Genomic DNA, 112,286 nt, shown 5'->3' on the forward strand with positions numbered 1-112,286 from the left:
TGGCAATCTGATCAGATGAAACGCTAGTATCAGCTTTTGTATCGGCATAGAATGGTGTGTTGCGTTCCTTTACCCAATCCGGCAAGGCAACGCCTTCTTCTTGCATCCGTTCCTTCACTCGGTCGAATCCCATTAAGTCCCATAGTTGGAAAGGTCCATATTGCCAATTGAAGCCCCAAACCATCGCCTGATCAATCGCTTTATAATCCTCGCTGGCTTTGGGCACATTCTGAGCAGCATAGGCAAAGGTTTCACGCAAGCTTTCCCAAAGGAATTTAGCAGCCGAATCTTGCTCGGTAAAAATAAGATCAAGATTATCTTTAACATTCTTAGTAAATTTAGCTAAGAGTGGTAATTGAACCTTTTCAAGTGGTTGGTATTCCATGGTTTCTAAATTTAATACGTATTTGTTTCGTCCCTCACGCTTATAGAAACCAGCTTTAGCTTTATTTCCTAACAGACCTTTTTCAACCATCGCTGACAATGATTTAACTGGATGGAAGAATTTCGCTTCACTTGGGTCTTGACGTAAACCTTGACTGACAAAGAGGGCAATATCATTACCCACAAGGTCTGACAAGGTGTAGGTTCCCATCGGCCGACCAATGGCCTTACCGGTGAGTGCATCCACTTCAGCCACTGATAAGCCAGCTTGTTCAGCCCGAGACATAATCTCGCCCATGGCATGAACCCCCGTCCGATTAGCGACAAAGGCTGGCACATCATTGGCAACAACCACGCCTTTACCAAGGACATCTTCAGCAAAAACCTTAACTTCAGCCACGAGTTCAGGAGAACTAGACTTATTCGGAATTAATTCAATTAATTTCATAAAGCGCGGTGGGTTAAAGAAATGGAGTCCAATAAAACGCTGACGAGTCGCTTCGTCAAATACCTTGGCAATCATGTTAATGGGAATACCTGAAGTATTCGTTGCTAGAATCGCCGATGCTTTCGCCACGCCGGCCACCTTAGACCAAACTTCATGTTTAATCTTGATATCCTCTTTAACTGCTTCAATAAATATATCGGCGTCTGACGGTTGACTTAAATCATCATCAAAATTTCCATAGCTTAGATTTGCTGCAAAGCTAGGATCATATAACATGCCTTTCTTCGGGTCGACAATACGATCGTACCCCACTTTGGCTAATTTGTTCTTATCTTGGGGATCGATGGCAACATCTAGTAACTTAACGCGTAAACCTGCATTGACCAAGAGTGCGGCAATCTGGCTCCCCATTACTCCCGCCCCCAGGACGGTTGCATTTCTTATTGTCATGGTCTTCCCTCCATCTAAAATTTTAGCGATACTGCTTAGTTAAAGGCAGCTTGTCCGGTTAAAGCTCGGCCGATTACTAAGGCATTGACTTCATGGGTTCCTTCATAAGTAAAGATAGCTTCCGCATCATTAAAGAAGCGAGCAATATCATAATCTACCACGATACCATTTCCTCCACAGATGCCTCGACCCATCGCCACGGATTCTCTTAGACGTAAGGCATTATGCATCTTACCAATCGAAGTAACTACTTCGTTATAATCGCCTTCTTCTTGCAGATCAGCAATTTGGGCACATAAGGCCATGGCACTGGTAAGGTTCGCTTGCATCATGGCTAATTTTTCTTGAACTAATTGATAATTTGAAATTTCTTTACCGAACTGTTTCCGTTCCATCACATACTTGCGGGTTGCTCGAAGTGCACCAGCCATCGCTCCGGTAGCCATGAAAGCAACTGAAGCCCGGGTAGAATATAAAACCTTGGCAATATCTTTAAATGAATTAATATTCTGCAAGCGATCTGTTTCAGCAACCTCAACATCTTTCAGCTCAATGTTGCAATTTGGTACAATTCTTAGAGCAATCTTGTTCTCGATCACATCAATTTTCACACCAGCTTGATCTCTTTTAACGATAAAGCATTTTGGTTTATTGGTCTCAGTGTCACGAGCAAAGACTGGAATGACATCAGCGACGATGGCGCCACCGATCCAACGTTTTTGACCGTTAAGAATCCATTTGTCTCCTTCTCGCTTAGCTTGGGTTTCCAAGCCCCAGGCCACATCAGAACCATGATCAGGTTCAGTTAAGGCGAAACAGGTCCGTAACTTATGGCTGGCCAAAGCCGGAATATATTTCACTAACTGTTCCTGACTACCCCCGAAGAAGAAGGAGTTGAATCCTAATCCAGAGTGAACGCCCAGTAAGGTACTTAGAGAAACATCGAAACGAGCTAAGGTATAAGTAAAGAAGAATTGAAACAATTGGCTGGTCAATTTCTTACCAGGTCGATCCTGGAACAAGAGCGGATTCTGCATATAATTTAATTGACCTAAATCCTCAAAGAAGCCTTCTGGAACAGTGGCATCCACCCAGTGTTGATTCAAGTCTTTACGATATTTTTGTTCTAACAGGTCATTCAATTGTTTTAAGAATTCAACTTCTCCATCGGTTAAATGGCGACTAATTTTTAAGACGTCTTCTGGATAATATTGCGCCAAAATTTCTTCACGTTGTGTCATCGTTTATTCCTCCCTTAACATGGATTAAGCACTCACAGATTTTTCTTTTTCTTTCTCTTTAGCGTAGGCATTCATCATTTCTCGTAAGACCAAACGATCTGGCTTACCGGTTGAGTTAACTGGCAGTTGATCTAAGACAAGATATAATTTAGGCGTCTTATAGCCGGCCAAATTCTTCAAACAATATTCGTCAAGTACTTTTTCATAATCATCATGATGCAAGGCTTCCTTATTCAGAATAACCGCTGCTGAGACCGATTCACCAAAGACTGGATTATCATAACCAATCACAATCGCTGTCTTAATTAACGGATGCTTATTCAGCACGACTTCGACTTCAGAAGGCAAGACATTCTCGCCACCAGTAATAATTAATTCTTTCTTACGGTTGATGATGGTAATCACACCATCTTCAGTCATGGTCGCTAAGTCACCGGATTTATAAAATCCTTGATAAAATTCAGTTTCATTAAGCTCTGGTAAATTCCAATAACCTGGGGTTACATTCTCACCACGGATCAGCAATTCTCCTATTTGGCCATAGAGTACTTCTTCCATCGCTTCATTGACCACTTTAAATTCCACATTGGCAATAGCTCGACCAATGCCATTTGGATGTTTTTTAGCAAGTTCAGGTGGATTGTAAGTACATAAAGGTGCTTCAGTCATCCCATAAACGTTCAGAATTTGAACACCAAACTGATTAAAGGCCTGGGTAATCTCAGGTAATGGTGGTGAACCTCCAGAGATACAATATTCTACGGGTTCGAGAATACTTGGATGAAATTCTTTATTGGCTAACAAGGCATAATACATGGTTGGAATTAATACCAGAATACTTGGTTTATAGGTTGCTATTCGATCGACAATCGTCTTAGGTTCAAAGTAACGTTCCAAGATCAGCGTTCCACCGACCATCAGAATCGTAACGGCTAAGTCGTTGAAGGCCACCACATGGAATATTGGTGCAAAAATAATTGTTGAAGAGGATTGATGGAAGTCCCATGACATAATTTCGTTAAAAGTATTATTTCGATAACTATGGTGGGTATGAATCACCCCTTTAGGTGTCCCCGTTGAACCACTGGTATAGATTAACATGGCCACATCATCTGGTTGTAAATCGACACTCTTAAACGGCCGATGTGAGCTAGGGTCCACGATGGCATTATATTCAGCTTCATCGACGTTATATTTGATATATTCCTGTGGTACATCAGCTAAGCGATCATAATGGTTGGTCGCATATAAGATATATTCAATGCCTGCATCCTCAACAATCCGAGCAATCTCAACGGCTTTGAGTCGCCAGTTCAAGGGTACAAAGACAGCCCCTAATTTTATCGACGCTAAGAACAGATCAATCACCGCGATATCATTGGGAACGAATGCTCCCACGCGGTCCCCCTTCTTGATCCCTTGTTCTTGTAAATGATTCGCTAAATTTTCGGCACGAATATTTAGCTCACGATAGGTCCATTGAGTCTTCTTACCTGCATCAATGACGGCAACTTTATCTGGATTTGCAATTGATCTCCCCTTAATCCAATCAAAATCCATTGAATAACCCCTCCCTAATTTATATTCCATTTATTTGGTATCTTCATCATAGTCGTAATTGTTTGCGCTTACAAATTAGAGCTTCTTAGGAAACGGATAAGAAAATCTTATCTGACTGACAAAATCTCTCAACTTCAGCTTCGCTGGAAAGAAATCCTTTTAACCGCGTACAATCTGTATTAGAATGAAGGCCATGGAAATGATTACATGAAAGAATAGAGTGATAATATGCACGGAGCCAATAAAGCTGTCGAATGGCTCAATCAGTACCACAGCAAAGAGCCGAGACTCGGTTTAGAACGAGTTCAAGCCCTCTTAGACTTGGTCGGTCATCCTGAACGCAAGAGCAAAGTCATTCACATTGCCGGTACCAATGGCAAGGGATCTACCATCGCTCACCTGTATCAATTACTTAGAAGTCAGGGTCTCAGCATCGGTATTTTCTCTTCGCCTTATATGATGGCCTATGAAGAACAAATGACCATTAACCAAGAGCCGATTCTCACTGAAGAATTAAGTAAATATATTGAACGATACCAACAAATCTTTAGCGAGCATGGAAATACTAGTCAAATCAAAGGCATCACTGAGTTCGAGCTAGTGACCGTGATTGCCTATGATTATTTCGCTCAAGAAGCCGTGGATTGGGTCATTATGGAGACTGGACTCGGCGGTTTGCTGGATTCTACCAATGTCTGCCTGCCAGAATTAACTGGGATCACAACGATTGGTCTAGACCACCAGGCCATTTTAGGTGAGACACTCGCCGAAATCGCCCAACAAAAAGCGGGAATTATCAAAGCTGGTGCCCCGCTTGTTACTGGTAAGATTGATCGTCAAGCTCTACAAGTGATTCAAGCGCAAGCGGATAAAGTAGCTGTTCCTACTTATCAATTCGGTCAGGATTATCAAGTCAGTCCATTGACTGACGAAAACCCAGCCAGTGAGGGTGAAACTTTCCGCTATCATAGTCCATTTGCTGACTCACCCATTGACCAAGCTAACTTCCGCACCCCTTTATTAGGAGAGCAACAAATTGAAAATGCGGGCATGGCCTTGGCCTTGTTTGAAGTTCTGGCAGATAATTATCATTGGACTTATGAGGTCGGCCAGATACAAGCAGCCTTAGACCATACCTTTATTGCCGGGCGCATGGAAAAATTAACGGATAATCCAAGAATTATCCTTGATGGCGCTCATAATCCCCATGCTATCCAACGCTTGGTAGACAATTTACAAAGCCGTTTTGCTGATAAACAGATCGATATGCTATTTGCCTGCATTAATACCAAAGATATCCAAACGATGTTGGATCAATTACATCAACTACCCTTAGCTAGCTTTAATTTGACTCAATTTGAACATGATAATGCCTTTTCAAGTACAGAACTTCAAGGCTATCTACAAGAGGGAGATCAATTTATTAGCGACTGGAAAGCATTTGTTGATCAATATCTACAAGAAGCCCAAGCAAAAGACACACAACAATCTCTGCTAGTCATCACTGGATCGCTCTATTTCTTAAGTCAGATTCGTCCATATTTGATCGAGCGATTAGATTTAGACCTATAATAGGAGGAAACAAAATGAATAAAGAAAAAATTGAAAAAGCTGTCCAAATGATTATTGAAGCGATTGGCGAAGATCCAAAAAGAGAGGGTTTAGTTGAAACGCCTCAGCGGATTGCCAAGATGTACCAAGAAGTCTTCTCTGGCTTGAATCAAACTGCCGAAAGCCATTTGCAAAAATCATTTGAAATCGTTGATAATAATCTAGTTGTCGAGAAAGATATCAATTTCCACTCCATGTGTGAACACCATTTCTTGCCATTCTGGGGTAAGGCGCATATTGCCTATATCCCTTCAGGACGTGTGGCTGGACTTTCCAAATTAGCTCGGACTGTTGATATCTATGCCCGCAAACCACAAATCCAGGAACGATTGACCTTAGAAATTACTGAAGCATTGATGACTTATTTGAAAGCCCAAGGAGCAATGGTTGTTATTGAAGCTGAACATATGTGTATGAACATGCGTGGGGTTCAAAAACCAGGAACCAAGACCGTTACTTGCGTGGCTAAGGGGTGCCTTGAAACTGACAAAGAATTAAAAGCTGAAGCTTTTCGTATGATGGGCTTGTAATGAAAAATACCAATTATTTATTAACTCATGATTCTTTCCAAAAACTGGTAAAAGACTTAGCAGACCAAGAAAGTGAACGAATTTTCTGCAAGCATTCCCTACAACACTTCATCGATGTGGCGCGGATTTGCTATATTCATTGTCTTGAAGACCAGATTCCTGTTGACAAAGATCTAGTCTATGTAACAGCATTGCTCCATGATTTAGGTCGCAGTCTCTCTGGGACGGATGGGAAAGACCACCATCTCCACTCGCAGGAGATTGCTCAATCATTCCTGCAAGAAATGAATTTCAATCCTGAGCAACAAGCGCTTATCTTACAAGCAATTAGTCAGCACCGTCACACCCAGGAAATTGCTACAGACCCTTTTGCCCGTGCCTTTCAATTAGCAGACAAAGAAGCCCGCTTATGTTTCCAATGTCCGGCCTATGACCTATGTTATTGGCCCGAAGAACGTAAGAATCAAGTCCTCAAATATTAAGGAAGGTGAACGTGATGGATCAACTTATCATCAAAGACCTGGAAGTCTATGCTTATCATGGTCTCTTTCAAAGTGAAAAAGATCTGGGGCAAAAGTTCTACTTGACCTTAGCCCTTAGCTACGACATGAGCCAAGCAGCCATTCAAGAAGACTTAGACCAATCGATTGATTATGGAAAACTCTGTCAACAATTGACCCAATGGATGCAGGAAACTAGCTATGACTTTATTGAAACGGTGGCCTATCGACTTTGTCAGAAGATATTAGACTTGTATCCACTAGTCTCTGCAGTTGAGTTAGAACTCGCCAAACCCAGTGCACCTGTCCCCCTTCCGTTGAATACTTGTGCGGTTAGGGTTAAACGCCAGCGCCACCGAGCTTTTATCGCCCTTGGTAGTAATCAAGGTGATCGTCAAGCCTATTTAGACCAAGCTCTGAGAGCTATGGCTGATCATGGTCTAAAAATCATCCAGGCATCCAGTCAAATTAAAACCCCAGCCTGGGGTAAGACCGACCAGCCTGATTTTTTAAATCAGGTCGTCGAAGTTGAAACGACTGAAACAGCTGATTATCTTTTGACTATTTTGCAATCGATCGAGACCGAATCAGGTCGTATTCGTACTGAACATTGGGGACCTCGTACTTTAGATTTAGATCTCTTATTCTATGATCAAGAACAGATTTATACAAACCGGCTGATTGTTCCTCATCCATACATTCAAGAACGACTCTTTGTCTTGGAACCATTGAACGAAATCGCCCCTCATTGGCTCCACCCAGTTTTAAAACAAAGTGTAAAACAACTCTATCATCAACTTAAAGAGAACGAATAAGCTCATTCATAAAACCATGTTTCCATATTTAAAAGACCGTTCGAAAGCTTTATTTGCTTTTCGAGCGGTCTTTATATGATTGGAAACTTTGCATTTCTTTTCAACTTCAAAACAAACATGAGCCTAATTCAGACAATAGGCAATCTAGACACCTTACCAAATTTTAACGACTTCTCGCTTAAATCTTGTCGAGTTAAATTCCTGATTTGAGGAACAGCCACTTTCTAGATGTTAGATTCGTAAGATTAGTAGTGGCCTCCTATAACTATAAATGGCAAAATATGTAAAAAAATCCACCTGGATCATCTCCAAGTGGATTTTTTATTAATACTTATATGAAATTAATTATTCATCAATTTCAGTAACAGTTCCGGCACCTACAGTACGTCCACCTTCACGGATTGAGAAACGAGTACCGTTTTCAATAGCGATTGGGTGAATCAATTCTACAGTCATCGTTACGTTATCACCAGGCATTACCATTTCAGTTCCTTCTGGTAATTCAACAACACCGGTAACGTCAGTTGTACGGAAGTAGAATTGTGGACGGTAGTTAGAGAAGAATGGAGTATGACGTCCACCTTCTTCTTTAGATAGAACATACACTTCAGCTTTAAATTTAGTATGAGGAGTGATGGTTCCAGGTGCAGCTAGAACTTGTCCACGTTCGATATCTTCACGAGTAACCCCACGAAGTAAAGCACCGATGTTATCTCCAGCTTCAGCGAAGTCTAACATCTTACGGAACATTTCAACACCGGTTACAGTAGTAGATTTAGTATCTTTAATACCAACGATTTCTACAACGTCCCCAACTTTAATTTGGCCACGTTCAACACGACCAGTTGCAACGGTACCACGACCAGTGATAGAGAATACGTCTTCGACTGGCATCATGAATGGTTTGTCGGTGTCACGTTCTGGTTCTGGAATGTATTCGTCAACAGCAGCCATTAAGTCCATAATACGTTGTTCCCATTTTTCGTCACCTTCTAAGGCTTTCAATGAAGAACCAACGATAACAGGTACTTCATCTCCTGGGTAGTCGTATTCTGATAAGAGGTCACGAACTTCTAATTCTACTAATTCTAGTAGTTCTTCGTCGTCAACCATGTCAGCTTTGTTTAAGTAAACTACGAAGTAAGGAACCCCTACTTGACGTGATAACAAGATATGTTCACGAGTTTGAGGCATTGGACCATCCGCTGCAGAAACAACGATGATAGCACCGTCCATTTGCGCTGCACCAGTGATCATGTTTTTGATGTAGTCCGCGTGTCCTGGAGCATCCACGTGAGCGTAGTGACGGTTTTCAGTTTCGTACTCAACGTGAGAAGTGTTGATGGTAATACCACGTTCTTTTTCTTCTGGAGCGTTATCGATAGAAGCATAGTCTTTAGCTTCACCGAAACCATGTTTTGCTAATACAGTAGCGATTGCTGCAGTTGTAGTAGTTTTACCGTGGTCAACGTGTCCTAAAGTCCCAATATTAACATGGGGTTTTGTACGTTCGTATTTTTCTTTTGACATTAAGTATTCCTCCTTAAGATATATCGCTTTAATAATTATAGACTATTGTTTAATCTATCGAAATTAGTATACCGTTATTTAGCGGTAATTTCAACAAATCACCGCTAAGCCGGTAAAGAAATCATTGACTTTTCGGTATTATTTACCGTGTTTTGCAATAATTTCTTCTTGAATTGATTTTGGAACAGCTTCATAATGGTCAAATTGCATGGTGAAGGTTCCACGTCCTTGCGTTGATGAACGTAAGGTGGTTGCGTAACCGAACATTTCAGATAATGGAACGAATGATTTAACAATTTGAGCATTTCCACGAGCTTCAGTTCCTTCAATTCGACCACGACGTGAGTTGACATGGCCCATAACATCTCCTAGATATTCTTCTGGAACAGTGATATCAACTGACATCATCGGTTCTAGAATTGCTGGATCTGCATGTTTAGCAGCTTCACGTAGAGCGAGTGAAGCGGCCACTTTAAAGGCTGTTTCTGAAGAGTCGACATCGTGGTATGATCCATCATATAGTTTCGCTTTAACGTCAACTAATGGATAACCTGCAAGGACCCCATTTTCCATCGCATCTTGTAAACCTGCGTCAACAGATGGAATGTATTCACGAGGTACAACCCCACCAACGATAGCGTCTTCGAATTCATAGCCGCCACCTTCAGTATTTGGTGTAAATTCAATCCATACATCCCCGTATTGTCCTTTACCACCTGATTGGCGAACGAATTTACCTTGAGCTTGTACAGATTTACGGAAGGTTTCACGGTAAGAAACTTGAGGTGCACCTACCGTAGCGGATACTTTAAATTCACGTTTCAAACGGTCAACAATGATATCTAAGTGCAATTCACCCATACCAGCGATAATGGTTTGACCAGTTTCATGGTCAGTGGTTGCACGGAAGGTTGGATCTTCTTCAGCTAATTTAGCTAAAGCAGTTGACATCTTATCTTGGTCTGCTTTTGAATCTGGTTCAATGGCAACATTGATAACTGGCTCTGGGAATTCCATGGATTCTAGAATAACTGGTTGACCTTCGGCACATAGGGTATCACCGGTTCCGGTATCTTTCAAACCAACAGCTGCGGCGATATCTCCAGCAAATACTTCTGGAATTTCTTCACGGTGGTTAGCGTGCATTTGTAGAATCCGACCAACACGTTCACGTTTGTCCTTAGTAGCGTTTAAGACATATGATCCTGCTTCAAGCGTTCCTGAATAGACACGGAAGAACGTTAAACGTCCAACAAATGGGTCAGTCATTACTTTGAAAGCTAAAGCCGCAAAGTCTTCAGAATCATCAGCATGATGTTCTAGTTCTTCACCAGTTGATGGAACCGTTCCAATAATTGGCGGAACTTCTAATGGAGATGGTAGGTAATCAATAACCCCATCCAGCATTAATTGAACTCCTTTATTCTTGAAGGCAGATCCAACAAAGACAGGATAGAACTCAACTGCTAAGGTTGCTTTACGGATCGCTGCTTTTAATTGATCTACTGGAATTTCTTCTCCTTCAAGGTACATCATCATGATTTCTTCATCGAAGTCCGCAATGGCTTCAATCAAGCTTGCATGAAGCTCTTCAGCTTGGTCTTTCAACTCAGCTGGGATTTCAATTTCATCAATTTGAGTTCCCAAGTCATTACCATAGTTGTAAGCTTTCATTTCTACTAAGTCGATAATTCCGGTGAAATTATCTTCAGCACCAATTGGTAATTGTACCGCATGCGCGTTTGCCATCAAACGATCACGTAAGGTACCTACAGAATATAAGAAATCTGCACCCATCTTGTCCATCTTATTGATAAAGACAATCCGAGGAACACCATATGTCGTTGCTTGACGCCAAACTGTTTCAGTTTGAGGTTCTACCCCTGATTGGGCATCCAATACTGTTACTGCACCGTCTAGAACACGTAGAGAACGCTCAACCTCAACAGTAAAGTCAACGTGTCCTGGGGTATCGATAATATTTACTCGATAACCTTTCCATTGAGCAGTGGTCGCTGCTGAAGTGATTGTGATCCCACGTTCTTGTTCTTGGGCCATCCAGTCCATTTGTGCGCCCCCGTCATGGGTTTCGCCAATTTTATGGATTTTACCAGTATAGTACAAGATACGTTCAGTGGTTGTCGTTTTACCAGCATCTATATGGGCCATAATCCCAATATTACGAGTATTTTCTAAAGAAAATTCTCTTTTTGCCATCCTACGTTACCCCTCTTTCATGTATTGAGTAAAAGTCTATAGAAACAATCTTTTTTGATAAATAACGAAAAAATTTCGTTAAGTTTACCAACGATAATGAGCAAAAGCTTTGTTAGCTTCTGCAACTTTATGCATCTCTTCGCGTTTCTTCACAGATGCACCTGTGTTATTAGAAGCGTCGATGATTTCACGAGCAAGGCGTAATTCCATACTCTTTTCACCACGAAGTCTTGCATATTGAACTAACCAACGGATGGCTAGGGTTGTACGGCGGTCTGGACGCACCTCAACCGGTACTTGATAGTTTGAACCTCCGACACGGCGAGCTTTTACTTCTAATAATGGCATAATATTTTCCATAGCTTGTTCAAAGACTTCTAATGGATCTTGACCAGTTTGTTCACGGATAATATCAAAAGCTGAGTATAGAATGTTAGACGCTTTTCCACGTTTACCATCAACCATCATACGGTTAATAGTACGAGTAACTAATTTTGAATTATAAATTGGATCTGGCAAAACATCACGTTTTGCGATGGCTCCTTTACGAGGCATTCTTTTTCCTCCTTTCGGTGTATGTAATTAGAATAAATGATGGGTTGAATTATTTCTTAGGTTTCTTAGCACCGTATTTAGAACGGCCTTGTTGACGGTCAGAAACGCCAGCTGTATCTAAGGCACCACGTACGATATGGTAACGAACCCCTGGTAAGTCTTTCACACGACCCCCGCGAATAAGAACCACACTGTGTTCTTGTAGGTTGTGTCCTTCCCCTGGGATATATGCAGTAACTTCCATCAAGTTAGATAGACGTACACGGGCATATTTACGTAGGGCTGAGTTAGGTTTCTTAGGTGTCATGGTTCCAACACGGGTACAAACACCACGTTTTTGAGGTGACATTGTCGTTGTTGTTGAACGTTTGAAACTGTTGTAACCCACGTTAAGTGCAGGAGATTTAGATTTTTCAATTTGAGATTTACGAGGTTTTCTGATTAATTGATTGATTGTAGGCATTAATTGTCCTCCTCCCATTTTCTTAGTCCACACATCCAAGTGTGTCATCTTATGTTAAAAAATATTTAGCAATGGAAACATTGCTAGTTGTGCTTTAAAACAGTCAGCACGACTGAAATACAGGAATCTGTCCTTAAAACACCTGTGTAAGGATAACACGAATAAACAAACACGTCAATCATTATTGGAAAAGAAATGGTTTCTGCTTGTAAATTTTCTCTTTGGGTAAAATTAAATGCTTTATCGTTAGAACTAAATTATAGAAAAGCCTTTTGCATGGATTATGTCAAACCATTGGGCACCGTCTTCCGCTTATAATCATAAGCTCCAGACTTACTTTACGACTCATTCCCTAAAAGCCAGAGGCATCAAGGGAATGATGTGGGTAAAGTATGCGAATCCGATGGTTTGTCATGAATCCTGCACGGGCTTTTTCTTATAATGTTGCATCTTGTTTCAATTTTTACCTTCAATAAATTCTGGCAGCAGATAAAAATAGTAAAACTAAACATCGAATTTGTCTGGCTGACAAGCGACCGTCCTTCAAAGCAAGCTTTTCCGGGCTAGATCCACTAGATCATCTCTAATCGACAAGTCGATAAGAGCTGATAAGCTACGTGAATCTTCTTTGTGCTTGTGAGTCAACAGATTCGGATATTCTTTTTGTCAGTAATCCACTTTTTATTTACAAGCAACAGCTAAAAAGAGATCATTGAGTTTTTTTGGGACCTCATTCCCTAAAAGCCAGAGGCTTCAAGGGAATGAGGTGGGTAAAGTATGCGAATCCGATGGTTTTTCATAAATCCTGCGCGGGCTTTTTCTTATAATTTTGCATCTTGTTTCAATTTTACCTGCATAAAAACCATGCATCAACTAAATGACGCATGGTCCAAAATTTATTTACGGTTTATTTGAGAGCTAGCAGTTCAAAGTCCTTTTTATCGGATATTCTTACTTTAAATCTCTCCTGCTTGAAGCTTTTCATCTTCACGACGGCGTAATACTGGCAGGATAATTCCTAATAGTATTAATACAATTGGAGTGATGATATTTAGGGCCAATTGGAATGGATCGTCTGAATAGGCTCCTAATAAGCAGCATGCTAAGGTTACCAAGAAGCACCAGCCGCCGAAGAATAGGGCCACCGTATTATTCTTGACAAACATGTATTCGCGGTGAAATTTATCAGATTGCCGACGTAAGAATAAATAGGCTGCAAATACCCAGAGATAACGGAAAGGCATAATAATCGAATTCAATTTAGTTAATTGCTTCAAGACAGTAGCTGCTCCAGGTACAACCATTTGAGCAACGATAATCGCTCCACAAAGCACGACCACCATGTAAATTCCGTTGATATATGCCCCATGACGATTTTGTTTTAATAGCGAACGTGGAATAAATTGACTCGTTCTTGGGTCTCCTAAGAGCATACGAAGTGGCGCATCAATTGAAATGACGAGGGTCGCAAATTGACCGATCATATTACATAGGGCGTAGATAATCATAAAGAGTTTGCCTACTCCGTAATATTCACCCAATTTACCAAAAGCGATATAAGCCCCATTGGCTAAGTAAGAGTCAAAGGCTTGTGGTGATTCATTAATCACCGCTGGATCTAAAATCATACCCATGGCAATAGTCCCAAAGATCGCCGAGATAACCACCATCACGGCGGCGAAAATCATTGATTTTGGAAACTCATGAGCAGGGTCACCATCCATTTTGTTAACGTAAGGAGAAATCTTTTCAATCCCACCCACTGCAAAGACTAAAATTGATAAGTTAGTAAAATAATGCCAATCAAAGTTAGGGATAAAATTCTTTAAACTCCAATCAATATTCAGATAGCCCCCATTTGGATTAATGGCTGGGGCGGCAAACATCATTAAGATAAATAAAATACTCATTACAAACATACTAGATCCGGCCAGGGTCGCCAGATTCTTCAATGGATTAATTCCCATACTAGCAATCCAACAGAAGAAAAGGAAAATAATTAAAGTGACTAATTGGACCCAGACAGTCGGTAAACTATCATACAAAGTAGAATCTTGAAAGACAATCCAAGATAAGGCTTTTAGACCACCAGATCCCTTAGAAGCGATATAAGTAACGTGGCAGGCCCAGTAAGTCCAACCCGTATAATAGGCCAACTTGGTACTGGAAGTCTCTTGAATCCAAGAAGTTACCCCACCTTCTAAAGTTTTAAAGGCAGAGCCCATTTCCCCAACCATTAAGGCATACGGAATAAAATACAGCAAAAACATAAGAACCCATGAGAAAATGACTTGAGTTCCATTAAAGAAGATAAATCCATTTACAACATTTCCAAAGCCCCAAAGTGTTGAGAAACACATAAAGGCCAGTATATGCCATTTAATTTTTTTCTCTTCCATTTGATTCCTCCTATACTAAATTAATCCAACTTATGCTAATTATAGCTAACTTCTAGTCAGGAGGAGGGAAAATTTGAAAAGGATTACATGATAAATATCTCATCAAGAGGCGTTATTGTATAATTAATATCTCATAATCCTAAATAAGTTCTAATACTATGTTGTATTTTAACTTTTTTCATGCTTACGGCAGCAATTCTTTAATAATTTTTCTCATGCCGGCTTCAGGAACTAACCCACGAAATCCATAAAGGATTTGGCCATCTTGATCGACGATCAGGGTGGAAGGCAGCGTCCTTACACCGAGCCCAATTTGGTTGGATAAGGCATGGTCATAATAAACTGGGAAAGTGTAACCCGAGTCTTGAATAAATTGTTTCGCCTTGTCGATAGTTTCTGTCGGTTTAGATTGACTGGCATTCAACATGATAAAACCAATATCTTGACCATATTCATCGTACAAGTCTTGCAAGTAAGGCATTTCTTTGCGACATGGGGGACACCAGGAAGCCCAGAAATTGATTATAGTTGGTTTGTCAATTAAATCTTTCAACTGAATACGTTGGCCTTGCGAATCTTCAACATAAGTTTCAGGTAATAACGGAGCATTGCTCGGAGTCGGTAATTCAGGCTGACTGCTCTCCACTGAATGCGATGAGGTCTTCGTCTCTTCGGTTGACCCGTTCATTTTTTCCTCTGAAGTAGCCCGTTCTGATTGAGATTCTGTGCTTTCTAGCCTTTGCTTGACTTCTCCCGCCTGATTTGCCCTTTGCAAGATATCAGCATCCTCTTGACGATTCATCATGAAATTTGCAGCAATAAATAATATAACTAAACTTAGTAAAATTCCGATGACTTTTTTCATTTTAATTCCTTTCTAAAGACTGATCCAAGCCGAAAGATACCCACTCATCCAGAGAAGACCCATTACAATTAATACAAGCCCGGCTAATTGATAAATTCGATGACTAATTGCCTTAAAAGGAGCCAATAAATCCTTAATCGATTGCACTAAATAAGCTGAGAGTACAAAAGGTAAAGCTAAGCCCATACAGAATAGCCCCATCATCAACATCGATTGACCCAAATGATCAGCTGTTAAACTCAGACTTAAAGCAGCTGCTAAATAAGCGCCAACGCAAGGTGTCCAACTCAGAGCAAACACCAAACCGAATAAAAAGCTATTCGTTGAAGTATCAAGCCAAGAGGTTAGGGAAGCTAAGCCCTTCGATTTTAACAATCGAGTAGGAAATAATATCGACAAGCCGATCAATATCATCCATAGACCCGCAAAAAAGTTAAGCCAAGACTGATAAGGCAGCAACCAGGAAGCTAGTGAGTATAGCAAACCATTCATTAAGATGAACACTAAACTAAAGCCGATAATAAATAAAAATACTTGACCCATAAATTGTCGCTGAGATTTCGTTTCACCTTGAGCACCAAAATAAGCCAAATATAAAGGAATCATTGGCAGCATACAGGGAGAAATAAAGGTCAAAATCCCTTCTAAAAATATCAGCCAGTAGACCATAACTGTCACCTCCTATCACCCATAAAAAAACCTCGCCGAAGCGAGGCTTCACAGAAATGATTAAGCTTTTCGAGCATCGATATCTGCATATTTAACTGGTTCATCATCAAATTTCTTAACTACATAAGGACAAATTGGATAGATTTTCTTCCCTTGGGCTTTCATATCCTGAATCAATTCATCCAGAAGTTGACTGGCAACCCCTTGACCTCTTAAGGAGTCTGAAGTATAAGTATGGTCTGCAGCCACAACTTTAGGATCATCTGTGTCTCGGTATGTAATTTCAGCAATCATTTGTCCCTTGTCATTACGAACAACAATCGCATGATCTTCACGTAAAAATTCCATGAAATTTCCTCCTTATTCTATCTTAATGTCATTATACTCCGACTGATCGATGAATGATAATAATAAGCTTAATCTAACAAATTATCGGGATAAAGCTGCTATTGTATTTTGATACATTATCAAAAAACATACAAATAGACTATCCCTTTCTTACTTATCTTGTAGGTAGTATGCTTGATATAATTCTTCTAGTGAGGTCTGTTGATGAATGACATGATCCACCATGATCTGATTATTGATTAATAGATTAATATAAGGACTAGGATCCCCACTTAGCTTCACTCCTTGATCTAACACTTCATAATTTAAGCCCGCATTTTGACTAGCCGGGATGAAACGAGATTGATCGGCTTGTTGTGAGAAGACAAAGATGAGTTGTAATGCTTGTTCTTGATCCAAGAAAACTCGCTCCAATTTTTTATCTTTGATTAAGAAGACTTGGTCTACGAGTTCTTGAACCAAAGCTAAGTTATGAGATGAAATTAAGATGGTTTTACCTTGGTTTCGTAATTTCTCTAAAATACGCTTTAAATCAAGGATACTCGTCGGATCTAGTCCATTAAAAGGTTCATCCATCACGATACACTCAGCTTGATTAATTAAAGCCATAGCAATTAATAAATGCTGTTTCATTCCTAGAGAATAGGTTCTAGTTTTCTTATGCAAATAAGTGTTCATGCCGACTTCTTGACAGACCTCCTCAATGCGTGAGGATTTAATATGATGGACATCCGTTAAAAACTTCAAATGATCATATGCGGTCAGTTGCGGATATAAAATTTGGTAGTCTTGCATATAATAGGCTCGTTGATAGATGCGAATATCTTTATTTAAGTATTTGTCAAAATATATTTGACCTTGATATTGATCATCCAGATTGAACATCATCCGAATTAATGTTGTCTTCCCGATGCCATTGGGTCCTATCAAACCAATTGAATGTCCGCTCGGAATCGTCGCAGAAAGATTCTCAAAGATACTCTGCTCGCCAAATTTTTTGCTAATATTTTTTAATTGAATTTCCATGATTTCGCGTCCTTTCCCACCGTATTCTGAATGATCCCCAGCCAGCCAAACTCAACAAAATTGACCAAGAAATTAATACTCCCACACCAGTCAGTGCATTCAATTGGGGAACATTGGCTTGTTGGGCTAGCCAACCATCGGCGACACTAAAGGCATTTAGATATAAGAAAGGGAAATAGCTTATCAAATCGAAAGCAATGAATTGCCGACTTAAATAATATCCGACACAACATAAGACAATGATCAGAGAAACAACAATGAATCGATGCTTCAGCCAAATGGAAAGAAATAAGCCAAAACTTAGCATAAAAAGAACGATTGGAATAAGTAAAATTAAAACACGAAAGACAACTTGCGAAATTTCTACCATTTGGAAATACAGGTGGCTACCACTCGCATAAATAGCATGGGAATTGGGGCTTTGCCCCAGCACATCTGGAACAAATTCAGCTATGGGGTAATTAAACTGGCCTAGCCCTCCGAAAATCATAGCCAAACCCATGAAGGTTAACATTCCCGTAACTAGTAGCATGAACATAGCAATAATATTGTAGAATAATTTTGACAAATACAAATTTTGTCGCTTTCTGGGTTGAAGGAAAAGAAAATCAAGATGGGGTAAAGGGCTGACTTCTTCACTGATTGATGCAAATAAGACGATGAAGAGCAGAACAATTCCGATTAAATGCAGATGATTCTCAAAGAATATATAAAGACTATGAACCATCGAATGATCCCACTGACTCTGTTCAGCTCGATTTCCATAATAAGGATGGTACTGATCTAATAAAAGATTACCCAAAAGTAAAGGTTTCAAATTGTTCTCTTTAATCAATATATTCTGAGCTTGCCCCGCCAATAAGGGTTTCTCTGCTGACCCGTGACCTTGTTTTAGATTCTCTTGTTCGTCGAGATAATAACGTTCGCGAAATTGGATTAAAGTTGTTTGATCAAAATTCCCTTGGTTGAGTTTATCTAATGCTATTTGGTAATAACTTAAGGAATTTTCAAAAGTGCTCTTTATCGACTCAATACTTTCAAAATCGGCAGGATATTGCTCTTGATACCACTCTTTGAAACGCTGCTCCTTATTTTTCCGTTGTTTAAATTCATCATTATACATGGTATGACTCTGCAAATAAATAAGTTCTACTGTATTCGTCATTTCAACAACTTTATCCTGATAATAACTAACTTGATTCTCCAAATAATCACGAAATTCTTCTTCAGCATGAGTGGACTTAAAGTAGATAAAGAAGTAGGCCACTCCTAGGCCAACTAAAAGTATCCACAAGACCCTCTTTACATAAGAATGTCGTAAAAGCTTGGTCAATTCAAAGTTAATCCAACTGGGTAGAAAAGTGCAGTGAATCTTCTTTGCCAACTGTTCTTTGCGCTGACGGCTACGATACAAATATTGATAGGTCATCGTTAGAAGCGAAGAATGACTGTAAATCAACCAAACAACGAATACGGACAAACTCAGGCTAATAATTACCCAAGCTTGGACCGAAAGCAATTGATTGTTTAAATCAAAAAAATACGATAAAGGATTCCAAACGTCTCCTTTAGCAAAAATTTGTAAGATGAAAAGCAGAAGAAACAAGGCAATAAAGTTTAAATCCTTAGTTCTGATAAAGCCAGCGAACAATTGGGCGAGCCAAGCCATACCCGTCAGTAGCCCTAGCCAAACTGCCAATTTGACGAGAATTATCTGCCAAACAGGCATAAGTAATGAAGAAAAACGCCCAGACAAAATGATGGGATACCAAAGGAACTTCCACCCTGTCATGGTCAATACAAGACTAGATACGATTGCATAAATAAATACTACGACAGCCATTGCGAGCATAAGCAGGTGTTGATCAAAGCGAATAACTTGTTGGCGCTTAATAGGAGATATCAGTATAAAGTCGAACTGAGGATGCTGAACCCGGTACATCCGGAAAGCAAATAATAACAATATCGCCACTGCCGTGTAAATTCCAAACATCCAGTCAGCAAGTTGAACGAGGTAATTAACTGAAAGGGTCGGGTAGTCTTCCATTAAGTAGGGAAAATTATAAGCTTGCATTATCTCAGCTCGTTCTTGCTGAATCAATAATTCATCTTGACGATCCCCTAAAATAGGAAAAAATTTGGGTAGATTTTCAATGGATTGGTAAGACTGATAGAGATTAAGAGCCTCACGCGCAAAAAAATAATTATTCTGATGCAGTTTATTTTTCCATTGCATAAGCGTTTGGTTCGCATCTAAAAGTAGTTGATCATAGCGATCATTAGCATCAAAATCTGGATCGATTTCTTTTTGATAACGGATCATCTCTTGATGCATGTTCAAGGTATCTTGTTCAACTTGTAAATTCTGACTCATTCTTTCATAGGTAAGATCCTCTTGCTGCGAATTATAAACATGTAAGATTAGTGGCATTAATAAAATAGATATGATAAAGACCCAGGGTAATTTATTCTGTATGACCTCTTTCCACAAAAATTTTTTCATCGCCAACCTTCTCCGCTCCTAATGTTTCAATTTTTACTTATCATGGCTTTACTTTATATTAAATGGAACTTTTTTAATTTTATTGTAATCTTTATTTAATCTAATATTAACATTTATTCTAAACAAAACAAGCCTATATTCAATAAAAAACCTCCGTGACTTTATAAAGCCACAGAGGAGTTCTGCTAGATATTTAATTATTTCTTAGGGTTGGGAACAAGAGAACGTCACGAATGGATTGAGCATCAGTCAATAACATGACTAAGCGGTCAATACCAATTCCAATACCGCCGGTTGGTGGCATGCCATATTCTAAGGCTTCTAAGAAGTCTTCATCTAATGGATGAGCTTCATCATTCCCCGCATCTTTCTCAGCGAGTTGAGATTCGAAACGTTCCCGTTGATCGATGGGGTCGGTTAACTCAGTAAAGGCATTCGCGTATTCATTGCCGACAATAAACAATTCGAACCGATCGGTAAAGCGTGAATCTGCTTCATTCTTCCGTGCCAATGGTGAAACTTCTACCGGATGGCCATAGACAAAGGTCGGTTGAATAAGTTTGTCTTCACAGAATTCTTCGAAGAAGTTGTTAATAATATGACCGACACTATTGTCATGATCACTTATTTCAACATGATGTTCTTGGGCCAAGGCTTTAGCCTCTTCAAAGGTCATTTCTTGCCAGAAATCAACACCAGTATATTCTTTAATCAAATCAACCATGTGAAGGCGAGCCCAAGGTTCTTCTAAATTAACTTCTTGACCATCATAGGTTAATCTAGCTGTTCCAAGGACTTCTTGAGTAACAGTTCGAATTAAAGACTCAACCAAATCCATACAGTCGGTATAGATTGAATAGGCCGTATAGATTTCAATCGAAGTAAATTCTGGATTATGGGTCGTGTCAATCCCTTCATTCCGGAAGATACGTCCCATTTCATAGACTTTCTCCATACCTCCGACGACCAGACGTTTCAAATGCAATTCGGTCGCTATTCGCATATAAAGTTCCATATCCAAAGCATTGTGATGGGTCACAAATGGGCGCGCAGCTGCTCCCCCTGCTAGATTATGTAGGACAGGTGTTTCCACTTCAAGATAGCCTTGATCATCTAAATACCGACGAATTTCACGAACAATTTTAGACCGCATAATGAATCGTTGATATGACTCTTCATTGGCAATTAAATCTAGATAGCGTTGACGGTAACGTTGTTCTACATTGGTTAGACCATGGTATTTATCTGGCAAGGGACGTAAAGCCTTCGTTAAAGGAACAAAATGGCTTACTCGAACAGAAAGTTCACCGGTATTGGTTCTAAACAGATAACCTTCAGCCCCAATAATATCTCCCAAGTCGGCTAACTTATACCATTCGTAATTGTCTTCGCCTACCGTATCTTGACGTACATAAATTTGAATCTTGCCTTGCATATCTTGCAAATGCGCAAAACCAGCCTTACCTTTACCACGTTTAGATACTAAACGACCAGCCACTTTGACATTGATTTTCTCTTGATTTTCGAAGTCATCATGATCATAGGATTCATATTGATCAAAAATATCTTGAGAAAGGTGGGTCCGTTCAAAACCTGAATCAAAAGGTTGCACATCTTGATGGTCGAACATGGCCTGCATTTTCTCACGTCTTACGATAAGTTGGTCATTAAGTTGTTCTAATTGGTCAGCATGTTGTCTGTCTGTCATCTTGTCACTCCTATATCTTAATCCCTTTCATTCTAGCTTATTCTGTGACGTTTGTCATACCTATTTCAGATTTTTATTTATATTTTTATGAATATTGTCCTTCCGCCTACATTAAAGCTTAGAATTTGCGGTTAACTCGCTTGGTCCTGGCGTCGTTGTCGATGAAGACGGCGTTTCTTGTCCGCAGCCTCAGCCTGATCAGCAAATTCATTTAGCATATCAATCACCACTTGCGAAGATTCTGTTTCATTGATAGCTACTTTGACTTTGGAAGACCGAGGAATTCCTTTAAGATAATAATGGGCCTGAGTTCTGAATTCCCTGGTCGCTTCGCGGTCCCCCTTCAGAGCTACTAATCGATGCAAGTGTTCAATCGCTATATCAATCTTGTCCCGTGGACTCATCGCTGGTAGCTCTTCACCCGTCTCTAAATAATGAACCATCTGTTTAACCACCCAAGGATTACCGAGAGCAGCCCGACCGACCATTACTCCGTCAACACCGGTTTCCGCTAATAATTGCTTTGCTTGTTGGGGCGTTCGAACATCGCCATTCCCGACAAAAGGAATCCCCTTGACGTGTGAAGCAACTTCCGCCAGAATATCCCAATTCGCCTTACCTTCATACATTTGAACTCGCGTTCGACCATGCATAGCAATCATTGATACACCCGCTTCTTGTGCAGCCAGGGCATTCTCCACTGCATAGAGATGGTCATCATCCCAGCCAGTCCGCATCTTGACCGTGACGGGCTTATCAATCGCTGAAACTACCGCATGAACCATTTCATAGACCTTATTAGGGTCAAGTAACCAGCGAGCACCAGCTTCCGCCTTAATCACCTTGTTGACCGGGCAACCCATATTAATATCAATAATGGCAGCTTCAGTATTCTCAGCCACGTATTTAGCCGCTTCGACCAAGGTATCTTTATTGCCACCCATAATTTGAATACTTAGTGGATACTCGTTCTCGGCAATATGAAGCATGGACAAGGTTTTCTTATTCCGATATTGGATGCCCTTATCAGAAATCATCTCACAGACAACGAGACCCGCACCAAATTGTTTGACAATCGTCCGAAAAGCAGCGTTAGAGACACCGGCCATCGGCGCCACAACAATTGGATTATCAATTTGAATGTCTCCTATTTTAAACATCGGCTGATCCTGCTTTCTTGTGAGCTAGAATTGCTTCCAATTCTTCTTTAGAGAATTGATAAGCCGTTTTACAATAATGGCAGACTGTTTCAGCTCCTTGGTCTTCATCAATCATAGCTTGCAAGTCTTCAACACTTAACAAACTTAAGGCTTGGCCAAATTTCTCCTTACTACAAGGACACGAGAAAGCAACTTCTTGTTGGTCCAAGATCTGATAATCTCCTTGAGGCGAAAGAATCTGTAACAATTCAGTCAAAGGATCTTCACTTTCAAAGATAGGAGCTAATTGTCCTAAGGATTCAATGGCTGTTTCCAGACTTTGAATGGTTTCTTCTTGAGCGTCCGGCATGACTTGGACCATAAAACCACCGGCTACTTGGACCGATTCATCGGGATTGACCAAGACGCTGAGCCCAATCGAAGATGGGGTTTGTTCGGACACCGCCATATAGTAAGTGAAATCCTCGCCCTGTTCGCCACTGATTAAATTCACTTGGCCGACAAAGGCTTTCTCGCCAGCCATTTGTTTCTTAACACTAAGTACGCCAGGTAAACCAATGGCACCTGTCACATCTAATTTACCCGCCTTATTTAAAGGTAAAGCAACTTCTGGATTGTTCAAATAACCTCTGACATGACCTTGGCCATCGGTCTCAGCTACAATCCGACCAACTGGCCCCTCACCTTCAATCATGACAGAGACTTGTCCTCTATCTTTAAGGTTAGAACCTAGTAATAATGTGGCAACTAGGGTTCGGCCGAAGGCAGCTGTGGCCGTATGCCACGTCCCATGAATTTGAGCAGCTTGGCGAACGGTTTCACTCGCTTCCACCACAATAATTCTTACTTCTTTGTTATAAGCTAATATTTTACTTAGTCGATCAGTCATTGGATCCCTCCTCTAAGAATGTGCTTGCTCTTTCTTATTGACAAGACTTTGTCATTTGCATTTCATTCATAAATAGTAAAAATGACACTGAAGTCTTGGTCTTTACCCCAGTGTCATTCTATCGAATTCAAAAAAATTATTCTACTTCTTCATCTTCGGCTGCTGAGGAATCAGGATCCGACTGGATGACTTGATTAGCATCCGTATCGCTTTGCGGATCAGTTTGCTCATCTTCAGCTTTCTCTTTGGCTTGTTCGAACGTATCAGCTTGTTCAATTGCCTCTGCTTGATCGGTCGGTTCCTTAGGCATCTCTCCCGTCTCAAAGAGTGATTTAATTTCTGGCGCATCTAAGGTTTCAACTTCGAGAAGTTTCTCTGCAATGGTATTTAATTGTTCACGGTGCTCATTGATGATTCGATGAGCTTCCTGGTGAGCTTCATTCATAATTCGCCGAACTTCTTCATCAATTTCATAAGCAGAACGTTCTGAATAAGTTAATTGATTACCAAATTGACGTCCATTTAGATCTTGACTGTAGCCACCATATTGAATGGTACCCAATTTTTCCGACATTCCATATTCAGTAACCATGGAACGGACGATTTGAGTAGCTTGTTGGAAGTCATTGCTGGCTCCGGTCGACTGACTGTTAAAGACGATTTCTTCAGAGACACGGCCACCTAAGAGACCAACCACTTGTTCGAAGAGTTCTTTGTAAGTGACAATATATTGATCTTCTTTCGGTAACATAATGGCATAACCACCAGCCCGGCCCCGAGGAACAATGGTAACCTTGTGAACGACTCGGGCGTCACTTAACACCATGCCAACCACAGTATGACCTGCTTCATGATAAGCCACGGTCTTCCGTTGAACTTCAGACATCTTCTTATCCGCCTTGGCAGGACCGGCAATCACCCGGTCATGGGCTTCGTCAACATCGGCAGGTGTAATTTCATTTCGATTGAAACGAGCCGCTAATAAAGCCGCTTCATTTAACAGGTTCTCTAAGTCAGCCCCAGAGAAACCTGGAGTTTGTTGGGCAATTAACTTCAAGTTAACATTCTTCGCTAATTGTTTATTGCGGGCATGAACTCGTAAGATAGCTTCACGACCTTTAACGTCAGGATTACCCACTAGAATTTGTCGGTCAAAACGACCTGGACGTAAGAGGGCTGGGTCTAAGACATCAGCACGGTTCGTTGCCGCCATCACAATGACCCCTTCATTCCCTTCAAATCCATCCATCTCTACAAGCAATTGGTTTAAGGTTTGTTCGCGTTCATCGTGGCCTCCACCCATTCCAATTCCCCGTGAACGACCTACCGCATCAATCTCATCGATAAAGATAATTGCCGGGGCTTCTTTTTTAGCATTCTCAAAGAGATCACGAACACGAGATGCACCGACACCGACGAACATCTCAACGAATTCTGACCCAGAAATTGAGAAGAATGGGACACCGGCTTCTCCGGCAACAGCTTTCGCTAGCAATGTCTTACCAGTTCCTGGAGGGCCTTCAAGCAAGACACCGGCCGGAATCCGAGCTCCTAATTTTGTAAAGCGGGCAGGCGCTTTTAAGAATTCTACAATCTCAACCAACTCTTGTTTTTCTTCCTCGGCACCAGCAACGTCATCAAAACGTACTTTGACATTCTCTTCAGTTTGCACTTTAGTCTTGGCTTTACCAAAGTTCATGACACCTTTACCACCGCCGCCACCTTGGGACATCATGGTATACATTAAGAAGAAAGTAGGCACTAATAAAATTAGGAATGGCAACATATTCAACCACATACCAACACTAGACTCTGGTAGAGTCTTCATCACCGTATTGGATTGGCTCGCCAACTCAGTGACTTTGGCTAGCGTGGCATCGTTTCCTAAGATTTGGGCCTTAAATTTCTGTTTAGGACTATCTGAGGATTGGAAGACATCAAGGAAATCTGCATTCTTATTGTCTTTATTATTGGAAGATGAGTTGCGATCCTTATATTCCCCAGTCACCACATAAGCGCCAGAGCCAATTTGGATTTCGAAATTCTTAATGGAGCCTTCTTCAAGTTTTTTAAAGAATTGACTGGAATTAATTTCTTCAGTACGACCACTTTGACCAATATTTCCTGAGAATAATTGGACTAAACCAAGTAGGGCTAGAAATAATAAGATATATGATAAAGTGCCCTTAAAAACCGGTCGTTTTGGTTTTTTGTTCATCTTTGAACCTCCTTTTGACTATCTTTGATGATTACAACATAATAACATATTTTGCTTCATCTGGGTAAAAAAATTGCTTACTGTTTAAGAATTATATACTTCTTCTTTTAAAACGCCGATATAAGGTAAATTACGATATTTTTGTTTATAGTCAAGGCCATAACCTACCAAGAATTTATCAGGGACTTGAATACCCACATAATCTGGGACTAAATCTTTAAAAATTCGTCGCTCAGGCTTATCCAACAAAGTACAAATTTTGATTGAAGCTGCACCGCGATATTCAAATAACTCGGTCAGATATTGCAAAGTCCGACCTGTATCAATAATATCTTCAACAATCAAGAGATGTTTACCTTTAATTTGGGTATCCAAGTCTTTAACAATCCGCACTTCCCCAGATGATTCAAAGGCATCACCGTATGATGAGACATCCATAAAATCAATATCTACATATAAATCCATGGCGCGAATAATGTCTGCCATAAATATAGCAGCACCGCGTAATATCCCAATAACTACCACTTCTTTTCCGGCATAATCTTCAGTCAATTGTTTGCCTAAGGCTTGGATGGCTGTTTGAATTTCTTCGGGTGTTACCAGAATTTCTTTAATATCTTTCTCCAACATCACTTTATCTCCTTTAAATCTATCTTGTTCATTATCTTATCATAAGTCCGTGAATTTCGGCGTCTTTTTTTGATATAGAATGGAATGGGTAATTTCTTGATCAGAATGAATTGTCCGATAATATCCTTTCAGGATGCCAACAATCCATACAACCCTTTGCGAGGAGTCACAAACTAACCAAGCCTGGTCTCGGTCACTTTGCACCACCTTCTGGTCGATGAATACGCGACGTATTTTCTTGGTAAACACCCTACCGCTGCTATCTTGTTTTTGAATCTGATCACCAGCTTGTCGATGGCGTACATAGAAATCTGCAATTTCACCTGGTTCAAGTTTTAAATGATAAACTAAAGTTTCGCCTTTAGCAACTTCATCGGTCACTTGATCTTGCTCAAAGATACCGATGACTTCATTCTCACTGATCGCTTGCCATTGGTTCATTACATTCAAATGAAAAACTTGCGTCTCCGATAAAGACTGGTTGGCAACGGGTACGACCTTGAGCAAGTCATATTGACGAATTGCCTGCCAGCCTTGACCTAAATCAATTCGACCATTAGGTTTAGTCAGTGACCGCATCAAGAGCTCCACTTGATCAATATTTTGTTGGCTATACTCAGGTAACTTATGGACTATTCTTTCTTCAAAGGCAATCCTCAAATAAATCCCCAAGCTGGCCTGACTCAAGGCCATCCAAGCCGGTAGCATTAAGGTCCAGCCTCCTTCTTGATTAGGCAGGATTAATTGTGGTTCAAGGGCTAGGAAATTCTCATAATGAGCCTGATAGGCCTGTTGATAGACCTTCGCAAATTGGTCAAAATGCTGTAAGTATTGAGGATTCTCTGTTTGAAAGCGGGGAAGAATCTGCTGACGAAGTCGATTCCTAAAATAGGCCTCGCTCTGATTACTTTCATCTTCGACAAAGGGGATTCGATTAGCCAAAGCATACTGATATAGAGCTTTCTTGTCAATGCTTAAGAAAGGCCGGTAGATCTTTAACCAATAAGGGCTTTTCAAATCTAAATCAAGGCAACGCGACTGAATTTCACGGATTCCCTGCCAGCCCTTATAGCTACTGCCACGAATTAAACGCATTAAAAGAGTTTCCGTTTGATCGTTTAGGTGATGAGCGGTCAATAAAATGCGGGTTTGATTAGCGCGACAGACCCGGGCTAAGAAAGTATAACGAGCCTGCCGAGCCAAGGCTTCCACATTCTTGGCTTGTGGTTGTTGCCACTCTTCAACAAAATAGGGCAAACTCAAATGCTCGCAGTAATCCATGACCAGCCTCATATCTCGATCACTGGTCGGGCGTAAGCGATGATTGAAATGGGCCACCACACACTGACTTTGATTGAATTCATCTTCGGCCAGAATCTTGGCTGTGGCACTTAAGAGAACCATGGAATCCACGCCGCCAGAAACCGCCAACACCCAGGTTGCCTGCTTATAATCTAATTGATATTGGCGTAACTTTTGTCGCAAGGTCTCTTCTACTACTGACACTGGATTCCCCTCCTTATTAACTGGATTCACTCACTTTTCCTGAAAAAAAAGGAAACCCGATCAAGGTTTCCAGAATAATCTTGAACTTATGGGTTTAGCCACGACGCCCGCCACGGCCACCGCGTTTACCTTCGGTACTCTTCTTTAAGGAGGTCAAACGATCTTCACTTTCCTTTAAGAATTGACTCATCATCGCATCGAAGTCATCATTTTTATGGCTTGACTGATGATCATGTTTGAAATCTGCCTTATAAGAATTCTTAAAGGCTGGCTTCTTGTTTTGGAACTTTGCATTGTCATGGCGACCAGTGTTTCTCGGCTTTTGTTCGCTTTCATTGGCTTGTCGGATGGATAAATTAATCTTACCGTCAGGGGTCATTTTAAGGACTTTGACCGTTACATTATCCCCAACACTCAACAAATCATTGATATCTTTGACAAAACCATCTGCGACTTCACTGATATGTACCAAGCCTGATTTATTATCAGGTAAGGCCACGAAAGCCCCAAAATTGGTAATTCCTGTTACTGTGCCTTCAACCTTCTGTCCAACTTCAATTGACATATAAAAATGTCTCCTCCTTGATTCCTTATTTATTTAATTAATAATTTACGCTACTTTCTTCCTCCGGCAGTACAAAAATTATTTCCCCATCTTTGGAATAATAATAGTCACGTCGGGCAATTTCTTCCAGATATTCTGGATCATTAAATTTCTGATATTCTCTTTGGATCAAGCGATTATTCTCAACAGCTTGACGATTCTCAGCCTGCGCTTGTTGATAAACCTCTTGATTCGCTTGCATTTGATTGTAAGAATTATAAAGAGGGATGCCAACAATTAGAAGCATCACAAAACAAAGACCCGTAACCATCATGGTTTGCCCTGAAAAGGAACGTTTAGCGGGTTTTGAACCATTTGTTCTATCTTGGTCGTCTATTAGACGTCGGTTCTTATTTGGATATTGATAAGTGTTCATGGTTTGCTTCATCCTACCCCTCCTACTCTTTGAAAGTATATCAATAATTGCCTTTAATTTCTACTATATTCCTCATTAAACTGTTATTTTAGCCTCAGTTAATCTGCTTGATTCACAAATTTTTCGCGAATGACTTCATACATCTTAGCGGCATCCTCTTTCTTAGAGGATGCTAACAACTCCAATACTCTAACTTGTAAGTGTCGATTGCCGAATTTAATCAGTAAGTCATCACCCGGCTTAACTTGGCTAGAAGATTTAGCTGTCTGACCATTGATTTCAATCCGGCCTTGGTCGGCGACTTCTTTTGCCACTGTTCGGCGTTTAATCAGACGAGAAACTTTCAAAAACTTATCGAGACGCATGGTCTATTTCCTCCTTTTTATTGATTAATTGATCCATTGTTTGACTGAGTTTGATCAGATAGTTGAGCCATTGGTCAGCGGCCTGCTGATAAATATCTAAGGTTAACTTAATTTGGTCATGGACCACTTGAACTTGAGCCTTTAAAGGGATGTCCTGTAAGGCTTGGAAAATCATCGGCCCTTTAAAGAATGAACTCGCTTCTTTTGTTAAATAAATAGTAAGTTGGCGCCGATTAGTTTCAATCTTCTCCAAACCTATTCGCTGACCATAGCTACGGATTAAAGCAATATCTAATAAGTTAGCTACCTCATCAGGATATTCACCGAATCGGTCAATTAACTGATCCTGCATGTGACGATAGGCCTCTGGGCCATTAATTTTTTGGATAGATTGATAAATTGCAATCTTTTGCTGCTCATCTTCAATATAAGTCGCCGGTAAATATGCTTCGATATCAATATTCCATTCAATCGATGAGACGGGCTCCTTAAATCTTGGCTGTGAGTCAGCTTGTTTGCGTCGATTCACTGCTTCTTGGAGCATTTGGGCGTACATTTCATAACCGACAGAGTCGATAAAACCGGATTGCTGTTGGCCTAACAAGTTACCTGCCCCTCGAATTGATAAATCACGCATAGCTATCTTAAAGCCTGAGCCTAATTCAGTAAATTCTTTAATCGCATTTAATCGCTTCTCGCTGACTTCGGTCAATTGTTTCAGTGGCGAATACATCAGGTAGGCATAAGCGACTCGATGGGTCCGACCCACCCGTCCCCGTAGCTGATACAAGGTAGATAAGCCCATCTTGTCAGCATTCTCAACAAACAGAGTATTGGCATTAGGAATATCGACACCCGTTTCAATAATCGTGGTCGTTACTAGGACATCATACTGGCCTTCGATAAAATCTAATAAGACTAATTCCAACTCGGTCTCACTCATCTGACCGTGAGCCACAGCTATCCGTGCCCCAGGGACCAAATCAGCTAATTCTTGAGCTCGGTGATAGATCGAGGCTACCCGATTATAAAGATAGAAGACTTGACCACCCCGTTCAATTTCTCGCTCAATGGCTGACTTTATCGCACCTTCATTCTGTTCCATGACATAGGTTTGGACAGGGAAACGATTGTTAGGCGGTGTCTCAATCAAAGACAGGTCTCGGATGCCAATCATTGACATATGCAGGGTCCGGGGAATTGGCGTCGCCGTCAAGGTTAGCACATCGACCTGGGCTTTTAACTGCTTCAAGCGTTCCTTATGTTTGACGCCGAAACGTTGTTCCTCATCGACGATTAAAAGTCCTAAGTCATGGAACTGAACATCTTTCGACAGCAAGCGATGGGTTCCAATCACAATAGAAATGGCCCCGTCTTTAATTTTATTCAGGGTTTCCTTTTGTTGACTGGCAGGTACAAAACGACTTAAGAGACCGATTTCAAAAGGCCAGGGTTGGAAACGTTCTACCAAAGAGTGGTAATGTTGTTGGGCCAGAATGGTCGTGGGTACGAGGAAGGCGACTTGCTTACCATCCATCACAGCTTTAAAAATAGCCCGCATGGCTACCTCGGTCTTGCCATAACCTACGTCACCAACTAATAAGCGATCCATGGGTCTGACTTTTTCCATATCTGCTTTAATTTCTTGACTGGAGGTCAATTGATCTTCGGTTTCAACATAAGGAAAGGCGGCTTCAAATTCATCTTGTTCTGGGGTATCTGGGGAAAAGGCATAACCTTTCTCTGCTTGACGTTTGGCATATAATTCGATCAATTCATCCGCAATATCTTCAACAGAGGCTTGAACTTTCTGCTTGGTCCTTACCCATTCTGTCCCACCTAATTTATGCACTTTAGGTTGCTTATGTTCCGATCCCACATACTTTTGTAAGAGGTCAATTTGTTCGACCGGAATCATAACTCGGGCTTGATCTTGATACTCAATGACTAAGAGATCCTTATGAATTCCATTAATGACCATAGTCTCTAGCCCCTTATATTGGCCGATACCATGGGCAATATGTACGACATAGTCGCCCTCTTTTAACTCATTGTAAGACTTAATCCGCTCGGCATTGGATAGATTCTTATTACGAATCCTGGCTTGCCGACTTTTCTTATATAGGTCTTGACTACTAATTAGTACATACTTATCTAGCGGTAACTCAAATCCTTTACTTAAATCACCTAGAGTAATATTAACGACCTTAGGATTTAAACCGCCTTTGTCTTGAATTAAGACAGGTTCAATGTCATTCTCTTCTAATCGTTGTAAGGTATGACGAGCTTCACTTAAATCTTTGGCTAGAATTTGGATGGTCACACCTTGGTGTAGCCAATGATCAACTTCCGTCTTCAATAAGGCCATTTGATTATAGAAAGGATTCATCGGTCGGTAATGGACATGATGAAATCCTGAGAAGCGCATGTCGCCAAAACCTCTTTGCATCAAAGCTAAATGTAAAGAGAACCTCGGATAATTTCTGATTAATTCGACGGAAGAATGCTTTAACTCCAAATTGGGTAAAATTCGTCCCTTTACAATTTCCTGTTCCAACCAGAATGCATTCTCTTGATCCATCCGTGCTTCATAATCAGCTAATTTGGCAAATTCGTCGACAATCAATAGGCCCTCTGCCGGTAAATAATCTACGAGGCTAGCTGGCTTGGCATAAATCCAAGACAAATAGGCTTGCGGATAAGTCAAGCCATTCCCATGTTCTAATAGCTGGCTTTCATGTTGATAAGCCTTGCTAAGTTGATCCTTCAAATCTTTATCTTTAACCTTGCGTAGATATTTATCAACTTCTCGCTTGAAGCGATCCAGCAAGCTGGCTTCTTGGTCTTGACTCAATAAGACATCAGTCGCTGGCATCAAGATGGTTTCTTCTATATTATCTAGAGATTCCTGACTTTCCGCATCAAAATAGCGAATCCCATCCAATTCTGTATCAAAGAAATCCAAACGAATCGGATTATCCTCATTTAATGGGAAGTAGTCGATAATCCCGCCACGAACACTAAATTCACCCGGAGCTAGGACCATTTTTTGTCGTTGGTAACCAAATAAATTAAGTTGCTCAATTAAGGCCTCGATCTCATAATCCTGACCGACCTGTAAATTAAGTAATTCCCCTTGCCAGTCCTTGGCCGGTGACAACTGCTTGCGTAAACCAGAGGGAGTACTAATCACAATACCAGCCTGATGATTCACCAAGAGATTCAAGGCAGCCACCCGTTCAGCCACACTATCTAAAGAAGACTGAGAAAATTCAGCCGCCAAAGCTTCCTCTACGGGAAAGGTTAAAATTGGATAATCTACTAAGATATGTTGCAGGTCATCCTGAAGCATCTGTAATTTCTGCAAGTTACTCTCAATAATCAAAAAAGGACGCGGATTTTCTTTAAAGACTTGCGCAATGAGTAGAGCTCGTGCGCTGTCATCAATCCCCGTCACTAAATAAGGTAAGGACGCTTTATTGTTTTGTTCAATGGCTTGAACAATATTGCGAAATGGTTGCTGTAAATAAGTAAAGCCCATACATCCTCCTGCTAATTATAATCATTCATCAGTTGTTTAAAGTCGGTCCCATCTAACCAGTGTTCAATAATCTCAACACCTTGGTCAATCGCCTGATCAATTACTTGACGTTGATCCGTTTTAAAAGGGGCAAGCACGTGGTCCGCTACTTTCCAACCCGGCTCAGGTCGACCTATTCCAATTTTCAATCGTTTAAATTCCTGGCTCCCTAATAATTCAATAATATTCTTTAAGCCATTGTGGCCACCTGCCGACCCTTTTTGTTTGAGTCGAATCTTGCCAGGACTTAAATCAAGATCATCATAGACGACTAATAAATCATCGAGATGAACCCCGAAATAAGACATCAGCGGGAGGATGGCTTGGCCAGATAAATTCATATAAGTGAAAGGTTGCGCCAAGAGAACCCGCTCAGCTGAGCGGTGCCAAATAGTGAAATCTGCCGTAAATTTCTGATCGGTAAAGGTCAATTGATGTTTACTTAATAGCTGATCGACCACATCAAAACCAACATTATGTTTGGTGCCGGCATATCGCGACCCGGGGTTTCCTAAACCAACGACAAATTTCATAATCTTTCTCCTCCTATCATCAATGCACACCCCATTATAGCATAAAAAAACAAGCAAGCCTTAGGCTTAACTTGTTTCTTCTTTAAGCAAAATTTACTTCAATCGATTTTGTTAGAATATCACGATAGCTGTAAGAAACACAATCAAAATCGTTCTCATCTTGATCAAGGTTTACTACAAACACAGACCGATAAGTTTCTTTTAAGATGCCCCGACGTTCTTTCTTTTTCTTGCGTCCCATTTGCACTGTAACCGTTACGGTTTCACCCAAACGATCATCCAAAAATTCTTTAATCTCTGAAATTTCTTTTGGCAATGTCTTCACCTCACCGCCATATTTTATCATAATTTTCAGAAAAAATCAAGTCTATCATAAGATGGTCTAGGGTTCAAGGATTTTATCCAAATTTAACTTGAATTTACTTAAATTTGAATATCTTTGTTCTCATAATGCAGACTCGCAAGAGATAACACCATGACCGTTATCAGAATAAATACGGCAATCAGTGACCAATCCAAACCTTGCTTCAAGATATCTGCCGCATAGGCAAATTGAAAGGGAGTGAAAAAACGTAAAAATTTAAGGGCTGGCCAGAGATTAATGATAATATTAATAAAATAAAGTAAAAAGACCAAACCCATACTGAGAGCTAAATTCTCAGCTCTAAAAAAAGTTGACAAAGCATAGGTAAGCCCGGCAAAAAATGCCTGAACCAGAAAAAGTGCCAGATGTAGCTGAATAAAGTCAATCCAGGGAAGGCTTTGCTGACCCAGGTAAATGACTAATGCAGCCAAGACCATGATGATCAAATTAAAAAAGACGAGTAAAGTTAATAGAGCTGCCCACTTTTGCCAATATACGCTACGTCGGCGAATCGGTAAACATAACAGAAATTCTGCTGTATGTTGACCTTCTTCTTTGGCCAATAATTTGGCACCCAAATAAGCCGCAAAAAAAGATCCCGCAATCCCCAACATGTTCTCACATTCCATCGCATAAAAGCCAATTAATTGATTGACTGGCAGGCTATCTAACTTAAGGGCTTGAGCAAAGGGACCTAAATTCCTCATCATCCCTAATAGACTGGACATATCGGCTGCCATGGCTGGAAAAAGCAAAATAACCATGATTAGCATGGCTGCTAAAAGTAGGCTCCAAATTAAAGTTAAGCTGATATTCTCTCTAACTTCTTTCAACCAGACCATTCGCCTCACCTGCTTTCTCTGAATAATAATGAATAAACAACCTTTCTAAATCGGGTTGCTGAATAGTAAGATCTATAATCTGATCTTGATGTTGATGAAGATAGGCTAACAAGTCAGTCATTGATCCTTGGTATAAGAAAGAACACATGCCGGGCTCTATTTTAAGGTGACTGACCCCTAATAAATCTTGAGGATCAAAGCTTCCTTTAATCATCAGTTGTTTGCTCTGATTAATCAATAAATCTTGCATTGGACCTTGAGCGATGATTCGGCCTTGACGAATAATGGCTACTTGTTGACAATATTTCTGCACCTCGCTCAAAATATGTGAAGACACAAAAATCGTCGCACCTTGGCGGTGTTGTTCTTGAATCTTCTGCCAAAATATTTGTTGCATCAAAGGATCTAATCCCGAAGTCGGCTCATCTAGAATATACAAGTCAGCTTGCTGAGCTAAGGCTAATACAATAGCTATTTTCTTACGATTCCCTAATGAGAGATCTTTGACCCGTTTATTCAAATCAAGATCAAAGTCTTGAGCCAAATTATTGAGCAACTCCGGCGACAGCTGAGAACGAATGCTGGCTGCAAATTTAAAAATTTCATTCACTTTGAATTTGCTATAATAATTCACTTCTGCAGGTATATAAGCAATTCTTTGTAATAACTGACTCTTTTGAGGACCTACATCTTCACCGAATAGTTGGGCTAGACCGGACGTCTTATTGAGTAAACCCAATAGAATTCTAATGGTCGTACTCTTTCCGGCTCCGTTGGGTCCAATAAAAGCGAAAAAGTCGCCTGACTGGACTTGCAAGTTCAGCTCAGTCAGGGCTTGTTTTTGACCATATACTTTACTAAGTTCTTGAATATTAATGACTGGGATCATCGCTTCACCTTCTTTTATTGATAAGCAGCCAGTTGACTTTGAATCAATAGGTCACCATCTTCCATTTCGACCTGAATCAAACCAATCTTAGGCGCGTAATAATAACGCATTACTGGTTCACTTTCTTCTGCACTTTCAATCAGTAAAACATCATAGTACATCTGGTCGAGCACTTCTACTTGTTGCAGAATTCCTACCACCACCATCGGCCAATCTTGACCATAACTTTGGTAGAACTCAGTCCCTGGTTCTAGACTGGACGGAATAATCCTCTTGATTAAGTCATCTTGAGTATCCGCATGATCCCGATAATCCGTATTTGTAGCTGTTTCATCATTGAAATTTGCTAACTCTACCACGCCTTCAGAACCAATTTCCATTACAAAATCAATGAGACTGCCAGAAATTTGACGATATTGGTATCGATTTTCTTGATTGAGTTCAAAGATCCGTTGCACTTGATAGGTCGCAAATTCATTGCCGGTCCCCTGATAGTCATAATGGTCATACCAGAGAAAAGGCGCATAATCTGCTGGACTGTAAGGAGCATCAATCACTAAACCTGATTTGGGATCGACTTGAATATCGGGACGCTTGATAATTTCGGCAGAAACTTGTGGTACAGCCAACAAAGTCAACAATAACCCAAGAATCAAATATTTTCTCTTCGCCGATTGTTTATTCATTGTCTTCCTCCTTTTATCATTTCAACCATTTCCTACTACCTTCATTATAAGGGATGACAGCATAAAATTCGATAAAAAACAGCCCTCAACAATGAAAGGGCTGGATATCTGTTAAGTCAGCGCTTCAGCTTGGACCTGTTGATATTGTATAAAAAGTCGAATAAATTCTGCCAAATCAAGTGACTCGGCGCGACGATTACTAGCAATTTGACTTTGGTCGAAAATTTTCTGCCACTGATCTATGCTCAAATCTTGGTCAGCCGGATAGTTCTTCAAATTATTCCACAAAGTCTTACGACGTTGGCTAAAAGCCGCCTTCACGAAATGCTCAAAGGCCAAACGTTGTTCCCCAGGAACACTGGGCTCGCTTTTGCGTTTAAGAACCAAGACAGCCGAATCGACATTCGGGCGTGGAATAAAGACCGTTTTAGGAACGGTAAAGGCCAGCTCAGCCTGCATTTGATTTTGAATCGCTAAAGATAAGGATCCATAGGCCTTGGTCCCCACTGCCGCCGTCATCCGCTCAGCGACTTCCTTCTGCATCATCATTATCAGCCGGTCAAAAGGGAGATTCGCCTGAATTAAATGCATAATAATCGGGGTGGTAATATAATAAGGCAGATTGGCGCAGACCACTAAATCTTCCGCCTGAGCCAGTTCCGCATAAGCTTCCGCTTGAAAATCAACATTTAGAATATCTTGATGAATGACTTTCACATTATCATAGTCAGCCAAGGTCTCACTTAATATGTCAACAAATCGTTGGTCAATTTCAAAGGCATAGACTTGCTTAGCAGTCTGAGCTAAGAACTCAGTCAAGGCGCCGATGCCAGGACCAATTTCTATGACCGTAGTGTGTTGATTAATTCGGCCCACTGCTAGCATTTTGTCTAATATATTGCTGTCAATCAAGAAATTCTGTCCCAGACTTTTCTTCATCTGGATATCATATTCTTTCATCAAACTAGCAGTTCGGGCTGGATTAGCAATTGGTAGTTGCTTGGTCATCGGTAGCCTCCTTCATAAATCTTTCCAATTCTGATAGTTGAATATTATATTGGGCCAAGCGTTTTTGCAATTGTTTGCCATTTAAATGGCCCAAATTAAAATGTTGTGCTACCCGCTGGCGGTAGCGACGAGCCTGAGGATGGCCGACTAATTTCAACCGCATCAACTCGCTCATAGGTATGCGATCTAAATCGTTAGCCAGTTGGGGGGTCATCACCTTGGCTAAAGCTGAACGTATATCTGCTGCTTGTGCATGTTCGATCCCTAGACTGCAGCCTGGTCTTTGGGCGCGCGCTTGGTCTTGGCTTAGATAAGCATGCCTCGCTTCGGGCACCGCCTCTTGAATCAAACGTCGAATGCGCTCCCCTTGATAATCCGGATCAGTAAAGACGATAATGCCACTTGCTTCTGCTGCCCGCACAATTTGCTGTAGGGTCTGTCGACTGAGGGCAGAACCATTGGTTTCTATGGTCTTAATTTGCGGTCCATAGGTCTGGATTAGCCGCTGACTGTCATCGCGACCTTCAACCACAATAACTTCCTGGGGAATCTCATTCATCATGATCTTCCTCCAGGGAACCATTTAAATAAGTCAAAAGCATTCTGAGTCGTTAACTGAGCCAAAGTTTCCAATTCTATGCCCCGGACTTGGCTAAGAAGTTCTGCGGTGTAACGTACATAGGCCGGCTGATTCTCTTTGCCTCGTTTAGGCACTGGAGCCAAATATGGGGCATCGGTTTCGATTAATAAACGATTGTCGGGCACAATCTTGGCAGCTTCTCGAACTTCTATCGTTTTCTTGAAAGTTACGACCCCACTGAAGGAAATATGCATGCCTAAATCTAAGAAACGTTGAGCCCATTCGGCATCTTCGCCAAAACTGTGCATAATCCCTCCGGCTGCTGGCAAGCCTTCGTCCCGCAAAATCCGGTAACAATCTTCGGTCGCATCCCGATTATGGATGGTAATAGGCAGATGGAGGTTCTTGGCTAGAGCAATTTGACGACGAAAGGCCCGTTCTTGTTCAGATTTCGTCGCCGTATCCCAGTAATAATCCAAGCCGATTTCTCCCAGCATCTGTACTTTATCCCGACTTAAGACTTCTTCCAAATAAGTCTCGACTTGCCGATTATAGCTAGCGGCTTCAGTTGGATGCCAACCGCATACGCTGATAATATTGGCATATTCCTGACTCAATTCTAAGCTCTTCTCAATAGTCGGTTGATCGAATCCAACCACAGCCAGATATGCGACACCGGCCTCTTGAGCGGCCGCAACGATTTCAGCTTCTCGACCAGCAAACTGATCTGCATTCAAATGAGTATGTGTATCGAATAACTTCATCTTAACTCCTTTCTAAGGGCAAAAGACCCAACCTCTTGACATTGAAGAGATTAGGTCTTTAGCATTAACCAATCAAAGCGCCATTGGCGGCTTCCTGATTAGCAAAAAGCAAATGCAATACGCCATCTTTCTCAGAAGATAGTATCATTCCTTGACTCAAATAACCCATCATCTTCCGCGGTTTCAAATTAGCTACAATCACAACTTTCTTGCCAATCAGGGCTTGATAATCTGGATATTCCTTGGCAATACCTGATAAGATTTGTCGATGGATCGAATCACCGGCATCCAGACGGAAGCGTAAGAGTTTATTAGATCCTTCCACAGGAGCCACATCAATGACTTCAGCCACCCGCATTTCAACTTGAATAAACTGGTCAAAGTTAATTTCAGGCGTTTCTTCAACCAGAAATTCAATGTCTTCAGGATGCCAATCTGGATCAGTCACGCTAGTTGTTGACGAATCGGTCTTCTCTTGAGATGGACTCATCACTTCTTTAATAAAGGCTACTTCTTCATCCACTTCCAAGCGAGGGAAGATAGGCTCACCTTTAGCCACCACTTGGCTATTAGCTGGGAATTCACCCCAATGTAACTGGGTGAATAATAAATCTTCTTGCTGAGTTAGACCTAATTGATGGAAAATCTTGGCCGGTGTGTGAATCATGAATGGACGTAATAGATGACTCACGATCCGTAAAGCTTCAGCTAAGTGGAACATCACTGCATTTAATTTAGGCTGATTGGCTTCATCCTTAGCCAACACCCATGGTTCAGTTTCATCAATATATTTATTGGTTCGAGAAACCATGGTCATAACGTGATCTAAGGCCTGATTTAAAGCTAAATCTTCCATGGCTTGGTGGAATTTAGTCAAGTAAGTTTGGAAATGTTCTTCCAAAGCTTGATCAAAAGCTGTTGCTTCCATTGAAGAAAAATCCGTAGGTACTTGACCTTGGCAATAACGATTAATCATTGAAATCGTACGATTCAATAAATTACCCAAGTCATTGGCCAGCTCATAATTTAAGCGACTTACAAAATCTTCCGGTGTAAAGACCGTATCATTCCCTTGGCTTAGTTCTCGTAAAAGATAAAAACGTGTAGCATCTAAACCATAACGTTCAATCAAGGTTTCTGGATAGATGACATTGCCCTTAGATTTAGACATCTTACCATCTTTCATCACGATCCAGCCATGACCATAAATTTGTTTAGGGAGTGGCAAATCTAAAGCCATCAGCAGAATTGGCCAATAAATCATGTGGAATCGTGTAATATCCTTTCCAATCACATGAACATTCGCCGGCCAGAATTTATCAAACAGGGCCGTATCCGCTGAACCATAGCCTAAGGCGGTAATATAGTTGGCTAAGGCATCAATCCAAACATAGATGACATGTTTAGGGTTGGATTTGACCGGCACACCCCAAGAAAAAGTAGTCCGCGTCAAGGCCAGATCTTCTAAACCAGGCTTAATGAAATTATTTACTAACTCATTCTTACGAAAGGCCGGCTTAATAAAGTCGGGATGTGATTCATAATAGGCTAACAAGCGATCCGCATAATTCGAAAGTTTAAAGAAATAGCATTCTTCTTTCACTAATTCAACTTGATGGCCCGATGGCGCGATTCCGCCGGTAACTTTACCATTTTCATCCTTAAAAACTTCTACTAACTGGGTTTCGGTAAAATACTCTTCATCAGAAACTGAGTACCAGCCTTCATATTCGCCCAAATAGATATCACCTTGGGCTAACAGTCGTTCAAAAATGTCCTGTACAGCTTGTTCATGATAATCATCGGTCGTCCGAATGAAATAGTCATTGGTGATTTCTAAGGTCTGCCAGAGTTTCTGGATTTTTTCGGCCATTTGATCCACATAGGCTTGAGGATGAATCCCTAATTCTTCAGCCTTGTGTTGAATTTTTAAGCCGTGCTCATCAGTACCCGTTAGGAAAAAAACTTCCTTGCCTAATAAGCGATGATAACGGGCCAGGGCATCGCTGGCCAAGGTTGAATAAGAATTTCCAATATGTAAACGGCCACTGGGGTAATAAATAGGGGTCGTAATATAGAATGTTTCTTGAGTTGATTGATTCGTCACAAATGAGTGCCTCCCTTATCGCAATAATTCTTTTAATAGTATAACACAATTACTGATATTTCTAGTTAAATCAGGTAAAATTAATGATAAGAGAAGGAGGATTTTTAATGGCAATTCATAACTTTAATTTCTATAATCCAACACGGATTCTATTTGGTCAGGGTCAAATTGAGAAAATTGATAAATACATCCCCAAACAAGCAAAAATTCTGATTACTTATGGTGGTGGCAGTGTCAAACGCTTTGGCACTTTGGCCAAAGTCTTGACGGCGCTTGGCGATCGACAATATGCAGAATTTGGCGGTATTGAGCCTAATCCAGTCTATGAAACCTTAATGAAAGCGGTCGACAAAATTAAAAAAGAAGGCTTTGATTATATCTTAGCCGTCGGCGGAGGCTCAGTCATTGATGGTACTAAATTCATTGCCGCAGCAGCCAAATTCCCGGGAGATCCCATTAATATCTTTGCTAAAGGGGTGGGACAAGGTCAAGCCATTCAAGAAGCCTTGCCATTTGCCAGTGTCTTAACCCTACCTGCTACCGCATCTGAGATGAACTCTGGCGGTGTCATTACCTTTAAAGAGAAACAAGCGAAATTATCTTTCGGCAGTCCCTATACTTTCCCGCAGTTCTCGGTCTTAGATCCGGAATTAACTTATACGCTTCCACAACGTCAACTTAATAATGGAATTTGTGATGCCTTTGTCCATGTCCTGGAAGCCTATTTAACCCAACCCATTGAAGCTATGATTCAAGATGGTTGGAGCGAGACCGCCCTACGGACCTTAATTAAACTCAGCCCACAAATTAAAGAAGGCCATAACGATTATGCGGTCCGAGCCAACTTTATGTGGACCTGTACCCAAGCCTTGAATGGTTTTATGAGTCCTGGAGTCCCTGAAGACTGGTCAACCCATAATCTCGGTCATGAAATCACTGCCTTTAACGGTACCGACCATGCCAAGACCTTAACTCCGATTATTCTAGCTACAATGAAAGTCCGTAAAGACGAAAAGTTTGCCAAAATTGTTCAATACGCTGAGAATGTTTGGCAGATTCAGGCTGGTGATGATGAGGCTAAATATCAGGCAGCGATTCAAGCCACCGAAGATTTCTTCAAATCGGTCGATATGCCGGTTAGATTGGCTGAAATTGGTGTTAACGCTGAAGACATTGATTATTTAGTCCAACAATTAGAACGCCATCAAATGACTGCACTGGGTGAAAATCGAAGCCAAACGCTAGAAATTTCTCGTCAAATTTATCAAACCGCCCTATAAAATTTTGCAATAATAAATGCCGTGAATAAAGCTCGAAGAAATGGAAGTCCATCTCTTCGAGCTTTAAGTCTTTTCAGATTAATTATTGGCTAATTCTTTGCGAAAAAGTGCATAATGAGTCTGATGCTCTATCATCTTACCGAGATAGTTTTCTGAAACCTTCCCTTGATGGATCAGTGCACCGATGGACCGAATGTGTTTGTCTTGAAATTGCTTAACCAAAGGATAGACCAAAGCTGAACCCAATCCCAAATAAGCGGGATCTACTCCTAAATACATCATAATATATTCCTTGGCCCAATATTTCCGTTGTAGGATTTGTAACAGGCGAAATAGATTCAATTCTTGATCTAATAAATGACCATAATTGGGAATCGCAATCATAAAACCGACCAAACGATCTTGATCAAAAGCCAGCTGGACCCGACTAAAATTCAATACTTTCTTTAATGGATCAAATAGCTGGATGAAAGTTTCTTGGTCAATCTCTTCAAAATAAGGAAAGTCTCGATATAATTCAGTCAATAATCGATACATCTGCTGAAGATCCACCGACCAATGGTGTCGGTTGACCGAGCGAAAGTTAATCCCCAAAGCCTTAAAATGCTGATAACGCTGTTCTAATTTGCGGGCCTGAAAGTTCTTGGCCGGAGCCGGATAAGTATTTGATAGATAGGTCTCGATCTGTTCAAATCCGGCTGCCCGCCATAATTCGGGATAATAGGATAGATTATGGGGTTCACCGGTAAAAGCTGGTAGATCAAATCGATCGATTTTCATTCGATAGCCTAACCAGAAACTAGCATCAATCGGGCCAACCAAGGTTTGATAACCCAAGGCTTGAGCTTCAGCTGCTAAGTGATCCATTAAATATCGCAGCGCTTCTTTTTGATTCACCCCTTCAAAAAAGCCTAAATATGCTTCCTTTCTTTGGGGGTACAAGGTTAAGGCAGCGCGCATAATGGCTTGTTGGTCTTGATAAAGAAGGTATGCCTTGAAGTCAAATTGTGAACTTAAAGGATGACTTTGCTGGAGTAATTGTCGAATCAGTTCAGCTCGGGGACGCCGTTGACTGGGCGGATAGAGTGGGTTGACTAAATTAATAAAATCACTGGCGGTTTGATCCGCTAGCTTGACTCCTTTAATCTCCATCAAGATCCCCTTCTTTCATGATTTGAATCTGACCATGGTTTCCATCTAACTCGACCCACTGGTTATTCACTAACACATCCATCGCTTGGTTGACATTGACCACAGCTGGAATCTTCAATTCACGCGAGATAATCGCGGTATGAGAGAGTAGCGACCCCTGCTCAGCAATAATGCCTTTAGCTTGCATCAAGAGAAAGACCCAACCTGGGTCGGTCATTTTACAGACAATAATCTTATCTTTGACCGCTTCAATCGGAATTTGTTGGACATCCTCAATCCGAATAATCTGACCCCGTACCCGACCGGGTGAACTCGCAATGCCATAGAGCCAATCTGTTTGATGCTGGTCTCCTCTAACCGGCAGATACTCATGAGGATTCTTCTCAAAAATTTGCTCTGAGAAGATTAAGCGCGAATAAGCAGGTAGATTACGATCTAAATCAAATTTCTCGCGCCGAACGGCCACAATTTTTGTCAGATCTGTCAGATTATGTGGGAATTCATCCGCCATAATTTCTGTCATCGTTAAGTAAAAAATATCATCTACCTGAGTTAATAAATCTTGCTCGACCAATCGCTGACCTAGACTACGGAAAATAGACCGGGTCATGCCATACAGTCGGGTCCGATTTAAGCGCGAGCTTTCTCGATGCCGAATCCCTAACTTGGCCTGTCGAATTAGAAAACGATCATAAGGATTTCTAACTTCACTAAATAAATTGTTGTTGGGTCCAGTAACGGTCGATGTTAACTGTGAATCTTTGAGTAAAGCTTGTAACAGCGTCAATAATTTAATCGGATGACTTCGAAAGGTATGGGTTTCTAGTTTCAATTCCTCGGGGACCCGGTCGCCATACCTTTCTATATAGTCTTGAATTAACCGACCTGCAGGTTGATCTGTCTTTTCCAGAAGATCACTTGCTAGATTATCAGACCGAATCCAAGCCTCCACTTGATCTTCAGCACCATATTCCTTAAGTGATGTCACAAGTTGGTTCAAAGCTCGAGTGGGTTTCATACTGTCAATCTGATCGATCCCGGCAATTTGACCAAGTTGACCTATGCGTTTCTTCACTAAGCCGGTAAAAATAAAGGCATATAGGTCATTTATCAAGGTCAAATCCCACTGCTCCAGTACCCTAACTTGTAATTCTTGAAATAAGTCCTTTAATTCTTCCATCGATAAATCTGAACGGAAATTTTCTCGATAATATTGTTCCAGACTTTGAAAATCTTGATCAAGCTCGGTCATACGTTGATCATTATGTTTTAAGGCCTTGATCAATTGCCAACCTACCTTTATTCGCTGCCATAAAGATATTTTTATGGGTTGGTCAGGAAGCTGACGTTGACGAATTCCCAACATATCTTGCCAGATGGGAATTAGCCAACTGGCCCCAGGCAATAACCTTAATAGATGATAGAAGTTATCCAGCCGGTAATAAATGCGACTGTTGACCGATACGACCATGTTGCTAAAGCAAGCTTGGTAGACTGCTAACAAATCTTCCCGCCCTTGAACGAGTCGTCGTCCCAATCCTTCAAAGACTTTGTAATAGGCAATATCCCTTATAAAACTATAGGTCAAGGGGCTGGTAAGACCTGGATACGATTCTACGATATTCGCATTATCCAAAATATACCTAGGTTCTGGGCTAAGCTGAGTAATCGGTCGAGCTTGAAGAAGCCAAATCTGATCATTTGCCAGGGCAAACTCAATATCCATCGCCTGTTGGTAATGGCTTTGGATACGGGTGGCTAGCTCTTGTAATTTCTGTAAGACTTGCCGGCTTAAATGGGCAGCAGATCCTGATTGGCTGGTCAAGATGATTTCATCCTGGGGATGAATGGAATAGGTGGTCACTGCTACTTTATCTTCGACAACCTGGTTTCCTAGGCCCGCTCCCACTACCAGCAGATGTTCATTCAATAAGCCGCGGGGATTGGCGGTAAAATATATTCCTGAATACTCTGCTGCTACCATCTCTTGAATTATGATATAGGGTTCCAAATCGGCCAAACTCAATTCATTATATGATAAATAAGCGAGAACTTCTGGTTGATAGAAGGAAGCAACGACCTGATTAACCGCCTGGGCTAAATCCCGACCAGCAACATTCAACAGACTGGTAAATTGGCCGGCAAAGGAATGTTGAGGACCATCTTCGATACTCGCCGAAGAGCGAACACTATAAAGACCGTCTGGCTTAAACTGATCCAAAATTGAGGTCGCTTCTCTTTGAAGAAACTGGCAAATGAAATCAGGAATTGAGTCCGCTGGGTCTTTCGAATGAATTACCTTGGCTTGCCAAGCTTCGACAGCTGCTTGATAGGCAGGGTCTTTAGTAAATTCAAAAGCTAAAGTACTAAATGGTGGGACAGGTAAATCTAAGACTTGAAGTCGGGCCAAGTTACCCGCCTTACCCGACAAAGCCAATTGCTCTGCGGAAGTAAGTAAACGCATCAAATCGCTCCCTTCAACAGATAGAAGAAGACGGAAAGCACCATAATTGCTTCAGTAATCATGGTGTAGCGTTCGACTTTGTCAATCAATTTAAAAGTAGAGGGATTCTGCAAATATTTCTCAAAAAGCCAGACCATCCAAATTACATTGATAGCCAAAGCAAGCACGCCCCATTTTGAAATTTGCCAAAGCAAGATAAAATTCGTACAAATATCGATGAGCGTTAAGGTACGGACAAAACGCGTCACCCGTTGATAACCAAATAGTTTGGAATAAGTCACATAGGCTGTCTCATCTTCGGGCGCCCGAATCTTCCGGGCAATCTCCCAAATAAGACTAGGGAAATACATGGTAAAGGCCAATAGAATCGTGGTCCAATTGAAAGCAGATAAATGATATTTAATACAAACAAAACTTAGCACATAAATATTTAAAATCATCATCACTGGATTGTGGGTCACCAGTGCCATCGGTAGTGAATTCTGAATCTGAGCCTTATGAAAGAACCATAACGACATAGCTAAGCCATAGGCATACAAGACCAAGAAGAAAACTAAATTATTCATATACAACAGGTTCAAAAGAAAAGAAGTGCTCACCACCAGGCTTAATAAGACGGCCAAATCAACTTTCTTTACCCGACCTGACGGTAAGGGACGCTGAGGAAACAGGCGCAAATCGGTTTCGTAATCCTTGAAATCATCAGCGATCCGCAAAATTAATAAAAAAGAAAAAATTGTATAAGCCCCGACAAATTCTTGACCATTTATTTGAAATTGAGTGATTCCCCGATTTAAAAGCAAGACAAAATATATTTCAAAAAAATAAATAATCGCTACTAAACTACGAGATCCTAAAGGATACATTTCTTTCAAGTAAATTTGCCAGCGTTTAATCATCGATAATACCGATCCTTTCCCCCATTCTCACCTGGGTTTCAATGCCTTGTTGTGACCATTCAAGAATATCTGCATCAATCTTAAGCGAGCTCGCCGGATAGAGCACGATAATAGATGAACCACCTAATTTAAAATACCCTTTCTCTTGTCCTCGTTGGGCCAGGTCTCGTGGATGATTGATAATTCGTCCGACAGTCAAAGCACCAATCTCCATCTGCCAGATAGGTCCTAACTTGGACTGATGAATCTTACAAACAGACCGTTGGTTTTCGATAAATACAGGGCTGTGGCGATGACCGAGATCTCGAATGGTATGGAGAGAACCCGGAATATCTGATTGATCACTCATCGGACCCGATTCGGCAAAAAGATAATGATGATTATCTTCCATAGCCAAGCGATATAAGAACAAGTAACCCCCATGGTAAAGTGACCAATCTGTTTGCTGTGGAAATAATTCAGCTAAAGCATAAGTCCGTCCCTTGACTTCGATAGTCATTTGGGACTCAAGCGGATAGACCAACAACTTCCCATCTGTCACAGCCATGATTTCTGGTTCGAGACACCGCGGCCGGCTGGAAGGCAGGTAAGAACGCTCGAAAAAGGCAGCAAAATGAGCAAAGTCCTGCTCGGTAAATTCTTCTGGCTGCAATTGGTATTTCTGGATAAAGTGTTGAATTTTCTTCCGCGAGCTGGGTAAGTAATCTTTCCAAGTCCATAACTTACTAAATAGGCGAGATTTAATGATGGGCAACAAGAAAGACGCGATGCCAGGCGAATAGAGTCTGGCCAATAAGTCTGCTTGATAAGCGTGTTCCATTACCAACTCCCGCCGCCGACGATCAAAATAATAGGTCATGACACCCACCCCAGACCTAAATAGACCAAAACAGCCAAGATTAGATAAAAAACATAGGCCTTTTTACCAGGTTTGGCCACTTTAAACCTGCTGACGTGCAAGATAGCTAGTAACAAAGCCCCCATTGCTAGAACCATTGGCCAAACTGAAGGGGCCAACATTGCCGTCAATAAATAGGTACAAGGATAGATTAAGCCGGCATAGGCAGCCGGTAGACCGATAAAATAGGCTAGCGGCTGATCAGCTTGGTCTTCAATCTGCTGGAAATAGGCAAGGCGAGTCGTTACTGAGAGTAAAGTCAGCCCACTTAAAACTAAACGGAGAAGCAAAGATAGCTTACTCGCTAATAAAAGTACTACCGGCACAAAGGCAAAATTGACCATATCGGACAAGGTATCAATTTGCTGGCCATATTTTTCCTGCAGCGCAGTTCGCTCAAAACTCCGAGCCAGTCGGCCATCGAATAGATCGCAGAGGGTGGCCAGAATATACCATTGTAAGCCACTAGCCAGGTCTCCATTTAAAGTCTGGTACATACAAAGTAAGGAGAAAATTTGGCCTAAGTAAGTTAACCAAACAAAAGGCCCATATTCACCAATAAACATTAAACTCCCTCCCTTTTCTGCATCAATTGGATACTTCCACTTAAGCCGTCCATAGCAATCCAATCTCCGGTTTGTAATAAACTCGTAATCCCTTTGGCACTGACAATCACCGGCAATTGATATTCACGGGCCATAATCGCCCCATGAGACAAAATCCCCCCTGTCTCGGTAATAATTCCCCTTAATTGGGAAAAGATATGAACCCAGCCCGTATCCAAAAAAGGGGTAACTAGAATTTCATTGGCTTCAATCTGATCTAGATCAGTTAGCTGCTCAATCACTCTAACTCGGCCTTGAACATAACCTTGATTCGCACCCACACCGCTCAGTCCTTCGTTTTCAGTAAATGAGCCTGCTAACGGTGTTGTCCAAGGATAGAGTTCTAAGGGGGCTGAGTAGCTGGCAAAAGATCGCACATAGGCCTTGGCCGAATCCACCTCATCTCTTAGGTCAGGAGTCTCCCTATGGAGATAGCGCCGAATCGAGACATGATCTAAATAGAAAATATCCTCTACTTGATCCAAATCATCTTGACGAGTGGCATACTCACCCACCCTGAGAGCTAGTTGGCGAATCAGATGATAGTAACGAGTCGATAGATCTTTGTATTCTTCGCGCAACCATAACAAATCTCGCAAATGCTTGAGCAGTCTCCGTTCCAAAGGATTTAGTGAATGAATCATCGCCGAATTATGCTTGAGAGAATATGGTTCTGGCTCTGGCTTTGATGTTCTTTGTAAATTTTTCTGGATGGCTTGAATAATTGGCAAAGGATCTTCCATGAAACTAGGAATTTGTAAATTCAGTTCGCGTAAAGAATGATAACCGTAAGTCTTCAAGAACTGATCTAATAATTTTTGACTAGGGCCAAGCTGCTGCTGACGATAGTCTTGATTTAACGCTTGAGCCGATGAACTCAACCATTTGGCCTGCTCGCTTGGATCTTGAGCGATGGTTTGAGTTAAGTGGTCAAGGGCTCGATCGAGACGTCGGTGAGATAAATTTGCTAGATCTGAAATTAGGGCAAAAAACTCAGACTCCGTTAATTTTCGATAGAGAATTTTTTTAAGATAGGGGAATTGAACTGTGTTCAAAAAGACCCGCTGGAAGTAGGCTTCCTCTGACTGCCGATAAGCTTGGTCAACCAATTGTTGCCAGAGTAGTTTGAGCTCATCTCGTTCTAGTCGGGCATTGGTTGGCTTGAACTTGTTTTCAAATGCTTGGGCACTTGTACTTAGCTGTGCTAAGAAAGTGGGAGCCTCTTTTCGCTTCTTGCGATCAGTTAATATAAAGCGAAACAATCTCTGGCTTAATTCAGTTGACCTAGTCCAACCGAAGGGTTGTAGAAAGCCCAGTCCTTTATAATGTTTCGGTACTCCTAATTCATCATCGAATTCGGCTTCTACATAGCCGGGCACTTGGGCCATGCATGACTTGACTAAGCCTAAATTCCAGTAAATTCGACCAAAATGATAACAAATTAGAGCTGGCAAGGGTTGATTCTGCCACAATCCTTGATCTAAGACAAAATTGCCCAAGGATTGTGACCAAGTATCCCGATATAAGGACCAGATTAAGGGCGTCGCCACTTGAGCTGAGACTCCACCGTCGCGAAAGTTAGTTGTCGTCCAACGTTGATCGTCAATCTGCAAAGGTGGCTGACTAATCGATCTGACTTGTAACAGAAAAATCTGCTCTCCTTTCCCACAAAGCTCAATGTCAATCGGATAAGCATAAAATTGGCGCAATTGATCCACTATCTGCCAGATATTGTTCAAAACTCGTTGAGATAAGAGAGAGCTGCTAGGCGAATGCGTCAAATCTTGCTGAACCTGATAGGTGAATCGCTGGGGTTCTGCCTGTCCAGCGACTAGGGCCGCACCCTCCCCTTCTACCACTTCTAAGACAAATTCTTGATCCGCTCCCGTTGAAGGATTCAAAGAGAATGCGACACCACTCCAATCCGCCTCAATTTGCTCTTGAATTAGTAAGGCAAATTGAAAACGCGTTTGTTGAAGGCGGTGGCGTTGGTAATAGCTCTGAACGGCCGGCGTAAAAATTGACACGATAGCATCTTTCATAGCCATTAACAAATCGGTCAAATTTCGACAATGAGCGACCGATTCGAATAATCCAGCATGGGCATATTCTTTTGAGTCCTCCAAACTTCCACTAGAACGAACAATATATACTTTTCCTGGCTGCCACATGTCGTCTCCTAATTTGGTCTCTAGCTGTATATGAAGCGCTGACAGGAGAGCTTGGTGATTGATCCCCTTTTGGCCATAGGCCATGATTTGTTCAAAGGTCAGCAAATCTTGTTCTTCAACTTGGAAGGTCTTTGCCAAGACTGTCTTGACTTGGTCGGCATCAAAGATATAAGCAGGAGGAACTTGATAGCCTAATTGAATCAATTGGATTAATTGACTAATTTTGTTGCCATATCTAGCCTGGGCTGTTGCTTGATGTAAAGTTGCTAGCATTTGTTCTCCTCCTAACTAATAAGGATTCGCTCTTAAATGAAATCGATATAGGCATTGGTTGACAAAGATATGGGTAAAGAAACCGAGACCAATGATGCCCAATGCCTCTGGCCAAGAAATCCGAGTTACAAGACAAGAAAAGAAGACGATGCCAATTAGCGAATCAATTTGATCCAAGACAAAGAAAGGCCAGAACCAATCAGAACGGGCATGCTTTCCTGGGGGAATCTGCAGACGGCGCTTTAGAAAACTATTCGGAAGTTCAAAGAGGACATAGGCAAAGCCGAGCAAGCCACCTAGCAGTAAATTATAGGATAATCGATTAAACTGATAGCGATAATAGAGATTTAAAGACTCTGCCAAAGGTAGATAGGCTAGTAAAGCGCCCCACAACCCTTGACAAAGCGCAGTTATAACCATCATGCCAATAAAGCCCTTGTAAGTCTTATTGCGACCAAAAATCGGTTCTTGATCCCAAAAATTCCGACTCCCATCTAGCGGTCGATTTAATTGCTTAAACAGCGGAGACTTACAAAAAGCCATGTTTAGACTCGCACCTATAATGACAGGTAACATTGAAATATATAAACTGATGATCCATCTAAACATGAGCCGACCCCTATCTTTATGATTTCTATCATTATATTAAAGTCAACGATGATTAGCCAAGAATTAACCTCAGTAGGTTCCAAACACTCTTAACCTAACGAGTAAAACAGTCGCAAATAAATAATCATTATAAAGACCCAATTCGCACCTCTTCCTAAGTTGAGCAGAGAAGTCAATAATCATGGTCTTTATAATGATTGGCAGTAAATCTATTTAACAGGTAAGTATCTATTTGTCGTCCTGTTTAATACGATTAGTGAATTTCTTGATAACGTGAAAGAATTTGATTTATTAAATCAACATCCTTTAAACCTGTAATATTTTCAATAGCTGATTGAATACCCTGTTCCTGGATTTGGGTCAACATCTCAACACTTTGAGTATCTTGCGGATCATCATAGCTAAGAATGCTGGCGATTACAGTTAAAAGTTGGTCATATGGGAGTCCGCGTTCTTTCAGTTCACGGAGCGGACGAATGAAGCGTTCATCATAGCCCAACTTCCGCATCGGTGTCCGACCTACCCGACTAATTTCATCAGAAATATGTGGATTTTGGAAGCGCTGGATTATCTTTTGAATATACGCTTGATGCTGGTCTGAATCAAAGCCCCATTTAGCCACCAGGAGTGCTCCAGTTTCTTGAAGAACTTCCTGCAAATATTGACGAATCGCTGGATTCTGCATGGCTTGACTAATTGTTTCATAACCTGCCTTTTTACCTAAATAGGCGACGGTAGCGTGTCCTGTATTCACTGAGAATAATTTCCGTTCAATATATGGTAATAAATCTTCTACGTAAAGGACTCCTTCCAGACGGATGTTGGAATGCATTTGGGTTTGGTCAATAATCCATTCTTTAAAAGGCTCTACGCTTACCTTTAATGGATCTTCATGGTGTTGTATAGGTACGATACGATCTACGGCCGCATTTGGGAAACCAATATATTGACTTACATATTGTTTGGCCTCTGAACTAAGATAAGGTAAAACTTGGTCTTTTAAGAATCCTGATCCGTTAATCATATTCTCACAGGCGATAATGTCCAGAGCCTGCGTCTTTCCTGCTTTCATCCGTGCTTCTATCCCTTTCGCGATTAATTCGGCAATATGAGGTAAAATGTTCGGACCGATAGCCGTAGTCACAATATCAGCTTCTTTCAGAGCTTCAACCACTTCTTTGGGATGCTCACCATTATTAATTCCAGAAACCTGATTAACTTGAAGGGGGATTGCATGGTCTTGGGCGTAGTCTACCTCATATTCCTGTCTGCTTTGTAGCGCTTCAATGATTCTTGAATCAATATCGACAAAATCAATCGAAAAATCATTCTTAAATAGAACTTCTCCAATAAAACCTCGACCAATATTACCTGCCCCAAAGTGTACTGCTTGCATTATAAGTCCACTCCTTCAATTAATTGAATAATTTCTGCCTTATCTTTAGCATTAACCAACTTGACGACATTATCTAATTCAGAACAGAGAACAGCAATCTTTGAAAGTAATTCTAAATGCTCGTCACCAACTCCGGCGATGCCAAAGATCATCATCGCCATTTTCTCCTCATTGGGATTCTCTGAGAAATCCACCCCAAAAGGGACTTGGATCACGGAGATGCCAGTAGATCGAACATGCTTCTTAGCTTCATCGGTTCCGTGAGGAATGGCAACAAAGTTTCCCATGTGGGTGCTGACAATCTGCTCACGCTCCAGCATGGCCTCAATATATTCAGGGCTCACAGATCCAGATTCTACTAAGAGTTCACCCGCTCGCCGAATAGCTTTATTCTTATCGTTGAACGTCTGATTCAATTCAATATTATGTTCATTTAAGTTCATGCTATCTTCCCTCCTTAATTGATTTATTCAAATTCTTTGATTCGTTCTAAGAATACTTGCTTCATCATTGCTTTGATTTCTGCTTCACTTCCCTGATTGTAAGTGCGTAAATACTGATCCGTTTCAATAATTGATTGACTAATATGTCCTAAAAGTTTCTGCCCCAACTCTGAGATTGAATCTGGCCCGATTAAAATCAACATCCGTTTTAACGTAAGAGCTTGGCCATCCATTCCTGTGATGGTAAAAGGTTGATCTAATTCATAAATTCCAAAATATGCTTGATTGACCTGATGACTCAAACAATGAAACAAAGCCAGTTCACTGCCCGGAATGCCAATCGGTGCTAACTGATAGCGTTCCAGTAAAGATTGGGCGACCATTTGCGGATCTTGAATAATATTATTATCCAATGATTGCAAGATGAACAAAAGGCTGGCTTGAAGATTTGCTTTCTGCTCTATCTTTCTTAATTCAAAAGAGGTGGTTAAATCATGGGCCATGGTTAAATAAGTATAGACTTGATCAAATAACAAGCTATTTTGTTTAAATATCTTTGCTTTATGCGGTTTAGCAGACGAACTTTCGATTTCAGCTAAAGTACTTTTAATGTTTTTAATCTCTCCATCCAATAGTAATGGCGAAACAAGCATATATTTCCTTGGAAAATCTGGCAACTGAATGGTCGAGACAATTAAATCATAGGCCTCAAGATTAAACTGGCTTAACTGAGATATCTTAGCAATTTGGATCTGACCAACTTGGGGAATCATGCGCTCGATTCGTCGCTCCAATATTTGTGAAGAACCGATGCCACTTGAACAAACCACCAGAATGGTATGCTCTAGTCTGTGCTCTGCCATTCGATCGATAGAAGCAGCAAAATGAAGCAAGATATAAGCCAGCTCCTCCTTAGATAAAGAATGACGATCCTTCCCTGGCTCACGAAAGAAAATTTGAGCAAAATGGTTTTCAATGACTGAAAAAATTTCCGGATACTGTCCAACAACCTTCAAGAGCACCGAATTATCAATCTTCTGCAGAAGCCCACTGGGACGGTTTAAGGAAGCCTGAATATGGGCCAATAAATCTTGAAATAAACGCGAATCAGCAGGGAAATCAATCTCGCTTTGTTTAGCAACCTGTTGGATAAATTCTTTGACCTGAAAAGTCAATTGAGAATCAAAATTCTGATTAAAAAGATTGATATCTTTTCTATAATTAACCCCGGCTAATAGACGGGCAAAGAAATGTCGTTCGTTCAAGGCAATGGATTGACCTATTTGTAAAGAAATTGATCCATAAATTTGATGAGACAATTTAATTAAATCTTTATCAATCCCCCTGATAGAAACCTGATCATTGATTTGATGATCTTTCTTAATTCGGTCAATCGATAAAGCTAACATCACCAATATATATTGCAACTGATTATCGTTGACTAAGTCAAAACGCTGGATAGCCTCTTGAGCCAAAGTTTCTTTAGCAATCAACCATGATGCTGGCTCAATCATTTGCAGAACATAATGATTTATAGATCTTCCTTTGTTTTCTGATAAATTCTCCAGGTGATTAAAAAACTCTGACTCAGAAACCCCATTATAAATTAGGGAGCCAGCAACTTGTCGAAGCACTTTCTCCTTGTCCGGAGCCAGCAAACCAACAGCTGGTTGACGAAATATTTCCAAGTTGTAAGAGGCTAAAGCATTACTAATCGTTTCCAAATCTTTGCTAGCAGTCCCATAACTCACTTGGAATTCATCGGCCAAGGCTTCAATCGTCTGCACACCTTGACTCAAGAGGACGGTCAAAGCCATCGCTTGCTGACGTTCTTGAATATCAATCCAAAGTCCTTGTGATTGGTCAATCCACCGATCCACCATAGTCATTTGAGCTGGATTTTTAAAAATTAGCTGATAACCTTGATCTTTAGGTTTGATGAGTTGAATCTCTTCTCTAGCCAAGCTTGCTTGCAAAGAGGCCAATTCACGGTAAACAGTTCGACGACTTACCTTGAGAATCTTTTGTAAATCCGCAACTGTTAAGCCATGATCAAGATGACGCAGATTTTTTAAAATAAGTTGTTCTCTAACTGTCAGCTCCATGATCATCCACCCCTGATTTGCTATTTATTTATAGTATAGCATCATAATTTTCTTCATCTAATAAATCATCCCAAATAAGTAGGGTCGCTTGTGGGAATCGCTCTTGTAAGCTGTCTTTTAATTCAGGGTTGGTTATCAAAACATCCTCATTACTAGTCGTTAATTGATCTAATGCAATAGCCTGAGCCGAAGCTAAGTGTCCGTTCGCTCGCTGTTTATTTCTAAACTGAGAAGCGGCCATCGTCGTTTGTCCCACAATATCTTGATAAACAAAGTATACTTTTTTGTTGGTAATATTCATTTTTGAAACAGTTTCTTCTTCTGAGGCCGGTGCTTGACTTTTATCTTTACCGATCATTTCGCTTAGTAATTGATCGTACCGTTCTCCATCTAAGAAATTACCAACCGATACGTGTTCAGCTTTAGGTGCTTGCCGACGAGCCCGATCGGTTAATTCTTCCTGGGTAATCACTAAAGTTCCTGGCTGATCTTGTAACTGACTAATCGCCACATTAGTAATAGGTAAGTCAATCTGCATGCTCTTGGCTTTCTTTCGTAATAAGGAAGCACCCATTGCACTCGATCCCATTCCAGCATCACAGGCAAAGATAATGCGATCAATCTTGGCCAAAGCTGGAGCAGCATCTCCACTTACTAGGCTGACTTGTCCCTTAGATTGGCGTTTGGCAGCGGCAACTTGATCCTGCACGGCTTCTAAATTATCTTCCGTATTTCTATCGAGTTTAAGCACCATGGCAGCTACCATAAAGGATACCAAGGCGGCAGCTAGAACCCCCATAAGAACAGATAAGTGGGCGCCTTTAGCAGACATCCCCATAATTGCAATAATTGAACCAGGTGAGGCTGGAGAAGTTAAGGCGGCGCCTAATAATTGGAAAACAAAAGTTCCTGTTACCCCGCCGGCAATTACCGCTAAGAACAACATAGGTTTCATCATGACATAAGGGAAGTAAATTTCATGGATCCCACCTAAGAAATGAATAATCATTGCTCCGATCGATGATGATTTTGCTGATCCTTTACTAAAAATAAAGTAAGCCAACAAGACTCCTAGACCAGGGCCAGGGTTTGCTTCTAAGAGATAGATTACTGACTTGCCCAAGCTTTCCGCTTGTTGAGTACCGATTGGTGTTAAAATACCATGGTTTATCGCATTATTTAGAAAAAGTATCTTAGCAGGTTCAATAAAAATATTAGCTAAAGGCAAGATGCCCGCATTGATAATCGTTTGAACCCCTGCTGCTAGAAAGTTTGTTACCCCAGAAACTACGGGTCCGATGGCATAAAAACCTAAAACGGCTAAGAAGAAACCTAAAAGGCCAGAACTAAAATTATTAATCAACATTTCAAATCCAGAAGGGATTTTGCCATCCATGGCTTGGTCAAATTTCTTAATGAACCAACCCCCTAAAGGTCCCATCATCATAGCACCGATAAACATTGGTGTATCCCCCGCACCGGCAATCACACCCATGGTAGCAATTGCTCCGACTACCCCCCCGCGCTGTTGATAAACGATGCTACCACCAGTGAAGCCGATTAATAAGGGAAGTAAATATTGTTGCATCGGACCCACCATGGAGCTTAATGCTTCATTAGGTAAATAGCCGTCAGGGATAACCAAGGCGGTTAAGACACCCCAGGCAATAAATCCACCAATATTAGGCATAACCATACTACTTAAATAAGAACCTAATTTCTGAATGCCTGACTTCCAGGCGACATTATTTTGTCTTTCCATGCTACTGCCTCCATTCTTTTTCTTACTTTAATAGTAGTCAAATGTCAAAGCGCTTTCAACAGATTGAAATAACAACTTTGGCACATTACCTGTGCCAAAATTAGAAATGGTATGACTATCGAGTTGCACCTAGCATAAATACTCAAAAGTTGGCTTCAATTTTTTTAAGAGTCATCAGAACTATCCAATATACAGGCCATTTAATCATCGATGAGAAAATTTTATATTGAAACATTATTTTACATCTATAGTTACAACATAGCGTCCTTTCTGTGATTATTTCTTATTTTTAATATTTCAGACTTCTATACTTTTGGGTTAAAAAATAAGGTTGAAGGAAAAGTTCTCTTCTATCAACCCTCAATATTGTAGAAATATTAAAAAACCTTCAAGCATCGATTGATGCATTGAAGGTTTAATTTAAAAATTTATCTATTATTTAACTCGAATAGCAAATTGTGGAGTGAACCATTGTGTTGAGTTGTATTCTAATGGTGTTCCAGGTTGGGAAGCGTGGATATAGTTTCCATTTCCGGTTGCGATGGCAACGTGGTAAGTTGATCCAGGATTACCCCAGAAATATAAGTCTCCTGGTTGAGCTTCAGCAACAGAAATTCGTGTTCCTGAATATTCTTGAGCTCCGGTCCAACCACCAATATCTTTACCATAGGTTTCTTTGTAAACATATTGTACAAATCCTGAACAGTCAAATCCTGAAGGTGATTTTCCACCCCAAACATATGGTGTTCCTAAATATTTAGCTGCATTGGATAATAAATCTCCTGAAGCTGTTTGAGCGGCTTGCGCAGCTTGTTCTGCTGCTACCCGATCAGCTTCCGCTTGAGCGGCAGCCTGTTCAGCGGCGACACGTTCTGCTTCCGCTTGGGCAGCTTGTTCAGCAGCCGCACGTTCTGCTTCGGCTTGAGCAGCAGCTTGTTCAGCAGCCACCCGGTCGGCTTCAGCTTGAGCAGCTTGTTCAGCAGCAACTTGATCAGCTTCTTCTTGAGCGGTTTGATCAATAGTAATATCTCCAGCAGGGCCAGCAATAACGTTGTCAGCTTGGCTACTTTCTTCTACTTGAGCAGTTTCGCTACTTACTTCAGTTACTACTTCTGTTTCTTCAGCTTGTACTTCTGTATTTTCAACTGGAGCTTGGCTTTCAGTGACAACTTCGGTCTCAATAGTTTCAACGGATTCTTGGCCATTGCTTACTTGTTCAAGTTGAGCTTGAGCTTCGGCTTCAGCTTGAGCCGCTGCTTGCGCTTGGGCTTCTGCTTCAGCTTGGGCTTGAGCCGCAGCTATAGCTTCTGCTTCGGCTTGAGCTTGGGCCGCTGCTAAAGCAGCTTGTTGAGCTGCAATGGCTTGAGCTTCTTCGAAGGCAGCTTTTTCTTCAACTAAAGCTTGACGATTTGCTTGAGCTAAGCTGATGTCATTGGTTAATTGATTATAAACAGCTTCTTGATTAGCCATTGTTTCTTCTAGAGAAGCTTTCAATGATTCTAGGTCAATCATCTTAACTACTTTTTCTTCTTTAGCTGTCTCTACTTGGGTTTGTTTATTCTCTACAGCTTCTTTATCCGCAATTTGAACATCTAATAAATCTTTGTTTGCATCAACCATCTTACGAACTACATCAACACGACCAACAAAGTCGGATACATCTTTAGAAGAAGCAACATAATTCAAGTAATTAGCAGATCCACCTGTTACTTGTACGGCACGAGCTTGTTCTGCTAGTAGGTCTTGACGTTTGGTGATCACAACTTCTAATTCTTTGATTTGTCCTTGTAACTCAGTGATTTCTTTATCATCTTGAGATAATTCTTGTAATAAAGCGTTGGCTTTCTCATTAAGTTCGTTCGCTTCAGCGTAAGCGGCTGCCAATTCTGCATATAATTGAGCTTGTTGTTGACTTAAGCCTTCAATTTCAAGATCGGCACCATAAATTAATTGATCGTAGTCTTGAGCCATTACTGGGCTAGCAAAGGAAGATACAGCAATTGCTGAGGCAAATAATGATTTAAATACATTATTAACAAACGATTTTTTCATTAATGTCGACTCCTTTTGTCTAATCTTCATAAATATCTTATATATCTTCAATCTTTTTTCACAGGAACTCAGATAAAAATTCCAATTTAATAACATGATTAGGATATCACAAAAAATGGCTTAGGAAAGCATTTTATTCAATTCGTAGCTACATTGTAACAGTCCTGTAAAATTTTAAGAAAACTTAAAGAATACTTAAACTATTGTTATTTATTGCTTTCTTCCCTATAATATTAGTTAAAGTTAATCAAGGAGTGAGCAGATGAATATAATTGAAGAACTCATCTGGCGTGGGGCCATTAATCAACAGACAGATGAGCAAGGCCTGATTGAAGAAATCGAACAACATCCGATTACCCTGTATTGTGGCGTGGATCCAACTGGCAACTCCATGCATATTGGGCATCTTATTCCATTCATGATTCTTAAGAGATTTCAGTTGCAAGGTCATCATCCGGTTGTCGTTATCGGTGGTGCCACTGGTTCGATTGGTGACCCTTCTGGTCGAACGAGTGAAAGAACCTTGCAAACCAAGGAAGTGGTTAAAGAGAATGCCCGTCGTTTGACTGAACAAATGCAACATATTTTTGGCGATGACTTTACTATCTTAAATAATTATGATTGGACGCATGACTTAAGTCTTCTGGATTTCTTACGGGATATTGGCAAGCACTTTAATGTCAATACCATGTTAGCGAAAGACGTCGTTGCTTCTCGTTTAGAACATGGGATTTCTTTTACAGAATTCACCTATCAAATCCTCCAATCGATGGATTTCCACCATCTTTATAAGGACCATCACGTCCAATTACAAATTGGTGGAGCTGATCAATGGGGCAATATTACTGCCGGCTTGGATTATATTCGTCGGGTGGAGGGACCTGAAGCTAAAGCATTTGGCTTAACAATTCCACTAATGTTGAAGGCAGATGGAACGAAATTTGGGAAATCAGCGGGAAATGCCATCTGGCTCGATCCGGAACAAACTTCTCCTTACGAATTCTATCAATTCTGGCTCAACCAACAAGACGATGATGTAGTTAAATTCTTGAAATACTTTACTTTCCTAACGCCCGAAGAAATTGAAAATTTGGCCAAGGAAATTGAAGAACGCCCTCATCTAAGACTAGCCCAAAAACGCTTAGCCGAAGAAATAACGCGTTTTGTCCATAGTCAAGCCGCCTTAGAAGAAGCCCAAACAATTACTGAAGCACTTTTTACTGGCGATATTCAATCCTTGACTGTCGGGCAGATTGAACAAGGATTTAAGAATATGCCTCAAGCAACTACCGATCACCAAGCACACAATTTGGCCGTCTGGTTAGTTGATACCGGTATTGTATCTTCCCGCCGACAAGCTCGTGAATTTATCAATAACGGCGCTATTACGATTAACGGTCAAAAATATACTGATGTTGATTTTGAAATCAATCCTGAGATTGCTATCGGTCAAAAATACTATGTCGTTCGTCGAGGGAAAAAGAACTATACCTTAGTGACCATTAACGAATAAATAAAACGAAGTCCTAACACCTCATTGCGAAAAGGTGTCAGGACTTTTTTGATTGAAGCGACTCAATTGACCATTCAGTTTCTGTCATTAGCTTTGTTGATCCCAACGGGTCCGTTGCCATAATTGACCGTCCAATTGGCTTTCCTTAAGTTTTAATCGTTGCACTTGTTCGTGATAAAGCTCTTGAGCCATATACAAGGTAGCCTGCTGTGGATATGTCTGTACTTGATTCATCCATTGATCAATCGAGCGATTCGGCCAAATATCGGTCATTAGACTTCCTCTCCTTCCAACCTATAAAGTTCTTCTAAAAGATCCGCTTGTTGGACTAGCTGTTGATAGAACAAATCTAATTCCAAAGCATCGGTCTCTTGTTCGATGAATCCTTGATCAATCAGCTTGCCAAGCTGACTGAGAATGGTTTGCTGTAAAGCTCGAAAAGAGCCAACCCGGCCGGTTTCTAAATAGGTCACATAGTCGAACATCAAACGCCACTGCTGGGTTGGATTCTTAGCAGCTAGTTGACCAACGGCAAAATAAGGTAAATAGGTCATTTGCCAATAATGAGCGAAGGCTCGATAGGGTGATAATAATTCAGAGAGAGTCGCTCGTTGTCCAGAATCAGTTCGGTAGGCTGAAAGTTTTGTTCCGGATAAGACGACCGTGCCCATTTCTTTACCGACTAATATTGGTCGCCACAAATCAATCTGATAAGCATTGGGAAAAGCTTGATCAAACCAGGCTTTTAGTATTGCTGGAGCTTGGTACCAATACAATTGAAATTGAAAAATAATCCGATCAAATTCCTTTAACCGATTACGCTCAATTTCAGGATCAAATTTCTGCTGCTCTTGATAGTAAGCTCCCAAATCAAAATACGTCACATCGGTCATCGCTTGACCGGTTTGTAAGAGGAATTGATGACTTTGTGAATCATCGACCTCGGGATGACCGATAATAACTAAAGTTCTCAACCTAATCCTCCTCTTTCAAATAATCTTTCAATTGCGGAACTGCCTGGATCAATGCTTCTCGAGCTTCTTCGGGCCAATCTGCCTCCACCTGCTGAACCAGTGTGTTTAAACGCTGATTGACCTGTTTTTGATAATCTGTTTTTTGCGGCTCGCTAGGCAATTCTGCCAGGACAACAAAGATATCATTCAAAGCTTTGGCTAAAATAGACTGATATTCTGGAGTCACCGGTAAATGCTCCAAATCGGCCAGCTCCCGTTCACTACGTCTCAGTAAATCGACTTGATGTTTTGCCTGACTAATTAACTGATTAATTCCCTCTTGAAAAGCATCTGCTTGATGATTGACTGTGTATTGCTGATCAATTTCTTGAACCTCTTCCCAGTTCAACTTATCTTTTAGCTTGCTGTTAACAAAATGGCCTTCTTGATCGACAACTGCTTGTTGGTACATGCCTTGGACTGCTTCGAGACTGGCCATTTTATCTTCATATTTCTGCCAAGCCTGCTGAAGCTCCTGAGCCTTATCCGAATGCTGTTGACTATATTGCTGTATTTTATCCTCGATATGCTGGCGGTCATCTTCACTGAGATCTAGGCGTGGATAGACTTGCTGATCATCTTGATACAATTTATCAACCGCTTCGATTAACTTGGCTTCATTTTGTCGAGCCAATAGAATTTGTTGAGCGGGCCCAGCACTCAAAGAGAAATGATAATAAGCTGCTAAGACCACCAGAACCACGATGGCAGCAACTATAATCGTAAGCCTATGTGCCTTGATGGTCTTCACCTTCTATCTCTTGGTAATGGGGTAGTTGTATAGTAAAGGTTGAGCCTTTGTTTACTTGACTTTCAACCTGAATAGTCCCTTGGTGGGCTTCCACCAAAGATTTAACCACAGAAAGACCAATTCCTGACTCACCGAATTTAGTATTCTTACGTGATTCATCAACCTTATAGAATCGTTCCCAGATACTCTTTAAATTTTCAGGGTCGATACCAATCCCATGGTCGACCACCTGAATTTGAGCGTAATCTTTCTCCATCGTTCCGATCAGTTTAATCTCTTCTTCCTGGGAGAACTGAATGGCATTGGTCAACAGATTAATAATAATCTGCATCAAACGGTCATAATCGGCCCAAAAGACCAAATCTTCATCCGCTTCAATCACAATATAATCAAGGTTTTCTTGAGCCTTAACATTCATCTGTTGTTGAATTTCTTTAAAGAAGGTTTGGCCTTTGATTTTTACTTTCTTGAGGACAAACTGCTGACTGATAATTTTCTCATAATCTAAATGTTCATTAACTAGGCGCGTTAAACGCTGGGTCTCTTTGGCAATTAATTCTAAACTACGTCCCCGTTGCTTGGCTGGAATCATATCATGTTGTAACCCTTCCAGAATACCAGACATGGTCGTCAAAGGGGTCCGCATCTCGTGGGCTACGTCCATCATAAATTGGCGACGCAATGCCTCCTGACGGGCTACCTCTTCATCAGAAGCCAAAAGTGAATCGGCCATCTTCTGGAAATCACGAGCAAGGTCCGAGAACTCATCTCGCCCTTTAACATCGATCTCCAAATCATAGTTCCCCGACGTAATCTCACGAGTGACGACTTGTAATTTCTTAATTTTCCGTGTTTGATAAACGGCTGAAACCATACTCAATATAATCCCAATCGAGCCGGTAATGATGAAAGAAAGAATAATATTCTTACGGATTTCTTGAATTTGGCTTTGTAACTCATTCAAGGGAGCTGCTAAGGAAATAAAGCCACCAGGAAACTGGCCGACATCATGATGGGGTAGATAAACAATCAGAAAGGTCTCCATCTGACCCTGATAGTTCATACGCTCGACGTGACGAAAGCCAAGATATTGTCCTGACTGGATTGCTTCTAAATCTTCTTGAGATAAATTCGCATCAAAGCGTTGATCGTAGGTAGGATAGATGGTTCGTCCATCTTGAAGATAAACTTGAATTAAGATCCCTTCACTGGCCAATAACTGAGTCGTGCGAACCAAATCATTCCGCGAAAAATTATTGTTGACGATATTATCGCCGTAATTTAACAGTTGTTCTTCCAATTTACTGGTTACCTGCTGGGTCATATAAGATTCCATCCGGGTGGAAATAATGGCTAACGTCAGAAAAATTAGAATAAAGAAACTAATGATTTGTTGCCAGAGGAACTTCATCTAGTCTCCTACTTCCTCATACTTATAGCCGACACCCCAGACTGTCTGGATAACCTCTTCGCCGACTTGTTCAATCTTCTGACGTAATTTCTTAATATGAGCATCGACTGTACGTTCATCGCCATAGAAAGGATCTTCCCAAAGACTCGTTAATAAATCTTCACGACTAAAGACCCGCTTAGGATTACTTGCAAACATCACTAATAAATCAAACTCTTTGGGGGTCAAATTCTCAATGGGTTGATCTTGATAATAGGCTTCCCGGGTTTGAGTATTGATCTTAATCACTTTAGTTTGAATATCAAAGGCTTTATCTTCTTTGACCTCATCGACACTATCCATATGAGCCCGTCGATATAATGCCTTAATCCGAGCCAATAAGGTAATCGGGCTGAAAGGCTTAGTCACATAGTCGTCGGCTCCCATTTCGAGTCCAATCACTTGATCACTCTCTGAATCTCGAGCAGTTAGCATAATGATGGGCACTTCTTGGGAGATCTTGCGGATATTTCGACATACCTGCATCCCATCCATGGTCGGAAGATTGAGGTCGAGTATAATCATATCCCACGTCTCCGGGCTGGCCTTGAAAGCAGCTAGTCCTTCCCCACCATCATATTTAAAAGTAGCTTCGAAAGATTCGTTCTCGAAGAACATTGACATCATTTCACTGACAGATTCATTATCTTCAATCATTAGGATTCGCATTTTATCTTCACATCCTTTTTGTCGTTGATTCAATTATACAATAATCAATCATCGGACTCTAGCATGAGAAGAATAAGTCTTGGACTCAACGATCTTTATTTTGCAATAATTCCATCCTTAATTGGGTAAATTCAATGAAAGGTTGCATCAGCTGATTGGGTTTAATTTCCATAAGCAACTTAGTTTTCATCAATGCTTTCTGAGCTAGTTGTAAATTATTCGCTCTTAAATAAATATGGGTCAATAATAAGTGCAGGTGGTCGGCAAAGGTTAAATGATCGTCATGGCTAATGTCCTGAATCGCCATCTGACAATAATACAAAGCCTGATCAATTTTATCTAATTTCAAATAGCAGCGCGACATATTGTATAAGAATTTACGTTTAAGATAGAAGTCCAACGGATTACTATTATAAATAACATACGCTTCCTGAAAATATTCTAAGGCTCTTTGTAGCTTGCCAATTTCGGTGTAGATAGAAGCCAAAGCCACAATTACCTTGAAATGGTGAACCCGGCTTTTCTTACTTTTTAACTGATAGGCTTCTTGTAATAAAGCCAAAGCTTTGTCCGTATTGCCATGTAATTCATATTCAATCACGGCATAGACCCAGCATTTAAATTCCTGGGGATAAGTTAAATTGTTAAAGCCAACTTCACTGAGATACGCTTGCAAACGATCAAACTGACGACGTTGATTTAATTGACGAATTTCTGCTTTAACCGAGTCCAGTAAATACCCTGTGGCAGACTCTCCTAATAATTGTGAGACTGAAATTTCGAATTTATTGGCTAATTTAATCACGATATCAATATCTGGACAAACTAAGCCTTGTTCAATTTTTGAAATCATGCCCTGACTACAGATTCCGTCAGCCAATTCCTTCTGCGACCAATGATAGAATTCTCGATAGCGTTTAATATTATTCAAATACTCCATGCTGTCTCTCCTGCCCATATTCGCTTTCTGTAAATTATTATAGTTAAGCCGAATAATTTCTGCTATCTTTCGTACCCATTTTCCTTATAGAGATTTATTATTATGTATAGGTTTCAGCTTGTATACAGGTCCTAGTCTATTGCCTATAAGTGTATCTTTATGCTTGAAATGGATTCATCGTCGCTGATACAGTGATGATTCTGCCCACTTGAATAAATTTCTTTGATCTGAAATCAGGCTAAAAATCCGTGCCCCTGTAATAAACAAGGACACGGATTTGATCAACAGATCTATTTGCTAAAAACTTCCCATATGAAAAACAACAGTTTGAGATAATCAGCCTAACCGTAGAAAACTGAAAACAACATAATTTGGTCTAATTGCTTAACGGGTAGGAGCTTTCCAAATTACAGGAGGAAGTCCGTCTCCCGGTCCGCCGAGAGCAACCATTTCTGTTTGACCCAATAAGCCCATTAAATTAACTGCTAAGCCAAAAAGTGCCACAAATACTTTTAATTTTTTCATATTTTTACCTCTTCCGCTTTATTTTTTAAGGCGCTAATCACTTTCTGAAATTCTTCGGCTTCCTCACTGGTAAATGTTTCTTCTTCACATAGGTCTGTTGTCATATTCTTAGCTTTATTTACTGGTCCAGCAATCAAGGTTAAACCAGCCACTAAGCATTCTACCACATAAACAGTCTGCTTTTCTTTATTCTCATATTTACGACTTTGCATTCTTCCTGACAGGGCAATTTGATCTCCTTTGTCACAGTATTTGACCAGAATTTCGGCCAAACGATTCCAAACAACAAAAGGGATAAAATCGGTAACCTCTTCCCCGTGCTGATTGCGCAGAGGACGATGGACGGCGATACAATTGTTAACAACACAGAGATTTTCTGCAAGTTCTTTCAATTCTGGTTGACGGACCAAACGGCCGACAAAAACGACTTGATTCAATAAAAAAATCACTCCTTTGTCTTGTTCTATAAAGTAGATACAAGATCTGGAGTGAAATACCTTAAATTTCTTCGGCAATTTTGATAATTTTTCGCAAGCGATGATTCACGCCAGATTTAGAGATCGGGCCGCCTGGCACCCGCTCCCCTAATTCCTTTAAGCTCATATCCGGATTAGCTAAGCGAAATTCAGCCATCACTTGTAATTTATCTGGTAAACTATCCAATCCATAATGCTGTTCGATTAGACGAATGGCTTCTAATTGCTTTTGTGAAGCATCAATCGTCTTGTTCATATTTGCATTTTCCATGTTGACTAAACGATTGACTGAGTTGCGCATATCACGGACGATGCGGATATCTTCGAATTTGAGCACAGCACTCGACGCACCGATAATCGCTAAAAAATCAGAAATCTTCTCGGCTTCCTTGAGATAGGTAATATGCCCATTGCGCCGGTCAATGGTTTTAGCATTTAGATTAAATTGATTCATTAAAGCACAAATATCCAAATTATGGCTATCATAATTGGAATAAATTTCCAGGTGATAGTTGTTAGATTCAGGGTTATTCACCGATCCTCCTGCTAGGAAAGCGCCGCGTAAATATGAACGCATTTTCTGTTCGTCCTCTTTGATACTGAGGGGAATCGCTGTGGAAATTCTTAAACCATCAAAAATTTCTAAGTCTTTCAATAAGTTATCCACATTCTGACGACAACGCACAATATACACATTATTCTTCTTCAATTTCATCTTACGGCGGACAATCAGTTCCGATTCTACCTGATAATTATCCTTTAATAAGGAGAAGATTCTGCGAGCGATCGCCGCATTCTCGCTCTGAACGTTTAGAATAAATCGTTGCTGGTGCAAGCTTACTGCCCCGTTCATGCGTATTAATGCCATCAGTTCTGCCTTGGCATGTTCTGGATGCACCTCTAACAAAGTACATTCTTTCTTAACTTCTGCCGCAAAGGTCATCATAAGCTCACCCTTCTACGCCAACCTTATTGGTGTTTTTTGTTTTTGCCGACGAGTTTTATCCGATCTAAGAGATGATCCAACTCATGGACCACTTCTTCAGTATCATGATAGGCCCCGCCATCTTTCATATTTAAGAAATCACTGGAAATAATATGACAACCTTGGTCCTGCAAGCCTTTAAAATCATGGCGAACTTGTAAGAGATATTCCTGGTTCGGTTGGTGAAGAATGTAATCTTCGGGAACTGGACTGAGGTTGACCAAAACCGTATCGATAAAGTGATCATTTAAATGCTGATGTAAGACCTCGACATGATTCGCATCGGTGAAATTCTCCGTTTCACCTAACTGGGTCATAATATTACAAATATAAACCACTTGAGCTTTCGTTTGGCAAATTGCCTGACCAATTTCATCAATCATTAAATTTGGCAAAATTGATGTATACAAGCTACCAGGCCCCAAGACAATCATATCTGCTTCTAAGATAGCATCAACGACTTGAGGTGAAGCTTTAATCGCCGGATCACCATCGACCGTAGTTACCATCACTTGTTGAATTTTCTTACGATGGCCAGCAATCTTCGATTCACCGATGGCAATCGTCCCATCTTCAAAGAGCGCATTCAAAACTAAGGGTTCCTCCGCCGCTGGCAGAATCTGCCCTTTAATTTCCATCCATTTGGCCAGTGTTTGAATCGCCTCATTCAATGAGCCTTTCATTTCTTTGAGAGCCGCAATAATTAAATTACCAATAGCATGGCCCGCTAAGAAGGCATCTTCACTGTCAAAGCGATATTGAAATAAGTCTAATAAATCCTGATCCCATTGGGACAAGGCCGTCATACAATTACGAATATCTCCGGGAGGCACCACATTAATATAATTCCGCAATGTCCCACTTGATCCACCATCATCGGCTACGGTGACAATGGCAGAAATATCAGCATTCAAATGCTTCAATCCTTTAAGAATCACTGGTAAGCCGGTGCCGCCTCCAATGACTGTGATTTTATATTTATGATTTTGTGTCATAAGATTAGCTCTTTCTTTTCTTAATATCACGATGAATTACTTTAACGTGATATTGATCATTTAACAAATGCTTGGCTGTGCGTTCTGCAATCGCTACGGAACGATGCTGACCACCGGTACAGCCAATCGCAATCGTTACATTGGCCTTGCCCTCGCGCTTATAGCCGGGCAAGCAGTATTCAATCAAATCAATAAATTTATAATAAAAGGTTTGCGTTTCAGGTTGAATCATCACATAATCATAAACTTCATGGTCTTGTCCGGTCTTATCTCTCAATTCATCAATATAATGGGGATTCGGTAAAAAGCGCACATCCATCACGATGTCCGCATCAATCGGCAGACCATATTTAAAACCAAAAGAAACGATATCCACATGAAAGGGTTCAAAACCTTCACTAGCGAAAGATTCCATAATAATGGCTCTGAGTTGGCGAGGGCTCGTTTCTGAGGTGTCTACAATCATCTGGGCACGACTACGAATATCCTTGAGGATTTCGCGTTCCTTGGTAATCCCTTCCAGAATTCGGCCATCCACAGCCAAAGGATGGTGACGACGAGATTCTTTGTAACGCGCAACGAGTGCTTGATCGCTCGCTTCAAGAAACAAAATCCGCGTCGTAATCGCCTGAGTATTGTCCATCTTCTTAATCACATTGTCAATCTCATTAAAAAACTCACGTGTCCGCAAATCAATGACCAGAGCAATCTTGGTAATCTTGCCTGATTCTTTCATTAATTCCCAAAAGGTCGGCAGTAAGCTCGGTGGCATATTATCAATACAATAATAACCTAGGTCTTCAAAACTTTGAACAGCCACTGTCTTACCTGCTCCACTCATGCCGGTAATAATAACCAATTCTAAGGTATCTGTCATGATTAGCCTCTCCTTTAATGAATGTATTATATCATAGTTGTCTAAAGGCGATAAGAATTACTCCAAAGCGGGTTGAATGAGTTGACGAGCGACCTCTGCTAAACGCTTTAATTTATTGAGACTCGCAGTTTGATCATCAGCGACGGCTCCCAGATAAATCTTCATCTTCGGCTCGGTGCCACTCGGTCGAAAAGCTAACCATGACCCATCTTCCAATAAGTATTTAAGTACATTGGCTTTAGGTAAACTCAAAGAAGTGGCCCGTCCTTGTGCATCGATAGCTACCCCTTGTAAATAATCATATCGCGTCTCTACTTGCAAATTGGCAAATTTGTGCTGGCTTTGATCTCTTAAAGCTTGCATAAACTTCTCCATCTTTGCTTGGCCCTTCAATCCTGGAAAGGCAACTGAGATAGTTTTTTCATAGTAATAGCCATAGGATTGATAAATCTCTTCCAGAACTTGCAGTAAATTTCTATCTTGTTCCTTATAATAAGCGGCCATTTCACCAATAAAGAGTAGGGCTTGCAAGGCATCTTTGTCGCGAGTAAATGCTCGCAGTAAATAGCCATAACTTTCTTCAAAACCAAAAATAAAATTAGCCGAGTGTTGACGCTCAAATAAATCAATCTTGTCAGCAATATATTTAAAACCGGTTAAGACATTTTGAACCTGAATCCCGTAAGCCTGACCTAAACGATCAGCAAGGTGGGTCGAAACAATCGACTTAACCACAACACTATTGCTGGTAAGTTGACCTTGGCTAGCTTTCTGTTCCAATAGATAATAGAGCATTAAACTCGCAATTTGATTACCAGTCAGAAAGTGAAATTCTCCCTCATGATCGGCAACCATCAGGCCAAGCCGGTCGGCATCTGGATCCGTCGCTAACAAAATATCAGCGCCATTATCACGACCTAATTGTTCCGCTAAAGTAAAAGCGGCAGGATCTTCCGGATTCGGTAAGCTAACTGTGGGAAAATCACCATCTGGCTGAGTCTGTTCTTCCACGAATTTAACTTGAGAAAAGCCAGCCTGAACCAAAGCCTTCTTAGCTAAATAAGCTCCCGTTCCATGTAAAGGGGTATAGACCAGCTTAAGCTGATCTCCCATCCGTTGTAGCAGATTCTGATCTAAATTAACCGACCTAAGCTGATCTAAATAGGCTTGATCGACTTGGTCGCCGATGATTTCTAAGAGACCTGATGCTATCAACTGATTACGGTCTGCGAGGGAAATCGTTAAGGGATTGTCAATGTTTTGAATAAAGGCCAAAACATCGGCCATGGCTTCTGGAGGCATCTGTCCGCCAAGATGATTATATAATTTATAGCCATTATATTCTGCTGGATTATGACTGGCCGTTATCATAATTCCAGCAAAAGTTTCTAGATACCTAACGGCAAAGGATAAGACAGGGGTTGGCCTTAAGCTTTCATATATATAGGTTTTTATCCCATGATTTCCCAAAACTAAGGCAGCGTGTAGGGCAAAATCTTGAGACTGGTGTCTCGAATCATAAGCAATGACCACCCCTTTTTGTTTAGCTTCTGAGCCCCTGGCTACAATATATTGAGCTAAACCTTCACTCGCTTGACCTACCGTATAAATATTCATCCGGTTAATTCCGGGTCCCATCACGCCGCGCATGCCAGCAGTCCCAAATTCTAATGGCTGAGAAAAGGCCTCTTCTCGTTCTACTAAATCCATTTGACTTAAATCTTGTTTCATCTGCGCATCGAGATTGGGAAACTCTGACCATAACTGAAATGTCTCTTGCCAAGCCATCCTAATATCTTCCCTTCTACAATTCTTCTTGATAGGCTAATGTTTGAATATAATCATAGGCCTTTTGGCCAGCAATACTTCCATCGCCAACCGCTGTTGCTACCTGACGTAGGTTTTTGGCCCGCACATCACCTATGGCATAAATGCCGTCTTGGGCTGTTTGCATCTGATCATCGGTAATAATCCAGCCTTGTTCATCGGTAATGCCTAAGTCTGTGAATAGTTCGCTATTAGGAACCAGTCCGACATAGACAAAAACACCATCAAAGGCTAGGGTAGAGGCTTCATCGGTCTTAACATTGCGAAGTTTAATGCTTTCCACTTGATCTTGACCTTGGATTTCATCGACCACACTGTCCCAAATAAATTTCATTTTAGGATTGGCAAAAGCCCGCTCTTGTAGGATCTTTTGGGCACGCAAGGCATCCCGCCGATGAACTACCGTCACTGAATTAGCAAATTGAGTCAGATAGGTGCCTTCTTCTACGGCAGAGTCGCCACCACCGATTACCATGACATCCTTATCTTTGAAGAAGAAACCATCACAGACTGCACAATATGAGACGCCGCGACCAGCCAACTCTTCCTCACCTGAGACTCCCAGTTTACGATGGGTCGCTCCAGTCGCAATAATTAAGACCGGGGCTTGATATATCTTGTCAGCTAAATAGACTAATTTATTACCATCTTTTATTTCAACCTTATCCACTGCACCATAGACCGTTTCGGCCTTGAAAGCTGAGGCAGATTCAAAGAATTTCATTGCCAATTCAGGTCCCGGAATCTTCCCAAAGCCAGGATAGTTCTCCACGTCAGCTGTATTCATTAATTCACCGCCAGGAACACCCCGTTCAATCATTAGGGTATCTAAGCTAGCCCGTGAAGCATACAAAGCCGCCGTCATGCCTGCTGGTCCAGCACCGATAATGATGACATCTTTTTTTATCATTGTTTGATTTTCTTCCATTTATGTTCTCCTTTATCTTATCCATCGATTAAAAATGATCTAAGCTAGCCTCCTGCTTACCTTCTCGCTCCATTAAGGCGGTTACCGTCTGATCAACATCCGCCCCTTGGTATATTAAGCTATACAAGCCTGCGGTAATTGGCATATCAATCTTTAATTGATTTGAGAGTTCATAAGCAACCTGGCATGTTGAAAATCCTTCTACCACCATATGAACCTCTTGATCAACGGTCTCCCTCTTCTTACCTTGAGCTAATAATACCCCCGCGCGGAAATTCCGTGAATGTTGACTGGTACAAGTAACAATTAAGTCGCCCACGCCACTTAAACCGGCAAAGGTCAGTGGATCGGATCCCATGGCCACGCCTAGACGAGTAATTTCAGCTAAACCGCGTGTAATTAAGGCCGCCCGAGCATTGTCCCCATATTGACGGCCAGCTAATACACCTGATCCAATGGCGATAATATTCTTTAAGGCACCCCCGAGCTCTACTCCTGTTATATCTTGATTAGAGTAAACTCTAAAATACTTATTCATAAAAGTCTCTTGGACCTTTTGAGCTACTTGAAGTGATTCGCTTGCTGCCGTCACCACGGTAATATCATCGCGAGCCACCTCTTCGGCATGAGAAGGCCCTGAAAGTACCGCAATCGGCTGTTCTAGGTATTCACCAAGGACTTGATCTAAGACTTGGCTCATTCTCAAATAAGTCAAGGGTTCAATTCCTTTACTCGCATGGACAATCAGCGGTTGGATTTGCTTGGTTCGAAGAATGGGCAATAAATCCTGTGCAAATCCACGGATAGCTCTGGTCGGTAGAACGATCAATATCATCTCCGCTTGTTCGACCGCCTCCGTTAAGTTAGTAGTCGCCCTTATCTGGGAGTCTAAGATAAGTCCAGGAAGATAAGCTCGATTCGTATGAGTATGATTAATTTCAGCAACGGTCTCAGGATTTCGTCCCCATAAGACGACTTGCTGCTGACTATCATTTAATACCTTGGCCAAGGCAGTCCCCCAAGAACCCGTTCCCATTACAGCCACTTTCATTATTAGCGCCTCCCGTCAATCATAATCGTAAATTTTCTGTGTAATAGCTTTGTCCGTTTTTTCGGCGATATAGGCCGATAACTACGCCAAGGATACATAGGAGAATCGACAGTGCTTGTGAGACTCGAACCGGCCCCCAATATAAACTATCCGTTCGCATGCCTTCAATCAGCGCCCGCCCTAGACCATACCAAACTAAATAAAAGAGGGCCGCTTCTCCTCGTAGCAGAAGCCGGTCACGGTGACGAATACTTATAATCATCATAAAACCAATTAAATTCCAGACCGACTCATAAAGAAACGTGGGATGATGATAGATGCCTGCCACATTCATCTGCTCGATTAACCAGTCAGGTAAGTACAGACGGCTAAGAAATTCGCGCGAAACAGGGCCACCATAGGCTTCCTGATTGACAAAGTTTCCCCAACGACCAATCGCTTGCGCCAGCATCAAAGCTGGCGCGGCTGCATCAAAGACATCAATCAACTGGAGTTGACGGCGTCGACACAGATAAATTAAAGCCAAAGATCCAGCAATGACACCTCCATAAATCGCCATGCCGCCACCACGAATGTTAAATATTTGTAATAAATTCTGGCCATAATAATCCCATCTAAATATGACATAATACACCCTAGCCCCTAGAAAGCCAATCATTATGCCCCAAAAGACAAGATCTAGGATGTCATCTTCTTTCATTCCCATCTTGAAGGCTTCGCGCTTAAATATACGATATGCTAACCAAGCACCCAAACCAATAATCAAGGCGTACCACTGAATTGAGAAATCACCAATTTGAATCGCCGTAGGATTCATCACTAAACTATTCATGGTCGCATCTCCCGATTCTGTTCAATTAGTAAAGACAACCGTTCGTCGAACATTTGTCGCGCATCATGACCTAATTGACTCGCACGGAAATTCATGGCTGCCGACTCGATAATGACTGCTAAATTTCGACCGCTTTTTACTGGGATTCTAATTTTGGGAATATGTACATCTAGAATCGATTCTTGCAAGTGGGCATAGCCTAAACGCTCATATTCATGCTTACCGTCGTCATGGGTCAATTCAATAATCAATTCAAGTTGCTTATTGCGCTTAATAGCAGAAACACCAAAGAGGGTCATCACATCGATAATCCCCAATCCACGAATCTCTAATAAATTTTCTAGAATCTCAGGGGCTTCACCGATTAAAGTCAACTCATCCAACTTATATAAATCGACCCGGTCATCCGCAATCAACCGGTGCCCTCGTTGGATAAGCTCTAGCCCTGTTTCAGATTTCCCAACTCCGGAATCACCGACGAGCATGACACCCATCCCATAGACTTCAACAAAGACTCCATGGTGGGAGACGCGCTCGGCGAGTTGACCTCCTAAATAATTGGTCAGCGTAGCGACCACTCGACTGGTCTGAGACTTAGACGAAATAATCGGCACTCCCCGTTCCATGGCAACGGGCATTAAGGCCCGTGGCACCGGCATATCTCGGGCAATGATAATTGCGGGCGTCTCCGGGGTACAAATTAAATCACAGATTGCTTCACGCTCATGACTGGCTCTTGAATTAATAAAGGACATTTCCGTCCGGCCTAAAAGCTGAATCCGTTGATGAGGATAATAAGGTTTATAACCGGTCAGAATTAAGCCCGGTCGTGACACCTCACTCGAGCTCACTTTTCGATCTTTGAATTTTTCACCATAGACTATTTTGAAGTCTAAAGCTTCGACAATATCAGCAATAGTGACAAAACGTTGGTCGCTCATGGTCAACCTCCTTAGCGAGAATTATTTACACTATGATGTTACCACAATATAAAAGCCATAACCATTTATAAAAAAATTAGCAGTTCAGATTCCGTTTATAAAACTATTCACTCCAAACAAAAACGACGTCAATAGATACCTACCAACGTCGTATATATCATTTTTATGCTAAATAGTTAACACGCTCTGTACTATTGTATATAACTTAGCGACGATTTAAAAGTCGCTCCAGTCATCCTCTTGAGTCTTTGGCGTCACATCTTTGCGCTCTTCTCTTTGGTTGGTTGTATTAAAACCTTTGAACAAGGAATCAAAATGATTGGCTCGTCCTCCCTTGACTTGATAATCATAAGGCAAGAGCACACCAAGCATAATGTATAACCAAAAACCAAAAGAATAAGAGAACAATAATAATAAAGCGATAATGCGGACAATGGTCGGATCAATATTAAAATATTCTGCTAACCCTGAACATACTCCCATGATCATTTTATTAGTAGATGATTTATAAAGTCTTTTCTTCATAATAGCCTCCTAATTCTTCATAAGCAGTGCAATTAATGGGTAAGTCAGTAGCCCAGCACCGGTAAAAGCTAAAATAATCGCAATCATTCGAATCAAGGTAGAATCAACCCCAAAATATTCAGCAAGTCCTCCACAAACACCTAATAGTATACGATCATCTTGCGACAATTGAACGGTCTTCATGGTTTTAAACCTCAGCATCTTTCAGATAAATATCGCCTGAAATCACTTTGGCATCAATCGTAACTAATTGGTCTTGACTGTCTAATTGCCGTTGAATTTCTTGACGAGTATGGGAACCGGTCGATTGGACGGTATCCACACTTGTTAAGCGTTGATGAACTGCCCCGGTTGTTGAAGCGGCGATAACCTGTAAATTAACTTGAGCAGGTTGACTAATTTTAATATCGCCGGTGGTCGTTTGGGCTTGAATCTGACTCGTCGTGGCATCTTTTTTACTTATAAAGATACTACCCGCCGAGGTAGAGAAATTAAGATTCTCAGCGTTTCCAGTTAATCTGATATCACCTGAAAGAGTCTTAGCAACGATATCTTGACTGTCCATATCTGTCAATTTAATATCACCATTTAAGTTCATAACATTGACAAGGGACGCGGTTAATCGAGCTAAGTCAAGATCTCCATTTTTATTTTGAATATCGATTTCTTTCGCTTGAATGTCTTCGATCTGACCATCTCCATTAAACAAACTAATTTGGACTTGATTATAGTCTTTTTCAGGAAGTGATAAGGTCAAATCAGCTGATAAACGCGGTGAATTAACTTGGAAAATTAAACAATCTTCATGGGCATCAATCGTTGAATGGTTGGCAAATTCTTCCGCATCATATTTCTCAAAATTACCATGGAAGCGTAATTCTCCTGCCACGATTACTTTATCAGAGGGCGCTTTTTCAACTTTTAATGAGCCATTATTTAGCTTAAATTGGATATTTTTTAGGTCTTCTCCAGCAAACTCGAAACGATGTTGCAAGGTTTGACTTTTAATCCAAGGCACTTCAAAGGAAAGATTGATATCTTTACGGTCAAAATTCTTGAAGATTTCTTTAAATTGTTGACCAAGGCCTTGGCTAACTTGTTTACCACTGCGAATAGCATCATCTGCTAGCCTAGCCGTAAACCGACTGAAATCATCGGCCTTAGCTTTCAGATATTCTCTGTTTTGTTCGGAAAATGGTTGACTTGATTCATTCATCGTCTGCGCTTTTTGTGCATAAAGTTGACCTAATGAATCTGATAAATTCTTTATGTCTTCTTCTAAGGTTTCTTTCTCCGATAAGAGATCACTCTTCTGAACTTGCATTTCTTCAGTTAAATCATCTAACTCTTCAAAAATTTCTAACTCCCGCAGACGCTGTTGATTAATTAACTGCTTCTCTTTCTTAGCGTCAACTTGAGCCAACAATTCAGCAATCTCTTGGTCAAGTGCTTGGTGATCTGCTTCCTTCATTGTTGGTTCGGCTTGGCGCCAACGTGCTTCTTCAGCAGCCTGGTCTTCTTTAAATTCTTCAGCGTAGTAGTTAGGCTGATCAGTATCTTTTGCCTGGTCTTCAGTCAAAGATTTTTTGAGATAATCAGCAACTTTATGACCAACCTGTGAGCCAGTTTCTAAGACATTATCGACAAATTTGTCAATTTGATCATTTCGAGAATGTTTGTTTAAGGGTTTGTGTAATGGGTCTTCCTTCAATGATGGGTTCTGAGCATCTGAATTACCGACAGCTTCTAATAAGGTTAAGGCTTCTTCAAGGGTAATGACATTTTGACGAACTAACTCCATGATCCGTTCTTTCTCGTTCATAGTAGACCTCCTTTAAATTTCATCCTATATTGTCTACATTCATATTATGCCAAGAAAGGAAGCGAATCTCATAGGCCTTGGGTCTGATTTATTAATCTTTCAGAATATCAACCAGATATTGTCCAGTATAAGATTTAGCAACTTGCGCTACTTCTTCAGGCGTGCCAGTGGCTATGATCTCTCCACCAGCCACCCCACCTTCGGGTCCTAAGTCGATTAAATAATCCGCTGTTTTAATGACATCTAGATTGTGTTCAATAACTACAACCGTATTTCCCGCTTCGACCAACCGATCCAGAACCTTTAATAACTTCTTAATATCATGCGCATGCAGACCAGTGGTAGGCTCATCTAAGATATAGAAAGTATCCCCTGTGGCCACTCTTTGCAGTTCAGAAGCTAATTTCATCCGTTGGGCCTCTCCACCAGAAAGTGTGGTCGCGGACTGACCTAATCGAACATAGCCTAGACCGACATCAATCAATGTTTGTAATTTACGATGGATTTTAGGAATTGCTTCAAAGAATTCCAAGGCTTCATCAATCGTCATATCTAAGACTTGAGAAATATTCTTGCCTTTATATTCAATTTCTAAGGTTTCTGAATTATAGCGGCGGCCATGGCAGACCTCACAAGGTACTTCAATATTTGGTAAGAAGTTCATCTCGATTTCTTTAATTCCAGCTCCTTTACAGGCCTCACAACGTCCTCCCTTGACATTAAAACTAAAACGTCCCTTATCATAACCTCTTTGTTTAGCTCCATTCGTCTTAGCGAACAAATCACGAATATCGTCAAATACTCCGGTGTAGGTGGCTGGATTAGAGCGCGGGGTCCGACCGATTGGGCTTTGGTCAATATCAATGACCTTATCCAAGCCTTCCCAACCGGTAATATCTTTGAATTTTCCGGGTTTCTCTTTCGTTGAAGTAGTCCGTTTTATTAAAGCAATCTTTAAGATGCGATTCACTAAACTTGATTTACCCGATCCTGAAACACCCGTTACGACCGTAAACCTACCCAAAGGGAAAGCTATATCAACATTCTTCAAGTTATTCTCACTGGCTCCGGTAATCTTCACCCAGCCTTGATCTTCACTCCGTCGTTCTTTCGGAACGGGGATTGATAATTTACCCGATAAGTATTGACCTGTTAAGGATTGCTTGTTTCGCATCACCTGTTTAGGGGTTCCTTGCGCGACGATTTCGCCACCCTTCTCACCGGCACCCGGACCAATATCAATAATATAATCCGCGTCCAGCATTGTTTCTTCATCATGCTCAACGACAATTAATGAATTCCCCAGATCACGCATTTGTTTCAAGGAATTAATTAATTTACGATTATCTCGTTGATGAAGACCAATCGAAGGTTCATCTAAGACGTACATTACTCCACTCAGGTTCGATCCAATTTGAGTAGCTAAGCGAATCCGTTGTGCTTCTCCACCAGACAAGGTCCCCGCCATGCGACTCAAGTTTAAGTAATTCAGTCCCACATTATTTAAGAAAGTTAGACGATCATTAATCTCCTTGAGAATCGGTTTAGCAATCATGGCCTTCTCTTCGCCAAATTTCAATTGATCGAAATGCTTCAACGCATCTTCAATTGATAATTCGGACACTTCGGCAATATTCTTGTCACCAACTTTGACTGAGAGCGCCATTGGATTCAACCGTTGCCCTTTACATACCGGACATACCAATTCATGCATATAGTCACGCATCGATTCGCGAACATATTCGGAAGAAGTTTGATGATAACGTCGTTCTATATTATTCATAACGCCTTCGAATTTACTGTCGACCGTCTTTTGTCCGCCCCCATGTAAGGGTTTATACGTGAATTTAAAGCGGATTTGCTCTGAACCGTATTTCAGCAAATCTTGTTGCCGTTTTGATAGATCCTTATAAGGAATATCCAGCGGTATATTTTGTGAACTGGCGAATTGTTCTAGCATTGAAGAATAATAGGCTGAGTTGTTGGGGCTCCAAGGATGAAAGGCTCCTTCCATTAAAGATAAGGACTCGTCCGGAATAACCAATTCTTCATCCACAGAAAGTTTAAAACCAATTCCATCACAGGCTGGACAAGCTCCATAAGGCGCATTAAACGAGAATAGGCGCGGTTGCAACTCATCAACGGTGAAATCACAGTAGGGACAAGCAAAATGTTCATTAAAGAATAAATCTTCACCACCGATCACATTAATAATCACATAACCTTGTGAATAATTCAGGGCTACTTCCACTGAATCAAAGACACGACCGCGGATGCCTTCTTTCATCACTAGCCGGTCTACAACCACTTCTATTGTGTGTTTCTTAGTCTTGGTCAACTCAGGTACTTCAGTCACGTCATATATTTCATCATCGACGCGGACCCGAACATAACCATCCTTAATAATCTGTTCAAAAATTTTCTTATGTTGGCCCTTTTGATCACGAATTAGTGGGCTTAATATTTGTATCTTCGTCCGTTCAGGGAGGGTCATAATTTGATTAACCATTTGTTCAGGTGATTGCTTTTCAATTGGAATATGGTGGTTAGGACAATAAGGGACGCCAGTTCGCGCATAAAGTAAACGCAGATAATCATTAATCTCAGTTGCTGTCCCGACCGTCGATCGTGGATTATGACTGGTTGTCTTTTGGTCAATCGAAATAGCTGGTGAGAGACCTTCAATAGAATCAACATCCGGCTTATCCATCTGACCTAGGAATTGTCGCGCATAAGCAGATAAGCTCTCAACGTAACGCCGTTGACCTTCGGCATAGAGGGTTTGAAAGGCTAAAGAGGATTTACCTGACCCTGATAGTCCAGTCATCACTACAAGTTTATTTTTAGGAATTTCAATATTTATGTTTTTTAGATTGTGGGTTCGAGCCCCACGAACAGTTATTTTGTCATGCATATCCAGTATTCTCCTATAATTATTCGTTACTGTCCTATTATAACATAATCCATGATTTCAGCGAAACATATGTTCGTATGCATATTGGATAAAATTTCTAGCAATCAGATCCATCCCTGTGATCTAGGGGTTGCAATCAAAAGACCGACAAACTTTGAAAAAGACATGAACGATTTAAGTTTTTAATCGCAGAAGTTTATTAAATTAGGCCAAAATAAAAAACCCTCGCCTGAGCAAGGGTTTTGGAGAAAACATTCAAACCTTAACTATTTAACAGCATCTTCCCAAGTAGTGATTTCACCAAGGTAGATTTTCTTGATGTTTTCCATTGAAAGTTCTTCAACTTTAGATTCTTTGTTAACGATAACAGCGATACCATCCATAGCGATTGCATCGAAGTCTAATTTTTCTTTTTCTTCATCTTTAAGTTCACGTGAAGCCATACCTAAGTCAGCAGTTCCATCTTGAGCAGCTGTCATACCAGCAGAAGAACCGTTAGAAGTAACGTTGATGGTTACGCCAGAGTTTAATTCCATGTATTTTTCAGCTAATTTTTCCATTACAGGAGATACAGAAGTAGATCCAACAACTTCGATTGTTCCTTCTAAACCTTCTTTAGCTTCATAAGCAGGAAGTTCTGCAGCAGCTTCACCTTCTGCTTCGGTTTCTTCAGCAGCTGATTCTTCGCCTTCAGCTTCAGTTTCTTCGGCAGCTGATTCTTCACCTTCTGCTTCAGTTTCTTCAGCAGCTGATTCAGCTTCGGTTTCTTCGGCTTTAGTTTCTTCAGCTTCTGTTTCTTCGGCAGCTGATTCTTCACCTTCAGCAGCCTTAGGAGTTACTTGGATGTATCCTTCTTCTTCAACGATTGCTTGTCCATCAGCAGAATGAATGAATGATAAGAAATCTTTAGTTACTTCAGTCATTTCAGAATCTTTAGACCAAGCTACGTTAAATGGACGAGCGATTGGGTATTCACCAGCTTTGATAGTGTCAGCACTTGGTTCAACGCCGTCAACTTTAACAGCTTTTACAGAGTCATCTAAAGAACCTAAAGAGATGTATCCAATTGCTTGAGCATCTTGAGCAACTGTTTGCATTACACCGTTAGTTCCGTTTTGGATAGCCGCAGTTTCTACTGTCATGTCGTCGTCATTTTCATTCACAACACCAACGATTTCAACGAAAGCTGAACGAGTTCCTGAACCATCTTCACGAGATACTACGTTAATAGTTCCTTCTTGAGCAAAAACAGGAGCTACAATAGATGCTGCTAAACCGAACACAGACAATAAAGGTAATGTTTTTTTCATTAAAATTCTCCTTTTATAAATGATCTTTAAACATTGCGACAATTCTAATCTCTTGTTTGATAGGCTTTCACTATCAGACACGTCTATTATAACACCCGAATGTAAATTTAATGTAAAGATTAGGTAAAGATTATGTATAGCTATTCTGATTTTTAATCTTATTCTCATGATTTTCTTCGCTATTTTTCCCAAATGAAAACATTTAAAAAACCACAAACTCCGCTAATCGAAGTTTGTGGTTCTGTCATTAAAATAATTTTAGTTGTTAATCGTTTAGTTCATGCATCTTGCCAGTTGTTAAGTAAAGGATGCGTTCGCAAATGTTGGTCGTGTAATCGCCGATTCTTTCAATCGATTTACCAATATTTAAGTAACCAATCCCATAATTTACTATATCCGGATTATTCCGCATACCTTTAGCTGCTTGATGGAATAATTGTTTTAAGAGCGCATCCACTTCGTCATCACGCTTAGCAATTTCAGTAACGCCTTCATCAGACTTGTTCATAAAGGCTTGGAGAATATCAGCAAGCATTCCCTGTGCAAGTTCAGCCATCTGATTCAAGGTTTCACGCATTTCTTCTTCACCAGGGTCTTCTCCCTTAGCTCGCTTGACTGATTTAGCAATGGCCGCCGCATGGTCAGCAATTCTTTCGAGATCGTTGCTGGCTAATAGAATGGTAAAGATTTTGCGCAAATCATCAGTTACCGGAGCTTGTAGGGCAATCAAACGGTAAGCTTCTGCTTCAATTTCTACAGACAGATTGTTGATATTCACGTCGTTATCTATAACTTCCTCAGCTAAGACTTTGTCTAGGGTATTGTATGATTGAATGGATTTATGAAACGCTTCATTAGCTATGTTACCTAAATGTACCAGTTTATCGTAGAATTCATTTAATTGGTTATCAAACTGTTCTCTCATTTATGGTGCCTCCTTTTAAAAATCTAGCGAGAAATATACTTAATTAAATATTATATTAGAAATTAACCGAAGCGTCCAGAAACATAATCATTGGTCCGTTGGTCGACAGGATGGCTAAATACTGTTTCAGTATCATTAAATTCGATCACTTCACCTGTTAAGAAGAAGGCAGTCTTATCAGAAATCCGAGCCGCTTGTTGCATATTATGCGTTACAATCACGACGGTATATTTCTCTTTTAATTCATGAACCAAGTCTTCAATTTTATTGGTGGAAATTGGGTCTAAAGCTGAAGTAGGTTCGTCCATTAAAAGCACTTCTGGGTCATTAGCAATGGCCCGAGCAATACAAATCCGTTGTTGTTGTCCCCCAGAAACAGAAGTCGCATTTTGGTCTAATTTATCTTTGACTTCATCCCAGATGGCAGCGCCTTTTAGACTTTCTTCGACAATATGGTCTAATTGAGATTTATCTTTGATACCGTGAGTCCGAGGTCCATAGGCAATGTTGTCATAAATTGATTTAGGGAATGGATTCGGATGTTGGAAGACCATCCCAACGCGTTTACGTAAGATATTCACATCATAGCCCTTACTATAAATATCTTGACCATCAAGGGTGATTAAACCATCAACTCGGGCTCCGGAAACCAAATCTTGCATCCGATTCAAAGTCTTCAAGAAGGTCGATTTTCCACAACCAGATGGGCCGATAAAGGCTGTTACCAAGTGTTCTTCAATATCCATATTAATATTCTTCAAAGCATGGAAGTCTGAATAATAGAAATCTAAATCTTTAATTTGAAATTTAATTTTATTGGTCATATTTATTTTCCTCCGCTTGATAATTTACGACTAAGTAGCGTAGACAGACTATTAATTAACAAGACGATAAAGATTAACACCGTTGCCGTTGCATAAGCTTCCTTAACGTGGAAACCTTCCGAACTTAAGACATACATGTGCACGGCCAAAGTCCGACCTGAACCCATAAAGCCTTTGAACATGTTGGTAGCAGATCCTAAGGTAAAGAGTAAGGCAGCAGATTCACCAACAATCCGGCCGATTGCTAAGATAATCCCTGATAGGATCCCGGGCATTGCTACTGGTAACACAACGGTAAAGATCGTTCTAAGCTTACCAGCACCCAAGCCCAAGCTGGCCATCCGTAGAGAGTCATCCACTGAGCGCAAGGCTTCTTCCGTAGAGGAAATAATAATCGGTAAAATCATGATTGTAATCGTAAAAATCCCTGCTAAGTGAGAATAACCCCATTTCAATTCAATAACGAAGAGAAGCATCCCGAACAAACCATACACGATAGAAGGAACAGCTGCTAGGGTATCCGTAGCCAAGCGAATAATAGGTAGAAGTTTGCTGTCACGGTCTGCATACTCCACTAAATAGAAAGAGGTAAATACACCCACAGGTGCGGCGATTAATAAAGATAGGAGAATGATAATGATGGTTGAAATAATTGCTGGCATCATCGACACGTTGGAAGTGGTATAGTGCCAAGCAAATAATTCAGGTTTTAAGGATGGAATCCCGTTCCAAAAGATAAAGCCAACCAAGAATAAAAGCATGGAGATGGTAAAAATAGCTGCAATCCAGACTAGACCTTTAATAATCTTAGCACTCATTAATACTTATCTCCTTTCGACTTCACAACCATAAAGACTGAGTTAATAATCAGGATAAAGACAAAGAGAACGACTGAGGTCGCAATTAAGGACTCTCTATGTCTTCCAGCAGCATAGGCCATTTCCAAGACGATATTTGTCGTCAAGGTCCGAGTTCCATGGTTCAGAGCTTGAGGAATCATTGCTTGGTTCCCTGCTACCAAAATAACCGCCATCGTTTCACCGATAGCCCGACCAATCCCTAGAATAATTGAAGAGAAAATTCCAGAAGTAGCTGCCGGTACAACGACATTCATGACTGAACGTTCGTGAGTAGCTCCCAGACCAATACTCGCATCATAGAATGACTTTGGTACAGCATTCAAACTAGCTTCAGATAAACCAATAATGGTTGGTAGGATCATAATTCCCAATAAAAGTGAAGCTGTAAAGACGTTCATCCCTGTATTACCTCGTTCAGTAAGATGCAGTGTCTGCATCAAATCGCGAGACCAAGGTACCAAAATTAATAGACCAAAGAAACCATAAACGATGGATGGAATAGCTGCCATCAAGTTGATCGCCGGTTTCAACCAACGATATAAAAACTTAGGACAGAAGAAAGCTAGAAAAATAGCTGTTAATACACCAATCGGTACCCCGATAATGATCGCCCCAAAGGTAACCAAGATCGAACCCATAATCATCGGGAAGATTCCAAACTGAGGATTCGAAGCGGTTGGTTTCCAAGAGGTTCCCAAGACGAAGTTGCCTACACCTTCTTCCAATATAAAAGGAAGACCTCCCTTAAAAATGAAATAAAAGATGAGGATTATCGAAACAATCGATAATAGCGCACAAACCATGAAGACATATTTCATGAATGTCTCACTAAAATTTCGTTGCATAAACATTCTCCTTAACACATAATAAAATATTCCTGACAATTGCAACTAAATAACTACCACCATTGTACTCCTAAAAGAGCCTTTATATTGTAAAGATTATGTAAAGATTACCATGAATGATTGCTCTTTTATTTACCATCCAACGGTAAAGTCAGCGAAAACTGAGTCCCTTGATCTGGTTCACTGACTAATTCTATACTTCCCTCAAGCAAATTGACTAAATTCTTAACAATCGATAAACCTAGACCGGTACCGCCAGAATTTCGGCTTCGTCCTTTATCTACTCGATAAAAACGTTCAAAAATTCTTTTCTGATCTTCATAAGGAATGCCAACCCCATTATCCTTTATAGAGAAATAAACATGACTCATATCTTGATGGACTCGAATTTCAATCTGTTTACCCAGACCCGAATAAGTAATCGCATTATCCAGAAGATTAATCAAAATTTGTTTAATCCGGCCTGAATCGGAATGCATTATAATTTGTGGTTGACCGTAATAAGTATGAATCTGAATGTTTCTCACCTTCGCTTTAACACTCAAGAATTCAATAATATCTTCCACTGACTGAATCACATCAAAGGCTTCATGATGAAGTGGCTCGGACCTTTTCTCAACCCGTGATAATTCTAAAATATCATGGATCAGTTTTTCCAAACGCACACTCTCATTGGCAATAATCTTAACAAATTTCTCTGCCATTTCAGGTTGTTTTAAGGCCCCATCCTGCAGCGTTTCAGCAAATCCTTTGATCGCCGTCACTGGGGTGCGTAATTCGTGCGACGCATTCGCCACAAATTCACTCCGAATGGTCTCTAATTTAATAATTTTGGAAATATCATATAGCAAGACCAGAACCGACTGGCCCGTCTTTTGAAATTGATTCAAATCATCGAAGGGAATGATATTGACATCGATATATTTCTGTTTCGGCAGGAAGATTTCAATTTCATCGCTTAAACCTTTGGATTCTTCAATGACCCGCGAGATCATATCCACCAAAACATAACTTTGAATCGTTGTTTCATAAGTTCGACCGATGGTTGACTGATCAAATTGTAATAGATTCTGCGCTTCCGGATTAAACAGTTCAATCCGGTGATCAGGGCTAATTAAGACCACACCTAAGTTCAGATGGTCTAATAATATTGAAAGACGCTGTTCACTGGAGACCAAATCCTTCCGACTCTCGACCAACTTGTCTTTCAAACTAGTCACCGTGCGGCCAAGATGATCCACATCTTTAAATTGGGTTCCATAATATTCAAAAGTAAAATCATCTTCCAAGACACGTTGCAAACCTTCGTCAATTACCCTAATGGGCTTAGCAATGTAAACCAGAATGATACGATAGGCTAAATAAAGCAGGAAGAGAAACAGAATAATGATCCCTAACCAGACTGAGGCCGTTCCAACCCGTAAATCATCAAACAAAGCCTTGGGGTAATGTTCAACAAACCAATAATTTCCCGATCCCTGTTTAATTTGATTGGCAATCCAATATCCCGAGGCACTCTTACCATATTCAGAGGTCTCACTTGAAACCCTTAAACTCTGAATAATCGCATCCAACTCATCTGCCTGCTCAAAATTCTGCCAATAAATCTTTAAACGCGGGCTGGGTCGGATCAAGGCTAGTTTAGTCCCTGAAGTATAGAGGGATTGAATTTCTTTAATATCATGTTGATCAAGCGTATCTATATCAATCTCTTGAATAAAACTAGAGAACGCGTTACTTTGGGTAACCATTACTTGACTAATTAATCGATTAATTTGAAAATTTAAAAAAACAGCCACTAAAACTATAAAAGGTAAAAATAGTAATATAAGCTGTTTTATCCGTAATCTTCTATTCTCTGAATGCTGATAAATCATTCTTCAGGTACCTCAAATTTATAACCGAATCCACGTACGGTCTTAATATATTCAGGCCTTTTAGAATCGGTCTCAATTTTCTCACGCAAATGGCTAATATGAACGTCTACTATCCGGGTCTCACCTTCATAATCAAAGTCCCAGACACTGTTTAATAATTGTTCACGACTTAATACCCGTCCTTTGCGTAGCGCCATATAAACTAATAAGTCGAATTCCTTCGGCGTAATATCAATGGACTTGTTATCGACCAAGACTTCATAATGATTGGTGTTAATTTCGATCTTTCCAATGCGGATGGTTTTGGAATCGTCCTCATTCTTTAAAACTTGAACCGATTGGTCATTCATCAAAGTGAAGTCTAAATCACTCCAGAGAAAATTGCCTGATTTATTTAATTCGGCTTGTTTTTCTTGGTGAATCTGTTGCTGAGTTTCAGTTCGGCGAAAGATCGCCTTAATCCGAGCTACCACCTCACGAGGGCTAAATGGCTTGGTCATATAGTCATCTGCACCTAATTCTAGACCAATAATCTTATCGTATTCATCGGTTTTAGCCGTCAGCATAAGGATAGGGGTACTAATCCCTTCTTTACGAACACGACGGCAGACATCAATACCATCCATCCCAGGCAACATAATATCTAAAATAATAAAATCATAGCTTTTTTCTTTAATAATGCGGTAGGCTTCTTCGCCATCAGTCGCCTTGTCGACCTGATAGCCGGCCTGATTCAGATTATATTCCAACAACGTCAGGATATTCTCCTCGTCGTCAACGATTAGAATCTCTTTCATTCCTTTACCCCCAAAACTTTTCGCTCATTCTTTATCTTATCAAAGTTACTCTAAAATAGCATCTGTCTTAATCATAATTTTACTTAATTAATGCTCTCCCCATTTAAAAAGACGAAGAATTCCATTCGCTAAGCAAGGCTTCTTCGTCTAATTATTTATTGTTTTAAATATTGGCGGATGGAACGGCGAGCTCCGACCACTCCGAAAATCATACCGGAAAGGACAAGAACCGCGCCAACATATACTAGCAAGGGCCAACTTGGAGAGAAACGAATAATACGTACTCCAATAATTTCAACCGAAGCCCGTTGCAAACCTTCATAGGCGGCGTAGAGTATTGAAGAGGCCAAAATTCCCCCAATCAACCCAATAAACATACCCTCATAAGCAAACGGTGAACGGATGTAAGAATTCTTGGCACCGACCAAGCGCATGATCTGAATTTCAGTTTGGCGAGCGTTGATAGTCATCTTAATCGTATTCGACACTAAGCTGATAGCCACGACCACCAAAATAGCTGCTAAGAGGGCCAGAACTATCCGGATAATCTCGATTGTCTTTAAGAGATTCTGGGTATCAATGGCGCCATATTTAACTTCAGTAGCATTGGCTAACTTGCTAATTTCCTGCGTAACTTGGTCCAAATGATCCGTATTATCTACGTCGACCACAAATACATTATAGAAAGGATTGGCGTCACCTTCGAATAACTCGAACTCGGACCCATAGTTCTCAACCACATCGGCGAGTTCCTCATCTTTTGTTCGATAAGTTACCTTGTCAACATGGTCAATGGCTAGAATTTCTTCCTTAAGCTTGGTCTCTTCTTCTTTAGTCGCAGCAATATCGATATGAACCCGGATTTTAACTCCTTGCTCGATATCTTGGATCACATTATCAACATTATCCATAAAAACCAGTAAAGAGCCAACCATAAATAAGGTCAAAACCATGGTCAAGATAGTGGCCGTGGTCATCCAACCGTTTCGAAACAAATTTCGAAAGCCATTACGAATATGGCGCCAAAAATCTCTAATCATTCTCATGGTATTCCCCCTTAAATTGATCGCGAATAATCTTGCCTTGATTGATTCGAATCACTCGGTGTTTAAAGGTATTGACTAATTGCTCATTATGGGTCCCCATGATGACCGTCGTTCCATTTCGATTAATCTGTTCTAACAAAAGGAAGATGTCTTTGGCATTCTCTGGGTCCAAATTTCCCGTCGGTTCATCAGCAACCAGGATGCTTGGCCGATTGGCAATTGCCCGAGCAATCGCCACCCGTTGTTGCTCCCCACCTGATAATTCATTTGGATATTGTTGAACCTTGTGACGGAGACCAACCAATTCCAGCACTTCATTCACCCGACTTTTAATTTCTTTCCGGCTTTTACCCGTCACTTCAAGAGCATAAGCTACATTCTCAGCAACGGTAAGTCGCGGTAACAATTTAAAATCTTGAAAAATCACACTGACGTAACGGCGTAGATAAGGAAGATCCTTCGCCTTTAATCGATCCATATGATATTTGCCTACTGTTAATTGGCCTGAGCTAATGACTTCTTCCCGATTTAATAATTTCATAAAAGTCGATTTCCCTGAACCACTGGGACCAATCAGATAGACAAATTCTCCTTGTTCAATTCTTAATGTAACATCATTGACAGCAATAATTCCGTTATCATATTGCTTGCTAACATTTGTCATTTGAATCATGATGACACCTCATTTCCTAAATCTAAATCAACGGTTTTAAAAATTTCCCTAAAACTCCTATTGATCGCTATGAACTGACCAACGGAGATAGGCATCCATAAATGGATCTAAGTCACCATCAACAACGGCCTGGCTGTTACCAACCTCATAGTCGGTCCGGTGGTCTTTAACCATCGAATAAGGATGAAAGACATAGGAACGAATCTGGGAGCCCCAACCTATTTCTTTCTGTTCTCCGCGAATTTCTCGCAGCTTAGCTTCTTGTTCTTCAACTTGTTTCTGGTACAATTTCGCTTTTAAGAGTTGCATGGCTGTATCCCGGTTCTGAAATTGAGAACGTTGAGATTGACTTTGGGTTACAATTCCGGTCGGTATATGGGTAATACGGACAGCTGAGGAAGTTTTATTAATATGCTGACCCCCCGCTCCACTGGCTCGGTAGGTATCTACCCGCAAATCATCTGGATTAATTTCAACCTCAATACTTTCATCCAATTCCGGCATCACTTCGACCGAGGCGAAAGAGGTGTGGCGGCGACTATTAGAATCAAACGGTGAAATCCGCACCAGCCGGTGAATGCCCTTTTCTGATTTGAGGTAACCATAGGCATTCAAGCCACGAATCGCTAGGGTTACACTCTTAATCCCCGCTTCGTCACCATCTTGATAATCTAGAACTTCGACAGAATAATCCTTCTTCTCCGCCCAACGTTGATACATTCGTAATAAGATACTGCCCCAATCTTGGGATTCTGTTCCTCCAGCGCCTGGATGAATCTCTAAGATGGCATTCAAACGGTCGTGGGGTTGGGATAGTAGCAAGGATAATTCATAGGATTCCATGGCCTTTACTAAGTTCTGACAGAGCTGCTCCGCTTCTTTCATAAGTTCTTCATCCTGACTGGTTTCCAATAAATCAATGGCCAAAGATAATTCCTCCAAATGATTTTGTAGATCTTGGAGTTGCTGATAGGTCCCTTTGACTTCATTGGCTTGTTTCATCGTCGCTTGTGCTTGTTCAGCATCCTGCCAGAAATCGGCTTGGGCCATCTGATAATCATAATTAGCAATCTCTTCTTCTAGGGTTTCGAGGTCAAAGAGACCCCCTTAAATTATTAAATTTATCTTGATGATTCTCCAGTATTTGTTTCATTTCATATAATTCCATCGATTTACTCCTTAATAAAGATGAACGAATAACCTTTTAAGATTCCCAGGTTATTCGTTCAATAATTCATTCTATGCGCGACTTGGTCCAGCAACTTGTTCCCGTTCAACATTCTGACGAACTTGAGCCTTCATAACGAAGCGGGTCACATCGAATTCAATCGCTGAGATCATTTCTTCGAACCGTTCGTAGCCTTCGGTTTGATATTCGGTTAAGGGATTGGTTTGAGCATACGCCCGTAGTCCTACACCTTGGCGTAAGTGATCCATGGCATCAATATGATCGGTCCACTTAGAGTCGACCACCTTAAGAATAATCACTTTCTCAAATTCTAAGACTTGTTCTGGCCCATATAGTTGGCTCAACTTCTCATCGTATAACTTTTCAGTCAAGCCATAAATATAAGAAATCATTTCCTTTTCTGATTTATTGGCTAAATCTTCTACGGAAATATCATCTTCACTCATCAGATTTGCATGGGCAAAATTGATAATCTCTTCTAAATTGGCAGTGCGTTTATCTTCATCGATTGCCAAGGCTACTTGTCTTTCAATCGTTCGATGCATCATTGCCTTCACGTAAGGGGTTAAACTTTCTTCTGCGTTAATGACATCTAGGCGTTGCTTGTAGATTACTTCCCGTTGCTCACGCATCACCTCATCGTACTCCAATACGTTCTTACGGGTGTCATAGTTATTCCCTTCTACTCGCTTCTGAGCAGATTCAACTTGACGACTGAGCATTTTACTTTGAATCGCCATATCATTAGCTTCTTCATCATCAGCATTCAATTTCTCCCATATTGCCTTGATTCGATCTGAACCAAAACGGCGCATTAAGTCGTCTTCTAAAGACAAGTAGAATTGTGAAGCGCCTGGGTCACCTTGACGACCAGAACGTCCCCGTAATTGGTCATCAATCCGACGTGATTCGTGACGTTCCGTCCCAATAACACACAGACCGCCCACTTCTTTAACACCGCTACCTAACTTGATATCGGTACCCCGACCAGCCATATTCGTCGCAATCGTGACTGCACCTTTTTGACCAGCCTGCATGACAATTTCAGCTTCTTTGAAGTGATTCTTGGCATTCAAGACTTCATGCGGAATCCCTGCGCGGGTTAAGAGCTTAGATAGATATTCAGAGGTTTCAACGGCAACCGTTCCGACTAAGATTGGTTGACCTTTGGCATGACGTTCTTTAATTTCTTCAACGACGGCATTGAATTTAGAACGCAGGTTTGGATATAACAAATCTGCTTGGTCGTCGCGAATAACCGGCCGGTTGGTTGGAACTTGCACGACATTCATATTATAAATTTCACGGAATTCTTCCTCTTCGGTCTTAGCCGTCCCGGTCATTCCTGAAAGTTTCTCATACATACGGAAATAATTTTGGAAAGTAATCGTCGCCATGGTCTTAGATTCGTTCTCAATTTGAACATTTTCTTTAGCTTCGATGGCTTGGTGCAAACCATCAGAATAGCGTCGACCTTCCATAATCCGCCCGGTAAAGGAGTCAACAATCTTAACTTGCCCTTCATCCACCACATAATCAATATCTTTCAACATGATATAATTGGCCCGTAAAGATTGATCAATATGGTGAACCAGAGCGGTATTGTCGACATCATAAAGGTTATCTAAGCGAAAGACAGATTCAGCCTTGTCGACACCGACATCGGTTAAGGCAATCGATTTAGAAGTCAAATCGATGCTATAGTCCTCTTCTTCACGTAATCCTTTAACAAAGTAATCGGCACGATTATATAAAGCAGTAGATTTACCTGCTTGACCCGAAATAATTAAAGGAGTCCGTGCTTCATCAATCAGAATGGAGTCAACCTCATCGACTACAGCAAAATAAAGGGGACGTTGAACCATTTGTTCCTTATAAACCACCATGTTATCCCGCAAATAATCGAAACCGAGTTCGTTATTGGTTGAGTAAGTAATATCACAATTGTAGGCTTCCCGTTTTTGTGACGAATTCATACTATTTAAATTCAAACCTACAGTCAGGCCAAGGAAGCGATAAACCTCACCCATCTCTTGAGAGTCCCGAGTCGCCAAATAATCATTGACGGTAACCACATGAACCCCTTTACCAGCTAAAGCATTTAAATAAACTGGCATGGTTTCGGTCAGGGTCTTACCTTCCCCAGTCTTCATTTCAGCAATGTTCCCACCATGAAGTACAATTCCACCTTGAATTTGGACCTTATAAGGGAACAAGCCGAGAACACGCCGAGCAGCTTCCCGTACCACGGCGAACGCTTCTTCAAGAATATCCTCCAAAGTTTCACCTTTGGCTAGACGTTGACGAAAGAGAACCGTTTGTTCACGCAATTGCTCATCAGTCATATCGCGATAACGTTCTTCCATTGCCATAATCCGATCAGCCATTTTTCCGGTTCTTCGGAGTTCGGCTTTATCATTTTCTATTAAATTCTTCAAAAAATTGGCCATTATTATACCCCTTTTAATTATCTTTACAGATACATATATCACTTATAATAAAATATGCAAAGTATCACTCATACAGTTTATCATGGACGGCAAGCAAATAAAAGCATATTTGTTCTTATTTACGGTCCTAGTGTGGTCTTCTTGTTCCTTTCATTCAAAAACTAAAGATTGAATCGTCGTCACCGAGAAATTAAGATATGCATTTTCTGATGAGAAACGATAAAATAGATGCAGAAAGGATGAGCCGATGAATTCCCAATTAAATCTGAATCAAATGCATTCAAAAATTCTTGAATGGTTGTCTTATAGCCGAGAAAAAATATTAAATTTCAATCAATTCTCAATCGATACTAAATCAAATGACAAAGACTTGGTTACTACCGTGGACAAAACAATAGAAGCTGATTTCAAAGATTTCATTCAAAATAACTTCCCCGACCACCAAATCCTTGGCGAAGAAAGCTATGCCAGCTTTGAGGCAAACGACAGCCCCTTCCTCTGGGTGATTGATCCCATTGACGGCACTGCCAATTTCGTAAAAATGCGCCAAGACTATTGTGTCATGCTTGCCTTCTTTATCAAGCAAGAGCCTCAGCTTTCTTACATCTATGATATTTATAACAATCATCTCTACTATGCCATTAAAGGGCAGGGTGTTTTCCGTAATGACCGACAGTTAGCAAAACCTCAGCTCTGTTCAATTGATGAAAGCTTTGTCTCAATTGATCGTTTAAGAACTGATGACTCTTCACTGCTTAACAAGATTGATCAAGGAGCTTTCGACTTACGTTATCTTGGTTGTAGCGGTCTGGATGGTGCCCGAGTCTTAGAAGGTAAATTTGCTGTCTTTGTTAACCCTAAGGGGGGTCCATGGGATTATGCTCCTTTTATCTTAATGGCCCAAGAGCTAGACCTTAAGTTATGCGCCTGGTCTGGTGAAAGATTAGATTTATCAGGCTACAGTGATTTCTTCCTTGGCCGACTAGAAGTCTATCAAGAGTTGTTTAACTAACCTGCACATTCAAAAACCACCCGCGAATTCACCTTATTAAGCAAATTCACGGGTGGTTATTATATTTAATAAAACTTTAGTTTACAGTGTTGCTGTTTCGATTAAACCATAACGTCCATCATTTCGACGATATACAATATTGGTTTCATTGGTTTCCGCATCGGTATAAATAAAGAAGTCATGACCTAACATGTTCATTTGAAGGACTGCTTCTTCACTATCCATCGGTTTTAGACTAATGCGTTTAGAACGTACGATTTCAAGTTCAGGTTCAGCATGCTTTTCAGCTTTATGATCTGACTCATCGGCCGGAAGATCAGCAATGCCATCAAATCCACGTTCTCTGGATTTACGATTAATTTTAGTTTTATATTTTCTTACTTGTCTTTCTAATTTATCAACCACGAAGTCGATACTCTTATATAAATCATCCGTTGTTTCTTCAGCACGGAGCACTAGGAAAGATAATGGAATAGTTACTTCCGCTTTCGCAGTCTTATCTGGATAAACTTTGAGATTCACATAGGCTGTCGCATCAGGGGTATCTGAAAAGAATTTATCAAGTTTTGCTACTTTCTTTTCAGCATATTCTCGAATCGCTTGAGTGACCTCAATATTTTCACCGCGCACATTATAGTTAAACATACGAATCCCTCTCTTCCGATTTATTTAAATGACTTCAGACGATGGTCAGTCCGTCATTTAAAGTTTTAGAAGTTTTCAACTTCTTTAGAATATTATAGCATAGATTCCTTCGAATGAAAACGCAAACAGTTTTTTCAAAGCTGAGATTTACCGTTCTTTCAACTTAAATCTATTTCTCGGGCTAGAGTCAGTGAAATGATGCGTGGCACAGCCTGCTGCCGAGCTTGATAGGCTTTTATCAGGGCAGTTTTAGCCCGAATCAAGGTCGTCCCCGTTGTATACACATCATCAAAAATAAGTAAAGCTCGCTCAGGTAAGGTTGTTATTCCTTGATTTACTGCGAAAACTTGTTCTAATTTTAAACGGTCCTCTCGACTCTTCTGGGCTTGTCGTAGTCCATCTCCTCGATATAGTAAACATTCTTGATATGGGATGCCTGCTTGATTCAACAACTCGCCAGTGGCATGAAATTTACGCTTGGCTAGAGAACTAGGGCTAGAGGGTAAGACCAGCCATTGATAGGCCTTGTATTTTCGATAAACGTGTTTTAACAGAGGACGAACAGCTGCAGCTAAACGGATATCTCCTTGATACTTATAACGATACAACCATTCACGAATAAAATCATTATATGCCATTAATGGTTGATTTTTTAAGAAAGATAAGTCATATTGTCGGCGCCAGATAAAGCAATCATGACAGTAGTCTTCTTGTTGCAGGGAATAAATTTTTTGGTAGGGGTCGGTTGTCTGGTCTAGGAGTTGACGTTGACAAGCTTGGCAAAAAGGGGCTCTGGGTCGATCACGCTGGAATTTATTTTGGCATACAGTACAGAGGATAGGTGGTTCAATGGCTTTCAGGCTGAGGATGTCTGCCAATCTTAAATCATAATTTAATGGGCATTGACAAATCAGACAATCAGGATTGACTCTAATCATGAAGTAGCCCTCGCTCTCTTGCTTGGCGATTCATCGCTCTAATCTCCTGCTGAGCTTCAATCATCGTCTTTGAGATGCCATAATGAGCATAATAGAGTTGTCCCGCAGGAAAATCCGGTCGTCTTCCCACTCGGCCACTCATTTGGACCAAGGCAGCCCGACTATACTTCTTATCTTCAGCCCCAATAATGCTGACATGACAATTCGTAAAGGTGACGCCACGTTCTAAAATGGTTGTGGAAATCAAACCCTTGAGTTGTCCCTGTCTTAGCTGATTCACTTTATCTTTTCGTTGTGGATCACGAGCATGAACACAGGCTAATCCTTGAAAATCGGGTAAGGATTCAAGCCAGTTAAATAAAGCTTCGGCCAAAGGAATGCTAGGCATAAAAATTAAGCGGATGCCTTCACCTTGAATAAATTGCTGTAGATGTTTTAATAACTTGCCTTTATCAGCTTGATTGATAATTTGTTGACGCCAGTTACCCAACCAGACAAATTGTGGCTCAGGCAAGGGATGACCGTGGAAGCGTGCCGGTAAACAGGTCTGCTTCAGCTCTCCCTGAGATAGTTGTAGCCGTAATCGGTCATCAGGTGTAGCAGTAAGATAGATTAATTTTCCTGTATTTGGCATAACTGCCCGCCGGGCGGCAAAATGCAAGGATAGATCATCTGCATAAGGAAAGGCATCAACTTCATCCATGATTAGCAGATCAAAAGCTGCCTTAAATCGTAACAATTGATGACTGGTGGCTATAATCAGCGGACAATATTGCTGTACCGGCTCAGATTCGCCATAGAAAAGGCCAATATGAACTTGATTAAAGGCAGCCTGAAGACGTGGATACAATTCTAGACAGACATCAATTCTAGGCGAGGCTAAGCAGACCCGGCCTGAGTGAATTAAAACTTGATTTATCACGGGGAAAATCATCTCGGTCTTACCGGCCCCGGTTACCGCATGCACCAAATGGGGATGATCTGGATCAGTTAGACTTTGGCATAACTCTTGACTGGCCCGTTGCTGTTCTGCTGAAAGTTGACCAAACCAAGTTAGATACGATTCATATTTCGCTGTGATTTGCTGGTGCTGACTAGGTAGATAGTAGAGTTCTTCACCCTGACACATTCGGCCCATGGTTAAACAATTCAAACAATAGACCAAGCCCTGCTGACAAGAAGAACTTTCGGGCTGTTCAAGAAATTGCTTGGGATCTTGATTATGACAACGTCCACAGCACCAACCCTTTTCGGTCTCTTCAATCATGGGCAATCGTACTAAATCAGAAAAACACGGGAGATCTTCTAGAACTTTACCATTAAATTGCATTTCAATCTCATGACGACTTAATAAGCGACCCCACAATAAAGCTTCTTCAAACTGAATGGTCATCAACTCCCTTTACAAGGAAGATACACAAAAACAAAGCAAAAACAAAAAAACTAGCCGTAGCTAGCTTAAGAAATTTATTCAATATGCGGAAGAACGCCAAAACCAACCAGGCCTTTCCCAGTATGAGTACCTAGGACTGGCGAAGCCCAACCAATCGATAATAGATGTTCAGCACCAAATTTTTGCTCAAATTGTTGATGGAGCTCAGTCGCTTCGTCATAAGCATCGGTATGAACAATGGCTATATCATAGCCCTCAGGGCACTCTTTGACCAAATCTTCAGCCCAAGTTTGAAATTCTTGATAAACCTTTTTGGTCGTCCGAATTTTATCGTGAACCACCATCTCTCCCGCAGGATTGAAGGTCAGAATGGGCCGAATCTTGAGAACATTTCCGAGCATGGCTCCGGTAGCACTAAGACGGCCACCCTTGGTCAAATTATTCAAATCTTGGACCATAAAATAAACTTTAGTTCGGACAACTAAGGATTCCATGGCTTGGGTTAACTGCTCAAAAGAGTAACCTCGTTCATGCAAAGCGATACATTGCCTTACCATGCCAAGGACCGCCACTGAGGCTGATTTCGAATCAACAACATAGGTTTTTAATTTATCTGCATAATCTTGCATGACTAATTGCGCACTCGCCGATGTTCCACTGATTTTTCCTGATAAATGAAAAGCAATCACCGCATCATAACCCTCTTCGACGATTTGATCCATTAAAGTATAATATTCACCGATCTGCGGTTGTGAGGTGGAGGGTAATTCTTCTGCTTGAGCCAGACGCTGATAAAAGCCCTTGTTCTTGGCACCATCTACACTATCAACCATACTTTGGCCATCGGCAAAATTGATCCATAAATTTACCTGAAAAAGATCAGGATAAGTTGATAAAGGGGGGACTAAACCAGCCGTACTATCAACAATAATCGCTAATTTCATATGACTCTCCTTATCATTCATTGTAAAAAGCCCGAAGGCTTGATAATGATTCCGCTTATTCCTTCACTCCATGTTATACTTAAACTTAGAATGAGGTGTAGTTCAATGATTCATTATTATAGCATTAAGCAAGCTCAAACAAGTGAAATCACTATAAAAAAATCTAGATTCATCTGTTATCTCTTGCCAATCGAGGATGAAACAGACTTCCTGCAAAAATTGGCAGAGATTAAAAAATCGCATTATAAAGCCACCCACCATTGTTACGCTTATATTTTAAACGATGACAGTTCAATTCAAAAGTCGGCCGACGATGGAGAACCGAAAGGGACTGCGGGGCTACCAATCTTAGAAGTCTTAAAACAAAACGAATTAACTTATATCATGGCCGTGGTGGTACGCTATTATGGTGGCATAAAACTAGGCGCTGGCGGTCTGATTCGCGCCTATTCTTCAGCGGTCAGCCAAACGTTAGAAAATACCTCGCTTATTAAGAATATTAGCCAAGACATCATAGAAATTCAACTAAATTATACCCAAAATGATTTATTCGACCGTTTCCTACAAGAGCAAACATCCGCTCTTACTGTCTTAGGCACAGAATATACCGACAAAGTCTCTTATCGTTTGGCTCTCGACCCTGATAAACATCAACAATATCAGCAAATCATCAATGACCTGCTAAAAGGTCAAATGCAGTGGACTCAGTTAGGCGACCAGCGGGTGGATGCCGATTATATCCCTGAAAGATGGAAAGATTAAGGCTTATCTTGACCCAAACGGTACATCCACCAAGATAGGCCGAGGATTATCATCAGAGTTGCGCCCATTATCCAGGACCGATACGCCCTAAATTGTTGCGCTGAAATGGCTAATATGGCAAATACAATGGTAATACCGACCATAATGCCAACGATTTTCGGATTAGAATAACCCATCCGCGTCAGACGGTGGTGAACATGGTCTTGGTCACGTTGAACAATCGATTGACCGGTTATTAAGCGACGAAAAATCGCATAGGAAGTATCAAATAATGGAACAACATAGACAAATACCGGTAAAATCATGGTGAAAAACGAGGCATTCTTCAGATGGGTCACACTAAGAGCAGCATACATAAAGCCAATAAATAAAGCACCGGTATCACCTAGATAAATGCGGGCTGGAGACCAATTAAAAGGAAGAAAGCCTAAAATAGCTAGAAATAATAATAATAATAACATCAAAAAAGCCAACCGAATCGACGAAGAAAAAAGTAAACTGGTTAAAGCTAAGATGAACAAACTGGTCAGACTAACACTACCAGCTAGACCATCGACCCCATCTAATAAATTTACCGCATTGGTCACAAAATAAATCCATAGAATCGTTAATATATAAGAGATGAATCTAAAAACTAAAGGGGACAGATTAGGTAATAGAATCGAAGAAAATTCTACTTCGGTTAAAAAATAAACCATGTTGGCCGCCAAGAGAATGCCTAGAGATTTTTGCCAAGGTTTTAATACCAGATAATCATCAAAAATACCCGTAATTAAGACGACTAAAGAACTTAAAAAAATATAACTTTGACTGGTATGACCGATTAATGTAGGGAACAACGCGAAAAATCCGGTCCAAAAGCTGATAAAGATAGCTAATCCGCCAAAAGTTGGCGGATGTTGTTTATTTCTATGATGTAGATATTTCCATAACAAATAAGTCAGTAGGCTGGAGGAAAGTAAAGTATAGATTGCTGTCAACAGAATTTTCAAGCCATAATTCACTTGATTTCCTCCTTTGCTCTCTTAAGCTTTACGCCAAAAATCGTCAAAAACGGTAATCGGTAAATGTCGTTTGTGTTGGGTCTTCAGATACCATTGTTCAATTCGTTCAGCATCCATTTCGTCAATACTTAGGCCCGTTAAATATTGATCAATGGCTTCATAGGATACACCCAACGCAACCTCGTCAGCCTGTAAAGGGCGGTCACTTTCTAAATCAGCTACTGGAACCTTCAGGTAAAGTTGGTCAGCTGCCCCTAAGTACTGCAACATTTGCCGACCTTGTTGCTTAGTCAGACGCCAGAGTGGCATTAAATCAGCTGCCCCATCGCCAAATTTGGTAAAGAAACCCGTAACACTTTCCGCCGCATGATCTGTGCCCAAGACCGCTCCATTGGTTTGACCGGCAATCGCATATTGAACAATCATTCTTTGGCGAGCTTTAACATTCCCCCGATTGAAATCAGATAGAGGCAAACCACTGTCGGCCAAAGATTGAGCCATGGCATCAGTAGCTGGTTGAATGTTGACGGTCATGACTTGGTCGGCTTGGATAAAATCTAGCGCGGCCTGGGCATCAGCTTCATCAAGTTGTTGGCCATAAGGTAGCCGAACAGCAATAAATTTATAATCTGTGCGACCGGTCTCTTGTCTCAATTCTTCAATGGCTAATTGAGACAACCGGCCTAAGAGCGTTGAGTCTTGTCCACCACTAATCCCCAAAACATAAGACTGCATAAAAGGATAAGCTAACAAATAGTCTTTCAGAAAGTCAATCGTTCGCCGAACTTCCTCTTCTGGATTAATCTGTGCTTGGACTTTTAGCGTGTTTATGATTTCTGCTTGTAAAGGTCGCATAAGGGCCTCCTTTAGTCTTGCTTTTTCTCAATCGACTTAACTTCTTGACGGACTTTATTTTTGATTTCCTGAATGCTTTGCATTTTAGCATCATAAAGATCCTGAGATAAATCGACCGGATATTCTTCCGGATTGAGAATACGTTTGTATTCGTCCCATAATTGATCATAGTTACTGCTCGCATATTCTTTAATTGCTTCAATTTCCGGCAATGAATAGATTAATACTCCTCGGTCGAAAATAGTCTGCAATAATGGACGGGCAGTGAAATCAACCACTGTCTTGTTAATATAGGTATGAACCGGATGGAACATAAATAACTCATCTAATAAATCCGGACGTTCATGAATAAAGGTTACCAAATCACCTTGTGACTTGCCATCACAATTACGCGTAATCCGCCACACTTGTTTAATGCCAGGGGTTGACATTTTAGAAGCATTACTTGATATCTTCATGGTTGGCACCAGATGACCTTGATCATCTTCAATGGAAACAAGTTTATATACTGCTCCTAAAGCGGGTTGATCGAAAGCGGTAATAATCTTGGTTCCCACGCCCCAATCATTAATTTTGGCCCCTTGCATCCGTAAATTTAGAATGGTTTTCTCATCTAAATCATTGGAGGCCACAATATGCGCTTCAGGGAAGCCCGCTTCATCCAATTGTTCACGAATTCGCTTAGACTGATAGGCCATATCACCGGAGTCAATGCGCACGCCTAAGAAATTAATCTTATCGCCCATTTCTTTAGCAACACGGATCGCATTGGGGATGCCAGAACGTAAAGTGTCGTAGGTATCAACTAAGAATACCACATCACGGTGAGTTTCAGCATAAGCCTTAAAGGCTGTATATTCGTCACGGTAGGCCTGGACCAATGAATGAGCATGGGTACCCGAAACCGGTAGGCCGAATAATTTGCCAGCGCGAACATTTGAAGTAGAATCGAAACCACCGATATAAGCAGCCCGGGTCCCCCATAAGGCTGCATCCATTTCTTGGGCTCGCCGTGACCCAAATTCAGATAATTTATCATTCTCTCCGACTACCGAGCGAATCCGCGCCGCCTTGGTGGCAATCAACGTTTGATAATTAATAATATTTAAAATGGCTGTTTCAACTAATTGACATTGGCCTAAGGGGCCTTCGACTTGGATCAGAGGTTCATTAGCAAAGCACAATTCTCCTTCAACCATCGACCGAATCGTCAATTCAAATTTCATCTCCGCGAGATAGGTCAGAAATTCCTCAGGATAAAGTTGGAGACTAGCTAGGTAGTCTAAGTCCGTTTGGGTAAATTTCAGTTCAGAGATAAAATGAACCACTTTCTCCAGACCGGCAAAGATTGCATAACCATTCTCAAAAGGATGGTTACGAAAATACGCCTCAAATACTGTTTGACGGCGATCAATCCCTTTTTTCCAATAGGTATAGAGCATGTTTATTTGATATAGATCCGTGTGCAACATGAGACTATCATCAGCATAATGATACATAATTAACTCCTCATAGTTATTCTTTCATATAGTTTCTATTATTGTATCATAATTAAAAATTAATTAACAAAGAAGCGGTAACTTTATAAAAAGATGAGTTACCGCTTCTACTTATGTTGAATATTTAATTAATTAGCAGAAGTCTCTTCAACAGTGGTTTCTTCAACTGCTGATGCATCTTCGCTTTCAGAATCTTCTTGAGATTCGTCATTGGCTTCTGAAGACTCATCACCAGATTCATCCATTTCCATGGATTCGGTTGGTTGTTCAGGGGCGTCTGCTGGTTTTTGAATATCAAAGCTTTCACCATGGTTAGAGAAGTTGATTTCATAGGTTAATTGACCATTTCCCTTAACACCTAGGGCTTCTGGATCCATACCTAAGGCCTTAGCAATATGAGTTTCATCCGCACTCATGGCGAAAATCATCTTCATTAATTTATAACCATCTTTAGAATAGTGCATTTCCAATTGATCAAATAATTCAACCGCTAAGTTTAAGAAATTATTGAAGTAGTAATCAATTTGATCACGTTGAGCATCGGTAAATTCAACGCCTTGATCTTCTGCTTGTTTTTGAGCTTGAGCGATGGCTTCTTCTTTAATTGCTTCAATATCAAGCACTTCGTTCATATCGGTCCAGAAAGCTTGTGGATCAATGCCTTCTTTTAGACGAAGAATATACATATCATCGGTTTCTTCTAAATCATAATACTTAGCCATCTTTTCATTGACTGCTGCAGTATCGATTGATTCTTCTTGAGCCTTAGCTTCGTTATAGGCATCGGTAATCTCTTTCTCGGTCTCCGTGAAATCTTGAGTAGACCATTCTTTGCCATCAAAAACATAGAGCATACCTTCGACTAAGGTTAGGACCGCTTGCTCACTAATTTCTTCGGTTTGAACTTCAGATCCACTTTCCTCAGCAGTTCCATTAGCTACTGTTCCAGTCACTGACAATTCAGTATTGGCTGAAAAACGTGGGTCAACATTATACATGAAAGGCCCGGAAACATTGAGGTCAATCATTGGTGTCCCCTCCATCTCAAAGAAGACATGGGCATTGAGATCTCCTTTAGCAGATTCAATATCTTTATTTGCTGCAGAAATCTCATTTAATACCGTTGCGATATCGGTTTCTTGGGCTGAAACCGCAGGCGCCATTCCAACAACAAATAGCATCATAGCTAAAATATAAGAAAAGATTTTTGTTAATTTTTTCATAGTTTCCCCTCCTATGGGCATTATACCTTTTTTACGAAATTTTGGCTAATAATAAGGGAGTCGCCGTTAAGAATAATTAGCGAATAATTGTAATCTTATCGGCATAATCTTCCCAGGCGAATTCTTGATCGAGGACTTCTTCTAATCCACGGGCAGATACCTTATCAAAGAGGATTTTAACCGTTTGGAAAAGCAATTTAAAATCAAAGGCCAGCGAATAATTCTTAATATATAAGAGGTCAAAATTTAGCTTATTATTAAAGTCCGTCGAATACTTGCCGTAAACTTGGGCATAACCCGTGATTCCAGCCCGCACATGATGTCTGAGTGAATAATATGGATTCAAATGCTTAAATTGTTCGACAAAGAATGGCCGCTCAGGTCGCGGGCCAACTAAGGACATGTCACCAATTAATACATTAATCAGTTGAGGCAGTTCATCAATCCGAGTACTGCGAATAAACTTACCGACTTTGGTCACTCGTTGATCGTTAGAGGTGGCTAAGACCGGTCCCGTATACTGCTCGGCGGTTGCACTCATTGAACGAAATTTCAGGATATTGAAATTGCGATGATTCTTGGTTACCCGTTCTTGCTTATAAAAGACCGGCCCGGGTGAATCGGCTTTGATTGCTATTGCCGTCAGCAAGAAAATCGGTGAGGTAATGATTAATAAAATTAAGGAGACCGCAACATCTAGGACCCGTTTGATAATCGCTTCTTCCGCCGGAATTTCAAAACCAGAAACCTCAATTATACTTTCATCTTCGAAGTTCATAATATTTGGATTAACCATCATTAAGTTCTCAAAACTGGTTGAAATAAAGAGTTTTTTATTATTCTGCATCAAATATTCGTAGATTTGCAGACGTTCCTTCTCTTCGATATAACCGGTTAGATAGACAATATCTACTTCATCGACAAAACGTTTTACATTTTCATAATAGGCATTCAGCACAACATGAGTAACTTCGTGCCGGCGGTTTTTCATTAAATCAAAATTTTTGACCGCTTCTAAAACGCGGTCTTCAGCCCCCACAATCATTATTTTCTTTTGACCACGCAGATATTGATACAATTTATACATGGTGCAATTGTAGATGACTAGGATAAAAATACTCACAAAAAAATTGATAAGAATGACTGAACGCGGAAAACTTAACCAAGATCCCGCATAAGAGATTGCCATCATCAAGACAGACAAGACCAACTGACCTAAAATCGTCAAATAAAACAAATCACTAATGGTTTTATTATAAAAAATATAAGTACCAAAAAGTAAATTAATGATTATAAAGGCGAGGAAAATCCAGATATCTGCACTTTCAAAGGCTGAAAAGTTTTTAGCTGGAATGTCGCCCATAAATTTTAAATAGAAAGACGCATAAATGGATAATAAGGCCAACATGCCGGCAAAAAAGACAACAGCTATCTTCAGCAATTTATTCCAATCATTTTTTTTATTCATATTTCTCCTCCTTCCTTGAACATAATTAAACTAAGCTTATTATAAGGGTTTCCCTAGCAAAACTCCAATAAATTTTGGTTTGAACAAGCTTTTACAGCTCCAGAGACAGGTTCCGCTAAGTATTGTTATCCACGTTTAAAGCATTCAACAATAAAAAACCGAATACTCACACCACAGACATGATCCTTCAAACAATGTGTTTGGGGGGATCCACTAAATTTAGCCATGGCTTTCGAAGCAGCGGCTAAATATAAATGGAGGTTCTCCTTGATTGCTGTAGGGTAAATATTCGGCTGGTCTTTTTAACAGACGAACAGATGAGTGTTACTCATTAATTACTATCACCTGATCGATTTAGTGGATTAAACTGCTAGGACCATTCTTCTTTTGCGACTCGCCACAAACGTTTAGTCAATAATATTGAATTTCTCTTTAAAGAGCGGGCTCACTGAACGATTCTCGTGAATCCGTTTAATCGCTTCTGCCACCAATTGATCTATCGAGATAACTTCAATTTTGTCAATTTGTTTCTCTTCGGTCAATTGAATTGAATCCGTTACAATAATCTTCTTAATGACAGATTCCTCAAGACGTTCGATAGCTGGGCCAGAGAGGACGGGATGGGTACAGGTTGCATAAACTTCTTTAGCTCCTCGATCAATCAGGGCTTTGGCTGCTAAGGTAATCGTTCCGGCAGTATCAATCATATCATCGATAATAACAGCCGTCTTACCTTCAACATCCCCGATAATATTCATTACTTCAGCCACATTAGCTCGAGGGCGTCGTTTATCCACAATCGCAATCGGTGATTTGAGGAATTCGGCTAACTTACGGGCCCGAGTAACGCCTCCGTGATCCGGAGATACCACTACCACATCATCACCGACCAAACCATTATCAATAAAATAATTAGCTAGCAGCGGTGCCCCTAAAAGGTGGTCCACTGGAACATCAAAGAAGCCTTGAATTTGAGCAGCATGAAGATCGAGGGCAATAATTCGGTCGGCACCGACCATCTCTAACATATTGGCCACTAATTTAGAAGTAATCGGTTCCCGCGGTTGCGCCTTGCGGTCTTGACGCGCATAGCCATAATAAGGAATCACCAAATTAATCATAGAAGCACTTGCCCGGCGTAGCGCATCAATGGTAATCATTAATTCCATTAAATTATCGTTCACCGGAGCCGAGGTCCCTTGAATGACATAAATTTGATCGCCACGAATACTTTCTTCGATACTTATCTTTATCTCACCATCGGCAAAACGTTCCACCGAAATCTTACCTAATTCTACCCCGACTTCAGCAGCAATCTTCTCTGCTAGCGGTTGATTGGAACTTAGCGCAAAAATCTTTAACTTAGGATCCTTATAATGTTTTTGTAGCACTGCAATACCCCCATCTATTTATTTATAAATTTTGTCCAATAATTTGCGATATTTGTTTGTCGGCTGCGAGCAATCGCTAAGGCCTCATCAGGGACATCTTGGGTAATACTAGAATGTGCCGCTAGAACTGCCCGTTGTCCGACTTGTACTGGAGAAACAATACTTACGCCAGAGCCAATAAAACTTTGATCGCCAATAACTGACTTATGCTTATACTTTCCATCATAATTCACGAATATTGTACCACAACCCACATTGATATGTTGACCCAATTCAGCATCACCAATATATGAAAGATGGCCCGCTTTAGTATGATTGCCAATGGTTGATTTCTTGACTTCAACAAAATTGCCGATATGCACATGTTCACCTAAATGACTCTTTGGTCTTAAGTGGCCAAACGGTCCCACATCGCTTCCTTGGCCCACAATCGATTCTTCGATAACCGATTGACGAATGGTAACCCGATTCGCAATCTGGCTGGACACAATTTCTGATCCAGCGCCAATGAAGACCTCAGCACCGATCACCGTTTGTCCTTTTAAGGAGACATTGCCTTCGATGACTGTATCTGGGCCTATCTCAACATCCACTTCAATGTAAGTGGACTCTGGATTGACCATGGTGACACCTTGACGCATATGTTTTTGATTAATGCGTTGAGCCATTAACCGATTAGCTTCAGCTAAAGCCACCCGATCATTAATGCCAATCGCTTCATCCATATCTGCCATCATATAAGCTGCAATCTTTTCGCCCTGACCTTTGAGAATCTTAATCACATCGGGCAAATAATATTCGCCTTGGGCATTATGATTGTTGACTTGTTTTAATGCTTTAAATAGTGATTGATTATCGAAAACGTAAGTCCCGGTATTAATTTCCTGAACCGCTAATTCTTCTGGATTGCCATCTTTTTGTTCTACAATTCGACTGACTTGGCCTTGGGCATCACGAATAACCCGGCCATAACCCGTAGGATCCTGAGCCGATGCTGTCAACACTGTGGCCTTAGCTCCAGAATCTTCATGATAAGCAAAGATTGATTTGAGCGTTTCAGCCGTGAGTAAAGGTGTATCCCCACTCACCACAATAGTATTGCCTTCTTGGTCTGCTAATAGATCTTCCGCTTGTTGGACAGCGTGTCCAGTCCCTAACTGTTCGGCTTGAAAAGCAAATTCGGTTTGATCCGCTAAGACTTCTTTGACTTTATCTGCTTGATAGCCCACTATGGTAACAATTTGATCCATCTCGCTTCCCTTTAGAGCGCGCACAACATGCTCAACCATGGTCAAACCATGAAGAGAATGTAAGACTTTGTGGATTTTCGATTTCATTCGTGTTCCTTTACCTGCAGCTAAGATCACGGCAAAACGATTTTTCATTGAATAGCTCCCATCTATTTCTTGCCAAAGACTTTATTTCACAACTACAAATCTTACGCTAAAACAGTCCCTGTTTCAACCTTCAATTCAAAGGCTTTTTCTTCTTTATTATAAACAATTTCTACTTTAAAGAGCGACTCATATGGTGGTAAATCGGTATTCTGTTTCAGAACATTTTCAGCAAAAACACAAGTCCCAATGCACTGGCAATCAAACTCTTTGAGTAAAGAAATCAAGCCATTGACCGTACCCCCGTTACGCATAAAATCATCAATAATTAGAACTCGGCTATGTGCCTGCAAGCTATTCTTGGCTAATTCCATCTTACGGACGGTTTGATGGGAACCAGAAATATAATTTACTGAAATAGTTGGTCCAGAAGTTTCATTAGAGTCCCGTCGGACCACTACATATTGGATATTTAAATAACGGGCTACGGCAGCAGCAAGGCCAACTCCCTGCGTTTCAATCGTCATGATTGCATCAATTTCTTGATGACGATAATATTCGGCAATAATTTTAGCGGCCTGAATCAGGGTCGAAGGATTCTGTAAAATGTCATTCAGTTGAATATAATTGCCCGGCAGAATCCGATGGATATCAGTCATCAATTCCGTCATCTCATTAATTAAAGCTTGACGTTCGGCTTTAGAAACCTGAGGAGAATAAATCACTCCTCCTGATACACCGGCTATCGTTTCAACCACTCCGAGATTATATTGTTGAAAGATCTCTTTAATAAATTGTATATCCTCACTTAAAGATGATTTCGCAATATCGAACAAGTCGGCGAAATAACTCAAACTAATCAATTGATTAGGATGTTCAACGAAGTAGTTAGTTAAATAGATCAAACGTTGATTTCGCTTTACTTTCATTGATTTACCTTCCATTATTTATTCCTCCTCACACAGTTCTATTATACAAAAAAATTCGAACTTTAGTAGACTATTATCAGAAATTGTTCGGTGTATTTACTCTTAATTTTCGAAAAAGAATCATTAGACAACTATTTAATGTCAAAATAAAAAAGCCCATCTTTCAGCTGAAAGACAGACTTGAAAGATAGACTAAAAATTTCTACAGTGAATGGCATCAATAGAGTGTTCAGAATAGGGTCGCTAAATACGATATCAGCAGTCATCAACGCGGTTCAAAATTCTTTTTGACTTTTCTTCGTTAACCCTAAGATTATTGAATAATCCTCTGGTCTTTGCGACTTTGATTTTCTTAAGCTCGCCGATTCAACTTGGAAAAAATGCGGTGACTTAAAGAAACTAAAGCAAAGATTAGAATAAATACCATGGTAATAGAAGCACCAGGAGGTGTATCCCAATAGAATGAAGCTGATATGCCGGCAAAAATCCCCAAGAGGTTAATGAGGACACCGACAAGAATCGCCTGGGCAAAACTCCGCGAAATCTTAATCGCCGTGGCCGATGGAATAACAATTAGAGCCGAAACCAACAGCGCTCCTACAATTGGCATCATCACACTAATGGCAAGTCCAGTTAAGACAGAGAAGCAAACCGAGATAAAACGAACAGGTAGCCCCAAAGTCTTGGCGGTAGCTTCATCAAAACTAATCACATACAGTGGCTTACGGAAAATCAGATAGAGTAGAACCACGAGCACTGCCAGGGCAATCAATAGGCGAACCCCTTCTTCAGAAACTAAAATAATCGAGCCAAATAAGAACTGTTCAATCTGAAAATTTCCTTGGTTGGAATTCAAACCGACCAGCATCAAGGCAAAGGCCATTCCGGTAGCCATCATCATGGCTACCGATATTTCGGAAAAGTCAACAAATACAATTCTTAAATACTCGATAATTAAAGAAGCGAGAACCACAATCAGTAGCGTCGGCCAGGTCGGCTGAATCCCCAAGAGGGCACCTAAGGCTACTCCCGCCAGGGAGATATGAGCCAAAGTGTCTGCCATCAGCGACTGGCGACGTAGGATTAATAACAAGCCTAAGATAGGTGTGATAAAAGAGATGGCCAGCCCAGCCATTAAAGCTCGCTGGATGAAGTCAAACTGAAGCATCGCCATGGACTGCCCTCCTCTCGAACTAAATGAATCTCGCGGTCATAGAAACCTTCGATTTCTCGATCAGCATGGGTAACCATTAAAATTGCCTTATCATGCTCTTGGCTACTATGTCGAAGTAATTGGTAGAATGACCGTCTAGAAGCAATATCCATCCCCGTAGTCGGTTCATCGAGAATAAAGAAGTCAGGATCAGTAGCAAAAGTCCTCGCCAGATTAATCCGCTGTTTCTGACCCCCTGACAATTCGCCAATTTTCTTATGACGAAATTGTGTCATACCAACCGATTCAAGGGCTCGATCCACATGAGCTTGATCATAGGCATCTAATCGCTTAAACCAACGATGTTTAACATAGCGTCCCGACTCAACAAAGCGTTGAACCGTACTTGGAAAGCCTGCGTTGAAGGAATTAATATTCTGAGCAATATATCCAATCGTAAGTTTATCCCCGTGAATATTTTTCTTAGCAAGCTCAATCTTGCCAGTACTGGGTTTTAAAAGGCCCAAAATATTCTTGACCAACGTAGATTTAGCTGCGCCATTTTCTCCGGTCAGGATTACAAACTCACCCGCTTGAATTTCAAAATTAATTTTATCAAGGACCTTTTCTTGGTCATAATAAAATGAAAGATCAGAAACCTTCAAGTAGGACATTAGGTCACCTTCTCTTATTTATTCTTTAATAATTCTTGTAAATTCTCCCGCATTAGACTGAAATAATCAACGCCAGCTTTCATTTCGTCTTGAGTGATAACTTCTAAAGTTCTCAATGGTAATAATTCAGCGTCCGTTGCTGAAGCTACGGTTTGAGCAATGTTTTCACTTAAGGCTGGATCGACAAAAATAACTTTACTGTTTTGTTCTTTCATAAACTCTTGCATTTGAGCAATGACTTGGGCTGATGGTTCTTCAGTCGTATTTAAACCGGTAATCGCCACTTGCTCAAGATCATAGGCATGAGCCAAGTAACCAAAAGCAGCATGTTGAACAATCATAGTCCGTTTTTCTAACGACGCTAGACTTGATTTATACTCTTGATCCAAGGCAGTTAATTCTTCAACAAGTTTAGCTGCATTGTCTTCATAGGTCGCTGCATTATCAGGATCTAATTCAACGAAGGCTTTCTTAACATTTTCTGCTTGTTGGGCATAGGTCATTGGGTCTAACCAAGTATGAGGATCATATTCATGATGATGACCTTCGTGATCATGACCTTCTTCGCCTTCGTGATCATGACCTTCTTCGCCTTCGTGATCGTGACCTTCTTCGCCTTCGTGATCGTGACCTTCTTCGCCTTCGTGATCATGGCCTTCTTCAGCTTCATGATCGTGATCATGCTCATCAACGCCATGGTCAGAACCTGCCAATAAGGTCATACCCTCAGTGGTTTTAACCACCTTGGTTTTGTTTTGATCGACCAGTTCAAGCAAATCAGGAACAAAGAATTCCATTTCATCATCAAGATAGATAAAAAGATCAGCTTCTTGAACTTTTACCGCATCTTGAGCAGTTGATTCATAACCATGAGCTCCTTGTCCTTGATCGAGTAACATTGATACTTCCATTTTATCCCCTGCAATCCGATTTGCCAAGTAATAGACTGGATAAAAAGTCGTAACGACCTTCTTACCTTGAGCATGGATATTAGCTAAGGGCAAACTTACCGCGACAAATAAAGCGACGAACAAAGCTTTGACAAATTTTTTCATCAAATTCCTCCTAAGAAGTAATCATTACAATATACTTGATATATCTTACTACAAATAAGCTATTTGTCAACGCAAGAATGATAAAAATCGAAAAAATTGACAAAAACTAAACAAAAAACCGAATTATTCATTCACAAGACTTCAACACGCTAACTATAAGCAGTAGCTCATTTCTACTTCAATCATAGCCCATCCGTATACTTCTAACCATGATTAAGTAAAGATTATTGATCTTGTTAACGACAATAATTCGGAATTTCGATCTATATTATTTATTTTCTGTGAAAAGTAAATGTCTCATCCTAACGACGGCGATTATTTGCCAAGAGGATGAATCGTAGGAGTTGCAAGGCGGTAGAAATGGTCGCTGCTACATAAGTAAAAGCGGCCGCCCTTAAAACCGCTCGTGCAGCTGGAATCTCAGCTTGAGTGAAGAGCCCATTGTCTTGCAGAATGCTTAAGGCACGTCGGCTAGCATCAAATTCTACCGGCAAAGTCACCAACTGGAAAATCAAAGCCAGTGAGAATAGAATTAAGCCCAAGTTGAACAATTGTGCCCAACTCATAATGAGCCCCATCAAAATCAGTGGCATGGCCAATGATGAGCCAATTTGAACGACGGGAACAATGGCATTGCGGAAATTCAAGAAGAAATAACCTTGAGCGTCTTGAACCGCGTGACCACATTCGTGGGCTGCTACGGCAACGGCAGCAACCGAAGTTGATTGATAAGTTGCATCAGATAATTTCAACGTCTTGTCGCGGGGATCGTAATGGTCGGTTAATTGGCCAGAAATATGACCGACAGCAACATTTGGAATATTAGCTTGTTGTAAGATAAATTCAGCGGCTTGCCGACCGTTTACCCGATTAGCGGTTTCTAGTTCTTGGTATTTTTCAAAAGCTGATTTTACTCGGTATTGGGCAAACATAGCTAAAGCCATCCCAAGTAGAACGAGGATATATGTTGAGTCAAAGTAGAACATAGTCATCTCTCCTTTTCTTAATTATAGCAAGTTCATGCTTATATTTCACTATCCACGAAAAAAGCATAGTGTAAAATTTCTTGTGTAACCGCCGAGTCTTCATAGAAAAAGAGACCTCATTTCTGTAAGATTGTAATAACGACAAAACAATCAAAAACA

At 40.8% G+C, this 112,286-nt stretch carries 99 protein-coding genes (1 of these 99 cut by a window edge); 8 read left to right on the forward strand and 91 right to left on the reverse strand.

The genetic code is table 11. The annotated features are described in order from the left end of the window. The 3 genes in view from fadB to fadD are tightly spaced (at most 35 nt apart) and all read right to left on the reverse strand, a layout consistent with a single transcriptional unit that may run on beyond the window. Window positions 1-1,282, reverse strand: partial view of a 3-hydroxyacyl-CoA dehydrogenase/crotonase FadB gene (gene fadB / locus BMX34_RS05215; RefSeq protein ID WP_092571547.1) — the 5' portion only. 977 nt of this gene lie to the left of the window's left edge; only the first 1,282 of its 2,259 coding nucleotides appear in the window; the start codon lies at window positions 1,280-1,282; its stop codon lies off the left edge, out of view. Window positions 1,283-1,317: 35 nt separating this feature from the next. Beyond that, entirely contained in the window at window positions 1,318-2,523 is a 1,206-nt protein-coding gene (gene fadE / locus BMX34_RS05220; protein WP_092571549.1) for an acyl-CoA dehydrogenase FadE, read from the reverse strand. A gap of 24 nt (window positions 2,524-2,547) precedes the next feature. Then, the gene (gene fadD / locus BMX34_RS05225) at window positions 2,548-4,083 is read right to left on the reverse strand and encodes a long-chain-fatty-acid--CoA ligase FadD (RefSeq protein ID WP_092571551.1); all 1,536 of its coding nucleotides are present in this window, start codon (window positions 4,081-4,083) and stop codon (window positions 2,548-2,550) included. Between the two features lie 228 nt (window positions 4,084-4,311). Between fadD and BMX34_RS05230 the strand changes: the two genes are divergently transcribed. The 4 genes from BMX34_RS05230 to folK are packed head-to-tail and all read left to right on the forward strand — an operon-like array spanning window position 4,312 to window position 7,539. Further along, window positions 4,312-5,655, forward strand: coding sequence for a bifunctional folylpolyglutamate synthase/dihydrofolate synthase (locus BMX34_RS05230; protein WP_092571553.1), 1,344 nt, complete (start codon window positions 4,312-4,314; stop codon window positions 5,653-5,655). Between the two features lie 14 nt (window positions 5,656-5,669). Then, window positions 5,670-6,224: a GTP cyclohydrolase I FolE gene (gene folE, locus BMX34_RS05235; protein WP_092571556.1), complete on the forward strand. Its 555-nt coding sequence runs from the start codon at window positions 5,670-5,672 to the stop codon at window positions 6,222-6,224. Beyond that, window positions 6,224-6,706 carry an HD domain-containing protein gene (locus BMX34_RS05240; protein WP_092571558.1) on the forward strand — a complete coding sequence of 161 codons (483 nt, stop codon included), beginning with the start codon at window positions 6,224-6,226 and terminating at the stop codon, window positions 6,704-6,706. Before folE ends, BMX34_RS05240 begins: the two co-directional genes overlap by 1 nt. 14 nt (window positions 6,707-6,720) lie before the next feature. Beyond that, window positions 6,721-7,539: a 2-amino-4-hydroxy-6-hydroxymethyldihydropteridine diphosphokinase gene (gene folK, locus BMX34_RS05245; protein WP_092571560.1), complete on the forward strand. Its 819-nt coding sequence runs from the start codon at window positions 6,721-6,723 to the stop codon at window positions 7,537-7,539. Between the two features lie 345 nt (window positions 7,540-7,884). Here the strand turns inward: folK and tuf are convergent, their stop codons facing one another. From tuf to metG, 29 genes are all read right to left on the reverse strand, one after another. After that, window positions 7,885-9,069, reverse strand: a complete 1,185-nt coding sequence (gene tuf, locus BMX34_RS05250; RefSeq protein WP_092571562.1) for an elongation factor Tu — start codon at window positions 9,067-9,069, stop codon at window positions 7,885-7,887. A 138-nt stretch (window positions 9,070-9,207) separates the two neighbouring features. Next, a complete protein-coding gene (gene fusA / locus BMX34_RS05255; RefSeq protein ID WP_092571564.1) occupies window positions 9,208-11,286 on the reverse strand; it encodes an elongation factor G in 2,079 nt (692 codons plus the stop codon). 84 nt (window positions 11,287-11,370) lie between these two features. Then, window positions 11,371-11,841, reverse strand: a complete 471-nt coding sequence (gene rpsG / locus BMX34_RS05260) for a 30S ribosomal protein S7 (protein WP_092571566.1) — start codon at window positions 11,839-11,841, stop codon at window positions 11,371-11,373. A 49-nt stretch (window positions 11,842-11,890) separates the two neighbouring features. Continuing rightward, the gene (gene rpsL / locus BMX34_RS05265) at window positions 11,891-12,304 is read right to left on the reverse strand and encodes a 30S ribosomal protein S12 (protein WP_092571568.1); all 414 of its coding nucleotides are present in this window, start codon (window positions 12,302-12,304) and stop codon (window positions 11,891-11,893) included. 956 nt (window positions 12,305-13,260) lie between these two features. Beyond that, window positions 13,261-14,703 (reverse strand): APC family permease, encoded by a 1,443-nt coding sequence (locus BMX34_RS05270; RefSeq protein WP_092571570.1) that lies wholly within the window; start codon window positions 14,701-14,703, stop codon window positions 13,261-13,263. Between the two features lie 184 nt (window positions 14,704-14,887). Further along, a complete protein-coding gene (locus BMX34_RS05275; protein WP_092571572.1) occupies window positions 14,888-15,568 on the reverse strand; it encodes a TlpA family protein disulfide reductase in 681 nt (226 codons plus the stop codon). A 12-nt stretch (window positions 15,569-15,580) separates the two neighbouring features. Further along, a complete protein-coding gene (locus BMX34_RS05280) occupies window positions 15,581-16,237 on the reverse strand; it encodes a cytochrome c biogenesis CcdA family protein (protein WP_092571574.1) in 657 nt (218 codons plus the stop codon). 60 nt (window positions 16,238-16,297) lie between these two features. Then, window positions 16,298-16,585, reverse strand: a complete 288-nt coding sequence (locus BMX34_RS05285; RefSeq protein WP_092571576.1) for a GNAT family N-acetyltransferase — start codon at window positions 16,583-16,585, stop codon at window positions 16,298-16,300. Between the two features lie 150 nt (window positions 16,586-16,735). After that, window positions 16,736-17,611, reverse strand: a complete 876-nt coding sequence (locus BMX34_RS05290; protein ID WP_092571578.1) for an ABC transporter ATP-binding protein — start codon at window positions 17,609-17,611, stop codon at window positions 16,736-16,738. Continuing rightward, complete coding sequence (locus tag BMX34_RS05295) at window positions 17,586-20,114, reverse strand: ABC-2 family transporter permease (RefSeq protein ID WP_092571580.1); 2,529 nt, start codon at window positions 20,112-20,114, stop codon at window positions 17,586-17,588. The genes BMX34_RS05290 and BMX34_RS05295 overlap by 26 nt, the downstream gene beginning before the upstream one ends. Window positions 20,115-20,307: 193 nt before the next feature. After that, on the reverse strand, window positions 20,308-21,822 hold the full coding sequence (gene lysS / locus BMX34_RS05300; RefSeq protein WP_092571582.1) for a lysine--tRNA ligase: 1,515 nt from the start codon (window positions 21,820-21,822) through the stop codon (window positions 20,308-20,310). A gap of 131 nt (window positions 21,823-21,953) precedes the next feature. Continuing rightward, a complete protein-coding gene (dusB, locus tag BMX34_RS05305; protein ID WP_092571584.1) occupies window positions 21,954-22,982 on the reverse strand; it encodes a tRNA dihydrouridine synthase DusB in 1,029 nt (342 codons plus the stop codon). Continuing rightward, entirely contained in the window at window positions 22,975-23,871 is an 897-nt protein-coding gene (gene hslO / locus BMX34_RS05310) for an Hsp33 family molecular chaperone HslO (protein ID WP_092571586.1), read from the reverse strand. The genes dusB and hslO overlap by 8 nt, the downstream gene beginning before the upstream one ends. A 136-nt stretch (window positions 23,872-24,007) precedes the next feature. Further along, window positions 24,008-26,089, reverse strand: coding sequence for an ATP-dependent zinc metalloprotease FtsH (ftsH, locus tag BMX34_RS05315; RefSeq protein WP_092571588.1), 2,082 nt, complete (start codon window positions 26,087-26,089; stop codon window positions 24,008-24,010). An 84-nt stretch (window positions 26,090-26,173) separates the two neighbouring features. After that, window positions 26,174-26,719: a hypoxanthine phosphoribosyltransferase gene (gene hpt, locus BMX34_RS05320; protein WP_092571590.1), complete on the reverse strand. Its 546-nt coding sequence runs from the start codon at window positions 26,717-26,719 to the stop codon at window positions 26,174-26,176. Window positions 26,720-26,758: 39 nt separating this feature from the next. Beyond that, on the reverse strand, window positions 26,759-28,225 hold the full coding sequence (gene tilS / locus BMX34_RS05325) for a tRNA lysidine(34) synthetase TilS (RefSeq protein ID WP_092571592.1): 1,467 nt from the start codon (window positions 28,223-28,225) through the stop codon (window positions 26,759-26,761). A gap of 94 nt (window positions 28,226-28,319) precedes the next feature. After that, window positions 28,320-28,790 (reverse strand): S1 domain-containing RNA-binding protein, encoded by a 471-nt coding sequence (locus tag BMX34_RS05330; RefSeq protein ID WP_092571594.1) that lies wholly within the window; start codon window positions 28,788-28,790, stop codon window positions 28,320-28,322. A gap of 37 nt (window positions 28,791-28,827) precedes the next feature. Continuing rightward, on the reverse strand, window positions 28,828-29,217 hold the full coding sequence (locus tag BMX34_RS05335) for an FtsB family cell division protein (protein WP_092571595.1): 390 nt from the start codon (window positions 29,215-29,217) through the stop codon (window positions 28,828-28,830). A gap of 86 nt (window positions 29,218-29,303) precedes the next feature. Beyond that, a complete protein-coding gene (locus BMX34_RS05340) occupies window positions 29,304-29,570 on the reverse strand; it encodes an RNA-binding S4 domain-containing protein (protein WP_092571597.1) in 267 nt (88 codons plus the stop codon). Continuing rightward, window positions 29,557-33,111: a transcription-repair coupling factor gene (gene mfd / locus BMX34_RS05345; protein WP_092571599.1), complete on the reverse strand. Its 3,555-nt coding sequence runs from the start codon at window positions 33,109-33,111 to the stop codon at window positions 29,557-29,559. Before mfd ends, BMX34_RS05340 begins: the two co-directional genes overlap by 14 nt. A gap of 11 nt (window positions 33,112-33,122) precedes the next feature. After that, a complete protein-coding gene (pth, locus tag BMX34_RS05350) occupies window positions 33,123-33,683 on the reverse strand; it encodes an aminoacyl-tRNA hydrolase (protein WP_092571601.1) in 561 nt (186 codons plus the stop codon). An 82-nt stretch (window positions 33,684-33,765) separates the two neighbouring features. Further along, on the reverse strand, window positions 33,766-33,999 hold the full coding sequence (locus BMX34_RS05355; protein ID WP_092571603.1) for a Veg family protein: 234 nt from the start codon (window positions 33,997-33,999) through the stop codon (window positions 33,766-33,768). 107 nt (window positions 34,000-34,106) lie between these two features. Continuing rightward, entirely contained in the window at window positions 34,107-34,889 is a 783-nt protein-coding gene (locus BMX34_RS05360; protein WP_092571605.1) for an ABC transporter permease subunit, read from the reverse strand. Continuing rightward, window positions 34,867-35,778 carry an ABC transporter ATP-binding protein gene (locus BMX34_RS05365; protein WP_092571607.1) on the reverse strand — a complete coding sequence of 304 codons (912 nt, stop codon included), beginning with the start codon at window positions 35,776-35,778 and terminating at the stop codon, window positions 34,867-34,869. The genes BMX34_RS05360 and BMX34_RS05365 overlap by 23 nt, the downstream gene beginning before the upstream one ends. 14 nt (window positions 35,779-35,792) lie before the next feature. Beyond that, window positions 35,793-36,464: a hypothetical protein gene (locus BMX34_RS05370; RefSeq protein WP_092571609.1), complete on the reverse strand. Its 672-nt coding sequence runs from the start codon at window positions 36,462-36,464 to the stop codon at window positions 35,793-35,795. A 111-nt stretch (window positions 36,465-36,575) separates the two neighbouring features. Beyond that, on the reverse strand, window positions 36,576-37,472 hold the full coding sequence (gene rsmA, locus BMX34_RS05375; protein ID WP_092571611.1) for a 16S rRNA (adenine(1518)-N(6)/adenine(1519)-N(6))-dimethyltransferase RsmA: 897 nt from the start codon (window positions 37,470-37,472) through the stop codon (window positions 36,576-36,578). Beyond that, window positions 37,447-38,034 carry a ribonuclease M5 gene (rnmV, locus tag BMX34_RS05380; protein ID WP_234971679.1) on the reverse strand — a complete coding sequence of 196 codons (588 nt, stop codon included), beginning with the start codon at window positions 38,032-38,034 and terminating at the stop codon, window positions 37,447-37,449. Before rnmV ends, rsmA begins: the two co-directional genes overlap by 26 nt. Then, window positions 38,031-38,816, reverse strand: coding sequence for a TatD family hydrolase (locus tag BMX34_RS05385; protein WP_092571613.1), 786 nt, complete (start codon window positions 38,814-38,816; stop codon window positions 38,031-38,033). Before BMX34_RS05385 ends, rnmV begins: the two co-directional genes overlap by 4 nt. 64 nt (window positions 38,817-38,880) lie before the next feature. Beyond that, a complete protein-coding gene (gene metG, locus BMX34_RS05390) occupies window positions 38,881-40,923 on the reverse strand; it encodes a methionine--tRNA ligase (protein WP_092571615.1) in 2,043 nt (680 codons plus the stop codon). Between the two features lie 107 nt (window positions 40,924-41,030). On the opposite strand from metG, the gene BMX34_RS05395 reads away from it, so the two are divergent. Then, window positions 41,031-42,203: an iron-containing alcohol dehydrogenase gene (locus BMX34_RS05395; protein ID WP_092571617.1), complete on the forward strand. Its 1,173-nt coding sequence runs from the start codon at window positions 41,031-41,033 to the stop codon at window positions 42,201-42,203. 78 nt (window positions 42,204-42,281) lie between these two features. On the opposite strand, the gene BMX34_RS05400 is transcribed toward BMX34_RS05395, so the two are convergent. The 12 genes from BMX34_RS05400 to BMX34_RS05455 all read right to left on the reverse strand — a co-directional run bounded on the left by BMX34_RS05400 (window position 42,282) and on the right by BMX34_RS05455 (window position 59,032). Continuing rightward, entirely contained in the window at window positions 42,282-43,355 is a 1,074-nt protein-coding gene (locus BMX34_RS05400; protein ID WP_092571619.1) for a hypothetical protein, read from the reverse strand. Then, on the reverse strand, window positions 43,345-45,819 hold the full coding sequence (locus tag BMX34_RS05405; protein WP_092571620.1) for a PEP/pyruvate-binding domain-containing protein: 2,475 nt from the start codon (window positions 45,817-45,819) through the stop codon (window positions 43,345-43,347). Before BMX34_RS05405 ends, BMX34_RS05400 begins: the two co-directional genes overlap by 11 nt. Then, entirely contained in the window at window positions 45,819-46,718 is a 900-nt protein-coding gene (locus tag BMX34_RS05410) for a UbiA prenyltransferase family protein (RefSeq protein WP_092571622.1), read from the reverse strand. The genes BMX34_RS05405 and BMX34_RS05410 overlap by 1 nt, the downstream gene beginning before the upstream one ends. Next, window positions 46,711-47,577: a phosphatidylserine decarboxylase gene (locus tag BMX34_RS05415; RefSeq protein WP_092571624.1), complete on the reverse strand. Its 867-nt coding sequence runs from the start codon at window positions 47,575-47,577 to the stop codon at window positions 46,711-46,713. The genes BMX34_RS05410 and BMX34_RS05415 overlap by 8 nt, the downstream gene beginning before the upstream one ends. Then, window positions 47,574-48,182, reverse strand: a complete 609-nt coding sequence (locus tag BMX34_RS05420) for a CDP-alcohol phosphatidyltransferase family protein (protein ID WP_092571626.1) — start codon at window positions 48,180-48,182, stop codon at window positions 47,574-47,576. The genes BMX34_RS05415 and BMX34_RS05420 overlap by 4 nt, the downstream gene beginning before the upstream one ends. Further along, a complete protein-coding gene (locus BMX34_RS05425) occupies window positions 48,182-50,665 on the reverse strand; it encodes a PEP/pyruvate-binding domain-containing protein (RefSeq protein ID WP_092571628.1) in 2,484 nt (827 codons plus the stop codon). The genes BMX34_RS05420 and BMX34_RS05425 overlap by 1 nt, the downstream gene beginning before the upstream one ends. A gap of 15 nt (window positions 50,666-50,680) precedes the next feature. After that, window positions 50,681-51,274, reverse strand: coding sequence for a CDP-archaeol synthase (locus BMX34_RS05430; RefSeq protein ID WP_092571630.1), 594 nt, complete (start codon window positions 51,272-51,274; stop codon window positions 50,681-50,683). A gap of 253 nt (window positions 51,275-51,527) precedes the next feature. Continuing rightward, on the reverse strand, window positions 51,528-52,670 hold the full coding sequence (locus BMX34_RS05435; RefSeq protein ID WP_092571632.1) for a mannitol-1-phosphate 5-dehydrogenase: 1,143 nt from the start codon (window positions 52,668-52,670) through the stop codon (window positions 51,528-51,530). Beyond that, window positions 52,670-53,113, reverse strand: coding sequence for a PTS mannitol transporter subunit IIA (locus BMX34_RS05440; RefSeq protein ID WP_092571634.1), 444 nt, complete (start codon window positions 53,111-53,113; stop codon window positions 52,670-52,672). Before BMX34_RS05440 ends, BMX34_RS05435 begins: the two co-directional genes overlap by 1 nt. Before the next feature lie 23 nt (window positions 53,114-53,136). Then, entirely contained in the window at window positions 53,137-55,218 is a 2,082-nt protein-coding gene (locus tag BMX34_RS05445; protein WP_159428857.1) for a BglG family transcription antiterminator, read from the reverse strand. Between the two features lie 28 nt (window positions 55,219-55,246). Then, on the reverse strand, window positions 55,247-56,980 hold the full coding sequence (locus BMX34_RS05450; protein WP_092571639.1) for a PTS mannitol transporter subunit IIBC: 1,734 nt from the start codon (window positions 56,978-56,980) through the stop codon (window positions 55,247-55,249). 435 nt (window positions 56,981-57,415) lie between these two features. Continuing rightward, window positions 57,416-59,032, reverse strand: a complete 1,617-nt coding sequence (locus BMX34_RS05455; RefSeq protein ID WP_092571641.1) for a C40 family peptidase — start codon at window positions 59,030-59,032, stop codon at window positions 57,416-57,418. Between the two features lie 262 nt (window positions 59,033-59,294). Here BMX34_RS05455 and tyrS point away from each other — a divergent pair, with 262 nt between their 5' ends. Next, on the forward strand, window positions 59,295-60,545 hold the full coding sequence (gene tyrS, locus BMX34_RS05460) for a tyrosine--tRNA ligase (protein WP_092571643.1): 1,251 nt from the start codon (window positions 59,295-59,297) through the stop codon (window positions 60,543-60,545). A gap of 87 nt (window positions 60,546-60,632) precedes the next feature. Here tyrS and BMX34_RS05465 read toward each other — a convergent pair whose 3' ends face one another. From BMX34_RS05465 to secA, 31 genes are all read right to left on the reverse strand, one after another. Further along, window positions 60,633-60,818, reverse strand: a complete 186-nt coding sequence (locus tag BMX34_RS05465) for a hypothetical protein (RefSeq protein WP_092571645.1) — start codon at window positions 60,816-60,818, stop codon at window positions 60,633-60,635. Next, complete coding sequence (locus BMX34_RS05470) at window positions 60,818-61,519, reverse strand: NAD(P)H-dependent oxidoreductase (protein ID WP_159428858.1); 702 nt, start codon at window positions 61,517-61,519, stop codon at window positions 60,818-60,820. Before BMX34_RS05470 ends, BMX34_RS05465 begins: the two co-directional genes overlap by 1 nt. Before the next feature lies 1 nt (window position 61,520). Further along, entirely contained in the window at window positions 61,521-62,309 is a 789-nt protein-coding gene (locus BMX34_RS05475; protein ID WP_092571649.1) for a hypothetical protein, read from the reverse strand. After that, a complete protein-coding gene (locus BMX34_RS05480) occupies window positions 62,287-63,720 on the reverse strand; it encodes a sensor histidine kinase (RefSeq protein WP_092571652.1) in 1,434 nt (477 codons plus the stop codon). Before BMX34_RS05480 ends, BMX34_RS05475 begins: the two co-directional genes overlap by 23 nt. After that, complete coding sequence (locus tag BMX34_RS05485) at window positions 63,721-64,428, reverse strand: response regulator transcription factor (protein ID WP_092571655.1); 708 nt, start codon at window positions 64,426-64,428, stop codon at window positions 63,721-63,723. A gap of 85 nt (window positions 64,429-64,513) precedes the next feature. Beyond that, on the reverse strand, window positions 64,514-65,368 hold the full coding sequence (locus BMX34_RS05490) for a helix-turn-helix domain-containing protein (RefSeq protein ID WP_159428859.1): 855 nt from the start codon (window positions 65,366-65,368) through the stop codon (window positions 64,514-64,516). Window positions 65,369-65,752: 384 nt separating this feature from the next. Next, complete coding sequence (locus tag BMX34_RS09735; protein ID WP_159428860.1) at window positions 65,753-65,893, reverse strand: hypothetical protein; 141 nt, start codon at window positions 65,891-65,893, stop codon at window positions 65,753-65,755. Beyond that, on the reverse strand, window positions 65,890-66,330 hold the full coding sequence (locus BMX34_RS05495) for a single-stranded DNA-binding protein (RefSeq protein ID WP_092571659.1): 441 nt from the start codon (window positions 66,328-66,330) through the stop codon (window positions 65,890-65,892). Before BMX34_RS05495 ends, BMX34_RS09735 begins: the two co-directional genes overlap by 4 nt. 61 nt (window positions 66,331-66,391) lie before the next feature. Continuing rightward, window positions 66,392-67,312 (reverse strand): DNA-binding protein WhiA, encoded by a 921-nt coding sequence (gene whiA, locus BMX34_RS05500; RefSeq protein ID WP_092571748.1) that lies wholly within the window; start codon window positions 67,310-67,312, stop codon window positions 66,392-66,394. A 26-nt stretch (window positions 67,313-67,338) separates the two neighbouring features. Next, window positions 67,339-68,349: a gluconeogenesis factor YvcK family protein gene (locus BMX34_RS05505; protein WP_092571661.1), complete on the reverse strand. Its 1,011-nt coding sequence runs from the start codon at window positions 68,347-68,349 to the stop codon at window positions 67,339-67,341. A gap of 4 nt (window positions 68,350-68,353) precedes the next feature. Beyond that, window positions 68,354-69,226 carry an RNase adapter RapZ gene (rapZ, locus tag BMX34_RS05510; RefSeq protein WP_092571663.1) on the reverse strand — a complete coding sequence of 291 codons (873 nt, stop codon included), beginning with the start codon at window positions 69,224-69,226 and terminating at the stop codon, window positions 68,354-68,356. A gap of 57 nt (window positions 69,227-69,283) precedes the next feature. Then, window positions 69,284-71,014, reverse strand: a complete 1,731-nt coding sequence (locus BMX34_RS05515; protein WP_092571665.1) for a phospho-sugar mutase — start codon at window positions 71,012-71,014, stop codon at window positions 69,284-69,286. Between the two features lie 16 nt (window positions 71,015-71,030). After that, window positions 71,031-71,981: a thioredoxin-disulfide reductase gene (trxB, locus tag BMX34_RS05520; protein WP_092571668.1), complete on the reverse strand. Its 951-nt coding sequence runs from the start codon at window positions 71,979-71,981 to the stop codon at window positions 71,031-71,033. 28 nt (window positions 71,982-72,009) lie between these two features. Then, a complete protein-coding gene (locus tag BMX34_RS05525; RefSeq protein WP_092571670.1) occupies window positions 72,010-73,032 on the reverse strand; it encodes an NAD(P)H-dependent glycerol-3-phosphate dehydrogenase in 1,023 nt (340 codons plus the stop codon). A 19-nt stretch (window positions 73,033-73,051) separates the two neighbouring features. Next, window positions 73,052-73,864, reverse strand: coding sequence for a prolipoprotein diacylglyceryl transferase (gene lgt / locus BMX34_RS05530; protein ID WP_092571672.1), 813 nt, complete (start codon window positions 73,862-73,864; stop codon window positions 73,052-73,054). Continuing rightward, entirely contained in the window at window positions 73,861-74,805 is a 945-nt protein-coding gene (hprK, locus tag BMX34_RS05535) for an HPr(Ser) kinase/phosphatase (protein WP_092571674.1), read from the reverse strand. The genes lgt and hprK overlap by 4 nt, the downstream gene beginning before the upstream one ends. Before the next feature lie 216 nt (window positions 74,806-75,021). Then, window positions 75,022-75,330, reverse strand: coding sequence for a PspC domain-containing protein (locus tag BMX34_RS05540; protein WP_092571676.1), 309 nt, complete (start codon window positions 75,328-75,330; stop codon window positions 75,022-75,024). A gap of 9 nt (window positions 75,331-75,339) precedes the next feature. Beyond that, window positions 75,340-75,513: a PspC domain-containing protein gene (locus tag BMX34_RS09930; RefSeq protein WP_092571678.1), complete on the reverse strand. Its 174-nt coding sequence runs from the start codon at window positions 75,511-75,513 to the stop codon at window positions 75,340-75,342. Between the two features lie 4 nt (window positions 75,514-75,517). Next, complete coding sequence (locus BMX34_RS05550) at window positions 75,518-77,152, reverse strand: DUF4097 family beta strand repeat-containing protein (RefSeq protein WP_092571680.1); 1,635 nt, start codon at window positions 77,150-77,152, stop codon at window positions 75,518-75,520. A gap of 91 nt (window positions 77,153-77,243) precedes the next feature. Then, a complete protein-coding gene (gene uvrA / locus BMX34_RS05555) occupies window positions 77,244-80,066 on the reverse strand; it encodes an excinuclease ABC subunit UvrA (protein ID WP_092571682.1) in 2,823 nt (940 codons plus the stop codon). A gap of 266 nt (window positions 80,067-80,332) precedes the next feature. Further along, complete coding sequence (locus BMX34_RS05560; protein ID WP_092571684.1) at window positions 80,333-81,376, reverse strand: substrate-binding domain-containing protein; 1,044 nt, start codon at window positions 81,374-81,376, stop codon at window positions 80,333-80,335. A 265-nt stretch (window positions 81,377-81,641) separates the two neighbouring features. Further along, window positions 81,642-82,301, reverse strand: coding sequence for a phosphate signaling complex protein PhoU (gene phoU, locus BMX34_RS05565; protein WP_092571687.1), 660 nt, complete (start codon window positions 82,299-82,301; stop codon window positions 81,642-81,644). Between the two features lie 62 nt (window positions 82,302-82,363). Continuing rightward, entirely contained in the window at window positions 82,364-83,125 is a 762-nt protein-coding gene (gene pstB / locus BMX34_RS05570) for a phosphate ABC transporter ATP-binding protein PstB (protein WP_092571689.1), read from the reverse strand. A 2-nt stretch (window positions 83,126-83,127) separates the two neighbouring features. Further along, window positions 83,128-83,943, reverse strand: coding sequence for a phosphate ABC transporter permease PstA (pstA, locus tag BMX34_RS05575; RefSeq protein ID WP_092571691.1), 816 nt, complete (start codon window positions 83,941-83,943; stop codon window positions 83,128-83,130). Continuing rightward, window positions 83,943-84,830, reverse strand: a complete 888-nt coding sequence (gene pstC, locus BMX34_RS05580) for a phosphate ABC transporter permease subunit PstC (RefSeq protein ID WP_092571693.1) — start codon at window positions 84,828-84,830, stop codon at window positions 83,943-83,945. The genes pstA and pstC overlap by 1 nt, the downstream gene beginning before the upstream one ends. A 128-nt stretch (window positions 84,831-84,958) precedes the next feature. Further along, complete coding sequence (pnpS, locus tag BMX34_RS05585) at window positions 84,959-86,581, reverse strand: two-component system histidine kinase PnpS (RefSeq protein WP_159428861.1); 1,623 nt, start codon at window positions 86,579-86,581, stop codon at window positions 84,959-84,961. 122 nt (window positions 86,582-86,703) lie between these two features. Beyond that, window positions 86,704-87,504 (reverse strand): response regulator transcription factor, encoded by an 801-nt coding sequence (locus BMX34_RS05590; RefSeq protein ID WP_092571697.1) that lies wholly within the window; start codon window positions 87,502-87,504, stop codon window positions 86,704-86,706. Window positions 87,505-87,659: 155 nt separating this feature from the next. Next, window positions 87,660-88,550 carry a permease-like cell division protein FtsX gene (ftsX, locus tag BMX34_RS05595; protein ID WP_092571699.1) on the reverse strand — a complete coding sequence of 297 codons (891 nt, stop codon included), beginning with the start codon at window positions 88,548-88,550 and terminating at the stop codon, window positions 87,660-87,662. After that, a complete protein-coding gene (ftsE, locus tag BMX34_RS05600; protein ID WP_092571701.1) occupies window positions 88,537-89,223 on the reverse strand; it encodes a cell division ATP-binding protein FtsE in 687 nt (228 codons plus the stop codon). Before ftsE ends, ftsX begins: the two co-directional genes overlap by 14 nt. A 57-nt stretch (window positions 89,224-89,280) precedes the next feature. After that, window positions 89,281-90,391 (reverse strand): peptide chain release factor 2 gene (gene prfB, locus BMX34_RS05605; RefSeq protein ID WP_143440734.1). Its coding sequence is split into 2 segments (ribosomal slippage): window positions 89,281-90,318 and window positions 90,320-90,391, totalling 1,110 coding nucleotides; the frame shifts between segments, so codons are not numbered across the junction. Window positions 90,392-90,462: 71 nt separating this feature from the next. Next, the gene (secA, locus tag BMX34_RS05610; RefSeq protein WP_092571705.1) at window positions 90,463-92,862 is read right to left on the reverse strand and encodes a preprotein translocase subunit SecA; all 2,400 of its coding nucleotides are present in this window, start codon (window positions 92,860-92,862) and stop codon (window positions 90,463-90,465) included. A gap of 247 nt (window positions 92,863-93,109) precedes the next feature. Here secA and BMX34_RS05615 point away from each other — a divergent pair, with 247 nt between their 5' ends. Beyond that, window positions 93,110-93,874, forward strand: a complete 765-nt coding sequence (locus BMX34_RS05615; RefSeq protein WP_092571707.1) for an inositol monophosphatase family protein — start codon at window positions 93,110-93,112, stop codon at window positions 93,872-93,874. A gap of 81 nt (window positions 93,875-93,955) precedes the next feature. Here BMX34_RS05615 and hpf read toward each other — a convergent pair whose 3' ends face one another. From hpf to BMX34_RS05635, 4 genes are all read right to left on the reverse strand, one after another. Further along, window positions 93,956-94,519 (reverse strand): ribosome hibernation-promoting factor, HPF/YfiA family, encoded by a 564-nt coding sequence (gene hpf, locus BMX34_RS05620; protein WP_092571709.1) that lies wholly within the window; start codon window positions 94,517-94,519, stop codon window positions 93,956-93,958. A 158-nt stretch (window positions 94,520-94,677) separates the two neighbouring features. Beyond that, entirely contained in the window at window positions 94,678-95,457 is a 780-nt protein-coding gene (locus tag BMX34_RS05625; RefSeq protein WP_092571710.1) for a ComF family protein, read from the reverse strand. After that, the gene (locus tag BMX34_RS05630; protein WP_092571712.1) at window positions 95,450-96,850 is read right to left on the reverse strand and encodes an ATP-dependent helicase ComFA; all 1,401 of its coding nucleotides are present in this window, start codon (window positions 96,848-96,850) and stop codon (window positions 95,450-95,452) included. Before BMX34_RS05630 ends, BMX34_RS05625 begins: the two co-directional genes overlap by 8 nt. Window positions 96,851-96,924: 74 nt before the next feature. Beyond that, window positions 96,925-97,794 carry a DegV family protein gene (locus tag BMX34_RS05635; RefSeq protein WP_159428862.1) on the reverse strand — a complete coding sequence of 290 codons (870 nt, stop codon included), beginning with the start codon at window positions 97,792-97,794 and terminating at the stop codon, window positions 96,925-96,927. A gap of 105 nt (window positions 97,795-97,899) precedes the next feature. On the opposite strand from BMX34_RS05635, the gene BMX34_RS05640 reads away from it, so the two are divergent. Further along, complete coding sequence (locus BMX34_RS05640; RefSeq protein ID WP_159428863.1) at window positions 97,900-98,556, forward strand: YigZ family protein; 657 nt, start codon at window positions 97,900-97,902, stop codon at window positions 98,554-98,556. Here the strand turns inward: BMX34_RS05640 and BMX34_RS05645 are convergent. The 12 genes from BMX34_RS05645 to BMX34_RS05700 form a co-directional block, all read right to left on the reverse strand. After that, entirely contained in the window at window positions 98,553-99,560 is a 1,008-nt protein-coding gene (locus tag BMX34_RS05645) for an MraY family glycosyltransferase (protein ID WP_092571717.1), read from the reverse strand. The genes BMX34_RS05640 and BMX34_RS05645 overlap by 4 nt on opposite strands. A gap of 21 nt (window positions 99,561-99,581) precedes the next feature. After that, window positions 99,582-100,415 carry an ammonia-dependent NAD(+) synthetase gene (gene nadE / locus BMX34_RS05650; protein ID WP_092571719.1) on the reverse strand — a complete coding sequence of 278 codons (834 nt, stop codon included), beginning with the start codon at window positions 100,413-100,415 and terminating at the stop codon, window positions 99,582-99,584. Window positions 100,416-100,426: 11 nt separating this feature from the next. Further along, entirely contained in the window at window positions 100,427-101,914 is a 1,488-nt protein-coding gene (locus tag BMX34_RS05655) for a nicotinate phosphoribosyltransferase (protein WP_412457632.1), read from the reverse strand. Window positions 101,915-102,042: 128 nt separating this feature from the next. After that, window positions 102,043-103,137: a hypothetical protein gene (locus BMX34_RS05660; protein WP_092571723.1), complete on the reverse strand. Its 1,095-nt coding sequence runs from the start codon at window positions 103,135-103,137 to the stop codon at window positions 102,043-102,045. Between the two features lie 76 nt (window positions 103,138-103,213). Beyond that, the gene (locus tag BMX34_RS05665; RefSeq protein ID WP_092571725.1) at window positions 103,214-104,605 is read right to left on the reverse strand and encodes a sugar transferase; all 1,392 of its coding nucleotides are present in this window, start codon (window positions 104,603-104,605) and stop codon (window positions 103,214-103,216) included. A gap of 407 nt (window positions 104,606-105,012) precedes the next feature. Next, a complete protein-coding gene (locus BMX34_RS05670; protein WP_092571727.1) occupies window positions 105,013-105,996 on the reverse strand; it encodes a ribose-phosphate diphosphokinase in 984 nt (327 codons plus the stop codon). Window positions 105,997-106,010: 14 nt separating this feature from the next. Continuing rightward, window positions 106,011-107,381 carry a bifunctional UDP-N-acetylglucosamine diphosphorylase/glucosamine-1-phosphate N-acetyltransferase GlmU gene (glmU, locus tag BMX34_RS05675; protein WP_092571729.1) on the reverse strand — a complete coding sequence of 457 codons (1,371 nt, stop codon included), beginning with the start codon at window positions 107,379-107,381 and terminating at the stop codon, window positions 106,011-106,013. A gap of 53 nt (window positions 107,382-107,434) precedes the next feature. Beyond that, window positions 107,435-108,274 carry a pur operon repressor gene (purR, locus tag BMX34_RS05680; RefSeq protein ID WP_092571732.1) on the reverse strand — a complete coding sequence of 280 codons (840 nt, stop codon included), beginning with the start codon at window positions 108,272-108,274 and terminating at the stop codon, window positions 107,435-107,437. Window positions 108,275-108,611: 337 nt separating this feature from the next. Further along, window positions 108,612-109,433: a metal ABC transporter permease gene (locus BMX34_RS05685; protein ID WP_092571734.1), complete on the reverse strand. Its 822-nt coding sequence runs from the start codon at window positions 109,431-109,433 to the stop codon at window positions 108,612-108,614. Further along, window positions 109,394-110,086, reverse strand: coding sequence for a metal ABC transporter ATP-binding protein (locus tag BMX34_RS05690; RefSeq protein WP_092571736.1), 693 nt, complete (start codon window positions 110,084-110,086; stop codon window positions 109,394-109,396). Before BMX34_RS05690 ends, BMX34_RS05685 begins: the two co-directional genes overlap by 40 nt. A 14-nt stretch (window positions 110,087-110,100) precedes the next feature. Then, the gene (locus BMX34_RS05695) at window positions 110,101-111,141 is read right to left on the reverse strand and encodes a metal ABC transporter solute-binding protein, Zn/Mn family (protein WP_092571738.1); all 1,041 of its coding nucleotides are present in this window, start codon (window positions 111,139-111,141) and stop codon (window positions 110,101-110,103) included. A gap of 302 nt (window positions 111,142-111,443) precedes the next feature. Next, on the reverse strand, window positions 111,444-112,127 hold the full coding sequence (locus BMX34_RS05700; RefSeq protein WP_412457633.1) for a zinc metallopeptidase: 684 nt from the start codon (window positions 112,125-112,127) through the stop codon (window positions 111,444-111,446). Between the last annotated feature and the right edge of the window lie 159 nt (window positions 112,128-112,286).

Origin of the sequence: Ignavigranum ruoffiae (assembly GCF_900110675.1) — a bacterium.
In the GTDB taxonomy this organism is placed as follows: Bacteria; Bacillota; Bacilli; order Lactobacillales; family Aerococcaceae; genus Ignavigranum; species Ignavigranum ruoffiae.

Coding starts and splice junctions, on each gene's coding strand:
- fadE (WP_092571549.1), bottom strand. CDS start 2,523: ATGACACAACGTGAAGAAATTTTGGCGCAATATTATCCAGAAGACGTC.
- fadD (WP_092571551.1), bottom strand. CDS start 4,083: ATGGATTTTGATTGGATTAAGGGGAGATCAATTGCAAATCCAGATAAA.
- BMX34_RS05230 (WP_092571553.1), top strand. CDS start 4,312: ATGCACGGAGCCAATAAAGCTGTCGAATGGCTCAATCAGTACCACAGC.
- folE (WP_092571556.1), top strand. CDS start 5,670: ATGAATAAAGAAAAAATTGAAAAAGCTGTCCAAATGATTATTGAAGCG.
- BMX34_RS05240 (WP_092571558.1), top strand. CDS start 6,224: ATGAAAAATACCAATTATTTATTAACTCATGATTCTTTCCAAAAACTG.
- folK (WP_092571560.1), top strand. CDS start 6,721: ATGGATCAACTTATCATCAAAGACCTGGAAGTCTATGCTTATCATGGT.
- tuf (WP_092571562.1), bottom strand. CDS start 9,069: ATGTCAAAAGAAAAATACGAACGTACAAAACCCCATGTTAATATTGGG.
- fusA (WP_092571564.1), bottom strand. CDS start 11,286: ATGGCAAAAAGAGAATTTTCTTTAGAAAATACTCGTAATATTGGGATT.
- rpsG (WP_092571566.1), bottom strand. CDS start 11,841: ATGCCTCGTAAAGGAGCCATCGCAAAACGTGATGTTTTGCCAGATCCA.
- rpsL (WP_092571568.1), bottom strand. CDS start 12,304: ATGCCTACAATCAATCAATTAATCAGAAAACCTCGTAAATCTCAAATT.
- BMX34_RS05270 (WP_092571570.1), bottom strand. CDS start 14,703: ATGGAAGAGAAAAAAATTAAATGGCATATACTGGCCTTTATGTGTTTC.
- BMX34_RS05275 (WP_092571572.1), bottom strand. CDS start 15,568: ATGAAAAAAGTCATCGGAATTTTACTAAGTTTAGTTATATTATTTATT.
- BMX34_RS05280 (WP_092571574.1), bottom strand. CDS start 16,237: ATGGTCTACTGGCTGATATTTTTAGAAGGGATTTTGACCTTTATTTCT.
- BMX34_RS05285 (WP_092571576.1), bottom strand. CDS start 16,585: ATGGAATTTTTACGTGAAGATCATGCGATTGTTGTTCGTAATGACAAG.
- BMX34_RS05290 (WP_092571578.1), bottom strand. CDS start 17,611: ATGGAAATTCAATTAAAAAATATTAGCAAAAAATTTGGCGAGCAGAGT.
- BMX34_RS05295 (WP_092571580.1), bottom strand. CDS start 20,114: ATGAAAAAATTTTTGTGGAAAGAGGTCATACAGAATAAATTACCCTGG.
- lysS (WP_092571582.1), bottom strand. CDS start 21,822: ATGACAGACAGACAACATGCTGACCAATTAGAACAACTTAATGACCAA.
- dusB (WP_092571584.1), bottom strand. CDS start 22,982: ATGTTTAAAATAGGAGACATTCAAATTGATAATCCAATTGTTGTGGCG.
- hslO (WP_092571586.1), bottom strand. CDS start 23,871: ATGACTGATCGACTAAGTAAAATATTAGCTTATAACAAAGAAGTAAGA.
- ftsH (WP_092571588.1), bottom strand. CDS start 26,089: ATGAACAAAAAACCAAAACGACCGGTTTTTAAGGGCACTTTATCATAT.
- hpt (WP_092571590.1), bottom strand. CDS start 26,719: ATGTTGGAGAAAGATATTAAAGAAATTCTGGTAACACCCGAAGAAATT.
- BMX34_RS05330 (WP_092571594.1), bottom strand. CDS start 28,790: ATGTCAATTGAAGTTGGACAGAAGGTTGAAGGCACAGTAACAGGAATT.
- BMX34_RS05335 (WP_092571595.1), bottom strand. CDS start 29,217: ATGAAGCAAACCATGAACACTTATCAATATCCAAATAAGAACCGACGT.
- BMX34_RS05340 (WP_092571597.1), bottom strand. CDS start 29,570: ATGCGTCTCGATAAGTTTTTGAAAGTTTCTCGTCTGATTAAACGCCGA.
- mfd (WP_092571599.1), bottom strand. CDS start 33,111: ATGGGCTTTACTTATTTACAGCAACCATTTCGCAATATTGTTCAAGCC.
- pth (WP_092571601.1), bottom strand. CDS start 33,683: ATGAAATTTGTCGTTGGTTTAGGAAACCCCGGGTCGCGATATGCCGGC.
- BMX34_RS05360 (WP_092571605.1), bottom strand. CDS start 34,889: ATGGTCTGGTTGAAAGAAGTTAGAGAGAATATCAGCTTAACTTTAATT.
- BMX34_RS05365 (WP_092571607.1), bottom strand. CDS start 35,778: ATGATCCCAGTCATTAATATTCAAGAACTTAGTAAAGTATATGGTCAA.
- BMX34_RS05370 (WP_092571609.1), bottom strand. CDS start 36,464: ATGAATAAACAATCGGCGAAGAGAAAATATTTGATTCTTGGGTTATTG.
- rsmA (WP_092571611.1), bottom strand. CDS start 37,472: ATGACCAAGCAACTACCAATTGCTAATCCAGCCCGAACTGCTAGTTTG.
- rnmV (WP_234971679.1), bottom strand. CDS start 38,034: ATGATGAATGAGATTCCCCAGGAAGTTATTGTGGTTGAAGGTCGCGAT.
- BMX34_RS05385 (WP_092571613.1), bottom strand. CDS start 38,816: ATGAAGTTATTCGATACACATACTCATTTGAATGCAGATCAGTTTGCT.
- BMX34_RS05395 (WP_092571617.1), top strand. CDS start 41,031: ATGGCAATTCATAACTTTAATTTCTATAATCCAACACGGATTCTATTT.
- BMX34_RS05400 (WP_092571619.1), bottom strand. CDS start 43,355: ATGGAGATTAAAGGAGTCAAGCTAGCGGATCAAACCGCCAGTGATTTT.
- BMX34_RS05405 (WP_092571620.1), bottom strand. CDS start 45,819: ATGCGTTTACTTACTTCCGCAGAGCAATTGGCTTTGTCGGGTAAGGCG.
- BMX34_RS05410 (WP_092571622.1), bottom strand. CDS start 46,718: ATGATTAAACGCTGGCAAATTTACTTGAAAGAAATGTATCCTTTAGGA.
- BMX34_RS05415 (WP_092571624.1), bottom strand. CDS start 47,577: ATGACCTATTATTTTGATCGTCGGCGGCGGGAGTTGGTAATGGAACAC.
- BMX34_RS05420 (WP_092571626.1), bottom strand. CDS start 48,182: ATGTTTATTGGTGAATATGGGCCTTTTGTTTGGTTAACTTACTTAGGC.
- BMX34_RS05425 (WP_092571628.1), bottom strand. CDS start 50,665: ATGCTAGCAACTTTACATCAAGCAACAGCCCAGGCTAGATATGGCAAC.
- BMX34_RS05430 (WP_092571630.1), bottom strand. CDS start 51,274: ATGTTTAGATGGATCATCAGTTTATATATTTCAATGTTACCTGTCATT.
- BMX34_RS05435 (WP_092571632.1), bottom strand. CDS start 52,670: ATGCAAGCAGTACACTTTGGGGCAGGTAATATTGGTCGAGGTTTTATT.
- BMX34_RS05440 (WP_092571634.1), bottom strand. CDS start 53,113: ATGAACTTAAATGAACATAATATTGAATTGAATCAGACGTTCAACGAT.
- BMX34_RS05445 (WP_159428857.1), bottom strand. CDS start 55,218: ATGGAGCTGACAGTTAGAGAACAACTTATTTTAAAAAATCTGCGTCAT.
- BMX34_RS05450 (WP_092571639.1), bottom strand. CDS start 56,980: ATGGAAAGACAAAATAATGTCGCCTGGAAGTCAGGCATTCAGAAATTA.
- BMX34_RS05455 (WP_092571641.1), bottom strand. CDS start 59,032: ATGAAAAAATCGTTTGTTAATAATGTATTTAAATCATTATTTGCCTCA.
- tyrS (WP_092571643.1), top strand. CDS start 59,295: ATGAATATAATTGAAGAACTCATCTGGCGTGGGGCCATTAATCAACAG.
- BMX34_RS05465 (WP_092571645.1), bottom strand. CDS start 60,818: ATGACCGATATTTGGCCGAATCGCTCGATTGATCAATGGATGAATCAA.
- BMX34_RS05480 (WP_092571652.1), bottom strand. CDS start 63,720: ATGAAGTTCCTCTGGCAACAAATCATTAGTTTCTTTATTCTAATTTTT.
- BMX34_RS05485 (WP_092571655.1), bottom strand. CDS start 64,428: ATGCGAATCCTAATGATTGAAGATAATGAATCTGTCAGTGAAATGATG.
- BMX34_RS05490 (WP_159428859.1), bottom strand. CDS start 65,368: ATGGAGTATTTGAATAATATTAAACGCTATCGAGAATTCTATCATTGG.
- BMX34_RS09735 (WP_159428860.1), bottom strand. CDS start 65,893: ATGAAAAAATTAAAAGTATTTGTGGCACTTTTTGGCTTAGCAGTTAAT.
- whiA (WP_092571748.1), bottom strand. CDS start 67,312: ATGACCTTTGCGGCAGAAGTTAAGAAAGAATGTACTTTGTTAGAGGTG.
- BMX34_RS05505 (WP_092571661.1), bottom strand. CDS start 68,349: ATGACACAAAATCATAAATATAAAATCACAGTCATTGGAGGCGGCACC.
- rapZ (WP_092571663.1), bottom strand. CDS start 69,226: ATGACAGATACCTTAGAATTGGTTATTATTACCGGCATGAGTGGAGCA.
- BMX34_RS05515 (WP_092571665.1), bottom strand. CDS start 71,014: ATGGCTTGGCAAGAGACATTTCAGTTATGGTCAGAGTTTCCCAATCTC.
- trxB (WP_092571668.1), bottom strand. CDS start 71,981: ATGGAAGAAAATCAAACAATGATAAAAAAAGATGTCATCATTATCGGT.
- BMX34_RS05525 (WP_092571670.1), bottom strand. CDS start 73,032: ATGAAAGTGGCTGTAATGGGAACGGGTTCTTGGGGGACTGCCTTGGCC.
- lgt (WP_092571672.1), bottom strand. CDS start 73,864: ATGAATAGTTTAGTGATGAATCCTACGGCGATTCAAATTGGTGATTTC.
- hprK (WP_092571674.1), bottom strand. CDS start 74,805: ATGAGCGACCAACGTTTTGTCACTATTGCTGATATTGTCGAAGCTTTA.
- BMX34_RS05540 (WP_092571676.1), bottom strand. CDS start 75,330: ATGAAGAAAAGACTTTATAAATCATCTACTAATAAAATGATCATGGGA.
- BMX34_RS09930 (WP_092571678.1), bottom strand. CDS start 75,513: ATGAAGACCGTTCAATTGTCGCAAGATGATCGTATACTATTAGGTGTT.
- BMX34_RS05550 (WP_092571680.1), bottom strand. CDS start 77,152: ATGAACGAGAAAGAACGGATCATGGAGTTAGTTCGTCAAAATGTCATT.
- uvrA (WP_092571682.1), bottom strand. CDS start 80,066: ATGCATGACAAAATAACTGTTCGTGGGGCTCGAACCCACAATCTAAAA.
- BMX34_RS05560 (WP_092571684.1), bottom strand. CDS start 81,376: ATGAAAAAAACATTACCTTTATTGTCTGTGTTCGGTTTAGCAGCATCT.
- phoU (WP_092571687.1), bottom strand. CDS start 82,301: ATGAGAGAACAGTTTGATAACCAATTAAATGAATTCTACGATAAACTG.
- pstB (WP_092571689.1), bottom strand. CDS start 83,125: ATGACCAATAAAATTAAATTTCAAATTAAAGATTTAGATTTCTATTAT.
- pstA (WP_092571691.1), bottom strand. CDS start 83,943: ATGAGTGCTAAGATTATTAAAGGTCTAGTCTGGATTGCAGCTATTTTT.
- pstC (WP_092571693.1), bottom strand. CDS start 84,830: ATGCAACGAAATTTTAGTGAGACATTCATGAAATATGTCTTCATGGTT.
- pnpS (WP_159428861.1), bottom strand. CDS start 86,581: ATGGTTACCCAAAGTAACGCGTTCTCTAGTTTTATTCAAGAGATTGAT.
- BMX34_RS05590 (WP_092571697.1), bottom strand. CDS start 87,504: ATGAAAGAGATTCTAATCGTTGACGACGAGGAGAATATCCTGACGTTG.
- ftsX (WP_092571699.1), bottom strand. CDS start 88,550: ATGAGAATGATTAGAGATTTTTGGCGCCATATTCGTAATGGCTTTCGA.
- ftsE (WP_092571701.1), bottom strand. CDS start 89,223: ATGATTCAAATGACAAATGTTAGCAAGCAATATGATAACGGAATTATT.
- secA (WP_092571705.1), bottom strand. CDS start 92,862: ATGGCCAATTTTTTGAAGAATTTAATAGAAAATGATAAAGCCGAACTC.
- BMX34_RS05615 (WP_092571707.1), top strand. CDS start 93,110: ATGAATTCCCAATTAAATCTGAATCAAATGCATTCAAAAATTCTTGAA.
- hpf (WP_092571709.1), bottom strand. CDS start 94,519: ATGTTTAACTATAATGTGCGCGGTGAAAATATTGAGGTCACTCAAGCG.
- BMX34_RS05625 (WP_092571710.1), bottom strand. CDS start 95,457: ATGATTAGAGTCAATCCTGATTGTCTGATTTGTCAATGCCCATTAAAT.
- BMX34_RS05630 (WP_092571712.1), bottom strand. CDS start 96,850: ATGACCATTCAGTTTGAAGAAGCTTTATTGTGGGGTCGCTTATTAAGT.
- BMX34_RS05635 (WP_159428862.1), bottom strand. CDS start 97,794: ATGAAATTAGCGATTATTGTTGATAGTACGGCTGGTTTAGTCCCCCCT.
- BMX34_RS05640 (WP_159428863.1), top strand. CDS start 97,900: ATGATTCATTATTATAGCATTAAGCAAGCTCAAACAAGTGAAATCACT.
- nadE (WP_092571719.1), bottom strand. CDS start 100,415: ATGCGACCTTTACAAGCAGAAATCATAAACACGCTAAAAGTCCAAGCA.
- BMX34_RS05655 (WP_412457632.1), bottom strand. CDS start 101,914: ATGTATCATTATGCTGATGATAGTCTCATGTTGCACACGGATCTATAT.
- BMX34_RS05660 (WP_092571723.1), bottom strand. CDS start 103,137: ATGAAAAAATTAACAAAAATCTTTTCTTATATTTTAGCTATGATGCTA.
- BMX34_RS05665 (WP_092571725.1), bottom strand. CDS start 104,605: ATGAATAAAAAAAATGATTGGAATAAATTGCTGAAGATAGCTGTTGTC.
- glmU (WP_092571729.1), bottom strand. CDS start 107,381: ATGAAAAATCGTTTTGCCGTGATCTTAGCTGCAGGTAAAGGAACACGA.
- purR (WP_092571732.1), bottom strand. CDS start 108,274: ATGGAAGGTAAATCAATGAAAGTAAAGCGAAATCAACGTTTGATCTAT.
- BMX34_RS05685 (WP_092571734.1), bottom strand. CDS start 109,433: ATGGCGATGCTTCAGTTTGACTTCATCCAGCGAGCTTTAATGGCTGGG.
- BMX34_RS05690 (WP_092571736.1), bottom strand. CDS start 110,086: ATGTCCTACTTGAAGGTTTCTGATCTTTCATTTTATTATGACCAAGAA.
- BMX34_RS05695 (WP_092571738.1), bottom strand. CDS start 111,141: ATGAAAAAATTTGTCAAAGCTTTGTTCGTCGCTTTATTTGTCGCGGTA.
- BMX34_RS05700 (WP_412457633.1), bottom strand. CDS start 112,127: ATGTTCTACTTTGACTCAACATATATCCTCGTTCTACTTGGGATGGCT.